Genomic DNA, 115,343 nt, shown 5'->3' on the forward strand with positions numbered 1-115,343 from the left:
CCCGAATTCAATGGTTGATCGCATCACACCGGCGACGGGTGGGCGCGAACGCGATATCGCGCTGAAGGAATTTGAAGTTGAAGATGGCTGGCCGGTCTTCTGCGAAGGTTTCAAGCAGTGGGTGGTCGAAGACAAATTCCCGACTGGACGTCCACGGTTGCATAAAGTAGGCGTGATCTTCTCCGATCAGGTCGACGCTTATGAGCTGATGAAAATCCGTATCCTCAATGGCGGACATGCGGCGATTGCCTATCCGGGGGGACTTCTCGACATCCATTTCGTCCATGAGGCGATGGAAAACACGCTGATCAGAAAATATCTGGAAAAGCTCACCAAGGAAGAAATCATTCCCGAGGTTCCACCGGTTCCAAATACGGTTCTCGAAGATTATCGTCTGCTGATTGACAAGCGTTTTTCCAATCCAAAGATTGGCGATACAATCCGCCGCCTGTGCCTTGATGGCTCCAACCGTCAACCGAAGTTTATTCTGCCGACAGTTTCAGACCGTCTGGCCAAAGGTCATTCGGTCACCGGCCTTGCACTGGTATCCGCTCTCTGGTGTCGCTACTGCTATGGAACAACCGACAGCGGTGCGGTGATCGAACCCAATGATCCGTCATGGGATCGTCTGGTGAAACAGGCGGTACTTGCCAAGGACGAACCAACACGCTGGCTTGAGATGACTGATATTTTCGGCGCGCTAGCCACCAATCCCGCCTATATCGAAGCCTTTTCCGCAGCGCTCAAGCGTATCTGGCAGGATGGCACAGCTAAAACGCTCGAACGGTATCTGGCGAATAAACCCTTGTGATATCTATAATGCGCCCGGATAGACTCTGACCGGGCGGTTGTCTTTGACAGACTCCATCACCACGAAAGTCGAAGTGCTTGCCACATTCGGCAGGCTCGAGATTTTCTCGCCCAGCACCTCGCGGTAACGCCGGATGTTGGACGTTCGCACTTTCAGCAGATAGTCGAAAGAGCTTGCAATCATGTGGCACTCTTCAACTTCGCGTATCTTGCGCACCGCAACGTTAAAGGCGGTGAGGGCCGCTTCGCGCGTGTCCGATAATTTCACGGTCGTAAAGGCGATATGATCGAGGCCCAGCTTTTCCGGGTCAATCGCCGCGCGAAAGCCGATAATATAACCTTCATCGACCAATCGTTTGACGCGTGCCTGACACGGCGTCTTGGAAAGACCGACTTTTTTTGACAACTCGGTCATGGCAATGCGACCATCATCGCTCAGCACTTCAAGAATGCGGCGATCGAACTGATCCAGATCGTCTACAGAGTCTATCTTTCGCATTCAAAATGCCTCTTGAAGTTGTTTTAATAAGATCGAATTGTCTTTATATGGATCAAATGAAGGCAGAATGCAATTTGCGTCGATGGTAGTGTGCGACCACATATAAGCATAGTTGAACTGGGCTTAAGCCTGTTTTTGCGAGCATTGCACCATGACTGATAAAGTATCCGCCCACGCTACCCCGGTTTTCCAGAATTTCGCGCCGCCAATCCGCGAACAAGGCCCATTGCGCAAGGCAATCACCGATGCCTATCGTCGGCCAGAAGCTGAATGCGTGACCGCGCTGGTTCAGCAGGCGACCTTGCCTGAAGAAACGACCAAGCAGATCAGAGCGACCGCTCGGAAGCTGATTGAAGCCCTGCGTGCCAAGCACAAGGGCACGGGCGTTGAAGGTCTGGTGCATGAATATTCGCTGTCGAGCCAGGAAGGCGTGGCGCTGATGTGCCTTGCCGAAGCTCTACTGCGCATTCCGGATATGGCAACGCGTGATGCGCTGATCCGTGACAAGATTTCCAATGGCGATTGGAAGTCGCATGTCGGCGGCGGTCGTTCGCTGTTCGTCAATGCTGCAACCTGGGGTCTTGTTGTCACCGGCAAGCTCACCAACACCGTCAATGATAGCGGCCTTTCGGCAGCGCTTACTCGCCTGATCGCCCGTTGTGGTGAGCCGGTCATCCGTCGCGGCGTGGATATGGCCATGCGTATGATGGGTGAGCAATTCGTCACCGGCGAAACCATCGATGAAGCGCTGAAGCGTGCGAAGTCGCTGGAAGAGCGCGGATTCCGCTATTCTTACGACATGCTCGGTGAAGCTGCCACGACGGCTGCCGATGCAGAACGTTATTACAAGGATTACGAGACTGCGATTCACGCAATCGGCCGCGCTTCGGCTGGTCGCGGCATCTATGATGGTCCCGGCATTTCGATCAAGCTTTCGGCCCTGCATCCACGCTATGTCCGTGCGCAGAGCGAACGCGTCATGGGAGAACTTCTGCCAAAGGTGAAGGCGCTCGCAGCCCTTTCCAAGAAGTACAATATCGGCCTCAACATCGATGCTGAAGAAGCAGACCGTCTTGAGCTTTCGCTCGATCTTCTGCAGAGCCTGATCGAAGATCCTGATCTGGCTGATTGGGAAGGCATCGGCTTCGTGGTGCAGGCCTATGGCAAGCGCTGCCCGTTTGTGCTTGATTTCATTATCGATCTTGCCCGCCGGAACAATCGCCGCGTCATGGTTCGTCTCGTCAAGGGCGCTTACTGGGATGCAGAAATCAAGCGCGCTCAGGTTGATGGTCTGGAAGATTTCCCGGTTTACACCCGCAAGGTTCACACCGACGTCTCCTACATTGCCTGCGCAGCCAAGCTGCTTGGCGCCCGCGATGTGATCTTCCCGCAGTTTGCAACGCATAATGCGCAGACGCTTGCCACGATCTATCATCTGGCAGGTCCAGACTTCAAAACCGGCTCTTATGAATTCCAGTGCCTGCATGGCATGGGCGAACCGCTTTATGACGAAGTTGTCGGTCCATCGAAGCTGGGTCGTCCAGCCCGCATTTATGCGCCGGTTGGTACGCATGAAACGCTGCTTGCATATCTGGTGCGTCGCCTGCTCGAAAATGGTGCGAACTCTTCCTTCGTCAATCGCATTGGCGACAAGAGCGTGTCGGTCGATGAACTGATTGCTGATCCTGCGGAAGTCGTTTGCTCGATGGCTATTGTTGGTGCCCGCCACGACCAGATCAACCTGCCGGAAGGCCTTTATGGTATTCGCAAAAACTCGGCTGGTTTCGACCTTTCCAATGAAGAACAGCTGGCAGAACTGAGCGAAACGCTCAAAGCCAATGCTTCGCGCGCCTGGACTGCGGAACCGCAGGTTGCGGGTGCCAAGGTTAAGGGTGAAAGCCGCCCAGTTCTGAACCCCGGCGATCATTCCGATGTCGTGGGTACAGTTACGGAAATCGCTGCCGACGATGTTGCGCAAGCGATGAAGGCGGCTGAGAAGGCTGTTGCAAGCTGGTCTCAGGTTTCTCCTGCTGATCGTGCAGCCTGCCTTGATCGCGCTGCTGATATCATGCAGCGTGAAATGGCCGAACTTCTCGGTCTCATCATGCGTGAAGCTGGCAAGTCCATGCCAAACGCGATTGCAGAAGTGCGCGAAGCCATCGACTTCCTGCGCTATTATGCAGAACAGACCCGCCGCACACTGGGCGTTGCGCACAAGCCGCTTGGTCCAATTGTCTGTATCAGCCCGTGGAACTTCCCGCTGGCGATCTTCACCGGCCAGATTGCAGCAGCCCTTGTTGCAGGCAATCCAGTTCTGGCAAAGCCTGCTGAAGAAACCCCGCTCATCGCAGCGCAGGGTGTTCGCATTCTGCACGAAGCTGGCATTCCTGCCGATGCATTGCAGCTTCTGCCGGGCGATGGCCGCATTGGTGCAGCGCTTGTTGCAGCGCAGGAAACCTGTGGTGTGATGTTTACCGGCTCGACCGAAGTTGCACGTCTTATTCAGGCGCAGCTTGCCTCGCGTCTGCTGCCAAATGGTAAGCCCATCCCGTTGATTGCTGAAACCGGTGGTCAGAATGCCATGATCGTGGATTCGTCTGCTCTTGCCGAACAGGTCGTGTTCGACGTGATCGGTTCGGCTTTCGACAGCGCCGGTCAGCGTTGTTCGGCTCTGCGCGTTCTTTGCTTGCAGGAAGATGTCGCGGATCGCATTCTGACCATGCTCAAGGGCGCGCTCAAGGAACTGTCCATTGGCCGCACCGACAAGCTGAAAGTTGATATTGGCGCCGTAATTACTGCCGAAGCCAAGGACATCATCGAGAAGCACGTTCAGACGATGCGTGATATGGGCCGTAAAGTGGAACAACTTCCGCTTGGACCGGAAGCCGGGAAGGGCACTTTCGTTGCGCCGACCATCGTTGAGATCGACAGTCTGCGCGATCTGAAGCGTGAAGTGTTCGGTCCGGTTCTGCATGTTGTGCGCTATAAGCGTGATGACATGGATCGTCTGATCGATGACATCAATGCAACCGGTTATGGCCTGACCTTTGGTCTGCATACACGTCTTGATGAAACCATCGCTCATGTTGCCGACCGCATCCGGGTTGGTAACATCTATATCAATCGCAACGTTATTGGTGCGATTGTGGGCGTCCAGCCTTTCGGTGGCCGTGGTCTGTCCGGCACGGGCCCGAAGGCTGGCGGTCCGCTTTATCTCGGTCGCCTCGTTGAAACAGCGCCTATCCCGCCGCGTATGGCTTCGGTTCACACCGATGCCGCGCTCAACGATTTCGCAAAGTGGCTTGGCAATCGCGGCATGAACGAACTGGCGCAGGCGGCTCGTGAAACCGGCAGTGCTTCTGCCCTTGGTATGAATATCGAGCTGCCGGGTCCGGTTGGTGAGCGCAACCTCTACGCGCTTCATGCGCGTGGTCGTATTCTTCTGGTTCCCGAGAGCGAAATCGGCTTCTATCGTCAGCTGACGGCTGCACTTGCCACTGGCAACGAGGCTGTGATCGACGAGGCTTCGGGCCTGCGCAATCTTCTGAAGGACTTGCCTTCAAGCGTCGCTGCGCGTGTTGTCTGGACAAAGGACTGGCAGGCAGATGCGCCCTTTGCCGGTGCGCTTGTTGAAGGAGAGGGCGAACGCCTGACTGACATCAACAAGAAGCTGGCAGCTCTTCCGGGTCCGCTCGTGCTAACACAGGCCGCGACTTCGGCGCAGCTTGCTGAGAGCGCTGATTGTTATTGCCTGAGCTGGCTGCTTGAGGAGGTTTCGACCTCCATCAACACAACGGCTGCAGGCGGCAATGCGAGCCTGATGGCAATCGGCTGATAAGTCTTTACACTATTTGAAAGAGGCGACCTTCGGGTCGCCTTTTTTATGTTCTGCAAAACTTGCAAGGCTGTGCAGAAACAGAATTATTAGATCGTTTTTGGAATTTTCAGAATGAAATTTACAAAAGCAGATTGACACATAAGTTTAAAAAGCAAAGACTGTGCACAGGCTTGCAAAAAGCCACAGCGTGGAGGCGCTGTTCATAGGGAGGAATAATGATGCGTTGGGCACTTATGGCTGCGGCGTTTGCCGCTGGCGTTTCATCATTTGCGGTTTCTGCACAGGCTTCTGGCAATCTCAATCTCATCTGCTCGGCAGACGTTGTGATCTGCGAGCAGATGAAGAACAATTTTGAGAAGGAAACAGATATCAAGGTCAATATGGTGCGTCTGTCTTCTGGCGAAACCTATGCGAAGGTTCGCGCCGAAGCACGCAATCCGAAGACCGATATCTGGTGGGCAGGCACTGGCGATCCGCATTTGCAGGCTGCATCCGAAGGGCTGACGCTTGAATATAAATCGCCTCTGCTCGACCAGTTACAGGATTGGGCAAAGAAGCAGGCGGAAAGTTCGGGATTTCGTACTGTGGGTGTTTACGCCGGCGCTTTGGGCTGGGGCTATAACACCGACATTTTCAAGAAGAAGAACCTGAAGGAACCAACCTGCTGGGCCGATCTGCTCGATCCGTCCTATAAGGGCGAAATCCAGATGGCAAACCCGAATTCTTCCGGCACAGCCTATACGGCTCTCGCGACACTGATACAGTTGATGGGCGAGGAAAAGGCGTTTGAATATCTGACAAAACTCAATGCCAATATCTCGCAATACACCAAGTCAGGATCTGCACCGGTAAAGTCGGCTGCGCGTGGTGAAAATGGTATCGGTATTGTCTTCATGCACGACGCGGTTGCGATGACTGCCGAAGGGTTCCCGATCAAGTCCATCGCGCCTTGTGAAGGAACGGGATACGAAATCGGATCCATGTCGATCATCAAGGGCGCCCGCAACCTCGAAAACGCCAAGAAATGGTATGACTGGGCGCTGACAGCAGAAGTGCAGTCGAAGATGAAGGATGCAAAATCCTTCCAGCTTCCATCCAATAAGAACGCCGAAGTGCCGAAAGAATCGCCACGCTTCGAGGATATCAAGCTGATCGACTACGACTTCAAGACCTATGGCGAACCGACCAAGCGCAAGGAAATCCTTGAGCGCTGGGACAAGGAAATCGGCGCAAAGGCGAATTAAAGCTTCGCCTTATCGGGCGATTAACAATCCTTTTTCGTTATCGACCTCCCGCCGCCAGTCCGGCGGGAGACGAATAATTGCGTCCACTTTGCCAGCCATGAGCAAAAAATGAGCAGAAAAGCGGATAGATATGAAACAACATAATCGACGGCTTGATGTGGTTTTGGCGCTGGCTTTGGCCGCGTTCTTTATCTTGCCCTGGTATCGCATTGAGCAAGGCTTCTTCCGTTTCAGCTGGCTTGAAGGGTTTTTCAGTCAGGCCGAAAACGGTCCCGGTATTCTGCAAATATTCGCTTATGGCCGCCCATGGCTCGCTGTTGTTGCCGTACTGATGCTCATTTGCGGCTTTGCACGCTTTGTGATGTCTCCGGAAAAGCGGACATCCGTTCTGATCGGGGCAAGCCTTCTGGGTGCGGGCTTTCTTGCGCTGCAAGGACTGGCGATCGGTTTCACCGGCTGGAACTGGACAGTAAGCGAAACCCTCTTCGGTCAGCTTGCCGATGGACAGCCAGCCTTTGGCGCAGGGGCCGTCCTGACAGGCCTTTGTTTTCTGCTGATCTTTTCTTTCGGACTTGCCGAACGCGGAGTGATGAAAGGCGATGCCTTTGTCGTTTCCTCCATCACATTGCTGGTCGCACTGGTCAGCGTTTTTGTATTTTATCCGATCTTCAGCATGTTTGCAGGCTCTGTTCAGGACTTTGACGGTTCCTTCAAGCCGGATGGCTTTATTGGCAATATTCAGGATTCTTCCATCTGGAGCCTTGCCTGTGTGATCGGCGAGGGGCGTTGCGGCGTTGCATGGCGCACGTTGTGGCTCGCGTTGATGACAGCAACAGGCTCGACTGTGCTCGGGCTTTCCTTCGCACTCGTTGCAACCCGCACAGGCTTTCCGTTCAAGAAAGGCTTGCGCATTCTCACAGTGCTGCCGATCATCACGCCACCATTCGTGATTGGTTTGGCGCTAACATTGCTGTTTGGCCGCGCAGGTGTGGTGACGGAACAGATTTCCTACTTCTTTGGTGTTGAACCGGGCCGCTGGCTTTATGGTCTCACGGGTATCTGGATTGCGCAGGTGCTTTCCTTCACACCGATCACCTTTCTGGTTCTGATCGGTGTGGTCGAAGGCGTTTCGCCTTCCATGGAAGAAGCATCGCAAACTTTGCGTGCCGGTCGCTGGCGCACGTTCAACCGTGTTTCATTGCCGCTTATGGCACCGGGACTGGCCAATGCATTCCTGATTGCCTTCATCGAAAGCATGGCCGATTTCGGCAATCCAATGGTGCTGGGCGGCAGCCATGGCGTGCTTTCGACCGAGATATTCTTTGCCGTGGTGGGCGCGCAAAATGATCCGTCGCGCGCGGCTGTTCTGGCCATCGTATTGCTTTGCTTCACGCTGTCGGCCTTCCTCATTCAGCGTCTGTGGCTGTCAGGAAAAAACTTCGCCACCGTCACCGGCAAGGGCGATTCAGGCATTCATGCCGGCCTGCCAAATGGATTGAGGATTGGCGTCTATGCCCTTGTTATTCCTTGGATGATCTTCACTGTCGTCGTCTATGTCATGATTTTGATTGGCGGGTTCGTACGCACCTGGGGGCTCGATAATTCGCTGACATTCGATCATTACCGCCGCGCTTTCTCGGTGGCATGGACGGATAGCGGCTTTGCATGGACGGGTGTTGCCTGGAACTCTTTCTGGACGACGATGGAAATATCGCTCATCTCTGCACCACTTACTGCCGCTGTCGGCTTGCTGACCGCATATCTAATCGTGCGGCAGCGCTTCTTCGGGCGCAGTGTGTTCGAGTTTGCACTGATGCTGAGCTTCGCCATTCCAGGCACGGTTATCGGCGTTAGCTATATCATGGCTTTCAACCTGCCACCGCTTGAAATGACCGGCACAGCGCTGATCCTGATTGCCTGCTTCGTGTTCCGCAATATGCCGGTTGGCGTGCGCGGTGGTATCGCCGCCATGAGCCAGCTCGACAAAAGCCTTGATGAAGCATCGCTCACGCTGCGTGCAGGCAGTTTCCGCACCATCCGCAAGGTGATCTTGCCGCTTCTACGACCGGCAATTACTGCGGCACTGGTCTATTCCTTCGTACGTGCGATCACATCGATCAGTGCTGTGATCTTCCTTGTGTCGGCGGAATACAACATGGCGACTTCTTACATCGTCGGCCTTGTCGAAAATGGTGAGTTCGGTGTGGCGATTGCCTATTCGTCAGCACTCATTCTCGTGATGGTGGTCGTGATTGTCACCTTCCAGCTCCTTGTCGGTGAACGCCGATTGCGGCGCGAAAACCGCGTTGCCACGCACACGCCGATTAAAACCGTTCAACAGGAGAAAGCCGTATGACTATGATCCGTCCCGGCTCCGTTACCTTTCAAAACGTTACCAAGAAGTTCGGCAATTTCACCGCTCTGCCTGATTTGTCGCTAACGGTGGAACCCGGCACACTTGTGACCTTGCTCGGTCCATCCGGTTGCGGCAAGACCACGACCCTGCGCCTTCTGGCGGGGCTGGAGCATCCGACATCGGGCAGCATTCTGATCGGTGGCAAGGATGTGACCATGCTCCCTGCCAATGAGCGCGATGTATCGATGGTGTTTCAGTCCTATGCGCTATTTCCACACATGAGTTCGCTCGATAACGTTGCCTATGGACTTGAATCTTCCGGATTGAAGAAGAAGGAAGCGCGTGAGCGGGCCGAGGAAGGGCTGAATCTGGTTGGCCTTGCCGGTATGGGGCATCGCCTTCCGGCCGAGCTTTCAGGTGGGCAGCAACAGCGTGTCGCAGTTGCCCGCGCATTGGTGCTGGAGCCACAGGTATTGCTACTTGATGAGCCGCTGTCCAATCTTGACGCGCGTCTGCGCCGCCGTGTGAGAACCGAGATCAGGGAACTCCAGCAAAGGCTTGGTTTCACTGCAGTTTATGTTACCCACGATCAGGACGAAGCTTTGGCGGTGTCCGATACAATTATTGTCATGAAAGACGGCGATATAGCGCAGCAAGGCAGTCCGCGCGATCTTTATGAGTCGCCCGCATCTGCCTTCATCGCAGACTTTATGGGCGAGGCAAATGTCGTGCCCTGTGAAGTTGTCAGCGTAGAAAATGGAGAAGCCGTCATCCGTATCGGAAAACTTGAGCATCGCGTGGCATCACGAAATGCAAGGCCCGGACCGGCCCAATTGGCGGTTCGTCCCAACGCCGTGAGTTTGCACGCACAAAGTGGCGGAGATTTTCCGGGGCGCGTGACGCATTCCGCCTATCTCGGCGATCATACTGAATATGAAATCGAGACTGAACATGGCAAGCTTTTCATTGTCGATCCGGCAGTGGAAGAGGCGCTGGCACCACAAACCGACGTGGCGATTCATTTCAAGCCGCGCGGTCTTGCCATCATCAACAATTGAGCGCATGAACCTTGCGCCTTTATTCCCTCTGACTGGAAACCACGCATGACATTGGACATTTCAAAAGAGCTTCAAACGCGGTTTAAACTTGCGCAGGAAATTGCGCGTGAGGCAGGCGCTATGGCGCTTGATTATTTCAATCGCCGCGAAACACTCGTAATCGAAACCAAGCGCGATCCGCAGGATGTGGTTTCCATCGCCGATCGCAATGTTGAGCAGCTTATAGCTGAGCGGGTATCGGCTGCTTTCAGCGACGATGGCTTCCTTGGCGAGGAATATGGACTCAACGCTGGTGCTTCGGGCTATACATGGGTGGTTGATCCCATTGATGGCACCAGCCCGTTCGTCAATGGAATGCCGAACTGGTGTGTTTCCATCGCGGTACTGAAGGATGGTGAGCCCGTCATCGGTGTTATTCAGGCACCTTGTTTTGATGAGCTTTATGCTTCCGCCAAGGGGCAGGGTGCAACACTTAACGGCAAAAAGCTCGCGCTTGATCTATCTCGCAATATCCGCAATTCGGTGACCGGCATCGGAGCGAACAATCATGTCACGCCGCAGGTGGTTGCCAAAATTGTGGAAGATCTGTTGGAAGCAGGCGGCACATTCATCCGCAATGGTTCGGGCGCGCTGATGATTGCCTATGTCGCGGCTGGTCGTCTGGTGGGCTACTATGAACCATATATGCACGCATGGGACTGCATGGCCGGTTTCTGTCTCGTTAAGGAAGCAGGCGGTTATGTGCATCCGTTCCCGGTCGAAGGCGAACAACTGACCAAGGGCAATAAGGTTTTTGTTGCAGCGCCCGGTGCGGTCGATGATCTTAAAAAGATTGCCCGACTGTAAGAAACAAGCCCCGGAAATCCGGGGCTTGTTTTTATACTGATGGATTGTCGCGTTTGTAAATCCAGTCGTGGTCGGGGTGGTTTTTGAAACGCCATTTGCGGATCGGACCGGCCATGACGTTGAGATAATACATCTCATAGCCGTAAGGTGCGCCGCACGGGTGATGTCCCTTTGGCACCAGAACGACATCGCCGTCAGAAACGGCCATGGTTTCATCGAGACTACCATCTTCGGTGAAAACCCGCTGAATACCATAGCCTTGCGACGGGTTTAAGCGATGATAATAGGTTTCTTCCAGATAGGTCATATCCGGGAAGTTATCTTCATCGTGCCGATGAGGCGGGTAAGATGACCAGTTGCCCTGCGGCGTGAATACTTCCGTCACCAGAAGGCTATCGGCGACATCGCGCCCTTCCATAGCAATATTGAAGATGTTGCGGGTGTTGGCACCTTGTCCGCGCGTATCGAATGTCAGGCCTTCGGGGCCGAGTCTTTGCGCCTTGCGACCCGGTTTGCCCGGCGCGGTGCAGACAGCAAGCACGCAATCGGTTGTCGCCACGGCATCCCAGTCGCTCTCAGCAGGCACATAGAGACAATGCGGGGCGAGCTTTTCAAACACGCTCATCCGTTCGCCCATTTCGCCGAAATCCTCGCCAGAAGCCTTGAGCTTTGCCTTGCCTTCGACCAGCACCAGAATGACTTCGCGGTCGCCGGTTTTCTCGGTCGCGGTTTCACCTGCTTTCAGACGATAGAGGCCAAAGCCGACATAGCCCCAGTTGGCACTTTCCGGCGTGATGTCATGCACCTTGCCATGCTTGCCATTGGGTTTGCGTAACAGATTGGCCATGGCTCAGTCTCCCTTATCGAGTCCTGCTTCGCGCGCAAATGCTTTGAGCGATTTCAGCCCCAGTGTCTGATATTCAAATGGATTACGCACATCAGGGTCCTGTTCGGCTTCAATGACCAGCCAGCCCTGATAGCCGTGTTGTGCTGCCACCTTAAGCACGGGTACAAAATCAACGCCGCCTTCCTTATCGCCCGGAACCGTGAAAACGCCGCGGCGCACACCTTCCAGAAAGGACAGGCTCTGATCGCGCACTTCAGCAGCAATCGTCGGGCGCACGTTCTTCGCATGAATGTGGCGAACGCGCCCCATATGGTTCTTTGCAACACGCTCAGGATCGCCACCGCCAAACAGGCAATGGCCTGTATCAAGCAACAGCTTGGCGTGTGGCCCGGTATGTTTCATCAGGAGGTCGATCTCGTCTTCGCTCTGAACAATCGTACCCATATGATGGTGATAGACGAGTGCAATGCCCTGCGCGCTCGCATATTCGGCCAGTGCTTCAACGCCTGCACCAAACTCTGCCCAACGGGATTCTTCCAGAATGGGGCGCTCAGAGAGCGGCTTGTCATCGTCGCCATGAATGGCGTTCGATGTTTCGCAAACGATGATGACCTTGCAGCCCATGGCCTTGAGAAGATCAAGCGCTGGCTGCATCGCAACCTTCTCGTCCTCGATAGAATTGCTAAGTAGGTTCAACGAATGCCAGCCAGAAACATAACGCAGATTGCGCAGTTCGAGTATTGCTTTAAGTTCCGCTGCAACCTGTGGAAATTTATGGCCTTTTTCGATTCCATCGAAGCCGATTTGGGACGTCTCATTGAGGCATTGATGAAGACTTATATGCGCGCCAAGGCTGCGATCATCATCGTTCGACCAGGCAATCGGATTGGTGCCATAGAGGATCATCGGTCAGTTTCTTTCTTTAATCTGAGCTTCATAATTTTCGCGTGCGGCACGCACTTGCTCGCGTTCCGAGACTTCCGGCACAGCCACGTCCCACCACCAGCCGCCGGTTTCAGGTGTCGGATAAGGGTCGGTATCGATGACGATAACTGTGGTGCGCGGGCTGTTGCGCGCTTCGGCCAGCGCATCTTCAAGTTCGCGGATAGAGCCGACCTTTTTGCTGTCGGCTCCCATCGAACGCGCATGGGCTGCGAAGTCGATATTCGACGCGTTCACATGGGTTGTGTGGTCGAGCAGATTGTTGAATTCGGCACCGCCGGTTGCCATCTGCAAACGGTTGATGCAGCCATAACCACGATTATCGGTGAGGACGACTGTGATCTTGATGCCCATCATCACAGAGGTCGCAAGCTCTGAATTGGCCATCATATAGGAGCCGTCGCCGATCATCACGATCACATCGCGGTCAGGCTCTGCCATCTTGATACCAAGCCCGCCAGCGATCTCATACCCCATGCAGGAGAAGCCATATTCCATATGATAGGACATAGGGCGTCCGGCTTTCCAGAGCTGGTGCAATTCGCCCGGCATTGTTCCTGCCGCACACATGACGACGGTATTTTCTTTCGACTGGCGCTGCACAGCACCGATCACCTGCATATCGGTAGGAAGCTCGTTTGCCTCACCTGGGGCGGCTGTGAACCGATCCGCCGCTTCAAACCATTTTGCTTTGAGGCTGCTGTCGAGGGACGGGCGTTCGTAACCTTTTAATCCCGCAGAAAGCTCATTAAGGCCGACTTTCGCATCAGCGACGAGCGAGATAGAGCCATGTTTGTGACTGTCATAGGGTTGAACATTAAGGGAAAGCAACTTGCGGTTCGGATGCTTGAACAGCGCCCATGAGCCGGTCGTGAAATCCTGAAAACGCGTGCCGACACCAATCACCAGATCGGCATTGGCTGCAATTGCATTGGCACTGTCTGCACCGGTGACGCCGACCGGGCCAAAATTGAGCGCATGATCCCACGGTAAAGCCGACTTACCAGCCTGCGTTTCGATAATCGGAATATTGTGGGTTTCTGCAAAGCTTTTCAGCGCTTCATGGGCACCCGAATAATGGACGCCACCGCCCGCAACGATAACCGGGGTCTTTGCAGACTTGATCGCGGCAATAGCAGTTGCAAGCTCCTGCTCATCGGCTGGTGGACGCCGCCAATGCCAGATTTTTGGCGCAAAGAACTCTTCCGGCCAGTCATAGGCTTCGGCCTGAACGTCCTGACAGAAAGACAACGTCACAGGTCCGCAATCCGCAGGATCGGTCATGGTGCGAAAAGCGCGCGGCAGGGCTGTCAGAAGCTGTTCGGGCCGCGTGATGCGATCAAAATAGCGGCTTACGGGGCGGAAACAGTCATTGACGGTCATCGTGCCGTCGTTGAAGTCCTCGATCTGCTGAAGCACGGGATCAGGGCCACGGTTGGCGAAAACATCACCGGGAATGAACAGGACCGGCAGGCGGTTTACGTGGGCGAGTGCCGCCGCTGTGACCATATTGGTTGCGCCGGGCCCAATGGAGGAGGTGACAGCGCAGGCGCGTTTGCGACCGAGCTGCTTGGTATAGGCAATGGCTGCATGAGCCATGGTTTGCTCATTATGGCCACGCCATGTAACGAGCTGATCGCGGATGCCATGAAGCGCCTCGCCAAGTCCTGCGACATTGCCATGGCCGAAAATAGCCCAGACACCAGCGATGAAGGGATCTCCCTCTGGCGTCATCTGATTGGCAATATAGCGCACAAGAGCCTGCGCCGCTGTCAGTCGAACGGTCTTCATCTTTCCTCCCGGCGGAAATCCGCATTCTCGCAATCTCACAAGACAGGCCTCCACCTGTGCCAGAGATGCGTTTATTTCTGTCGCAGCCTATCCCAAAGATCGCAGAAACCGCGATAGCGTTTTGCCATTTCTGCAACTGCATCGGCATTGCTCATTTTGCCAGCAAGCCATTGACGAGCGACATCGCCCAGAATGGTGCGGCCGATGGCAAAACCCTTCACCAGATCAAAGTCCGCAGCAATTTTCAGACTTGCTTCCAGTTCTTCGGCCGGCGCATCAAGCCCCAGCACAACAATGCCGCGCGTGTGAGGATCGTTATGGGTGATCGCTTCGCAAGCATTGTGCCATGCCTTGGCGGTCTTTAGCGGCTCAAGCTTCCACCAGTCAGGATAAACGCCGATTTCATAGAAGCGCTCGATGACTTTGGCGGTGCTCATATCATCGACGGGCGCTACCTTGGATGGAATGACTTCCAGCAGAAACTCGAGGCGGTTGCGGCGAGCAGCCGTGAAAAGTCGCTTCACGGTGGCTTCCTGTTGTGCCTTCACGTCGGCGCTGTCATCAGGGTGATAGAAACATAGAACCTTCACGACGTTCTCGACAGGCCATTCAACAAGGCCGCCGCAATCAGGACCGAGCTCAGGCTCAAGCTCCAAAGGGCGCGAGCTGGGCCATTCCGTTGGACGTCCAATCCACAAGCCAGTCCCGGCGGCACGGTAGAGTGCATCGCGTCCAAGACGACCATCGCAAAGAATGCCATAGCCGCTTTCTCCGCCTGAAACCTCTAATGCAGCATTCAGGCATAGTTCCTTGAATTCACCGATCTTTTCATCTGTAGTTCCGGTTTCCTGTGCCATCTCTTCCAGCTGGATACGGTGGTCAAAAGCGAAGACGCGCATATGGGGCCATTCACCATTACGGTTTGTCGACCAGTGCACCTGTTCAAGTGCCAGATCTTTGCGCAGCGCCTTGTCGCGAATGCCGGTCTTGAAGAAATATTGCAGCTCTTCCCAGCTTGGATAAGCGGGTGTGCAACCGTGTCGCGAAACGGCGAAAGCGCCGCAGGCATTGGCGAATTTCAGGCTCGTCGGCCAGTCTTCACCCTTGAGCCAGCCGCGCAACAGACCAGACATGAAGCCATCGCCCGCGCCAAGAACGTTGAAAACTTCAATCGGAAAACCTTGTCCTGATTGCCCTTGGTCGAGATTGTCAGGAATGTCACCTTCAAAGACCACGGCGCCCATTGGTCCGCGTTTACAAACGAGTGCCGCCTTGGTGACTTTGCGGACGGCTTTAAGCGCTTCAACCGTATCGGTCGAACCGCCAGCAATATGAAATTCTTCTTCTGTGCCGACGATGAGATCGAAAAGGTGCAAGGTTGATTGTAGTTTGGTGGTGACGGAAGCGGATTCGATAAAACGGTTCTCACCGTCGCCATGGCCGGAAAGTCCCCAAAGGTTGGGGCGATAATCGATGTCGAGCACCGTACGGCTGCTGTTTTCCCGCGCAAGCTTCAAAGCTTTGAGGACAGCAGCTTCCGTGCGCGGATGCGACAGATGTGTGCCAGTGGCGAGTACACATCCGGCCTCGGCAATGAAGTCCGGATCAATATCCTCTTCGCAAAGCGCCATGTCGGCGCAGTTTTCGCGATAGAAGATCAGCGGGAAATGTTCCTGATCACGGATGCCAAGGATCACCAGCGCTGTCAGGCGTTGCGGATCGGTGACGATACCGCGCGTATCCACACCTTCACGCGCAAGTTCGCGCAGCAGAAAGCGCCCCATATGCTCGTCGCCGACGCGGGTTATGAGTGCAGATTTGAGGCCCAGTCGAGCAGTGCCAGTCGCGATATTGGTGGGAGAGCCGCCGACATATTTGTTGAAGGATGACATATCTTCAAGCAGACCGCCGACTTGCGCGCCGTAGAGATCCACCGAAGATCGGCCAATTGTTATCAAATCCAGCCGCTTCATTGAAGTCCTCCCTCAGCGCATGCTTTTTTGCTTGAAGAGGCTGCCTGTGACTCACAACACGCAGCAGCCATTCTATTTCTGATTAAAATAGATTTATTATTCCATTTCAATCAAAAAATAGAATGCCGTATCATTTTACGATTGGCGTTCCGTGCCAACGGCGACGGCGAGCGTAATCGCAAGGCAAAGTGTAGCGGAAAGAGAGCGGAAGGCCCCGAAGTCAACTTCGGAAATAAGCAGCGACTCATTGGCAAATTTGCTCATTGGGCTGACAATCGTGTCGGTAATGGCAACGACATCGATGCCGCGTGCGGCGGCATTTTCTGCCATGGCAATGGTTTCAGGCGAGTAGGGTGAGAACGAAATTGCGAGTAGCACATCGCCTTTACGGATAGCGTGCTGGTTTTCCAGCTTGCCGACAGTGCTATGAAGCATCGCCGGAACCTGCATCTTTTCAAGCGCATAGGCCAGATAGCTCGCAACCGGGAATGCGCGTCGAACACCGATGATGTGAATGGTTTCAGCCGTTGCCAGCAGTTTGACAGCCTTTTCGAGCGCGTTTGGTTCAATCGTTTTCAGAAGACCTTCAAGCGATGTACGTCCGGCTTCCGCAAACTCTGCCAAAAGGGCCGGGGCGCTGCCTGCTGCAGTTTCACGCAGATGTTCGAGGCGCGTAGAATAATCGGGCCAACCGCCTGCATAGGATTCGCGAAAAAGCTTCTGCATTTCCGAAAACCCGGAAAAACCCAATATCTGGCAAAAGCGCATGAAGGCCGAACTTTGAACACCAGCGCCTTCTGCCATTTCCGCAACTGTCGAAACGGCGATCCGGTCCTGATTGGCGGCAACGTAATCGGCACATTGCTTCAGACGCTTGGGCAATCGGTCTGCGACTTCGAGCAGTCTTGCCTCGAATTCTTTTACATTCGCCGGGGTAGGGGCTGGCCCACTGGCAGATATATTCGCTTGCGCAGCAACAGCTTGTTCGGTGTCCATTGCCATCCTTTCAGAAACGGTCTCTTGACATCCCATATATCACAATCTAGCAAAATAGAATAAATATTCCATTGCGCTTTCTGTCTCCCGAATAATCGGGAATTGCGCAAAACGGAATAGCGAAACTGATTTATCGGTCAATCGAGGATGGCCGTTTTGGGAGGATGAAGGCAATGGTTACACGTCTTGCTCTGCTTGGTGCCGGTCGTATCGGAAAAGTACATGCGGGCGCAATCGCTTCCGACAAGCGGGCGCAACTGATTGCGGTGGCTGATGCCAATCAGGATGCAGCGCGTGCAATTGCTGATGCGGCTGGTGCGGAAGTTCGTACAATTGATGAGATCGAAAACTCGTCCGATGTGGACGCTGTGCTCATCTGCACGCCAACCAACACCCATGCCGATTTGATCGAACGATTCACACGCGCAGGTAAGGCGGTTTTCTGCGAAAAGCCGATTGATCTCAATATCGAGCGCGTACGGGCTTGCCTCGATGTCATTAAGGAAGCTGGTGGCAAGGTCATGCTCGGCTTCAATCGCCGTTTCGATCCGCATTTTGCCGCCGTTCGTAAGGCGATCAATGATGGCCGTATCGGCAAAGTCGAAATGGTCACGATCACCAGCCGTGATCCGGGTGCTCCACCTGCAGAATACATCAAGGTATCAGGCGGCATCTTCCGCGACATGACCATCCATGATTTTGACATGGCGCGTTTTCTTCTGGGTGAAGAAATTGCAACGGTTTCTGCATCTGCTTCGGTTCTTGTCGATCCAAAGATCGGTGAACTTGGCGACTTCGACAGTGCAAGCGTCATCCTGACCACGGCTTCCGGTCGCCAGTGCGTGATTTCCAATTCGCGCCGGGCTTCGTACGGTTATGACCAGCGCATTGAAGTGCATGGATCGGAAGGGGCGGTTTCGGCTGAGAACCAACGTCCGGTTTCCATCGAAGTTGCATCGAAAGATGGCTATACGCGTCCACCACTGCATGATTTTTTCATGACCCGCTACACAGATGCGTATGCCGCCGAAATTGCAGCTTTCATTGATGCGATTGATAGTGGCAAGGCACCCACACCTTCTGCTGAAGACGGTTTGCAGGCTTTGGCACTTGCCGAAGCAGCACTTCTCTCTGTCAAAGAAGGGCGTGCTGTGAAAGTTGCGGAAGTTCTGGCTTAAGCATTCATTTTCATTTGCCTTTCTCTGCAATCGACTGCGATATGCGGAACATGGCTTATGAAATCGACAAGCTGCCGCTCGAAGAGCTTTTTGTGCCTGTGGCGAATGCTACGGCTGCACTGACAAGACTTGACGAGCGGCTTGCACGCTCTCCGATCCGAGATGGCATGTTGGAGCGCATGCATATGCATGATGCAGTTGCATCCATGTGGCTTGAGGGTGAACTGGTGCATCTTGAGGACCTCGTGTTGCACGATGCTCTGATGGATAGTCGCACCCCCAGCCATGCACTGACTATCGCTCACTCAGTGTTGCGTTTGCGGCGCCAGATTTTCAGCCGTTCACCAAATTGGGCCCTTAGTCCGGCGGGTATGCAGCAGGTTCTCGGACGAAATATCGACGTTCGTAGCGAAGAGACACGTGATTATAACCATCAGGAAGATGAGGATAATGATCCTCTACTTGATGATGTGGATGCCTTGCTTGCACGTACAGACGCTCTGCTGAAAGGCATCATCAAAGAACAGCCGAAATCACAGCCGGTGGAAGCGGATTCGCTTCTTTATGATGATGATTGGGATGAGGATACCCGCTTGCAAGAGTGGCGTGATCAATTTGCCAAGACGGCTCATTTACCACCACTTCTACGTGCTGCACTGATGCATGATGCATGGTTTTCACTGGAAGTGGTGCAGCGTTCAAACTGGGTTGGGCGTTTGCTTGCTGCCGCATATCTGCGGCAGTCGGGCATTGCCGCCAATCATCTGCCTGCACTCAATGTCGGCCTTCGCACGAAGAGGCCAGATGAGCGTCGTTCAACCAACCGATTGGTGCGGCTTAAGACGTTCTTTTCGGCGATTGAGGAAGCTGCGGAATTAAGCATGAAAGAGCATGACCGCCTTTTGCTTGCGCGTGAGCAGATGCAACGCAAGCTCAAGGGGCGGCGCTCCAATTCGCGGTTGCCGCAACTTGTCGACATGATGATGCGCAGCCCATTGGTTTCGAGCCAGATGGTCGAGAAAGAACTTGAGGTCACGCAGCAGGGCGCGCTGAAGCTGATTTCGGATCTCAATTTACGAGAAATCACCGGACGCGGACGGTTCCGCGCCTGGGGTATTCTTTAATTCAGTTCTTCATGCAGTGATTGCGCAGATGGGTTGCGAAAAGCTGATACTCGTTGCGTCGAGCAGCATTCGCGCGCCATACCAAAGCAAGCGAGCGGAAATTGTGTTGTCCTTCATAGGGTACGATGCTGATTTCGCTGCCGCGTGTAACGCCCGCCTTGATAGCGACCTCCGGTAACAGCGTCACACCCATGCCGAATTCAACCAACTGGACCAGCGTCATGATGCTGGTTGCATGAACATCGCCACCTGTCTGTGTTGGCTTTGAACCAATGGCTGCCATGACATGTTCACGCAGACAATGACCAGTCTCCAGCAAAAGAAACGGTTGGTCTTGAAGATCACTTGCTTCAATGCGGTCTCGATTGGCCAAGGCATGGTCGCGGCGTACCGCAAGAAAAAATGGGTCTTGTCCTATGTCAGCGACTTCAAAATCATCGAGATCATAGGGATGAGCAACAAGCGCCACATCAAGCGTTCCCGAGCGCAGATTGTCGAGGAGGGTACGCGTCAGTCCTTCCCGCACGCTCAATTGCAGCTCTGGAAAAGCCTTGGCTGTTGTCGGCAGCACTTTTGGCAGAAGAAACGGCGCAATGGATGGGATGACACCCAGTCGCAAGCGTGTTGTCAGCGGGCGTTCGGCCTGACGCGCATGTTCCGGCAGCTCCTCAATCGAAGCTACGATTTCTCGCGCGCGGTTAAGGAAATCCTCTCCGGCAGGCAGCAATTGCATCCGCCGCCCTGTCCGATCAATCAAGGTTACGCCAATCTCTGCTTCCAGCGTCTGAATGGCCGCGCTTAATGTGGATTGCGTAACGCCGACCGCCTCGGCTGCGCGCGAGAAGGAACCTGCTTTGACGAGCGCTATAAAATAGTGAAGTTGACGAACACTAATGTTGAGCATGGGCTTGAATCTGAAATCTGCTGCCATCGTTTAAATCGATGGATTGGATCGTTTTAATCGCTTTGACCGATTGATTTAGAATGCCTATAGATGACTCGCAAGCAGAGAGTTCTGAAACTTCTGAATTTTCTGTATAACAACGAATTTACAGGCAGGTATGAGATGCTCGGTATCGGTGATAAGCTTCCTTCTTTCAAAGTAACCGGCGTAAAGCCTGGTTTTAACTTCCACGAAGAAAATGGCGTTTCGGCTTTCGAAGAAGTCACCGAAGCAAGCTTCGAAGGCAAGTGGAAGGTCATCTTCTTCTACCCTAAGGACTTCACTTTCGTCTGCCCAACCGAAATCGCTGAATTCGCCCGTCTGGCTTCGGATTTCGAAGATCGCGATGCAGTTGTTCTCGGCGGTTCGACCGACAACGAATTCGTGAAGCTTGCATGGCGTCGCGATCACAAGGACCTCGACAAGCTGCCAATCTGGTCGTTTGCTGACACCAACGGTTCGCTGGTTGACGGCCTCGGCGTTCGTTCGCCAGATGGCGTTGCTTACCGCTACACCTTTGTCGTCGATCCGGATAACACGATCCAGCACGTTTACGCAACCAACCTCAATGTTGGCCGTGCTCCTAAGGACACGCTGCGCGTTCTCGACGCTCTGCAGACCGATGAGCTTTGCCCATGCAACCGCGAAGTCGGTGGCGAAACGCTCAAGGCTGCTTAATCGGCCTCAATGATTTGAGACAAGGCGGGTTAAGGCCCGCCTTTTGTTTATCCAGAACTGACAAATAAAGAGGGTTCCATGTCCATTGATGATCTGAAGTCAAAAATCCCGGATTTCGCCAAGGATGTTCGTCTCAATCTTTCGTCTATGGCGAGCGATGAAACGCTGACGCCTCAGCAGAAATATGGCCTGTTCATCGCCTGCGGCATTGCTTCGCGCAACGCCGATGTGCGCAAGGCGCTGGTTGCTGAAGCCGCTGGAAAAGTTGATGCGACGGTGGTGCAGGCTGCAAAATCTGCGGCCTCTATCATGGGCATGAACAATGTCTATTATCGTTTCGTGCATCTTGCTACGAATAAGGACTATCGCACCATGCCAGCAAAACTGCGCATGAATGTGATCGGTAATCCGGGCGTGGACAAGGTCGATTTCGAGCTGTGGTCGCTGGCTGTTTCGGCAATCAACGGCTGTGGTATGTGCATCGACGCCCACGAAGACGTACTGCGTAAAGCAAATGTGACAACCGAGGTGATCCAGACCGCTGCGCGGTTCGCATCGATCATTCAGTCTGTTGCAATTGCTCTGGAAGCTGCTGACACGGAATAAGTTTGATTTGTTTATCAAAGAAAAGCCCGCGTGAATCGCTCCACGCGGGCTTTTTTGCGTTAAAGGAGAGACTTATTCGCCGCGCTTGAACGAAATAAATGCGAAGCCAATCAATGAGACAACGGCTGCGGCAGACATGTAATAGCCAACATAGTCGAAGCTATAATGGGTTGCGAGCCAGGTTGCGATGTAAGGTGCAACCGATGCGCCGAGAATGCCTGCCAGATTGAAGGTAAGCGAAGCACCAGTATAGCGAACCGAGGTCGGGAATGGTTCAGCAAGAGCCGCGCCAATCGGACCATAGGTCAGGCCCATCAGGCCAAAGCCGATGACGAGGAAGGCAAGAACGCCAGCAGTTCCGCTGAGAAAAAGCGGAGCCATGATGAAACCGTACAGGCCAATCAGCACTGTGACGACGATCATGACAGGACGCATGCCGTATTTATCGGAAAGCAACGCTGCGACCGGGATGGTGAGGCCGAAGAAGATCACGCCAACCATCTGCAGGATGAGGAACTGCTCACGGCTATAGCCGAGCGCGCGCGTCCCCCAACCGAGTGAAAACACAGTCATGAGATAGAACAGAACGAAAGTTGCAACTGCACCGATGGTGCCGAGGAATAGGCTCGACTTATGTTTCTTGAACAGAGTTGCGACCGGAACTTCGACGCGTTCAGCCTTATCGATTGCCTTCTGGAATTCTGGTGTTTCAGCAATCTTCAGACGAATGAAGAGGCCAACACCAACCAGAAGCGCACTGGCGATGAAAGGAATGCGCCAGCCGAAAGACATGAACTGTTCTTCGGTCAGAAGTTCAGCGAGGATCAGGAAGATACCTGTTGCGAGAATGAAGCCGACGGGTGCACCAAGCTGCGGGAACATGCCATACCATGTACGCTTGCCTTCAGGCGCGTTCTCGGTTGCGAGCAGAACTGCACCGCCCCATTCGCCACCAAGGCCAAGGCCCTGACCCAGACGGCAGAGCGCGAGCAGGAGAGCCGCCCATACGCCGATGGATTCATAAGTTGGCAGGAAGCCGATTGCGACGGTGGAAATACCCATAGTCATCAGGGCTGCGACGAGTGTCGCCTTGCGACCAACCTTATCGCCGAAGTGACCGAACAACGCGCCGCCGATAGGACGTGCGAAGAAGGCAATAGCGAAAGTCGCCAGAGACTGGAGCAGTGCTGAGTTGCCGTCACTTGCCGGGAAAAAGAGATGCGGGAACACGATTACCGCAGCAGTGGCATAAATATAAAAGTCAAAGAATTCGATAGTTGTGCCGATCATGCTTGCGGCCAGAACGCGGCGCGCAGAATTTTTCTTCGGAACAACTGCTTGAGCGACAGTCATTGTTTCATATCCATATTTATGGGCTGTACGTTTGGGAGGAAGCCCGAGATGGTGCCTTCTTAGTGCCACAAAACACGAAACCGCAAGCTTAAAAGGGGGCTCACGTAATTTTCTGTTTTCGAATGTACTGTTTTCGAAACAAAGTGAATATTTGATGCGGTTTCAGGGGGAAAGCTACGGCCTTTCAATTGCCTTAAGGTAGCCTTAAGATGAATTTCTGAACTTGGAATCACAATGACTGCGCTGGCTTTTAGATACGACAACGTTGGCATGAATTTTCGCAAACATTCTGTTTTGCGAATGCCTTCTCGTATGCTGATTGCTCTATTGTCGTTGCTCTTTTTGGTTTCAACGCAGATGTGCTATGCCATGGCGCACGATCTTCCGCAGATTGTAGCAGTCACCGACTGCCATGAGACGGTTAAGATTCTAAAACATGATGCAGGGCATTCAATGCCGACGGATCATGGAAAGAAGGCATCTGCCGCCTGTGTGATGATGAGCTGTGGCGGCATCATACAGCTTGCCTCAGATGTCGCTCTGTTCACGCCGGATCATGAGTTCGGGCTTCCTCCACGTGTTGCGGCATTGAATAGCAGCGATCCATTTGGCGTGTTGCGCCCTCCAATATCTTACCAGATCTAGTCCTTAGAAACGCTGCCACTTCTTTGGCGGCAATGAGCGCATTTCGAAAATACACGAGCGATTTCGGACGAGATGCGCGTTGATATAGATACTATCTGGAGAATGAACATGACGAGTATGACTCGCCGCCGTCTGCTGACGCTTGGTGCAAGTGCTGCTGTTTTATCCATTACTCGGCCTCTTGAGGTCTTTGCGCAGGATGCTCATCAGCAGCATATGCAGCATGGTGCACCCACAGCACAGACTTTGCCTATTCCGACCTTATTGGAGCCGGATGCTGCGGGCATCGTAAAGCTGAAGGTTCAGAAGGGGCGCCATTCCTTCACTGAAGGGAGCGATGCGGCTTCTGCTGGAATTAACGGCACTTATCTTGGTCCTGTCGTCCGCTTGAAGAACGGAGAGGCGGTAACGCTCTCGGTTGAGAATGGCATGGATGAGGATACAACCCTTCACTGGCACGGTCTTTTCGTACCTTCCGTTCTGGATGGTGGGCCGCATAATGTGATTGCTGCAGGCAGCAGCTGGGAGCCAAAAGTTACTGTCAATCAGCCTGCATCGTTTAACTGGTTCCATCCGCACTTGCACGGTAACACCGCCCGACAGGCCCACATGGGCATCGCCGGGTTGATGATTGTCAGCGATGGTAAGGATGGTGAACGAGGATTGCCTGAAACCTACGGTGTTGATGACATACCGCTCGTCTTGCAGGATCGCAGAGTTATCGAAGGTGATAAGGTTTACCAGCCCGATATCATGGATCTGATGCACGGTTTCCGGGGTGACAAGTTAATCGTCAACGGAGTGATCGCACCGCAAGCGCGTGTTCCCGCATCTGTTGTACGGTTGCGCATTCTGAACGGTGCCAATGCGCGGAACTTCCATATCCGCCTGAGCGATGATCAGCCGTTGCATGTCATCGGATCGGATGGCGGCTATATAAGCAAGCTAGATCCAGTTGAGCGCCTGACGATCAGCCCTGGCGAGCGCTATGAAGTTCTGGTCGATTTTTCCAAATCGAAAGATACGCTTGATTTGCTGACGGCCAGTGACGACAGCGGTGGCGGCGATGTGTCTTTGATGCAGTTCATTATTGATGACAAAATCAATGGCGCAATCAAAACCTTGCCAACGAAGCTCGATGGCCCTGAGAATCCCGACGAAAAGCTTTCGGTGCGCAGACGGTCGTATTTCTTTGATGAACGCATGGCCGAAAATATGAAACTCATGATGGGTGGCATGTCGAGTGATCCCCATGCCGGGCATAATATGCCAGCTATGAGTGATCACGACATGCATTCGGGTCGGAGCAATTCCGACTCCGGACCTGCTTTGCAGGCTTTGACATCAGGCGTTCAGATGGCGATTGCTGAAAAACCTTTCGACATGAGCCGTATTGATGCCGAAGTTAAGCTTGGATCATGGGAAATCTGGGAGCTGACGACGAAAGAAATGGCGCATCCATTCCATATCCATGGAGCGTCATTCCGCATTCTGACGTTGAACGGGGAAGCGCCACCGCTCCATCAATCAGGTTGGAAGGATACGGCGTTGATCAATGGCAAGGCCGAAGTTCTGGTTCATTTTGATCGCGAAGCTATGCGAGATCATCCATTCATGTTCCACTGCCATGTGTTGGAACATGAAGACGTCGGCATGATGGCGCAATTCGTTACGACCTGATTCTGAATACTCTGCGCGTCGGCAAAAACGCTGGCGCGCAGTTTAAATTTAGCCCCAGTTTTCGATGCGGAGTTTTGAACCGTCAGAGAAGCGTGAAATATGGAACGGCAACGGATCGACAACTGGCGTTTCACCGCTGACCATATCTGCAACCAATCGTCCTGCACCGGGGCCGATGCCAAAGCCATGCCCGGAAAAACCTGTGGCAATGATTAACCCATCAATGCCGGGCAGGGGAGAGATGACCGGAATAACATCCGGCATAGTGTCTATGAGACCAGCCCACTCCTGGGCAATTGTTGCAGATGCAAAGGATGGAATAGCGGCCTTGAGTTTAGCCAACACTGCCGCATTTGCAGCACGGTGCGGCTCAGGATCAAGCACGCGGATTTTTTCAAAGACCGAGACCTGATCTGCTGGTCGGAGCCTCCACTGGAAAGCTTCTTCAAAAAAGCGCTCGCCAAAACGGAAGCGCAGGGATTTCCATTCGGTTGAAAGCGACGGAAGGAAATCGCGGAAGAAACGGAAACTGTCTGGCACGATATCCGCAATAGAGCCGCCGAGGCTTGCGACCGTATAACCGCCATCAAGCCGCTTGCGCAATGCAAAGTCCGAAAACGCAACTGCCGGATCGACATTTGCTTCAATAGGGGCAGTGCGGAACACCGATGATTTTACTTTGAGTTGCGGAAGGCGAGCCTTGAAATCTGATATGATCAACCGCGACCAGGCCCCGCCTGCAACGACTATCGCCTCACAGGCAACGCGGCCTTTCTCGGTGAGGACTGCCGAAACGCGACCATTGGTTGTCTCTATGCCGCGCACCGCGCAGTTTTGCAAAATGACGGCACCCAGCTCCTGCGCTTTGGCGGCAAAGGCTGGCACAGCTTTCTGTGGCTCTGCACGCCCGTCGAGTGGGGTGATCATGCCGCCTTTGAGCTGACGCGTGAGTCCGGGAGTAAGGCTGGCCACCTGTTTGCTGCTTAAGAGTTCTGTCTCGATGCCGTGCTCGCCCGCGATTTTAATCCATTGGGCGTAGCGCTCGACTTCCTCTTCTTTCTCGGCGGTATAAGCGATGCCGGTGATGCGAAAACCGGTTTCGCGGCCCACACGTTCATTCATACCTTCCCAGAGGCGCATACTCTCGACAATCAGCGGCATTTCCCGACTATCGCGACCAGTCCGGCGGCACCAGCCCCAATTGCGACTTGATTGCTCGCCTGCAATTTCACCTTTCTCAAACAGAGCGACAGGTATCCCGCGCTCGGCCAGGAAAAGGGCTGTCGATACTCCGATCACACCACCACCGATAATGGCCACCTTCGTTCCCTGTGGCAAACGCTCAGCGGTTGCCACCTTGTCGGTGATCGGCCCCATGATCAGACTCCTGCAATGCGAATATCGAATTTAGACGGAAGCAACATTGCGCGATTTGCAAGCTTATTCAACTGGATAGTGCAGCAAATTATTGCGTCTTCAAGCGTGTTTCTGAAAATGCCTGACACCTTTGGTCGGGTTTTATTGGCAAAGTCGTTCAAGTGCATTTATATGCGGTTCGATGATAACAAGACTCTCGGCCTCATCTATGGACGCACGCACGCAAAAAGACACCAGGCTTGGTGAAGATACGACTCCAGCGCTAACGCTTTCGGGCATTAGTCGCCAATTTGGAATAGTGCGTGCCGTTGATGATATTTCGCTTGATGTTCAGCAGGGAGAGATCATCTGTCTTGTCGGTCATTCTGGCTGCGGCAAGACCTCGCTTTTGCGGATTATTGCAGGGATCGATGCGCCGGACGAAGGTCAGCTTGCCATGGGTGGCAAGACGCTGGTCAGCTCCTCCATCTTTGTGGAACCAGAAAAACGCAATATAGGCGTGGTGTTTCAGGATTATGCGTTGTTTCCCCATCTGACCGTGAGGGAAAATGTGCTGTTCGGTTTGCGCGGGATGCGCAAAGACGAGGCGAAAGCACGAGTTGATGAGTTGCTCGCGCTGGTTGGCCTTGCCTCGATGGCGGATCGCTATCCGCATATGCTTTCGGGTGGCGAGCAACAGCGGGTCGCACTTATCAGAGCACTGGCACCAAAGCCTGATCTTCTGCTGATGGATGAACCTTTTTCCAATCTTGATCGCGGTTTGCGTGCCCGTGTGAGAAGCGAGACGATTGCTTTGCTTCGCGCATTGGGTACGCCGGTCATTATCGTCACGCATGAGGCCGAAGAGGCATTGTCCACAGGCGATCGCGTTGTACTGATGCGCTCTGGAAAGATCGTTCAGGCTGGTTCTGCGCGCGAACTTCATAACCAGCCTGCAACGCGTTATGCCGCCGACTTCTTCTGCGATTTCAATGCTCTTGAAGGCAAGGTGAACGGTTGTGTCGTCCAAACGCCTGTCGGAGTATTCATGCTTCCGGCGGATATACGATTGGACGGAGATGTTGCTGTCTATCTACGTCCACGGGATATCGAGGTCGTATCTTGTGGGGCGTCTGTAAAAGATAGATTGAACGGTCGTATCGAAAACCGCATCTATTTGGGCGAAACAGAGGAGCTTGCCGTTCGACTGAATCAACAGGACTTCTGTCTTCGTGTTCGAACGGATCAGCATGTTGCGGACGATGCAGCGTATGTCACGATACAGATCGACTGGAGTAAAGCGCTGATTTTCCCAAAAAAATGAGTAAATAACTCATATTTCTCAGTGCGAATTGTTGACCCCGATGTACCACTTCCTATAATCTGACTGCATTACTCATAGTTTCAAATGAATAAAATTATTCGGAGGTAAAATGCCTAAGATCGCGCGTGCTGGATTGGCTCTAATGGCAGCGACGTTTCTCTCAGGTGCAGCGAATGCAAATGAGGTGAACATTTATACGACGCGTGAGCCTGGTTTGATCCAGCCTCTGCTGGATGCCTATAAGGAAAAGACGGGCACCACCGTCAATACCGTTTTCCTGAAAGATGGCCTTGCCGAGCGTGTTGCATCTGAAGGCGAAAAATCGCCTGCCGATATTCTGATGACGGTCGATGCAGGCAATCTGGTTGATCTCGTCGACAAGGGCCTTACCCAGCCGGTCGATTCTCAAGCTCTGAAAGATGCGGTGCCTGAACAGCTCCGCGATGCCAACGGTAACTGGTTTGGTCTGTCGATGCGCGCGCGCGTTGTTTATGCAGACAAGGATCTCGAACTCGACAAGATTACCTATGAAGAACTGTCTGACCCAAAGTGGAAAGGCAAGATCTGCATTCGCGCCGGCCAGCATCCCTATAATACGGCTCTGATTGCCGATTACATCGCTCATCACGGTGCAGAAAAGACCGAAGAATGGCTGACTGGCCTCAAGGCCAATCTGGCGCGTAAGGCAGCCGGCGGTGATCGAGACGGCGCCAAGGATATTGTTGGCGGCATCTGCGATATCGCAGTCGCAAATTCCTATTATGTCGGTCTGATGCGCTCCGGTAAGGGGGGCGACGAGCAGAAGGCGTGGGGTGATGGCATCAAGGTCATCCTGCCAACCTTCCAGGATGGCGGAACGCAGGTAAACATCAGCGGTGCAGCTGTTGCCAAGAATGCGCCAAACAAGGACGAAGCCGTCAAGCTTCTCGAATACCTTGCTTCGGACGACGCTCAGCAGCTTTATGCAAAGGCAAACTACGAGTATCCGGTCAAGGCAGGCGCTTCGGTTGATCCAATCGTTGCATCCTTCGGCGAACTGAAAATCGACAAGGTTCCGCTTTCGGAGATCGTAAAGCATCGCAAACAGGCCAGTGAACTGGTCGACAAAGTCGGCTTCGATAATTAAAAGCTGATTGACACTGTATAAGCAACGCCGGTGCAAAACCATTGCGCCGGCGTTGTAACATGAGGAAAGCATGCCGGAACCTGTGCAAGCCACATCGTCACCATTCATGCCTTATCGCACCCGTTCCGGGCGCAGCTGGTTGTGGTTTTCCGGGCTGATCGCGCTGTTGGTTTGCCTGCCTGTTCTGGCATTGGTTGTTGAAGCGTTTCGTGGCTCTTCCGGCTTTTGGGGCCATCTGTTTTCAACGATTTTTGCGACAGCCTTCACTGATACGGTTATCTTGCTGGCTGGCGTCGGGTTCATCACAGCGCTGGTCGGTACGTCCGCTGCATGGCTTGTAACGGCTTATGATTTTCGTGGGCGTGGTGTGCTCGAATGGGCGCTTTTGCTACCCCTCGCGGTACCTACCTATATTATCGCCTACGCCTATCTCGATATCCTGCATCCGATCGGGCCGATACAAAGCGCGATCCGCTTTGTGCTGGGCTATGAGACGCCACGTCAGTTCCGCTTGCCGGATATAAGATCGATGACCGGTTGCATTATCCTGCTCGGCTTCGTTCTCTATCCTTATGTCTATATTCCGACGCGGGCGATGTTTCTCACACAGTCCGCCAGCCTCATTGAAGCAGCACGGACATTAGGCGTCAGCCGAAGAGGGATTTTCTGGCGTGTGGCATTACCGCTGGCGCGCCCCGCAGTGGCTGTCGGTGTAAGTCTTGCTTTGATGGAAACACTCAATGATGTTGGTGCCGCCGAGTTTCTTGGCGTGCGGACGTTGACGGTTTCGATCTACACAACATGGGTCACGCGCTTTGATTTGCCGGGTGCCGCACAGCTGGCTTTGGCGCTTTTGCTACTGGTCGTGGCGCTTGTATCGATTGAGCGTTGGGCGCGACGCAAGCAACGTTTCTCGTCCAACATTCGTCATTCACGTGGGTTTGAGCCGCTTAAGGTAAGCGGGATCAAAGGTCTTTGGCTGTTTGTGTTCTGTGCTGCACCAATTATCGTTGGCTTCGTTATGCCTGCGACCTATCTCGCCCTCGAAGCAGTCAAACGTATGCGCTTTGCGGGCATATCTCCGCGTCTTGCCAGTGAAGCATTCAACACGGTGATACTGGCTTCGGTCGCAACCATTCTGGTTTTGTTGTTTGGCATGGTGGTGGCTTATGCGATGCGGCTCTTTCCCGGCACAGCATCGCGCTGGTTTTACCGCTTTTCGACGATGGGCTATGCAGCACCCGGGACCGTGATTGCAATCGGCATCATGATCGTTTCAGGTGCAGTTGATCGGCTAGTCGATGGCGTCTTCAGTTATTTCTTTGGTCTATCGACGGGGTTACTGCTGATCAGCACAGGCGCCGCCATTATCTACGCTTATGCGGCGCGCTTTCTGGCAATTTCTGCCGGAGGCATAGATGCGGGGCTCGAACGTATTCCACAATCGCTCGATCATGCTTCGCGCACGCTGGGGCGAGGAGTTACTACAACCTTCTTCCAGGTACACCTGCCGCTTTCCAAAACGGCAATCGTTGCCGCTGGGCTTTTGGTGTTTGTCGATTGTGTGAAAGAACTACCTGCAACACTTCTGTTGCGCCCGCTCAATATTGAGACTTTTGCTACCCATCTTTATGGCGAAGCCGCGCGTGGAACCTACGAAGAGGCTTCGGTTGCAGCATTAGCAATTGTGGCAGTCGGCATATTGCCGGTTATTCTGCTTGCGCGTGTCGGGCGCCGTTTGGGCAGCCGACAGAGTTAACAGCGGAAGTTCTGCAATATCAAATTGTTACAAAGCCGTTATGTATCGCGACTTTAACGCAGCCATACTTGCCTGCTTCCGAAGTTCCATAAATCCAAAAAATCCAGCTCTATCAAGGGCTTTGGAGTGGTGCGTCGATGCGGCCTGGTCCAGATAGCTCAATGATTTCAACACGATATTTCGCGTGAACGCAATAATATGTGACTGTATTCTGAAGGGGTTTCCATGCTTCTACCACGTTGAAGCCACAAAGCGAAAGCTGAATGGGCACATGGAAACAACGTCCCGGATTTAGACACGATAGCCATACGGGCTGGTCTTATAAATTACGGGCATGACTTGGATGATGAAAACAATGCTGGATACGCAACAATGGCTCCCGGTCGAGTTGCTGAATATTGGTTTGGCTGCCGCCGTTTTCTTCGCCTGCCTTGTGCACTCTTTGTGGAAGGCGGTCTTTGATGAACTCAACCCCGTTTTCTGGCGCCGCACTGCGGCAGTTCTTTGGGCGGGTGTTGTTATTGTCGCTCTGAGCAGCGGAATTGAAAGCTTCAACTGGCCAATGATTGTTGGTTGGCTGATGGTGGCTGGCGGCGTCGCTGCAACAGCGATCCGTACAGGTATGGGCTATTATCGCCAATATTCGGCGCATAATGTGCGCCGTACCAAGTTCACAAATCCGCGCTTTTCTGGCCCGCGCTTTTTCGGACGGTGATAGCCATGTTTACAAAGACTGTTCAAATGCCTTTGCGGCAACACCGTCCGCATAGTCTGCGTTCGTTTTTTATCCGCGCTTTTGGCTCTGCACGATACCGTAAATATTCGTAGAACGCGCGCCCGAGCGGCAATAGCCCAGAATAGGGCCTTCGGCCTCAGCGAGAGCAGAGGCCATCTCATCGACATTCTCTTGGGTCAGCTGGCCGCCAACAACCGGAATGTAGTAGGTCTTGATGCCAGCCTTTTCTGCGACTTTGGCAACTTCGGCAAAGCTCGGCTGATCATCGCCACCTTCGCCATCGGGGCGATTGCAGATGATCGTCTGGAAGCCTTCTGCTGCAATATCACGGACGTCATCCGGCGAGATTTGTCCAGTGACTGAGTAATTGTCATCGATCTGCCGAATATCCATCGTCTTTTCACCTATAATATAAGTTGCCGAAAGGCTCATTTCCGGTTGGCTGGTATAGCTTGTTATCGGCTTGATCCGCAAGTCTTGAGCCGCTGGACTTGCCTGCTGCAGAGGTGTTGGATAGTAATTCCACATGAGGGCAGAAACCATAGGCGGCGGAACGACATGACGATGCAGAACATCAGCCAAAGTGTTCCGCGTCTTGCTCGTCGTGAAACCGGTTTTCACGAGAGCAACCGTGACGTTCCGGAAGAAGTGCCCGTAGCCATGAGCTATAATGGCACGACGCATGCTGTCATGATGGCCACGCCCAATGATCTCGAAGATTTTGCAGTGGGTTTCAGCCTGACTGAAGGTATCATTTCCAACATCTCTGAAATCGAAGATTTGCGCATTGAGATCTTTGAAAAAGGCATTGATGTTCAAATGCGACTGGCTGTGCAGCCGGGCGATGCGCTTGCCGCTCGTCGCCGCTTTATGGCCGGGCCAGTTGGCTGTGGCTTGTGCGGAATCGATTCCATTGATCAGGCTTTGCGACCGCTATCGGCGTTGTCAGCTGACAGTTTACGGTTCAAATCCGGATCGATCATTGCCGCTATGGGCGCTTTGGGTGGTTCGCAGAAGTTGAATGCAGAAACGCGGGCTGTGCATGGTGCGGGCTTCTATATTCCAGGCGAGGGGCTTTTTGCCGTTCGCGAGGATGTCGGACGGCACAATGCTTTAGATAAGCTTATCGGCGCAATGGCGCGTGCTGACCGGCCTGCGGAGAAAGGTTTGGTGGCGATTACGAGCCGTGTCTCAGTCGAGATGGTCCAGAAGGCTGTTATTCTCGGCGTACCACTGCTTGCAGCGATTTCAGCGCCAACAGCGCTTGCCATTCGCACAGCAGACGAAACCAATCTAACGCTCGTAGCGCTTGTCAGAGGCGATGATTTCGACGTCTATGCTCATCCTGAGCGTATCGTAAGCGAATAGCCGACCTCGCAATCGCAAGGCCAGCCAATCTTTACTATACGAGTGCTGCAATACGAGCGCGTTCGCTAACAATCTGCAAAGCTGCATGCGCGGCTTCAACACCCTTCACCTTGAAATGGTTGAAGAAGAAGTCGTGATGCTCTTTGCTGTCATGGTAATGATGCGGGGTGAGCGATACGCTAAGCACCGGAACTTCGGTCTCAAGCTGTACCTGCATCATACCGTTGATGACGGCAGTGGCGACGAAATCGTGACGGTAAATGCCGCCATCGATCACAAATGCAGCGCCCACAATGGCAGCATAGCGACCAGTCTTGGCAAGGGTCTTTGCATGAAGCGGGATTTCATAAGCGCCAGGAACGTCGAAAACTTCAACTTCCACGTTGCTGCCGGTTTTTGCAGCGAGTTCGGCAATGAAGCTCTTACGCGCTTCGTCAACGATGTCCGCATGCCAACGAGCCTGAATGAAGGCAATTTTGAAGGAGGTCTTGTTCGGATAGCTCTGGTTCATAGGTTCCTCACGAAACTAGAATCAGGGCGCACAAAGGAACGCGAGCCACGCCGAATTAAGCGCAACCAAACATTCTTTCGCTCTCTTCCATCCGGACTTTAACCGTCGGCTCCGGCATCTCACCGGATCTGCTGACCCTGAAACAAACAGCCGAATCGACTTTCCATCGCAGGCGCTCGCGGGCTCAAAGATCGCTCTTCATACCGCCGGTGGGGAGTTTCACCCCGCCCCGAGAACAAACCCGCACACCATTGTGCGAGCGACTGGAAATTATGCATTCCGGCGGATAATGTCTAGTCTGTTCACAGTAATTTTATACTACCTTAAAAAGCACAACGCGTTGCGTTTTGCCGATTTTCCGAACTAAGCAACGTTTTGTCATCAGAAATATGGTGAATGAACCAAGTATTTAATTTTACTGGGATATTTGGTCAATTTTTTCAACCATCGACACGCTTGAATTGAATGTCTCGATTTTTCTCATCTAATCCATATTGACACATATCCCGTATTTGAGCCTATCCTAAGAACACATCTTGTCTTGCAGATGATTTTCATTCAAAAAAGACAACGTTGTCAATCGCAGAAGGAGCTGCGAGAAACACAGTGGGATGGAGGTCTCAAAGCAGATTGAACGATCTTCTGGGTGTGCGGGCCTGATGCCTGACGACAGCATCCGACGAAATTTTGTTTTGTAGAGTTCTACGGGAGGTAGACACATGCATAAGTTTTTCAGAATGGCCGCGATGGGCACAGCTGCCTGTGCAATGCTTGCAGCAATGGCACCTGTGACAGCCAGCGCACAGGACAAGCAGAACGTTGAAGTTCTGCATTGGTGGACAGCTGGCGGTGAAGCTGCGGCACTTGATGTTCTGAAGAAAGATCTCGAAGGCAAAGGCATCAGCTGGACGGATATGCCAGTTGCAGGCGGCGGCGGCACAGAGGCCATGACCGTTCTGCGTGCCCGCGTTACGGCAGGCAACGCGCCAACTGCAGTGCAGATGCTCGGTTTCGATATCCGCGACTGGGCGGAGCAGGGCGCTCTCGGCAATCTCGATGAGATTGCTGGCAAAGAAGGCTGGGACAAGGTTATCCCGGCACCTCTGCAGGAATTTGCCAAATATGACGGCCACTGGATTGCAGCGCCTGTAAACGTTCATTCCACCAACTGGATGTGGATCAACAAGGCGGCACTCGATAAGGCTGGCGGCAAAGAGCCAACCAACTGGGATGAACTCGTAGCGCTTCTCGACAAGTTCAAGGAACAGGGTATTACCCCGATCGCTCACGGTGGTCAGCCATGGCAGGATGCGACGATTTTTGATGCCGTCGTGCTCTCCTTTGGCCCGGACTTTTACAAAAAGGCTTTCGTTGATCTCGACCCGGAAACTCTGGGCAGCGATAAGATGAAAGAGGCCTTCGATCGCATGACCAAGTTGCGGTCCTATGTGGATGACAACTTCTCCGGTCGTGACTGGAACCTTGCTTCGGCAATGGTTATCGAAGGCAAAGCTGGCGTTCAGTTCATGGGTGACTGGGCAAAGGGCGAATTCATCAAAGCCGGTAAGAAGCCAGGCGAAGACTTTGTCTGCATGCGTTACCCGGAAACACAGGGTTCTGTAACCTTTAACTCCGACATGTTCGCGATGTTCAAGGTTGCTGAAGACAAGGTGCCTGCACAGCTAGAAATGGCGTCAGCCATCGAAAGCCCGGCATTCCAGTCGGCCTTCAACGTGGTCAAGGGATCGGCTCCAGCACGTACCGACGTGCCTGACACCGATTTTGACGCTTGCGGCAAGAAAGCTATCGCCGATGTGAAGGAAGCTGCTGAAAAGGGCACCATGCTCGGTTCCATGGCTCATGGCTATGCAAATCCTGCTTCCGTCAAGAACGCCATCTATGACGTCGTAACACGTCAGTTCAACGGCCAGCTCTCGTCTGAAGATGCTGTCAAGGAACTGGTTACGGCTGTTGAAGGCGCCAAGTAAGCAGATAAGGGGCGTCCGGGACACAGCACCCGGACGCTCTCATTACATACGCTATAATTCATTGAAAATAATGGCTTAATACCGCCGCAATACCTGCGCTCCAAGGTCTTGTTCTAACGCGTGTCTGATCCGAAAATCATATTTTATTTTTCGAGATGCGTTTTTAAACAAGCTGGCAGCACGAGGCGGTAGCTTAAACAGGATGGCGCAGATATGCAGCGTAACAGCCGACTACAAGAACTGGTGCCCAAGCTGGTTCTCGCGCCGAGCTTCTTGATTGTTCTCGTCTTTGTATATGGATTTATTATCTATACAGGCGTTCTTTCTGTCACAAACAGCCGCATGTTGCCGTCCTACGGTTTTGTCGGTCTGTCAAATTATGAAAAGCTCTGGGCATTGCCACACTGGTGGCGAGCGGTCACCAATCTTGCGATTTTCGCCTCGCTCTACATTATCATCTGTTCGGTTATCGGCCTCTTTTTGGCAATCCTGCTCGATCAGAAGATCCGTGGAGAAGGCTTTCTGCGTCCGATCTACCTTTATCCCATGGCGCTTTCCTTCATTGTGACGGGTACGGCGTGGAAATGGTTTCTCGATCCGGGTATCGGTCTTGAGCACACAGTTCGACTATGGGGCTGGGAAGGTTTCACCTTCAACTGGATCAAGAGCAACACGATGGCAATTTACTGTCTGGTGATTGCTGCTGTCTGGCAGTCATCGGGCTTTGTCATGGCGATGTTCCTTGCAGGTCTGCGTGGTGTTGACAACGAGATCATCAAAGCGGCACAGATCGATGGCGCTTCGACTGGAACAATCTATCGCCGCATCATCATTCCTTTGATGCGCCCGGTGTTCCTGTCGGCTTTTGTGGTGCTCGCGCATCTTGCAATCAAGGCCTATGACCTTGTAATCGCCTTAACTGGCGGCGGACCTGGACAGGCGACTGAATTGCCCGCGACCTTCATGTATTCCTATACGTTTACCCGCAACCAGATGGGTATAGGTGCATCTTCGGCAATCATCATGCTTGTGATGATATTCTCAATCATCATTCCGTATCTCTATTCGGAAATTCGCGGAGGGTCACGCTCATGAGTGTTCAGACCCAGGAAAACGCGATCAACAGTGGCAAGCTGACACGCGCTTTGATTTATTCTGCACTGCTGCTGTTTGCAATTTACTATCTGCTGCCGCTCTACGTGATGCTGGTGAATTCGTTCAAGCCGCTTGAGGAAATTCGCCAGGGCGGTATGTTGGGCCTGCCACAGCAATGGACGATTGAACCTTGGCTTTCGGCGTGGTCCACCGCACAAATCGGTGTGCAGCCCACAGGCCTCAAGCCATTCTTTATCAACTCCATCCTGATGGTTGTGCCTGCGGTTGCGATCTCCACGGTTGTTGGCGCATTGAACGGTTACGTGCTGACGAAATGGCGCTTCCGCGGCTCGAACATCTTCTTCGGTTTGCTGCTGCTTTCATGCTTCATCCCGTTCCAGATTGTCCTTATTCCGATGGCGCGTGTTCTTGGAATGCTTGGTATTGCGGGCACGATCTGGGGGCTGATCCTTGTTCACGTGGTCTATGGTATCGGCTTCACGACGCTTTATTTCCGCAATTACTATGAAGCATTTCCGACCGAACTGGTGCGCGCAGCGCAGATTGACGGTGCGAGTTTCTTCCAGATTTTCTGGCGCATTCTGTTGCCGTCCTCCGGTCCGATCATCGTCGTCTCGGTCATCTGGCAGTTCACCAATATCTGGAACGACTTTCTATTCGGTGCGTCTTTCTCCGGTGCAAATTCAACACCTATGACAGTGGCACTCAACAACCTCGTTTCCTCCTCCACAGGCGTCAAGGAATATAACGTTCACTTTGCCGCTGCCATTCTGGCCGCGCTGCCAACACTGATCGTTTACATTGTTTCCGGGCGCTACTTCGTGCGCGGTCTGATGTCCGGTGCCGTTAAGGGATAAGTCTGACATGTCATTTCTGAAAATTACTGATCTCTATAAGTCCTACGGCAACGTCTCGGTTTTGAAGGATATCAATATCGAGATTGAGGAAGGCGGCTTTCTGGTACTCGTAGGTCCTTCAGGCTGCGGCAAGTCCACATTGCTGAACACGATTGCTGGTCTTGAGCCGATTACGTCCGGCGATATTCTGATCAATGATCGTTCTGTTTCCGGCTTGCATCCTTCACAACGCGATATTGCGATGGTGTTCCAGTCCTACGCGCTTTATCCGAACATGACGGTCGCTGGAAATATCGCTTTCGGCATGGAAATTCGCAAAGTACCAAAGCCAGAGCGCGACAAAGCCATTCAGGAAGTGGCAGATATTCTGCAAATTGGCCATCTGCTGGACCGCAAACCAAGCCAGCTTTCCGGTGGCCAGCGTCAGCGCGTTGCCATGGGGCGTGCACTTGTGCGCAATCCGCAGGTCTTCCTGTTCGACGAACCATTGTCGAACCTGGATGCCAAATTGCGCGTGGATATGCGAACCGAGATCAAGCGTCTGCATCACCGCATGAAGACAACAATCGTCTATGTGACGCATGATCAGATCGAAGCCATGACACTTGCAACCAAGATTGCTGTTTTGAAAGACGGCATCCTGCAGCAGTTCGGTACGCCAGCGGAAATCTACAACAATCCGGCCAATATGTTTGTCGCCGATTTCATGGGTTCGCCCGCGATGAACCTTCTTCATGCGAACATTGAGAAGAATGGTTCAGAGCTTGCTGTCGTGCTTGAACAGGGCGAGGGTGAAACGCTGAAACTTCCGCTGAAAACGGCACCGCAAAGTCTCAGTGACTATGTGGGCAAGCAAGTCATGTTTGGCATCCGCCCCGAGGCATTAACGGATCCCGATGGAGCGGATCGGAACGCTCATTCGGTGGTTGAAGGCGAATGCCTGATTGATGTTGTGGAACCAGCCGGATCGGATACATTCGCTGTGACGCGCATCGGTGGTAAGCAGGTTGTCGCCCGTCTGCGCGCGGATGCTCGCATTGCTGCTGGCCAAAGGTCGCTACTTGCTTTCAATCTCGACAAGTCGGTATTTTTTGATCCATCAACTCAGGGTCGGATTTTATAACGGTTCATTTAATCGGGCTATTCCTTGGAATAGCTCGAGCCGTGAATATGATTAGCTTCTTATGCATGGAAACTGAACGGAGAGTTCATGTCATGCATTGGAAGATCAAACTGGCAATCATGTTGACAACCACCGTCATGTCGGGCGTGGCTCATGCTGAGAGTAAAAGTCAGTATGAAGCTTTCAGCACGCATTTAATTGCAGGAGACAGAACGACAGTTTTGCTGAATCTTGATGTATGTCAGCAGAAATCCGGTAGTAAACTCAAAGGAAAGTCTATTCTCGGTGGTGTCGTTGTGCAGTCTTTTATCAAGCTCTCGAATCCCACCCAGTCGATTGTATTTTCAGACGCGCATATGATAGTCCGTGAAGACTTGACGCCTATCCTTGAGTTTATCCGGTATCGTGTAATGCCCGATGATAGCGCAACGATTACAGTTCAAATTCTCTCTCCAAGAACATACGACGCTATAACCGAGAAAAAGGTTTTCGATTGCAAACTGGGTGATGGTCTGACTTTTGCCTATGGAACGAGGCAATAGCTGCGCACCATTTGCATTTAGGGCCTATCACCCAAAAGTCCTTTCGCACTTTTCGGGTAGGCTTCAAATCAAAAGGGTGCTCCCAAAAATTGAGAGCACCCTTTTTCATGCTTGCCTGGAGGGCAAAATTCTATCGTGTGGATGCTGCGTCTAACGCAGGAAGTCCAACCCAAGAAGACCGATTGCCAGTGCGGTATTCAGCGAAATGATCATCATACCATAGACGATCGCTGTTCTTGTAATATCGCTCATTTTTCTACCTCCTTGAACCGCGACGCCTCCACATCGGATTCTAAAGCTCGAGAACTGTAACGAAATGTAACAGCCTGTTATGGGCAGCGCAACCCATTTTACATAAATGTGAACGCGTGTAACGGGGCGTGAAAACGTTGAAACTCTCCCCCGGAGTTGGCTGGCTTTGCGCCAGTCACCGCATTGTGACGTCAAATTAACTGGTAAATTCCGCGCGGACGCTACATAAAACAGCGGTTATAATTGACTAAAAAGTCGTCTTTAATTCTCTGCTTTTATTCGGATTTTCATCTTGAACCGGATCGTTCCACTCGTGTTGGCAATTGCTCTTTTCATGGAGCAAATGGACTCGAATGTTATTTCAACATCGCTTCCCGCAATTGCTGCTGATATCGGCACCAGTCCGATTGCCTTAAAACTGGCATTGACGGCTTATCTTGTCTCCCTTGCGGTTTTTATTCCAGTGAGCGGATGGATGGCAGACCGATTCGGTGCCAAGAACGTCTTTCGGGCAGCGATTGCGATATTCGTTGTCGGCTCGCTGGCCTGTGCTGCATCCAACTCGTTGGCCGCTTTTGTTGTCGCACGGTTCCTGCAGGGAATGGGTGGCGCGATGATGACACCGGTCGGCAGGCTGGTTCTTATCCGCTCGACACCCAGAAGCGAACTTGTTTCCGCAATGGCCTGGCTCACCATCCCCGCGATGGTTGGACCTTTGGTTGGCCCGCCGGTAGGTGGCTTCATAACGACATTTTTTTCATGGCACTGGATATTTTTGATCAACGTTCCGATTGGTGTGATTGGCATTTGGTTTGCAACCCGATTTTTGCCCGACAATGATGAGCGGATCATCAAGCGCCTCGACTGGCCGGGGTTTTTCCTATCCGGCATTGCGATGTCGGGCGTAGTGTTCGGCTTATCGGTTGTAAGCCTTCCAGCTTTGCCGCCAGTGATTGGTGTTGTGACTGTAGTTATCGGGTTGGCCTGCTCGGTCCTTTATATCTTCCATGCGCGCCGCGTAAGCGATCCGCTGCTCAACCTGAAACTTTTCGATAATCAGGTTTTCCGCTCTGCAGTTTTCGGCGGCAGTGTGTTCCGACTGGGTATCGGCGCAATTCCATTTCTGCTGCCGTTGATGTTCCAGCTTGGTTTTGGGATGACACCGTTTCAATCAGGCATGATGACCTTCGTTTCTGCGATAGGGGCCATCAGCATGAAGTTCGGCGCCAAGCGTGTCTTCAGTCTCTTCGGCTTCCGCCGAACACTAATGTATGGTTCGCTGATTTCAGCGGCATTCATCGCAGCAAACGGTCTATTCTTTCCTGAAACGCCCTATGGCTTCATCGTAGGCTTTCTGTTGATTGGCGGCTTTTTCCGCTCGCTGTTCTTTACCGGTGTCAATGCATTGGCCTTTGCTGAGATCCCGGATGCCAAGACAAGTCAGGCGACGCCAATTACAGCCGTTGCCCAGCAGGTTTCGATCGCACTCGGTGTTGCAATGGCTGGTGGAATTCTTGAAATAAGCACCGCTCTGCGAGGCGCTCCACTGCAACTCGCTGACTTTCATACTGGCTTCTTTGTGGTTGCCGCTATTTCAGCCACAGCCTTCTTCTGGTTTGCAAAGCTGGCGCCAGATGCAGGACGCGAGCTTTCCGGTCCGACAACAATCAAATCCAAGAGCAAAGAGCGTACAGCTTTGGAGGCCGCGGACTCTGCCAACGGCAAATGAAAAAAGCGGCCCTCTCTCTGGACCGCCTTTATCTCATCCTACCTCAGAGCACCAAGACTACCCCTTAAAATCGCGGGCAAGCAGATACAATTCGACAGATTCTGCACGCGATGCTGGTGGCTTGATATGATGAACAGAACGGAACTTCTGTTTCAGCATTGCAAGCAGGTCATTTTCAGTGCCGCCCTGGAATGTCTTGGTCAGGAAGTGTCCGCCGGGTTTCAGCACCGATACCGCGAAATCGGCTGCTACTTCGCAAAGATGCACCGTCCGCAAATGGTCCGTACGACGGTGGCCGGTTGTGGGTGCTGCCATGTCCGAAATCACAAGATCAGGCTTGTCGCCGAGCGCTTCCATCAGCTTCTCAGGAGCTGTCTCGTCAAGAAAGTCCATTTCAAGAAGAATGACACCCGGCAGTGGATCGACATGCAGATAATCGATGCCGACAACTTGCGGGTTTTCGTCTGTTGAGCCAACAATCTTGGCCGCGATCTGCGACCAGCCACCGGGTGCAGCACCCAGATCGATAATTTTCTGGCCCTTTTTCAGAAGGTTGTAGCGATCATTGATTTCGATGAGCTTGTAGGCCGCGCGAGAACGATAACCGTCCTGCTTTGATTTGTGCACATAAGGATCGTTCAGGTGACGCTCAAGCCAACGGCGCGAAGACTCCTTGATCGTTCCGGCTTTTTTCTTCACACGAACGCGAAGATTGCTTGTACCAGCACCGCCGCGTCCGCCGGTTTTCGTGCCGCCTTTGTTTCCGCCTGCTTTGCTCATCTTCAATGCCTGTTTCTTACGTCGGTTTTACCACCAGTTTTGGCGGTCTGAGTGCGGTTATGGCGCCAGGCACCGTCACGCGACATGAGTTCCGTCAATATGCCTTCGCGTAATCCGCGATCGGCCACGAGAAGTTTTTCACTCGGCCAAACATTGCGTATGGCATCGAGAATTGCACAGCCTGCCAGCACGAGATCAGCCCGGTCGGCACCAATACATGGATTGGCGACCCGAGCGTCAAAATCCCATGACAACAAGCGACTTGTCATCTGTGTCACCTCATCTGATCCCATCCACATACCATCGACGCGACGACGATCATAGCGTTCAAGTCCAAGATGAATGCCGGCGAGTGTGGTCACGGTGCCGGACGTACCGAGCAGATGAAAACGCGAGCTTGCGGCGAGTTGGCCCAGACAATGGCGTTCGGCAAACCCGGATAAAAGCTCCGTGACATGACCGACCATGGCATCGAAGCTCTGTTGCGTGACGTTGCGTCCACCAAAGCGTTCAGCCAATGTGACAACACCGACGGGCAGAGAAGTCCATGCCGTAATATGTTCGGCAAGACGCGGCGAACGGCGCTGAGATACATCGATGAGTGCGATTTCTGACGAACCGCCGCCAATATCGAAAAGCACAACCGCATCGGTCTCGCGCGTTACGAGCGTTCCACAACCGGAAACAGCAAGACGTGCCTCTGTCTGGCGGTCGACGATTTCAAGTTCCAGTCCGGTTTCTTCACAGACACGCGCGAGAAACTCCTCGCCATTGGCGGCCGAACGACAAGCCTCGGTTGCAATCAGGCGGGTGCGTCTGATTTTGCGAGATGCAAGCTTATCACGGCAGATTTTGAGCGCATCGATCGCGCGCTGCATAGCATGTTCGCTCAAACGCCCTGACGAGCTAAGGCCTTCGCCGAGGCGAACAATGCGCGAAAATGCATCAACCACGCGGAACTGACCTGGACGCGTTGGCGAAGCGATCAGCAGGCGGCAATTGTTGGTGCCAAGATCCAACGCCGCATAAAGCGGTGCTTCCTGCGTGTTGCTGCGCGGCGTAATATGGGGCGCGCCGTGATTTCGCTTGGATTGCTGTGGCTGTGTCGGAGAACTATCTGAGCGAGGAGCCGCATTTTGCGCCTTCGCTGCGTTGTCCATATGTGTGGGTACGCCGCTTTGCTGCCGGGCCTGCTTTTTCTTACGAGCGCGGCGACGGCGATTCGATATTTTTCCAGCTGGTTTACCGTCAACAGATTTGGAATCAACAACGGGGGCTTCGGTAACTGCCGGTTTTTGCGTAAACGCCTCCGTACCGCGAGAGACTTTCCCGCGATTACGACGGCGTGCACGCTTGCGCTGGCTTTGCGTGCCCTTGCTTTCCGTGTCTGAGCGTCCTGAATCGGAGGCATTGGGTGCCTTGCCGACTTCTGAAACGGCTTCCTTGCGCGGTTTGCGCTTGCCGTTCTCGGGCGGATTCCGGGTCTGTATATTGCCCGTTTGTCCACCGGACGCCCCTTGATGCGCCATTCCTGCAGGGCGCTCCTCGGGGTTCTTCAAGGTTTTTATCCTTATGGCGCCGCGCGAACCTGAAAGGACGCAAGCAAGGCGCTTCAATTTTTACGTTGCCCTTAATGTAACAGCGCTTTGGGCATTTACCAAGGGGCAGGCAGGGAAGTGTCATTGGAAAATTCATAAAACAACGAACGAATTTAATGAGGCCCATATGATCAGGGGCTTTCGTTGTTCACGAAAGCCCCTGACCCTGGAATATAAGCTGTTCTGATGAGTGTTAGATATCGTAACTATGCGCCGCGTTGATCGTGGCCACGAACTGTTTCGTGCGTTCGCGTGCCGGATTGACGAAGACGTCGTGCGCACTGCCAGTCTCGATAATGTTGCCCGACTCCAGAAAAACGACATTTTGGGCGATCTTGGAAGCAAGACGTAAATCATGCGTCGCAATGACCATTGTCGTGCCTTCCTTGGCGAGTTTGCTCAGCACATCGACAACTTCGGATGCGAGCTCCGGATCAAGTGCCGATGTCGGCTCATCACATAGAAGTACTCGCGGCGAAGGCGCCAGCGCACGCGCTATGGCGATACGCTGCTGCTGCCCACCGGAGAGGGTTGCAGGCCAGGCATCAGCCTTGTGCGCCATCCCGACCTTTGTGAGCAGTTCCATCGCCCGTTCCTGAGCCTTTGCCTTTGGCCATTTTAAAACAGTGATCAGGCCTTCCATGACGTTCTGGATAGCAGTCTGATGCGGGAATAGCTGGAAGTTCTGAAACACCATGCCGGTTTGGCGGCGAATCGACTGGATCGCCTGCCAGCTTGGCTTGCGATCCGGATCAAGCATAATGCTTTGGCCACCAAGAACCAGCGTGCCTGACGTTGGAATCTCAAGTAGATTGATGCATCGCAACAAGGTGCTCTTGCCGCCGCCCGATGGGCCGACAAGTGCCGTAACCGTACCTTCGGCGATTTTCACATTGATATCATTAAGGATAACGACGCTATCGAAGCTTTTTACGATATTCTTGAGCTCAATCATGCGTTTGTCTCCAACGTTCCGCCGTAGCGTCTGAAGCGCTTTTCGAGCCGTGCCTGAAGATGAGACAGGATTGTGCTAAGCGCCAGATAGATCAGCGCAGCTTCTATATAGAGGATCAGAGGTTCATAGGTGGTCGCAACGATGCGCTGTGCGGACTGGAAAAGCTCTGGCACCGTAATTGCTGCGGCAAGCGAGGTGTCTTTTACCAGTGAGATAAAGGTGTTCGACAGCGGAGGAACAGCTGTGCGAGTGGCCTGTGGCAGAATGGTGCGGGTCAGTGCCTGACGCCAGCTCATGCCAATCGAATATGCAGCTTCCCATTGGCCTTTTGGCACCGAGGAGATGACCGCGCGAATGACTTCGGAACTATAGGCGCCGACATTGAGCGAAAAGCCGATGACCGCAGCCGTAAAAGCATCGAGATAAATGCCGGCACTTGGCAGACCGTAAAAGATTACGAACAGCTGCACCAGCATAGGCGTGCCACGGAAAATCCATACGTAGAAGCGCGCGATGAGCGACACCCATACTGGCGCAAACAGGCGTACAAGTGCCGTGAGAAGCCCTAGGGACAGTCCGAAGATAAAGGACAGAATTGTAAGCGGGATGGTGAACATCAGCCCAGCCCAAAGCAGGGTGGGCAGGGAATCCGCCATGAGTTGAAGCCAATCGGGCACGTGTTCGGTCCTTAGATGGAAGATTCCTGAAATAGACGTTTGCTAGGTTTCTATATAGCCACAACGAAAGGAAGCCGGAAACATGTTCCGGCTTCCAAAATTGCACTTATCCGAAACTTACTTGTACCCGATAATTATTTGGAAACATCCTGACCGAAATATTTCTGCGAAATCTTGTCGTAAGTTCCGTCGGCCTTGATTTCATCAAGTGCCTTGTTGATTGCGGCGACCAGATCGTCATCACCCTTGCGGACGATGATGCCTGAAGCATCTGCATTTTCCTTTTCAGCAACGACCTTTACAGGCGCGTTTGGCTGCTGCTTCTTGAAATCAAGATAGGACAGGCTGTCATTGAGCGTTGCGTCGGCGCGTCCCGTCAGAACCAGCTGGATCGACTGATCGAAGCCATCGGTAGCGACCAGTTCTGCACCAGCTTCCTTGGCAATGCGGCCATAATTGCTCGTCAGTGACTGAGCCGACTTCTTGTCCTTGAGGTCAGCAAAGTCTTTGATCGTATCGTTCTTGTCATTGACGATCAGAACGACCTTGGAAACGATGTAAGGGTTGGAGAAGTTGAACTTCTTCTGGCGTTCTTCGGTGATACCAACCTGATTGATGACCGCATCATAGCGCTTGGCATCGAGACCGGCGATAAGGCCATCCCACTTGCCTTCAACAAATTCAGGTTTCACGCCGAGCTTCTGAGCAACAGCTTCACCGATTTCCACGTCAAAACCGACAAGCTTGTTTTCCTTGTCGTGGAAGGTGAACGGTGCATAGGTGCCTTCTGTGCCGATCTTCAGCACGCCCGCCGACTTGATGGCGTCAAGGTTTTCACCGGCCATTGCGGTCGAGAAGAGAGCTGCCTGGAGAACACCAACGGTGGCGAGGATTTTTGCGAACTTCATTTGTAAGGTCACCTGTAAAAATATTCGATGAGACGTAAAATACAGGAATTTAATTCTAATGAAGCGTCTAAAATCGCAGTCTTAGCCCATCTTGAAGAAATTATTTCTATTTTATTATCAATTGCAGCAATCTGAATCCGTATATCGAGATTTGGCAATTTCTAGTTCTAAAGTGTGTCGCATTTTATCATATCCATGCGACACACTTTACTTTTTTGTTTTTACGCATGTCTTTGTCCCAAAACCGGTTCACACTTTTGGGATACATGCTGAACCACAATGAAAAACGCCGCCTTTCGGCGGCGTTTTTTACATGATTGCTTTTGCTATCAGGCCTTACCAAAGCCACCGCCTGTTGGCGTCACGACGGTAAAGGCTTCACCTACTTCCAGAACGGTCTGATCACAATTGCCAAGTACCTCGACGGTGCCATTTTTACGGCGCACTTCATTGCGTCCAGTCTGACCGGGCTCCCCGCCTTCCAGACCGAATGGTGCCACGCGGCGATGACCGGACAGGATTGCAAAATCGAGCGTCTTCAATGCACGGATCGTGCGCTTGGTGCCGTCGCCAGCATGCCACTTGCCTTTGCCGCCAGAGCCTTCACGGATATGGAAGTCTTCTAGCAGTACCGGGAAACGTGTTTCCAGAATCTCCGGATCGGTGAGGCGGGAATTGGTCATATGCGTATGGACCGCATCAGCACCATTGAAGCCCTGCCCGGCAGGGGCGCCAGAGCAGATGGTTTCGTAATACTGATACTCGTCATTACCGAATGTCAGGTTATTCATGGTGCCTTGCGCTGCAGCCATGGCTTTGGTCGCGCCAAACAGGCAGTTGGTTACGGCCTGACTGACTTCAACATTGCCTGCAACAACGGCTGCCGGGAAACGCGGTGAAAGCATCGAGCCTTGCGGAACGATAATCTTGATCGGGCGCAAGCAACCGGCATTCATCGGAATGTCGCCTTCAACGAGCACGCGGAATACGTAAAGCACGGCGGCGCGTGTTACTGGTTCCGGCGCATTGAAGTTATCAGGACGTTGTTCAGAGGTGCCGGTGAAATCGACCGTTGCTTCGCGTTTATCACGATCGATTGTGACGCGAACTTCGATCTGGCAACCCTGATCCATTTCGTAGGTGAAATGGCCGTCTGGCAGCTTGTCGAGAACGCGGCGCACACTTTCAGCCGCATTGTCCTGAACATGGCCCATATAGGCTTTGACGACATCTTCACCGAAGAGACCGATGATCTTTTTAAGTTCAGCCACACCCTTTTCATTGGCGGCAATCTGCGCTTTCAGATCATTGACGTTCTGCGTGAGATTGCGCACCGGATAGGTTGCGCCTGTCAGAAGTTCTGCGAGAGCGTCTTCGCGGAAAGTGCCACGATCAACGAGCTTGAAGTTGTCGATATAGACACCTTCCTGCTCGATATTGACCGCCAGCGGCGACATTGAACCAGGAGCAATGCCGCCAATGTCGGCATGGTGGCCACGGCTCGCAACCCAGAACCGAATTTCACGGTTTTCATCGTCAAACACTGGGGTGCAGACGGTCAGATCGGGTAGGTGCGTGCCGCCATTGTAAGGCGCGTTGATCAGGAACACGTCGCCCGGCTTGATATCTTTGTTCTCACGGATAGCCGTTGCAACGGATGCATCCATGGAGCCCAAATGCACTGGCATGTGCGGCGCATTGGCGACCAGATTGCCTTCGGCATCAAACACGGCACAAGAGAAATCCAGACGTTCCTTGATGTTGACCGAATAGGCCGTGTTCTGGAGTGTCACCCCCATCTGTTCTGCAATCGACATGAAGAGATTGTTGAAAATCTCCAGCATGACCGGATCGGCTTCGGTACCAATTGCCGTGCGTAAAGGCAGAGCTTTGATGCGCGTCAGAACGATGTGATCATGCTGGGTCAGGCGGGCCTGCCAACCATCTTCGATGACGATCGTCTGGTTCTTTTCGATGATGATCGCAGGGCCGGTCACGGTCTGGCCGCGCTGGATCTTCTCGCGAAGAACAACGCCTGCATCATGGAATTCACCATGCGAGAAGAAACGTGCGCGCTTTGCCGTTTCGGCCTCAAGGTCGCTTTCCAGAGGCAGGCTCGTTTCCGTTTCGCCTGCGCCGCCACCGACTGCTTCGACTTCAACAGCATCAATGACCAATGCCTTGTTTTCGGCAATGAACCCGAAACGGCGCTTATGTGCGATTTCAAATTCAGAACGCAAACGTTCGGCACTGTCCTCAGCAGGGAAGGTCGCTTCGATGGAAAGTACCGTGTCAGTGCCAGCATAACGGATGTGTGCACGCAGATGACGTTTGATCGCATCGGTTTCGATGCCTTGGGTCGTCAGTTCTGCAACACATTCCTGGGCCAGTTCTTCGCCAAGGCTATTGAGTGCTGCTGGTGCAGAAGTATCAAGCGATACGCCCAGCGCCTTCTGACGCGTGGCGCGAATATCCGCTAAGCCCATGCCGTAAGCGGAAAGCAGACCTGACATTGGATGAAGAAGGATGTTCTTCATGCCAAGGGCATCGGCAACGAGGCAGGCATGCTGACCGCCAGCACCACCAAAGCAGCTCAATGCATAGCGGGTAACATCATAACCACGCTGAACCGAGATTTTCTTGATCGCCTCGACCATGTTCGCAACAGCAATACGGATAAAGCCATCTGCAACCGATTCCGGCGATCGGTCGTCGCCAATTTCATCCGCAAGCGCGGTGAACAGCGTGCGAACACGTTCAACATCAAGTGGCTGGTTCTGCTCTGGTCCAAAAATCGCCGGAAAGTAATCGGGGATCAGTTTGCCAAGCATGACATTGGCGTCGGTTACAGCAAGCGGTCCGCCGTTGCGATAGCAAGCAGGGCCGGGGTTTGCACCTGCTGAATCTGGGCCAACACGGAAACGTCCGGCATCGTAATGCAGGATAGAGCCGCCGCCCGCCGCGACCGTATGGATCAGCATCATCGGCGCACGCACACGAACGCCTGCAACTTCTGTCTCGAAGGCGCGCTCATATTCGCCATCAAAATGGGCAACGTCGGTTGATGTGCCGCCCATATCAAAGCCGATGACCTGCCCGAAACCCGCCGTCTCGCCAGTGCGGGCGAGCCCCACGACGCCACCTGCAGGACCAGACAGGATTGCATCCTTCCCCTGAAAAAGATCGGCAGCGGTCAGGCCACCCGATGACATCATGAACATAACGCGAGCGCCGGTGCGTTCAACGTCGAGTTCATTAGAAACCTGTGCCACATAGCGGCGAAGGACAGGCGAAAGATAAGCATCGACCACGGTCGTATCGCCACGCCCAACCAGCTTGATCAGCGGTGAAACTTCATGGCTGACGGAGACTTGCTCAAAGCCGAGATCACGCGCAATGCGCGCGATTTCAGCCTCATGCTCGGGGAACTTATAGGCATGCATGAGAGCAATCGCGATCGACTTATAGCCCTGTTCTTTGAGGAAACGCAGTGCGGCGGCTGCTTCGGCAGAATCGAGCGCTTTTTCAACTGTGCCGTCTGCATGGACGCGTTCATTGAGCTCGGTTACACTGTCATAAAGCGCTTCAGGCTTGATGATTTCGGTTGCAAAGATGTTTTTGCGTTCCTGATACCCGATGCGCAGAGCGTCGCGGAAGCCCTTGGTGGTGACAAGTGCCAGCCGCTCGCCCTTACGCTCGAGAAGCGCATTTGTGGCAACAGTCGTGCCCATGCGCACTTCACCAATCAGCCCCGCAGGGACCGGTTCGCCGGTCGTAAGGCCAAGATGCAAACGGATACCGTGGACGGCTGCATCTTTATAGGCTGAAGGGTTTTCGGAGAGAACCTTGCGTGCATGAAGAGTGCCCTGCGGGTCGCGTCCAATGACGTCGGTGAATGTGCCACCACGGTCGATCCAGAAGTCCCATACGCCGCTTCCCGTTCCGCTCATTCTTGGCTCCCTCATGCATGAAGACAGTGTATTTCGAAATCTTTTCAGAATTTCATACTCCCACTTTATTGACAAAATGTCGATAAGATGGTGACATAAAATTCACATAAATAAGGGAGCAGCAAGCATGGGGAATAAAAGAGACTCGGAAATAGCGGCAGAAATGCCCAATGAGATGCGAGAGCAGGGCTTCGATGAAGTTTCACTGCCAAAACATCTGCGTTCCGTAGCATCTCTCGGTCCTATTGTTTCCTCTGCCCATCTCGCCGAAGGCGGCTCACCCGGTATGTCTGAGGTTGAGTATGGCCTTATTCTGGCGTCGCACGCTTTCTCGCGCTGGATGGTTCGCTGTATGGCGGCAGCCGGTTTGCCGGGGCTTTCTCCCATTGAAGTGCTGATCCTGCATTCGATCCGTCATCGCGGACGGGAGAAGAAGCTCGCAGATATCTGCCTGGTGCTGGATATCGAAGATACGCACATCGCGACTTACGCCATCCGCAAGCTGGAAAAGGCCGGGTTATTGACGACTGGCAAAGCATCCAAGGAAAAGACGGTCAAGATTACGGAAAAGGGCGCGGAATCTTGCGCCCGCTATGCGCAAATCCGCGAACGCCTTCTGGTCGATTCCACAGCGAATGCCCGTCCATCGGAAGAGACGCTATCTGAAGTGGCAGCACTGCTGCGTTTCATGTCCGGTGCATTCAATCAGGCCACACGGTCTGCCATCACGTTGTAAGAGAGTTATGAGTTTGAACGGAACCGAGTTGAACTTATCTGTTTCAAAACCTCTGCTGACGGTCGAGGGCCTCAGTGTCGAATTTGGCTCCAGCCGAGTGGTCGATGATTTGAGCTTCTCCGTCGCGCCCGGACGTACTCTGGCTGTCGTTGGTGAATCGGGCTCGGGCAAGTCGATCACGTCGCTTTCCATAATGCGGTTAGCTGACATGAGCGGCGCGAAATTTCCGTCCGGTCGCATTCTGTTCAACAGCCCGAATGGCGAACGCGATCTATTGAAGGCTGATCAGAAGGCGATGCGCGGTATTCGCGGTAAAGACATCGCGATGATCTTTCAGGAGCCGATGACGTCGCTCAATCCGGTGTTCACCATCGGAAATCAGCTTTCCGAAGTGCTGATGCTGCACGAGGGCATGTCGAAAGCCGCTTCTCTTGCGGAAGGCAAGCGCCTTTTGGAAATGGTGCGCTTGCCGGATGCGGAAGGGCTGCTCAAACGTTATCCGCATCAGCTTTCAGGCGGTATGCGCCAGCGTGTGATGATTGCCATGGCACTCGCATGTCGTCCGAAGCTTCTGATTGCCGATGAACCAACAACGGCACTTGATGTCACCATTCAGGCTCAGATCCTGCATATTATTAAGGATTTGCAGAAAGAGCTTGAAATGGCTGTCATTTTCATCACCCACGACATGGGTGTGGTGGCAGAAATGGCCGATGATGTCGTCGTCATGTGGAAGGGCAAAAAAGTCGAAGAGGGTCCGGTTGGGCGCATCTTTGAAGCGCCGCAGCACCCTTACACGCAAACACTTTTGTCTGCAGTCCCCAAGCTCGGCAGCATGACAGGCGAAGCATTCCCCAAGCGTATGCCGGTTATGATGATGCGCGATGGTGTTCCGATTCTTTCCGGTGAAGAGCGCATTCAGGATACGGCAAGCTATAGTAATAAGCCGCTATTGGCTGTTGACGATCTTTACGTGCGCTTTCCGATCAAGAAAAACCTTTTCGGCAAAGTCACTCATGTCTGCAATGCCGTATCGAAAGTGAATTTCGATATCTATCCCGGCGAAACGCTGGCACTTGTCGGTGAGTCCGGTTCCGGTAAATCGACAATCGGGCGCACAATCCAGCAGCTTCAATCGCCGCTGGCTGGTGATATTCGTTTCAACGGTAAAGCTTATTCCCAAATGAGTTCTTCCGAGCGCTACGCAATGCGTCGTGAAGTTCAGTATATTTTTCAGGACCCTTTCGCATCGCTCGATCCGCGCAAGACGGTGGGATTTTCCATTGCCGAGCCGATCCGCACTCACGGTCTCCTCGACAATAACAGGGCCATCAATGCACGCGTAGCCGAGTTGCTTGAGCGTGTAGGTCTCGGACCGGAACACGCATCGCGTTATCCGCATGAGTTTTCCGGCGGTCAGCGTCAGCGCATCTGCATTGCGCGTGCGCTTGCTTCAAAGCCAAAGCTGATTATTGCGGATGAAGCGCTGTCTGCGCTCGACGTTTCCATTCAGGCGCAGGTGATCAATCTGTTCATGGATCTGCAGAAGGAACATGGACTGGCCTATCTCTTCATCAGTCATGACATGGCTGTTGTTGAAAAGATGAGCCACCGCGTCGCTGTTCTGTATCTTGGTCAAATCATGGAACTCGGCTCGCGCAGGCAGGTTTTCGAGACGCCAACGCATCCTTATACGCAGCGCCTGTTATCGGCAGTGCCTGTCGCTGATCCTTCGGCCCGCACCGAGCGCGCAGCACTGGAAGGTGAAATTCCGAGCACCACGCGCCGGATTGATGACAGACCAACCATCTACAATCATCGCGAGGTTGCATCCGGGCATTTCGTAGCCGAAAGCGCCTGAAGCATAAGAATTCAACAAAACCCAAAGGGGAAAAACAATGATAAGGAAAACACTTAAAGCCGTTCTCATGGCTTCCGCGCTGTCGGCGGCTGTGTTTGCATCCGCTCCGGCATTCGCCGCAGGCAAGCTCACCATTTCATCGCCGCAGGACCCGGGCAGCTGGGATCCAATTGATACTTTCCTCGTCAACTGGGCGTCCGTTGCTACGAATATTTTCGACGGTCTGGTTTATCGCGGCCCTGATCTGAAAATCGTACCTGCTTTGGCAACTTCATGGGAAGAACTTGATGAAGGCAAGCGCATCCGCTTCACCTTGCGCGAAGGCGTCAAGTTTCATGACGGCGAGCCGTTCAATGCGGAAGCTGTGAAGTTTACCTTTGATCGTTTGCTTGGTGAGGAAGGCGCGAAAGGCCCGCAGCGTTCCAACTATATCGCGATCGAAAAGGTTGAAGTCATCGATGACAAGACCGTTGACTTTCACCTGAAGGCGGCTGATCCAGTTCTGATCACAAAGCTCGCCGCTTATGGTGCGATGATCGTTCCGCCGAAATATATCACCGAAAAGGGTGATGATTATTTCAATGCGCATCCGGTCGGCACAGGTCCGTTCAAGTTCGTGTCCTACGAACCAAAGGTCAGCATCAAGCTGGAAGCGTTTGCGGATCATTGGGGCGGCGCACCTAAGCTTTCGGAACTTGAATACCGCTTCATTACTGAACCGTCGACCGCTGTTGCCGAACTTCAGGCCGGTCGCGTCGATCTCGTCATCCCGCCAACCATTCCAATTGGTATGATCCCGACGATTGAAGCTGATCCAAAACTTGAACTAGTCACGACTGCCGGTCCTACAGTCTATGCTTTGCGCTTCAACACGCGCGATGGCATCACCAAGGATGAGCGCGTGCGCAAGGCATTGATCATGGCTGTGGACCGCGATGCGATCATTCAGTCGATCCTTGCAGGTCAGGCCGAACAGATTGCAAGCTTCCAGGGCGCTCTTTCGTTTGGTTTTGATCCGAACATGAAGCCGTTGCCATACGATCCTGAACAGGCCAAGAAACTGCTCGAAGAAGCAGGTGTTAAGCCGGGTGCAGAAGTGCAGATTGACGTTCGCGGCAATGAAGCGACCTTCAACGAAGTCGCTCAGGCGGTCGCAAGCTTCCTGCAGATGGTTGGCGTCAATGCAACCATCAAGCCTTACGATACCAATGTTTTGCTCAACGACATTATCCCGCAGGGTAAGACCGGCGCGATGTTCCAGCAGTCATGGGGCGGTTGGACGCTTGACTACGATAACACTGCTTATTCGATGTATCATTCGGGCGAAAAGTGGAACCCGTATGACAAGGACGAAAAGCTCGACAAGATGCTGGAAGCACAGCGTTCGGTTCTCGACCGTGGCGAGCGCGAAAAGCTGCTTCAGGAAATCGCGCATTACGCGGCTGATCGGGCTCTGGAAATGCCGCTTTACAACCTGAAGGCAATCTTCGGCGTGAACAAGCGTGTGAAGAATTTCGTTCCTGTTCCTGACAGCCGTCTGCGTCTGACTGACGTAACTGTCGAGTAGTAACTAATACGGCGAGCCGGTTATTATCGGCTTGCCGCAGCATTTCGGAGGCGCTCGGGTGGCCGGATTTCTCATAAAACGAATTTTGCAGGCGTTATTCGTGTTGATCGCGATGACGCTGCTCGTCGCATTTGCGATCCGCCTCACGGGCGATCCAGCGCTGATGCTGACGCAAGGGGCGGGCAGTATCACTGAAGCTGATCTTGTGCGTATCCGAGAAGGGCTTGGCCTCAATCAACCGTTCATCGTTCAGTATTGGCAGTTTCTCAAAGGGCTGTTCACGCTTGATCTCGGGCGCAGTTTTCTTGGCGGTACTCAGGTCTCCGTTCTTGTTGGAAGCGCATTGCCTGCAACGCTGATGCTGGCCTTCGCATCGCTGTTCGTTTCTATCGTGATTTCGGTGCCACTTGGCATCAAGGCGGCTGTTTCGCGTGGTAAATGGGCTGATCAGCTCATCCGTATCTGCTCACTCGTCGGTCTGTCTTTCCCGAATTTCTGGCTTGCGACGATGCTGGTGCTGTTGTTCGGCATTTATCTGCAATGGCTGCCACCGAGCGGCATGGGCGGTGTCGCGAGCTTCGTAATGCCAGCGCTGACCATGGGCATCATTCTGACCGCAACCAATGTTCGTCTGGTGCGAACATCGATGCTCGAAACGCTGCAGTCGCAATATATTATGGTTGCCCGCGCCAAAGGCCTGAGCGAGAACAAGGTACTTTACAAGCACGCGTTGCGTAACTGCGCCATTCCACTCATCACCTATATAGGGCTTCAGTTTGGTGGACTTTTGGGTGGTATTGTTGTGGTTGAACGCGTGTTCAACTGGCCGGGTATGGGTACGCTTGCATTCGATGCGGTTGCAGGGCGCGACTACCCGGTCCTGCAGGCAACAATCGCAATTTTGTCGATGCTGATTATCGGCGTCAATCTTCTGGTGGACATCGCCTACGGCCTTGTCGATCCGCGCATTCGTACGGAGTAGAGCAAATGGCGTCCAAAACATTGAGCCTCGCGTACTCGCGCTTTGCAAGCTTGGAGTTTGTCGTTGGCTTTGCGCTGACCGGCGCAATTTGTCTTGCGGTGATTTTCTCCGGCTATCTCTTCCCAGCCGGTGCCAATAAGATTGATCTTCTGGCGCGTTTGACTCCCCCCTTCATCAATCCAGTCCATATTTTTGGCACCGATCCTCTCGGTCGTGATGTGCTTGCACGAGTGATCATCGGTGGTAAGATTTCGCTGTTCGTTGGCTTTGTGTCCGTGATCGGCTCAGTAATCATCGGCACAATCATGGGGCTCATCGCCGGGTATTATCGCGGTTTCTGGGATATGGCGCTGATGCGCTTTGTCGATGTGCAGCTCGCAATGCCCTTCATCCTGCTTGCGATCACCTTCATGGCCATTCTTGGTGGTGGTCTGCTCAATACGATCATTCTTCTGATTGTCTCGCAATGCGTGCAATATGCACGATTGGTGCGCGGTTCCGTGCTGTCACTGCGCGAACGTGAGTTCATCCTGTCGGCGCGTGCTATCGGGGTCAAGGATTGGCGCATTATTTTCCAGCATCTCCTGCCTAACTTGCTGGGTCCTGTCATCGTTCTTATGACGCTCAATGTCGCCAACAATATCCTTCTGGAATCGAGCCTTACGTTTCTGGGCTTCGGTATTGATTCAACCATTCCAAGCTGGGGTGGAATGCTGGCCGATGGCCGCACCTATCTCCAGACTGCATGGTGGGTAAGCCTTTTCCCGGGCCTTGCCATTCTGTTCACGGTTCTTGGTCTCAATCTTCTCGGTGACTGGCTGCGTGATAGCCTTGATCCAACCGGCAGGACATCGCGATGAACGTGATTTTCGAGAAGACCTATCCGCGTTCAATCAATGTCCTGATTGAACGCTTTTCAAAGCCGGAAATGCGCGGCGCAAAACTAGAAGCTTGGTTGTTCGATGACCAGCCAAGCCGCTATGCTGCAGAAACAAGGCTTCGCGAAGCAGGCATCAATGCACATCTGCGCTCTGCCTATAAGCCGCTTCTGCATTTCTTCCTTGAAGAAGTGGAGGGTGCCGCAGTTAAAGCAGCATCAATTCGCTATCCACGCCACGACAATTGCGTAGAAAATCGCTTTTTGCTGGAAACCTATCCGCTTTCGGCGCTTCTGCCTGATGCAAAAATCAGCTTCGCCGCCTCGGGCAAGGATGATTTCTTCTATGAAGTTGATCTGACATTTGCCGATGGCCGTACTGAAAGCCACCGGGTCTTCGCTCCCAATCGCGTGCATGAAGATTTTATCGGCGAAACGCTTGTTTCACCAACCGGCTGGTTGATTGTCGAACATGAAGGCCGCGTTGAAAATGCGCGCTTTGATACCGCTTATGAAAAGCTGTTTCACGATACGATTTCGACTATTGCCACCCATGACTGGGGTAAGGGCGAACCTTATTTTGAAGAGCTGAACATTTCAGTCAGCCTGCCGATCACGGATCGACGTCTTGCCTATGATGAGGAGGCGCTGAGCCTGACGGAAGCTCTGCACGAGGATATCTATTTCTCGCTGCTCGAAGTTTTCCAGAAAAAGTCCGGTCGTCCGGTCGGTGATCGTGGCTTGCAACCGGGTCAAATCGTACCGGAAGTCCGCTTCCGTGATGCTGAACCAACCGTGAAAGTGGAAACGCGTCCGCTGGCAACGTCAGATGCACTGACTGCCGAGCAAGTTCTGGAAAATGCGCAGGCTCCCCTTTCGGCTGACCAGATTCGCCGAGAGATTGCAAAGCTTGGCGGTTCTCCCTTTGAAGCTAAAGCCCGTTCAGGCCGCATCGTTCGCGCGACTTTTGTCAAAGGCAGCGATGCGCCAATGATGATCAGTGCCGGGCAACATGCCAATGAAACGACTGGCATCGTCGGAGCGTTGCGTGCAGCAAATCGTCTTGCAGCGCGCAAAGGGGCACATTTCACGATTTCTCCGCAGGAAAACCCGGACGGTTATGAAATCCATAAGCGTCTCTGTGTGTTGCAACCGCATCATATGCATCATGCGTCGCGCTATACGGCTTTGGGTGACGATCTGGAATATCGCAGTGGCGAGAGTCTCTTTGAGAAAGCAATCCGTGTAGAAGCGGAAGCACTCACGAATGCGAAGCTTCATGTCAATCTGCATGGTTATCCATCGCATGAATGGACGCGGCCGCTGTCGGGTTATGTGCCGCGATCCTTTGCAATGTGGACGCTGCCAAAGGGCTTTTTTCTGATCATTCGTCATCATGCGTCATGGGAAAAAGAAGCCGAACAGCTTATGGATCATGTGACCAGGCATCTCGGTGCTATTGATGGTCTGCTTGATTACAACGATGCTCAGATCAAGCTTTTCGAGCAACATGCAGGCGAAACGGGTTTCCGCATCATCAACGGCTTCCCATGTCTGGTCGGTGTGGATGATCGCCATACGGTGCCGCTGACGCTGATTACCGAATATCCGGACGAAACCATCTATGGCGATGCCTTTGTCAAAGGCCATACGGCGCAGATGGAAACCGTGCTCTCGGCTTATGAAGCTTTGCAGCTGCTCTTTCCGAGCGAGCCGATTGCCTGATCAGAGATAGTAAATGCCAATGCGATTGCCGCCGATCATTTCGACGGCAATCTCCATCTCGTAAATATCGCGCAGAATATCCGGCTGAATGAGTTTTTCCGGTGATCCCTGATGCACGACCTTGCCCTTACGCATGGCAACAATATGGTCGGAATAGCAGGACGCGAAATTGATGTCGTGCAGCACCAGAACGATAGTCTTGCCCAGTTCATCGGCCGCGCGCCGCAACAGCTTCATCATTGAAGCTGAATGCTTCATATCAAGATTGTTAAGCGGCTCATCCAGCAGGACGTAATCGGTATTTTGGCAGAGAACCATTGCCACAAAAGCGCGTTGGCGCTGCCCGCCTGATAGTTCGTCGAGAAAACGGGAGCCAAGGTCTTCAAGGCCGAGATATCCGATTGCCTGATCGACATGGTTGAGGTCTTCGCGTGTTGGCCGTCCCTTGGAGTGTGGATAGCGTCCGAAAGTCACGAGATCGCGTACGGTAAGGCGGGAATTGATCGCGTTTTCTTGCCTTAAGATCGAAAGGCGCTTTGCCAGCACGTCGCCCGGTGTGGTTGAAACGTCGAGTCCGTCTACGGTCACACGGCCCGTGTCCATTGGGAGCAGACGACTGACCATCGAAAGCAAAGTCGATTTTCCAGCGCCATTAGGCCCGATGATCGATGTAATCCCGCGTGCGGGCAACTGCAGTGTTACGTCATCGACGACGATTGCATCGCTGTAGGATTTGCTGACTTGGCTTATTTCAATCAACGTGCGGTTCCCCTGACGAGAAGGATGATAAAGACGAGCCCACCCAGAAACTCGATGATGACACTAAGCGCGGTATTGAACGAGAAGACGCGCTCAAGAATGGTTTGACCGCCGACAATGCACAGGATTGCCAGCAAAACGGCGATGGGCAACACCACGCGGTGCTTTGATGTACCTGCAATCATGTAAGCAAGATTGGCAACCAACAGGCCGAAAAAGGTTATCGGTCCGACAAGGGCAGTTGAAACCGAAACCAGGATTGTGACGATCAGCAGAATACGATGCACAACACGACTATGATCAACACCAAGATTGATTGCGGGCTCGCGGCCGAGAGATAAAACGTCGAAGACATTGAGGAAACGCAGACCGTAAAGCGTGACAGCCGCCACGATGATTGCCGCAAGCAGCAGAATGTCTGCGTTAACGCTGTTGAAGCTCGCAAAGAAACGGTCCTGAAGTATCGCAAATTCGTTGGGGTCGATCATGCGCTGCATGAGGTTCGACAGACTTCGGAAAAAGACACCAAACACAATGCCGACGAGCATAACCAGATGCAGGCTACGAGCAGCACCCGAAAACAGCCACGCATAAAGCGTGCTGGCAAAAACCACCATGATGGCGGTTTCTGCAAAGAAACGGGCGTTGGGGCCGATCCCGTTCACATGGATAGCGCCAACCGCGAAAACCGCAAGTGTCTGGATCAGAATATAAAGCGCATCAAACCCCATGATTGAAGGTGTGAGAATGCGATTGTTGGTGACGGTCTGAAACAGCACCGTTGAGACCGCGATCGAATAGGCAACCAGCACCATGGCTGCAAGCTTGGTGCCGCGGAAGGTGAGAATGAAAGACCAGCTGCCTTTTGCACCCAACGTCATGAAGGCTGCGCAGGAAACAATGACGAGGATTGCGAGAAGCGTGATGATGAAGCCGGGACGTTTAAGCAAGGCGTGATCCCCGGCGCAAAAGCAGATAGAGGAAGATCGCACTGCCAACGACGCCCATCATCGTACCGATAGGGATTTCATAGGGAAAGCGGATCAGACGCCCGACAATATCGCAGGCGAGCACAAGGCCTGCGCCCAATACAGCCACCCATGGCACGGCGCGGCGCATATTATCGCCAATGAACATGCTGACCACATTGGGCACGATAAGACCCAGAAACGGGATCATGCCAACCGTCACAACCACGCTGGCGCTGACCATGGAAACAATCACAAGCCCGAGCGTTACGACGCGGCGATAGTTGAGGCCGAGATTGGTGGTGAAATCTTCGCCCATACCAGCAACTGTGAAACGATCCGCTGCGATATAGGCAATGACAGTGAGGAAGAAGGAAAGCCACAGCAATTCATAGCGTCCACGTAGAACACCGGAGAAGTCGCCGGTGGTCCATGAATTAAGTGCTTGCAACAGATCATAACGATAGGCGATGAAGGTGGTCACAGCGCTGATCACGCCGCCCAACATGATGCCGACGAGCGGCACCACGAGAACTGAACGAAGCGGAATACTGTGTAAGATTCTTAGAAAAAGGGCAGTGCCTACAAGAGCGGTGATGGACGCCACCAGCATCTTACCGAAAACCGGTGTGTCAGGTGCAAATAGAATAACCAGCAGAATACCGAGGCTTGCTGATTCAACCGTTCCGGCTGTTGAGGGTTCGACAAATCGATTGCGGGTGAGCATCTGCATGATCATGCCAGCCACAGCCATCGACATGCCGGCTAGAATGATCGCGAGCGTGCGCGGTATGCGGCTGATCAACAGAACTTCTGCTGCGCGATCAGTGCTATTTGCACCAAACAGTGTGCTGAGCGATACATCGCTGACGCCGATAAACAGGCTGATAAAAGCCAGTATGACGACAACAATTATAGCTGCGGCGAGTGCCTTCACGCTCAATTCCTGCATTCATGCCTTGTCAGTCGGGCTGCCCCGACTGACTTGGTCAAACATTCTTATTTTGCTTTGTCAAAAGCCGCTGAAAGCTGTTGGATCGTGTTGTGGAGAGCGCCCAGGCCACCGCCGACCAGATACCAGTTCTGTCCGTTGAGATAGACGACCTGATCGTTCTTCCAGGCATTTGTCTGACGCACGAGTTCATTGTCGAGCAACTGCTTGGCGGATGTGCCTTCACGACCAATGGCTGCATCGCGGTCGAGCACAAAAAGCCAGTCCGGATTGGTCTCAAGAATGAATTCCGAGCTGATTGGCTGACCATGATTGCCAACGGAAAGGTCAGGGGCAGCCGGTTCAACACCAAAGCTGTCATGAAGAACGCCGAAACGGGAACCCGGACCATAGGCGCTGATCTTACCACCAGACGTCAGGATCATCAGGCCTTTGCCTTTGCCCTTGGCCTTTTCTTTCAGCGCTGCGAGTTCGCTGTTGAGCTTTTCAACTTCTGCCTTGGCTTCCGTTTCCTTGCCGAAAATCTGCCCAAGCTTTTCGATATTGGCTTCGGTGCCGGAAATGAATTCCTTGGCAGGAACGGTAAGATCGATTGTCGGGGCAATTTTCGCGAGTTCACCATATTTTGCAGCCGAGCGACCGCCTACGATGACGAGGTCGGGTTCCGCTGCATTGACGGCTTCGTAATCTGGCTCAAAAAGCGTGCCTACTTTGGTGTAATCAGCACCGTCATATTTCTTGAGATATTCAGGGAATGCGATGCTACCGGGAACGCCGATGATCTTCACACCAAGACGGTCAAGATTGTCGAGCGTCGCAAAATCAAACACAACGACTTTCTGAGGATTGGTCGCAACCGTCGTTTCACCTTGCGCATGTTTGACCGCCACATCAGCAGCGTTAGCGCCAGAGGTGAGGGCAGTAGCAACAAGTGCCGCGCCGCATAGACGGGAAAAGTGTTGGCTGAATTTCAGCATGACGTTCAATCCTTTCGTCAATCTTGTGCTTTATAGTCCAGTTTTCTTCCAGTCAAAGCCGGAAAACCGTAATTCAGTGGCTTTGTGCGTTTGGTATCTGATCGAGCAGGATGAATTTCAGGCTGTCTTCGACCGTGAGCGGGATCATTGAACCGTGGCTCTCATTTTCGAAGCGACGATAGGCGACCTCAAAGCCCGGCAGTTGTTTCAACTCGGTTTGAATATCTGCGCCTGTCGGACCACCGCGCAGCTTCTTCAAGCGCTCAGTATCTTCCTGTGACTGGCCCGGACGTTCGCCGCGTCTACCGGAGGATTCGATCAAAAGCCGCATCGGTTTCGGATTGGCTTTGAAGCCTTCCACAAACTGATCCTTATCGGCAAGAATGGAGCGCCCGTTCCACCAGATCGATGGGTCGGCGGCGGCGTAAGTCTGAAATGAATCCGAGTGATTGAAGAGCGCGTAAAGCGTGAAAAGACCGCCAAGCGAGTGGCCGAACAGAGCCTGCTTGTTCTTGTCGATAGCAAAACGTTTTTCGATTTCAGCTTTAACCTGATGATCAATAAAATCGAAGAAAGCGTCACGACCGCCAGTTTTCGGGATATTGGTCTGAACAGGGATCAAATCATCTGGTGTGGGCGGCGTGAGATCGAAATAGCGCAGGCGAACAATCTCGTCCTTGTCATCAGTCGGATAGCCGATACCGACAAAAACAGCGTTTAGTTTCGGATTTTCCTCCATTAACTTGGCAGCAATTGGAAGCATACGATTGCCATCCGTCATATAGACGACCGGAAAACCCTCGGAAGGTGCCTTTTCAGCGGGTACAGCAACAAAAATTCGATAGTCGACGCCATTTGCTTGCATGCCGAAGGCGCTGACCTGTGGCTTTCCAGCATGTGCAGAGGCGTTCACGAGAATGCTTCCGAACATGAGGCAAACCTTCAAAAATACGTTCTTTGTCTTGCTCACAAGAGCATCCATTCCATAAAGAAATGACGCCAGCCAAGAGCAGCTGGCGTCATAAAGTGTGTTAGAAGCGTGAAGTCATGCCGAGCCAGAGACGACGGCCTTCAACCACGTTATTGGTTTCATCGACAGTGACCTTCTTGTCGAAGATGTTGTAGACGGCCGCGTTGAGCGTAACGTTCTCGCTGAACTCGTAAGAGCCACCGAAGTCGACAGTGGCATAGCCCTTATATTTGCGGGCGATGACTTGGCCTCTGCTGTTATAGGCATAAGGCTCACCGAGGGTGCCGATGCGCAGGCCAGCATTGATTTCGTCGCCGTGATAGTTAGCTGCGGTCCATGCAGTCAGGCCATCGACTGGTGTTTCCCAATCTGCGCGAATGTTTGCCATGTGCTTTGGCGTACGAGCCAGCGGCAGGCCAGCATATTCGCCGGTCTTCTGCTCCGAGTCGGTATAGGTGTAGCTACCGCGAATTTTTATTGTGTCGGTCGCTTCCCAATCTGCCGTCAGTTCTACACCCTGAATTGTCGCTTCATCGATGTTGTAGCTGTAATAGAGGACGTAGTTCGGGTCCTGAGCCCAGCGAAGTGGCTGACCGGTAATCGGATCGTACTGAATGTTGCTGGCGATCTTGTCTTTGAAGTCGGTATAGAAGTAGGTTGCACCGAGACGCAGACCCTGTTGGTTATCCCAGAGCGCACTTGCTTCATAGCTCGTGCTCTTTTCTGGCTGCAGATTTGGATCCCCGATGATGACGCCGCAGTTTCCGGTCGGACCATAGGTACAATTGCCGCCGCCAGTCGTGTAAGCATAACCGGGCGCGATAGTACGAATTTCAGGGGCGCGGAAGCCTGTTGAAATACCGCCCTTAAGTGTCAGCTGATCAGTAGCATGCCAGACTGCATAGCCGCGCGGGCTCCAGTGCGAGCCGTAGATTTCGTGGTGATCCATGCGCAGACCACCGGTTAGCGCAAAGTCTGGGGTGATCCACCATTCATCTTCTGCAAAGAGCGCCCACTGCTTGATCGTGAACTGTTCATCCAGACCAGAGCGACGGCCCGGATTCTGATCCGTCAGGGTGGCGTCAATAAACTGGCCACCCGTAACAAGCGTATGGTTGCCATAAAGCTCGAATGGCGTTGTGAACTTACCATCCAGAGTGGAGTTGCGAATATGTGGCGAACGCAGATTCTCGACAAACTCACCTCTGGCTGTGTTCCAGCTGTAGTTCGTTCTTTGAGCAGTTTCCTGCATGAAAGAGAACTCTGAAGTCGTCGGACCCCAACGGCCGGTATGGCTGATCGACCAGTGATTGCGGTCATTGTAATTATAAGTGTCAAGCGGCGCTGTGCTGCCTGTTGCCACCGGATTGATCGTATTGCCAACAGTCGAGTCGCGACGCAAATTTGCTCTGCCAGCTTCAAACTGAATGTCATGATCAGCGTTGGGTGTAATCGTGACGCGACCGGTGATATCGATATCGCGCTGCTCAGGCGTGCCGCTGATGATGCTATCTTCCTGACGCTTCAGACCACGACCCCAAAGCTGCACACCAACCAGGTTGGGTACGAGAGGCCCAGTCATATAGTAAGAACCCTGAACCGAATTGCCGAACTTCGAGTGCTGCTGCACCGTGGTGTCAAAGCTCAGCGAGCCGCTCCACTTGTCCGAAACCTTCTTGGTGATGACGTTGATGACGCCGCCCATGGCATCGGAACCATAAAGCGATGACATAGGGCCACGGATCACTTCGATGCGCTCAATGGCATTTGCTGGCGGCAGGAAGCTTTGTTCAAAGCCAGAATTGCCGTTGGTGCGGGCATCACGCGTGCTCTGACGCTTTCCGTCAACCAGAATGAGCGTATAGCTGCCCGGCAGACCACGGATGAAGATATCACGTTCTGCTGCTGCCCCCGTCACAGCAACGCCCTGAACATCACGCAAGGCATCGCCAAGATCGCGATAAGAGCCCTTTTCGAGTTCTTCACCCGGTACAACCGAAATGCTCGCTGGAGCATCGGTGATGTTCTGCTCAAAACCTGTCGCAGATACCACGATCTGATTGAGCGTAATGCCGCCGGCAGCATTTGCCTGTTCGGTCGCCTGTGCCTCAGCCTGTTTCTTTTTCGCAGCTTCTTCATCTGCCGTTGTCGCAGTTTGTGCGAAAGAAACAGTCCCACTCAGAATGAGTGCAGTCGAAAGGCATGTACCCGCAAGAATGGCTTTGGCAAAAAGCGATTTGCTGGCCAATTGCCTGTTCTGCGTTCCATTGGCACGCAATCCCCGAAACAAGCTGGTCATAATGTCACCCTTAAAGTTGAGTTTTCAGCTCTCCTTATGTATGGCAATAAGATGACGTCAACGGTCATCTTTTATAACGATTCCAAGTTTCAAAAAACGCAACTGAACGGATGAAGCAGTAATGGCTGGCAAGCGCATAAAATCACAGACAGAGGCGGGAAGTGCCGACGGCGAAAGCCTGAAACTCGGTCAGCTACGTCTGTTGATTGCGCTTGATGCACTTCTTGTGGAAGGAAGTGTCGGAGGTGCCGCCAGGCAAATGGGATTGAGCATGGCCGCCATGAGCCGGCTGCTCGGACAGATACGCGAGAAATTTGACGATCCAATTTTCATTCGTTCTGGTCGCAACATGATCGCCACTCCCAAAGCAGAAGCTTTACGTGGACGCTTGCGCCGCTTGGCAAATGAAGCCGAGACACTGATGAACTTCGATGGCAATGATGCGCCGAAAGCCCATTGCAAAAACAGACAAGGCTGGGTGCGTACAAGTGTTATTGCGGAATCGCCGCCGCTTGGTATTCGCAGAGTCGTGAAGCTTGAAAACCACCCGACGCCGGAACAGCTTGCGGCACAGTTCGCCAATATTCAGGATGAAAATGATCCTGCACGGCGACTGGCTAAATATATCGCGATTACCGGTCGAAAGGTTGGATATACGCGCCCATTGGAAATGCATGAAGCAGAGGATGCCTTTACCACCATATTCGCAGGGGAGGCAGATCCCATGCAAATCAGTGCCTTGCTGCGACTAATTCATTATCGTGGTGAAACAGCCCCCGAGCTTGCAGGCATGGCACAGGCAGCACGCAAATATTGCTCAACAAAGGCAAATATCCGTTTACCCGCACTTGATTGGCCTGCTTATCTCTCACCGAACTCCCATCAGGCTCCGTGGTTCATGCTGGCGGCAATTCTTGTCGCCCGGGCCGGCTATCCAGTAGCGCTTCACGGTAATTGCGGCATGGGCGATCTGTCGGGCAAGCTTGAGTTGGCCGCAGAAGCTCTCAATATGCCGATTGCCGGTTCGCTTTCACTGGCAGAAACTGCTTTGAAAGCGCATGGCATCTGCTTCATGCCAGTGGCGGGGTTTGCACCGCAAGTTCATGCGTTGCTTGCACTCTATCCACTGTTCGATTCACGATCATCCATTAACAGTCTCGCGCATCTGCTCAATCCGATGGGGCTTCCCGCCTCTTTCCTTGGTGTGACGCAGCCCGCCTATCGTGAATTGCATCGCGATGCAGGAGCCTTGCTTGACTGGCCGTCTGTTTCAGTCGTCTCGACAAGCCGCGATGTTGCCGAGCTGGTGCCGCACCATACGCATACGATCCACAGATGGTTCGGCGGTCAGAAATCAGAGCTGACACTGCCAACTCTGTCAAAGGCTGGAACCGAAAAACATGCGAGCCTGACGAGCTTTGAATATTGGCTTGCTGTCTGGTCTGGTGCAGCCATCGATGAGCGCGCTGAACTGACGGTGATCGCTTCAACGGCCATGGCACTGATGACTGTAGTTGCAGCCGATAATCACAGTTATGACGAACTCCACAAAAAGGCTGAAGAGCTTTGGAAGACGCGTCACCAGAACTGATTGCCGATGTTTTGTTTGATGTTTTTATAAGCCCTATCGTTCCGCCGTAGCTCATAATACGCAGCGGGGCGATTTGATGGTCAATCCAATATTCGGTGCAACAGGCACGTCCATTTTTGAATCCATGTCGCGCCTTGCAGCCGAAACTGGATCTATTAATCTCGGGCAGGGGGGTCCTGAAGGCTTTGAGCCTCAGGAGCTCGTTGAAACCGCAATAGAGGCTTTGCGCGATGGCCCGCACCAGTACCCGCCGATGCTTGGGCTTCCATCTCTGCGCAAAGCGGTGGCGGAAAATGCGCACCGATTTCTTGGATTGGACATAGATTGAGAGACAGAGGTTCTTGTTACCTCTGGTGCTACGGAAGCCCTGACGGATATTAATGTTTTGAAAGCCATAGCGCAGGCGCTTGGCCAGAGCAAAGATTTCTTTGCGCAGATTTATGAGCCACACCCATCACAGCTTTTGAAAATAATTCGCTATACAGGTCGCGATGTTGCTGAAAGCGAGCAGGGCGTCGGTGCACATAAGGACGGTGGCTTCGTGACCGTACTGCTTCAGGATGTTGTGCCGGGCTTGGGAGTGCAGCGCGAGGACGATGTCTGGATCGATGCACCGCCAGTGCCGGGTACGTTTGTCATTAATACTGGCGAACTGCTTGAACTGGCGACCAACGGCTTTGTTCGTGCTGACGTTCATGGCGTTGTCGCACCACCCGCTGGAACCGAACGCTTCTCGGTGGCCTTCTTCCTTGGCGCTCGCTATGACGCAACGATCCCTGTGATTGATCTGCCGGACGAACTCAAGATAAAGGAACGTGGCGTAACAGTTGATCCACTCAACACGCTCTTCCGCGAAGTGGGCCAGAACAATCTCAAGAGCCGCCTGCGCTCGCATCCTGATGTTGCACGCGCTCACCATCAGGACTTGTTGGATTCCCCGGAATTCGCCAGCCTGAAATTCGGGTCTGCTTATTAATTAAAACCCATTCCTTGACGGTTGGCTGTAGCCATTTCGTGTAATCCGTCAAGGAACAGGTCCGGGGGTACAAAGGCATCATGTGCCTGTTGCGCCGCTTAGGGTAGCTGGCAAGATTCGCACAAAAAAGCGCCAGATTCCCGGCGCTTTTTCATTTCAATACGGTGGTTCGTTTAGAGCGCATCCCGAAAAGTATGAAACGGTTTTCGGACAAAGATGCGCGTTAAAACAAATATTTAAAGCGCCGATCTGATCCAATCAGATCGAAACGCGCTCTAGCCGCTGATAAGCTTCACTTCCATGAAGTCTTCGAGACCCCATTTTCCGCCTTCGCGGCCGTTGCCCGACTGCTTATATCCACCAAACGGGCTTCCGGGAGCACGCGACGTACCGTTGATCTGGATCATGCCGGCACGGAGCTTTCGCGCAACACGTTTGGCTCGTTCCGGGTTGCCCGTCTGGATATAGGCGGCAAGACCATACGGTGTGTCATTGGCGACTGCGATGGCCTCTTCTTCCGTGTCGAAGGGGATCATCGCCAGCACAGGGCCGAAGATTTCTTCGCGGGCAATGGTCATATCATTATTCACATCGGCAAAGATCGTCGGCTTGACGAAGTCGCCTTCCGAAATGCCCTCCGGACGACCCGTGCCACCGACAATCAGACGCGCTCCTTCATCAATACCCTTCTGAATCAGCGCCTGAACCTTCTCAAACTGGATTGAAGAGGAGAGTGGGCCGATATGTTCGCCGTCCTTGGCCGGATCATCGACTGTGGTCTTGGCAGCTGCCTTTTTGGCGAATTCGACCGCTTTTTCGTAAACCGAACGTTCAACCAGCATACGTGTTGGCGCATTGCAGGACTGGCCGGTATTCTCAAAGCAATGGTTCACACCGCGCTCAATAGCTTTTTCGAGGTCACTGTCAGCGAACACAATGTTTGGCGACTTACCGCCGAGTTCCAGTGAAACGCGCTTGACGGTTGCAGCAGCAGCACGTGAGACAGCAGTGCCAGCCCGGGTTGAGCCGGTGAATGACATCATGTCGATATCCGGATGCTGCGACATCGCTTCGCCTACAACCGGGCCTTCACCGTTGACAAGATTGAACACACCCTTCGGCAAGCCTGCCTCATCGACAAATTCAGCAAAGAGCATGGCTGACATTGGCGCAATTTCAGACGGCTTGAGCACGACTGTACAACCCACCGCGATTGCAGGAATAACTTTGAGCGCGATTTGGTTCATCGGCCAATTCCATGGCGTGATCAGACCGCAAACACCGATCGGTTCACGCACAATGGCTTGATTGGGATGCTTGGGCGAAAGAATTTCTTCAAATTCGAAATTTTCAAAAGCTGTGATGAAAGCTTTGGTATGAGACAGCCCGGCTGCAGCTTGAGATTCACGTGCGAGCTTGATCGGCGCACCCATTTCCTTGGAAATGGCCTGAGCCATTTCTTCAAGGCGGCGCTCGTAAATTTCAACGATACGGCGAATATAGCCGATACGCTCTTCCGCAGGCGTTTCGCTCCAAGAAGGAAACGCCTTGCGAGCGGCAGCTACGGCGAGATCAATGTCAGCAACGGAACCTGCAGAAATGACCGCATAAGGCTTTTCGGTTGCCGGGTTGATGACCTCAATTGCTTTTGCTTCAAGCGGAGAACGCCACGCGCCGTCGATATAGAAATCCGTTTTCTGATCCAGATTTTTCTGAAGCATGATGAAATCCTCCAATGCTTTGAATTTTATCTTAAGGGTGACGAACCACCTGTTTCCCTGGTCGCCGCGCAGACTACCCCCCAGCTATGACGCCGTCAAAACAGAACGATCAATGGAAACATCAATTTTTCTTATTCATTATCGTAAGCTTCAAACTCAATGCCGAGCGTTTCGAGCCCTTCTTCAATATAATCACCCAGCAGTGGAATGCCGAGCAGATATTTGACTTCGCGTCCATTGTGGCGGTCGTTTGCGGTCGAGAGCGCTTCTTCCCATTCTTCGGCACTGAAGTCGCCGCGTCCAACCCAGACCAAGGCCAGCAACTCGACTCTTTCATCTTCATTTAAAGAACGAATTGCGGCCACCAATTCCTTACGCGTCGGATTACCAATGGAGGCGTCTAGGATATCTATATCGCCGTCATCGGAAGCATTCGAGCCGGAGTTTTCATCAACTGCGGGCACCTGAACGTCATACTCACGTGCTTTGGAGATAATGAATTCGAGATTCTCGATATTATTTACCAGCTCGACCATGATGTGCCTCCGTTAATATTGTTCATTATTTGCCGAACGCGGGACGATAGGTCTTGTTCCGCATTTCTCTACAGTGCACGCGCAGCACCCTTTCCTGCGGCGCGGCCAGAGAATATGCAGCCTCCAAGGAAGGTTCCTTCCAGCGCATTATACCCATGATAGCCGCCACCTCCAAAGCCTGCTGCTTCTCCTGCGGCATAAAGGCCTGGAACGGGTTCACCCCGCTCGTTAAGAACGGCTGAATTTAGATCGGTATGCAGTCCACCGAGGGTTTTTCGGGTCAGGATATGCAGTTTGACGGCAATCAGCGGACCATTTTTTGGATCGAGCAAAGTGTGAAGCGGCACAGCCCGTGTCAGCCGATCTCCGATATAAGCCCGTGCATTGTGAATGGCTGTAATCTGAGCATCTTTGGAGTAGCGATTGGTAATTTCGCGGTCGCGGGCTTCGATCTGATTTCGGATATGAGCGAGGTTCAGCAGCTTCTGACCCGTCAACTGGTTCATCTTGACGACAAGTTCGTCAAGGTTGGTCGCGGTGACGAAATCCTCGCCATGATCGATGAAAGCCTTAACCGGAGGCGGTGGAGTTTTACCGAGACGGCTTTTGATCAGAAGTTTCCAGTCTTTGCCCGTGAGGTCCGGGTTTTGCTCAGAGCCCGATAGAGAAAACTCCTTGCGAATGATTTTCTCAGTCAGAATGAACCACGAATAGTCGTAGCCCGTTCTCAGGATATGCTTAAGTGTGCCGAGCGTATCGAAGCCGGGCAGATAGGGCGAGGGCAGGCGGTTACCCTCTGCATCGAACCACATCGATGACGGCCCCGGCAGAATGCGAATGCCATGATTGGGCCAGATGGGGTTCCAGTTGCGGAGGCCTTCCGTATAGTGCCACATGCGGTCTCCGTTGACAACATGACCACCTGCTGCAACAGCTATATCTATGCCGCGGCCATCCACATGTGCAGGCACTCCAAGCACCATATTCTCAGGTGGATTGCCAAGCCTGTCGCGTGGCCATGCTTTACGGACACGCTCTGGATCGCCACCGATACCGCCAGACGTTACGATCACACAATCGGCGGACAGTTCAAATTGACCGGCGACGTCACGCGAGGACGATTGTCCGCGCTCGACTGTTGAGGGCACAAGAATATCGCCGCACACCCCGCTTGCCAGTCCGTTGGTCATGACGATTTCATTGACACGATGACGACACTTCAGCGTAAGCAAGCCATTTGAAATAGCTTCTCGCATCAGACGTTCGAAGGGAGCGACCACGCCGGGGCCAGTACCCCATGTCACGTGAAAACGCGGAACGGAATTGCCGTGTCCGTGTGCTTGAGCGCCTCCGCGCTCTGCCCAGCCGACAACGGGAAACCAGCGCATACCAAGACTGTGCAGCCAAGAGCGCATCTCACCGGCCGCAAACTGCAAATAGGCTTCGGCATATTGTTTCGGCCAATAATCTTCCGGACGATCAAATTGCGCCGATCCAAGCCAGTCCTGTCGTGCCAGATCAAGGCTATCCTTTATGCCGAGACGCCGTTGCTCGGGACTATCGACCATGAACAGACCGCCAAGCGACCAGAATGCTTGTCCGCCAAGCGAATTTTCGCCTTCCTGCTCAAGCAGGATGACTTTTCGCCCAGCGCTGGTTAGCTCATGAGCGGCCACAAGCCCCGACAGACCTGATCCAATAATAATCGCATCCGCATTCTTCATACCCGCTTCCTCCCTCAGAAGGAGAGTGGCTTATGGAAATGCCGCTGGCAAGTGCAGTCAGGCTGTCAGGAAAGGCAGAACCCAATCGGCGATCAGCTTGATTGAAAGACCGAAAAGCGTGAGCTGAACCAACAGGAAAAACGGACCATCCGGGATGATGCGAGTGAGCTTTGCTCCGACAAATGTTCCTATGATGGCAGCAGGCAAAAGCCAAAGTCCAAGCGACCAGTCGAGATTGGAGAATTGTTGCAATTGCCAGTAAGGGATCAGCTTAACCGCGTTGACGATCGCAAAAAGGATGGTCGAGGTGCCTGCAAAAACAAGCTTCTCAAGATGCTGCGGCAACACATACATCTGGAATGGCGGGGCGCCCGAATGCGAAACAAAGCTCGTAAGACCAGTGAGAATACCCCAGAATGTTCCGCCCGGAATATCCGCCTTGCGTGCCTGACGTCGATATTTTGCGCCAACCCATACATTGAAGCAGAAGAAGAGGCCGACAAGCCCCACAAGCATTCCAATGAATGTGCTTGAAAGGTGCGAACTGAAAAACCAGCCAAGGCCGATGCCGACAATAGCGGCAGGGGTAAGGATTGCCAGATTTCGTGCTGAAAAATGATGGCGGTAGAGATACAGGCCGAACATGTCGCTGACGACATAGATCGGCAGCAAAAGAGCGGCAGCCGTGACCGGTGAAATAACCAACGCCATCAGTGGCACTGAAAGTGTCCCGACCGAAGGCAATCCGCCTTTCGACAGCCCAACCAGAAAAGCCGCGATAACGGCAACTGTCATAAACAGCGGGGTATGTTCGAGCATTCAGACAGTTACCGTATCTAAATTAACAAAGGGGTTTAGGCTGTATTTCTCAGCTATGCGCCCATTCCCAATAAAGCGAACGTGCGCGCTTGGTAACAGCACCATATTCCAGCTTGCGTTCATCAAAACCGATGATCGGCACAACCTTGCTCATATTGCCGGTCGAGAAGATTTCATCTGCTTCGCGGAAGTCCTGAACGTTGAGTGTCGTTTCGTGGACGCTGACGCCCGCCTGACGCAGAAGCTTGATGACGCGCTGGCGCGTAATGCCATTCAGGAATGTACCGTTTGGAACCGGAGTGAAAACTTCACCACCGCGAACCATAAAGACATTCGAGGTGGCTGTTTCTGCGACATTGCCGAGAACATCGGTAACAAGCGCATTGTGAAAGCCCTTGGCTTTGGCTTCGCGCAACATGCGGCCATTGTTCGGATAAAGGCATGCAGCCTTGGCATTAACCGGCATAACCTCGAGATAAGGACGGCGGAAAGATGTCGTCGTAACAGTAAAACCTTTTGGCTCAACCATAGGAATGGCCTCAAGGCAAAGGGCAAAATCTGTCGATTCAGGAGCGGCGGCAACCGTGCTGGAGTCGCCTTCTTCGGCCCAATACATGGGGCGGATATAGACATCCGTTCCGGGAGAAAATTTCTTCAGGCCTTCGCGTGCCAGTGCTTCGATGTCGTTGCCGCTGAGTGTGGGGGCAAGCTCGAGTGCACGCGCTGAATCGTTTGCGCGGGCTGCATGCAGATCAAGATCCGGTGTAACGCCTTCAAACAGACGCGCGCCATCGAAAACGAGCGAACCGAGCCAGGTCGCGTGCGATGCGGCACCCAGTATACGCACATCACCTTGGAGCCATTCACCCTTATAATAGGTCCACATTGCCCGCTTCTCGGTCATTCTCTTCGTCCTTCATCAATCTCGTTGTCGTGCCAAATCCCGCGCAAAACGCCTTCAGATTACTGATGCAATTGCCGGTAAAAGCGTGGGCGGGATATAAACGTAAGCTGTTATAGCACGTCACTCAAAACTGAAAACCTGTTTCAGGTCTGATGCAGACGCAGAATATTCAATCCTGCGAGAGCATCGGCTTATTTTTCCTCGGCCAGAGCAGGCGATGGATCAGATGTGGCAACAGCTGCCGGCCCCTCCACACCACGCTGACGTTCGCGTACGAAAGTGAATAGGCCTGAAATCGTGATCAAGATGATGCCAATCAGCATAGGCAGATCGATATGGTCGTGGAAGATGAAGTAGCCAAACAGGATGGCCCAGAGCATCTGGCTATATTGTGGTGACGCAATCGCACTTGCAGGTGCGCGTTGCGCTGCAAGCATCAGCAGAATGTTGGCCAGCGCTGCGAGCAGGCCGTAGCCCGCAAGATAGCCCCATTGAATGGCGGAAGGTGTCTGATAGCTGGGAATCATCAATGCGCCGCAGATGAGGATCGGTCCGATGAGACCGGCCGTATAAAGCGAAATACGCTTCTCTTTTTTACCCATGGCACGGAAGATTATGATGCTGAACGCGCCGCCCAAACCGCCGCCGAGAGCACCCAAATGCCCAATAGATAGCTCGCGGAAGCCGGGGCGCAGAACAACCAGCACGCCGATGAATCCGATAATAACCGCCGACCATCGACGCCAGCCAACCTGCTCCTTGAGAAAAATCACCGAGAGTATCGTAACGAATGCCGGTAGCAGGAAGATAAGCGCAAAAGCTTCGGCCATGGAAAGATGCGTGAAGGCCACGACACTGCCAATCACACCCATTGCGGCGGTGAGCGTGCGAAGTAACCAGAGTTTTATATTTGTGGTTCGAAACATATCGAGCCACTGATCTTCGGGTTTCTTGGTAAAGGGGATGGCCAACAATCCCAGAACAGCACCATAAAAGGCGACTTCATAGGGCGACAGGGTGCCGTCGAGAAACTTGACGCAGGCGTCGCTTACAGCGAATGCAGCATAGGACGCAAACGCGAGGAAAATACCGTAAAGCATAATGGTGTCCGCAATGGGCTAGAGATAATCTCCTCCGCGGACCGGATTAATCGATTAAAGCCGGTTTGGCAAAAGACAATTTGATAAAAACTCAAAATAATGACCGGCCGCTATCCCCTATGACATAGGCGATTGAGACGTTTTCAAGAAGACGAGCTCCAGCGAAAACGCATGCCTCATTTGCAATCATATCCGTGGTGTAATTTTGTGCAAAAGACTATTTAACAAGCATCCAACGAGGAGAAAACAAATGAACATTCGTCAGAAATTCCAGCAGTACGTTTCCCGCCGTCGCGCAATGCGTGAACTCGGTGCAATGGACGATCATCTTCTTGCCGATATCGGCGTTTCGCGTTCGCAGATCCAGAGCGCAGTTTTCGGTAAGTAATCACTGATGGCGCGGCTGATAATTAATCGCCCCGAAAGTGAAACTGAAATAAAATAGCAAAGCGTCGGTGCTCCAGTCCCGGCGCTTTTGTTTTTCTATGTATATTGTAATTTTATTCTATCGACGGTTCATTTTAAACGCCCTGCAGATTTCGCGACAGATCCGTGGCCTGCAAATAGCGATCGAATTATTCGCACCACACGACGCCCTCTCCAATGAGACAAAACGGTATTCAATTTGGGATTCCTGCCACTTGAGTGGAGGGAGGCTGGAGGAGTATTGATACGCGGGCGGGGGCTGGTGATGAAGATGGGTATATGAATAGTTACTACTGCTAATTTACCTGTCTTCATTGCCACAATTTTACTGAGACTTTCATGGCAGAACATTACTTTTACTTGTTAATGTGAAGCATATTTCGTTTTGTCTTATTTGATGTCAGGCATTGGTTCAGACTGATTATATGCCTTGCGTGTCGGGTGGTCACACGGTTATGTGGCTGCTCGACGGCACAAGGACCTGATCATGCTCAATCTCATCATAAATGGAATTTTGATCGGCTTAGGCGCGACGATCGTTATGGATATCTGGGCATTGGTTCTTGCGCAGTTTCCAGGGCAATCTCGTCCGAATTGGGGGCTCGTCGGTCGCTGGTTCTGGCATTTACGAGACGGCCAGATATTTCACGATGATATCGCAGCATCAAAACCCTACGCCCATGAGATTGCATTGGGCTGGATCGGTCATTATGCGGTTGGTATTCTCTACGGCATCATCTTTGCGCTTTATGGCGGCGCAGCGTGGTTTGCGAATCCAATATTTCTCCCCGCCTGGATATTCGGTATCCTCACCGTGGCAGCGGGCTGGTTTTTATTGCAACCGGGCTTGGGAATCGGCTGGGCAGCATCGCGTTTGCCAAATGCCAGAAATGTCCGTATTCTCAATCTCGTCGCCCATACATTTTTTGCCTTCGGCATGTATGGTACCGGCGTTCTCCTGAAAACAGTAGCTTAATCATATAGATAGTTTTGGGTGCTGTAACTTGGACAGCTACCATTTTTGAAGCACTTTCAAAAATTAGAGCCTGAATAGGTGGCTGGCGCGCTTCCAAAAGTCAGTCCAAACTAAATCACGTTAATAAACAGGCATTCTTGCGGCAGAACTGTGTTTTTGATCGCGTTGGGTGTATGGGGAACAAATCCGCTCGCGCAAAATGCGGCTGCGGCTAACAAATACGGCAATCGCAATAGATTGCACCGATTTTAACAGCTGATCGCAAGCAATTGCTCTCGGCTGATCATTGGTGCCTTTGAATGCGAGCTTTTGCCCTGGAGGGACCATGCTGGAAAAGCTGTTCAAATTGCAGGAACATGGCACATCGGTGAGAACGGAAGTCATCGCTGGCGTGACGACCTTCCTGACGATGTCTTACATTATCTTCGTCAATCCTGATATTCTGTCCACAACAGGTATGGATCGCAACGCAGTCTTCGTTGCTACATGTCTTGCGGCAGCATTGGGTTCGATTGTCATGGCGCTCGTCGCCAATTGGCCGATTGGCATGGCGCCGGGTATGGGCCTGAATGCCTTCTTCGCCTTTACGGTTGTCGGCGCTATGGGTTTCTCATGGCAACAGGCGCTTGGCGCGGTCTTCATTTCCGGCATCATCTTCCTGTTTCTCACGGTAACAGGTATCCGGCGTTGGCTGGTCGAGGGTATTCCGCATTCATTGCGCAGCGCAATTGCTGCCGGTATCGGTATGTTCCTTGCCCTGATCGGACTCAAGAACGCAGGCGTCGTCGTTGACAATCCGGCAACGCTCGTAGGTCTTGGTGACTTGCGTGAGTTTGGTCCTCTGCTTGCAATCGCCGGCTTCTTCATTATTGCAGCTCTTGATGCACTCAAGGTTCGCGGTGCGATCCTGATCGGTATCCTTGTTGTAACCATTGCATCGATTTCGCTGGGTATTACCCAGTTTGGCGGCGTGTTCTCTGCTCCTCCGAGCCTTGCACCAACTTTCCTGCAGCTTGACATCATGGGTGCGCTGCACACCGGTATCCTGCATGTAATCCTGGTTTTCGTGCTGGTTGAAGTGTTTGATGCGACCGGTACGCTGATCGGCGTTGCCAAGCGTGGCGGCCTGATTGAACCGGGTAAGCCAAATCGTCTTGGTAAAGCTCTGTTTGCAGACAGCACCGCAATTCTGGGTGGCTCGCTGCTCGGTACCTCGTCGACGACAGCCTATGTCGAAAGTGCTTCCGGCGTTCAGGCTGGCGGCCGCACAGGTCTGACGGCGCTTGTTGTGGCTCTGTTGTTCCTTGCTGCACTCTTTATTTCGCCTCTGGCTGGCTCCGTACCTGCCTATGCAACAGCACCAGCGCTCGTTTACGTCGCTTGTTTGATGATGCGTGAACTGTCCGAAATCAAGTGGGACGAAATCACGGAAGCTGCACCCGCCGCTCTTACGGCGCTGTCCATTCCGTTCACCTACTCGATTGCAAACGGTCTGGCTTTCGGCTTCATCAGCTATGTTGTCCTGAAGGCTGTAACCGGCAAGGCTCGTGAGGTGCACCTTGCGACCTGGATCGTGGCGGCACTGTTTGTGATCCGCTTCGCATTCTTCCCAGAATAACAACAAACGCCGGGGCAATACCCCGGCGTTTTTCTTTGTGCTTTATCTGGCCTGCCTTATTTGGGAGTTGAGGTTATGACACCGGAAGATTTGAAATTGCTCGAGAAGCTTTTTGATGTCATCGAACAAGACATCATTCCCCTGACGGAGCAGGGCGTTGCAAATGGCAACAAGGTTTTTGGAGCAGCACTTCTCCGCAAATCGGATTTGTCTCTGGTCCTTGCTGAAACCAACAATGAAACCGAGAATCCGATGTGGCATGGTGAAGTGCATACGTTGAAGCGTTTTTATGAGATGCCTGAGCAGGGACGTCCAGACACAAAAGACATGGTTTTTCTGTCGACACATGAACCGTGCTCAATGTGCTTGTCAGCTATTACTTGGACCGGTTTCGACAATTTCTATTATCTGTTCAGTCATGAAGATTCCCGCGATGCGTTTTCAATCCCGCATGACCTGAAAATACTCAAGGAGGTCTTCACACTGGAGCCGGGTGGCTATAACCGCGACAATAGTTTCTGGCACAGCCATTCGATCCCCAAAATGGTGGATTCTCTGCCGGAGCCCGATCGTTCTCGTTTTGAGAAGCGGCTTGATGCAATTCGCGCCAAATATGATGCAATGTCCGGCGCATACCAATCTTCAAAAGACGGAAACGCTATTCCTTTGAACTAGAGCATTTCCTGTTTTGTTTGAATCATTGGAAATGTTCTATCTCTTTGTTTTTTCGCATTATCCGACGCAAAAACGCTTCGCACTTTTGCTGGAAATGCTCCAATACAAAGGCTGCATATCAATAACGATATGCAGCCTTTTCAATTTTAGATTTTGTCGAGCAGATTGCGCTTCTGCAGGTTCTGCATCAGCGCACGAATGCCAAACGTCCATTCAGCGCAATTATCAGTGCGATCCACCCAATTGACCAGACGCCCGAGCTTCGGTGTCGAAATCTCCACCTTATCGCCAATTTCATGGGTAAAGCCTTGGCCTACGCCGCGACGGTCTTTGACTGGCGCAAACATGGTGCCGAGAAAAAGAACAGCGCCATCCGGATATTGATGATTGCGGTTCATCATCTGTCCAGCAAGGTTTTCCGGATCGCGGCTGATTGCTTCCATTGGGCTTTCGCCGGTCATCTCAAAGCCGTCAGTGCCGTTGACTTTCAGCGAAAGCTTGAGCTTGCGCAGAACGTCCATGGTAAAGTCGCCGTCAAACAGGCGAATAAACGGGCCTATGGCACAAGACGCGTTGTTGTCCTTGGCCTTGCCGAGCAGCAGGGCAGAACGTCCTTCGACGTCACGCAGATTGACATCATTGCCGAGTGTCGCCCCGACGATACGGCCATCAGAAGCAACAGCCAGAACGACTTCCGGTTCTGGATTATTCCACTGAGAGATTGGCAGAATACCAACGGTCGCACCGCAACCGACTGCGGACATTGGTTGCGACTTTGTGAAAATTTCGGCGTCCGGGCCGATGCCCACTTCCAGATATTGCGACCAGAGACCCATTTCCTGAAGCAGCGCTTTAACCTGTGCCGCTTTTTCCGAGCCCGCTGCAACACCGCGCAAGCTGTCGCCGATCACCGGGGCCAGACGGTCGCGCACTTCGCGTGCACGACTTGGATCGCCCTTGGCCTGTTCTTCGATGACACGTTCCAGCATACTGTCAGCGAAGGTCACGCCAGCTGCCTTGATCGACTGGAGATCAATCGGTGCAAGCAATTCGCCCTTTTCGCCGGACAGATAGTCGTCCAGCGCGCCGAGATCAGCAAATCGGCCAGCATCTTTCAACTCGCTAACCAGTTCATGACGCTCCAGAAGACCCGATACGGTCGCGGAAAGGTTGGAGAGATTATGTACACGCCCGTTTACAACCAACACCGGGCAGGGCCCGCTTTCGGCCTTCGACCACAGACGCCCAATAAGCACTGCCGAAGCGCTGTCTTCAGGCAAAATAATGGACGAGTTTAGAGTATGCTTGTCTTGCACGGATATTCCTCCCGGTTCGTTCAGTTCAAGATGTGAATGATTGGATTTTCTGGATAGAGGCGTGACGTTCACATCAAATGCAGCCACATGAAATACGGGCACATCAAATGCGGGCCGCGTTTGGCCCGCTGAAAGCGGCACAATCTAACTCCTCCAAGACTATGTTGTTGGGTTGTCTGATAACTATATATCTAATGATTGAAAACTCTTTTATGCATCAATTGGCGGAATTGGGATGAAATACCCTCCCACGCAGCGGATGGAGTTCTTGACCGCTATACAGGTAGTATTAGTGCGGAATATGGTTGACTCGGGAGGATTTCGAGAAGCGTCTTGATCCTGATGCGATCATGATCCCCGGATGCCAGCTTTCGCTTGACTTGGGCAAAGACTGACGACAAATCAGTGATAGAGGACATGCAGGGAGGAGCAAGCAGTGTTCGGTGAAATCAGACGCAATGAGCAACTGCCCGCCCGTATCGCTTCCGAGATTGTACGCCAGATTACAGAAGGTAGTTTTTTGCCGGGGCACAAATTGCCCACCGAGCACAATCTGGCACAGAGCTTTGGCGTCAGTCGTTCGGTCATCCGCGAAGCAATTGCTCAGCTGCGCAATGAGGGACTGATCGAAACCCGGCAGGGCGTCGGAGCTTTTGTCACCGAGCCAGATCGTCGTCATGCCATCCGCATCGAGCCAGAGACGCTTGCCGACCGTAATCATTTCCAGAGCCTGTTCCAATTGCGTATGGCTTTGGAAATTGAAGCAGCAGGCCTTGCAGCCGTGCATCATACAGCTGAAGACATGCGCAAACTTGATGAAGCCATGGCTGAGATGAACGGGACAGAGAAATGGACGGATGAGGGTATCTCTGCCGATCTGACGTTTCACCGCGCTCTTGCAGCTGCAACGCATAACGAATATTTTCCACTCGTTTTAGGCTTCATCGCAGAGCGGATAAATCAGGCAATCCGGGCGGCGCGAGCACGTGCCGTGCTTGAAGAGATCGTCGAAATCACCATCGCTGAACACACCGCTATTCGAGACGCGATAGCACTGCGCGATCCTTTGAAGGCGCGCGAAGTCATGCGGCACCACGTCGTGAGTGCAGCAAGTCGCGTTAATCTCCAACTTGAAATATTCTAAGGAAAATGAACTTGCATATCATCGTAATGGGGGTTTCAGGCTCAGGAAAGTCAACGGTTGGAGAGAAGTTGGCCGCAGCCCTTAATCTGCCTTTTCTTGAGGGCGACAGTCTGCATCCCAAAGCCAATGTCGACAAGATGGCCTCCGGCATTCCGCTGCAGGATGAGGATCGCTGGCCTTGGCTCGATAAGATTGGCGAACGACTGGCAACGGTAGAAAGCGGTATAATCGTCTCCTGTTCATCGCTGAAAAAGAGCTATCGCGACCGCTTGCGCAATGCATCACGTGGCCCACTGTTGTTCGTGTTCCTCGATGGAAGCTTCGATGTGTTGTATGAGCATATGGGCCACCGTACCGGGCATTTTATGCCGGTGACAATGCTTGAAAGCCAGCTTGCGACATTGGAAAGCCCTGTCGGCGAGCCTTTTGTATTTCGCGCCGATGTTGCTGATCCAATTGAGAAAATTGTTGCTGCAAGTCTCAACTGGGTTCAGGTAACAGCGCAGGCAGACAATCTACTTTAACGGCCAGAAGAACATAAGCGCTGGAACAGTCGCAAATGCGATGATGATCGATAGCGGCAGTCCAAGCCTCGGATAATCACTGAATTTGTAGCCGCCTGGCCCCATCACAAGCGTATTACACTGGTGCCCGATTGGTGTGAGAAAATCGCAACCCGCGCCAATTGCTACTGCCATCAGGAAGGCTTCGGGTCTAAATCCAAGGCCCGAAGCAAAACTTGTGGCAATTGGTGCCATCACCAGCACGGTTGCCGCATTGTTGAGAAACGGCGTGACCATCATGGCCGTGACCAGAATAAGCGCCAGTGCGCCAGCTGGCGGCAAATGATGACCGATACTCGCCAATCCCTCCGCAATAAGCTCTGTACCGCCCGTGCTACGCAGGGCGTCGGATACAGGTATCAGTGCCGCCAGCATCACTAGAATAGGTCCGTCAATTTCATCATAGACTTCGTTGATCGGAATAACTTTGAAGAGCAACATGGCAACCGCCGCCGCGAAGAACGCAACGGCGACAGGAACGAGACTGAGTGCTGTCGCGCCGATTGCTGCAATCAGGATTGCCAATGGGATCAAACCGCGTCTCACACTACCGAGCATGAGTTTGCGCCGTGCGAGCGGCAACAGCTCAAACTCCGGCAGATAAGCCGAGAGAGCAGCCTGCCGTCCTTGTAACACGATCACATCACCGAAACCGAGTATGACTTCGCTCAAGCGTTCTGTAATGCGTTCGCCGGGACGACTGACGGCAAGCAAATTGACCTCATAGCGCGAATAGAGGTCAAGTCGCTGGGCAGTAAGTCCGACAAGTCGCGAGTTCTTTCCAATTACAGCTTCCACAACTTCAATATCTGTCGAACCACTTGTGTTGGAAGGATTACGGTTTTCGCTTAAAGTTAACTTGCCCGAATTGACGACGAGGTCGAGTGCTTTCGGATCGCCTTCAAGCAACACCACGTCGCCCTCAGCAAGAACCGTATCGGGCAGGGGTGTCATCCGCTGATTCCTACGGATGATTGCTGTCACCATGGCCTCGCCTTCGGCAGGCTTGATGAGATCGGTAATACGTTTGCCGACCATAGGCGAGTTTTTCAGAATGCGCGCTTCCGAAGCGTAGTTTTTGATCTTGATTGCTTCATCGAGTGATACGCTCTCTCGCGTTCGCTGGGGCACAAGCCAATAAAAAGTAACGAGATAAATCAACCCAACAACTGCCAGAACCGCACCAACCGGCGTGAAGTCAAACATGGTGAAGGGTTCACCAACCATCTCACCACGAATGCGCGAAACCACAATGTTGGGCGAAGTGCCCACCTGTGTCATCAAGCCACCGAGCAACGCACCGAATGCCATCGGCATCAGGAATGTTGATGGGGAAACGTTCGAACGGCGTGCAAACTGAAATGCGACGGGGATCATGATTGCCAGGGCACCCACATTTTTTACGAATGCGGATAGAACCGTGACGATCGCCACAAGAACTGCGAGTTGTAAACGAACGCTGTTCATCTCGGGAAGAAAGCGCTGCACCGCCTCCTGCATAAGGCCTGAACGCGCAACGCCAGCACTAACGATGAGTGCACTACCAACGATGATGACGATATCGTCACTGAACCCCGTAAACGCTTTATCGAAGGGTACAACCCCAACGCCAACAGCTAGCAACAGTGAGCAAAGAGCCACTATATCGTAGCGAAACTTGCCCCAGATAAATGCCCCCATCATGAGAATAATCACGGCGAAGGACAGTATCTGCTGGTGGGTCATCCTATGCGCTTACCTCGAAAAGAGAAAAATATTCTTTTGTGTAGCGCATAACAAAGAAAACGAAAACGGATAATTAAATCGAATTCTTATATATCGGGCGCTCAGAATTCTGAACGCCCGATAGTGAAATTAGTTGCCTGCGCGACGTCCGTCGGCGCCAAAAATATGAACGTCCTTTGCAGACGCACCGATCTTTACAACTTCATCGACCGAGTGTTCCGAACGACCCTGAACGCGGAAGATCAGCGGCTTGCCATCCGTGAGTGAGCTATGGATATAGCTTTCAGCACCGACAAGCTCGATCGCTTCGATACGAACTTCGGCATTGAAGCCATCCGCTTCCGGTTCGCCAGTTTCTATGATGCGAATGTCTTCCGGACGCACGCCGAAGGTATATTTGTCAGAAGGAAGTGCCACTGCCTTTCCCGGCTGCCAGACATTCTTCCCGCCGTTTTCAAACAGGTTCATAGATGGAGAACCGATGAAAGTTGCAACGAAGGTCGAGGCTGGCTTTTCATAAAGTTCGATCGGCGTACCAACCTGTTCGATATTACCAGCGTTGAGAACGACAAGACGGTCTGCCATGGTCATGGCTTCCATCTGGTCGTGGGTCACGTAAACACTTGTGGTGCCAAGCGAACGCTGGAGGCGCTTGATTTCAACGCGCATCTGCACACGCAGTTTTGCATCAAGGTTCGACAGTGGCTCATCGAAAAGGAAGGCCGCCGGTTCGCGCACGATAGCGCGACCCATGGCAACGCGCTGACGCTGACCGCCCGAAAGCTGGCGTGGCTTGCGATCAAGGAACTGTTCGATTTCGAGTGCCTTCGCCGCTTTGGCGATACGGCGTTCGATTTCGTCCTTCGGTGTTTTGCGGTTCTTCAGGCCATAGGCAAGATTGTCGCGCACGGACATATGCGGGTAGAGCGCATAGTTCTGAAACACCATTGCGATGTCGCGTTCTGCTGGTTCCACATCGTTGACGACGCGGTCGCCAATGGCAATCGTGCCAGAGCTGATGCCTTCAAGGCCTGCGATCATGCGCAGGAGTGTTGACTTGCCGCAGCCAGAAGGGCCGACGAGGACGACGAATTCACCGTCCTTGATCTCCAGCGAAACGCCTTTGATGACTTCAATGCCGCCGCCATAGCACTTGCGGACATTATCAAGAATGATCTTGCTCATTATTTTTCCGTTTCAACGAGACCTTTGACGAACCAGCGCTGCATCAATACCACCACAAGGATAGGTGGTATGATAGCCAGAATGGCCGTTACCATGACGTAGTTCCAAGGTGTGGAAGCATCGGCGAAATCGACCATACGGCGCAGACCGATAATGATCGTGTTCATTTTCGCATCATTGGTGACGAGCAGTGGCCACAGATACTGGGTCCAGCCATAAATGAAGAGAATGACGAAGAGGGCAGCGATATTCGTCTTCGACAGCGGTAGCAGAATGTCACGCATGAAGCGAAACGGGCCTGCATTGTCAATGCGTGCAGCTTCAACCAACTCTCCCGGAATGGTGAGGAAGAACTGACGGAAGAGGAACGTCGCTGTCGCTGATGCCATAAGTGGTAATGTGAGGCCCGCATAAGTGTCGATCAAACCGAGATCTACGATGACCTTATAGGTCGGCAGGATACGCACTTCGACCGGCAGCATCAGGGTGACGAAGATCATCCAGAAGAAGAACATGCGGAACGGAAAGCGGAAAAACACAATCGCAAAAGCCGACATGAAGGAAATGATGATCTTGCCGACTGCGATCAACATCGCAACCACGAAGGAGTTCCACAGAAGCCGTTCGAGGCTGACGCCGACCACACGCTCGACGCCACCGAAAATGGCGTCGCCATAGTTCTCCATCATGTGCCCGCCGGGAACAAGCTGGATTGGCGGGCGAATGATATCGCCGGAGGTCAACGTCGAAGCAACGAAGGTATAGTAAATCGGAAAGGCAACAACGATGATCCCGATGATCAGGATCAAGTGGCCTAACAGATTTGAGATTGGGCGTTTTTCAATCATGGTCGCCTCACTCAAGAATAATGCACGCGCTTCTCAATGAAGCGGAACTGGAATGCGGTCAGGGCGATCACGATAATCATCAGAATAACCGACTGCGCCGAAGAGGAGCCGAGGTTAAGATTGACGAAGCCGTCGTTATAAACCTTGTAGACCAGGGTTTCAGTGGCTTTGGCAGGGCCGCCGCCGGTTACCGCATGAATAATGCCGAATGTGTCGAAGAAGGCGTAAACCGTGTTGACCACCAGCAGGAAGAACGTGGTTGGCGCCAATAGCGGGAACACGATCGACCAGAAACGCCGCGCGCCGCGTGCACCATCAATGGCAGCAGCTTCGATCAAGGATTTAGGGATTGCCTGAAGGCCTGCAACAAAGAACAGGAAGTTATAGGAAATCTGTTTCCAGGCTGCGGCACCCACGATCATCGCCATTGCCTGATTGCCATTCAGCAGTGGATCCCATGCAAAACCTGCGCTGCGCAACATATAGGCCAGCGTGCCCATGGCAGGGTTGAACATGAATAGCCACAACATACCAGCAACCGCGGGCGCTACGGCATAAGGCCATATCAGCAGGGTACGGTAGAATGTTTTGCCGCGAATGACACGGTCAGCGGCCGTTGCAAGCAACAAAGCTGCGCCCATCGCCACAAAAGCGGTCAGAAGATTGAAGACAATCGTGACCTGCACAGAATGCAGATAGTTGGGATCAGCCAGAACGGTCGTGAAATTGGCGAACCCAACAAATGTAGACTTCAATCCAAATGCGTCTTCACGCATGAAGGACTGGTAAATTGCCTGACTTGCCGGCCAGAAGAAGAAGATCACAGTCAATATGATCTGCGGGGCCAGCAGGAAATAGGGTAAGATCTTGTTTGGAAACGTGACTTTCTGCACGGGAAGTTTCCTTGCGGATAGCAATGCCGCCAACCCCTTTTAAGGGCAGGCGGCATGCTTTAGTTCATCAGATTATTGTGCTGCTGCAATCGCTGCGTTTGCGCGTTTTACGGCATTATCAAGCGCAGTCTTTGCATCCTGCTTACCACCGAGCATGGCTTCGAATTCCTCATTGAGAATATCGCGAACCTGCGGCAGATTGACGAGGCGAACACCCTTGGAGTTTTCAGTTGGAGCCTTGCCCATCATCTGAAGGATTGGTGTTTCACGGCCCGGATTCTTTTCATAGAAGTCCGAGTTCTTCGTTGCTTCATAAGCAGCCATGGTCACAGGCAGATAGCCGGACTTTTCATGCAGCTTCTGCTGAATTTTGGTCTGTGAAAGGAAGTTGAAGAACTGCGCAATGCCTTTGTACTGGTCATCGCTGAGGCCAGCAAAAACCCAAAGGCTGGCACCACCCGGAATGGTGTTCTGTGGGCCATGGCCTTCATAGTAAGGAAGCTGGCCAATGCCGTAATTCATGCCCGACTTGACGACATCGCCAAGGCCGCCCGAAGATTCCGTCAGCATCGCGCATTCGCCGGAAGTGAAAAGCTGTTTTGCTTCAGACGTACGGCCGCCGTAACGGAAGGTGCCATCCTTGGCGAGATCAGCAATTGCCTGGAAGTGCTCAACGAAAAGCGGTTCGTTGATTTTGAGTTCAACATTGGTGCCGCCGAGGCCGTTTTCATTGGTGCCGTAGGAAACATTGTTCCAGGCAGAGAAGTTCTCAGTCTGAATCCATGTGAGCCAGGTCGAAGTAAAGCCACAGGCAGATGCGCCGCTTGACTTGATCTTTTTGGCTGCTTCAAACACTTCCGGCCAGGTCTTTGGCGGATTGTTTTCATCAAGGCCAGCCTTCTTGAAAGCGTCCTTGTTATAATAAAGGATTGGCGAAGACGAATTGTATGGGAACGACAGCATGGTGCCGTCCGGCTTCGAATAATAAGCAACAATGCCTGGCAGATACTGTGATTTGTCGAATTTGAAGCCGCCCTTTTCGAGCACTTCAGCCGCAGGCACGACAGCACCTTCAGCTGCCATCATGACACCGCTGCCGGCATCGAAAACCTGAATGATTGCTGGCGGCTGTTTCGAACGGAATGCAGCGATGCCCGCATTCAATGTTTCAGGGTAGCTACCCTTATAGACCGGAACGATCTTGTATTCGCTCTGGCTTTCATTGAACTCTTTGGAAAGCTCATTGACCATTTCGTTGTTGGCACCGGTCATACCGTGCCACCAGCTAAGCTCCGTCTGTGCGAAAGCCTGCGAACCAATGGTGAGGGCGAGGGCGCCAGTCAGCGCCGAAGTCGTGATCAGACGGGTAAGCATATTTCCTCCTCGGGAATGAGATTGCGTTAACATCAAGAGCGGAATCCTCTGCTCAGGGTGCCGGAACCTGCATTATTGTTATTACACTTATATGACCCAATTTCATTGGATCAACTTCCAGATCGCTATAATAGAATAAAACCGAAAATGTTAATGGTTGAAAGGAAAAAAAACGAAAATTAATCTATAATATTGGGGAGAAGATGTGGATAGTTTTTCAAACTATCGCTTTGCCTTAGCAACAACAGCTCTTGACAATTTAGCCGCCTTACAAATCGCCTTTTCATTTGTCTCATGTTTCGCGAAACTGAGCAGCCTTCCTGCTCTTATTATAAGTGCGATATAAAATTCAGTAAACTCAGGGGCTTGCATGACCGCAAGAATCTCAATTATGTGGTTGCTAACCTTTGAGGGTTGCTAATGAGGGCGCTCAACACATAGCCAATCCTTACAAAGCATACATTAGAGCGGCCTTAGTGCGCCCATTCGGACGCACAAAGGCCGCTCTAAATTATAAAATCTACGGGTCGTCCTTTCCAAAAATCGAATCCGATTTTTGGGCGATGCCGCAGAGTAATTGCATATATGGAGCAGGCTACTGTTCCGAAAACCGCATGACGGAGTTTTTATGCCCATTCGCGCTGACTGGAATGCAGCCTCGTTGTCTGCAAAATTTTATTCCAGAATCTGGGGCAAGAATGAACCTGGTGGCGTTATTATCGGGTTCGATCTGCAAGGCGTTAAGTTTGCCTATGCAGGTGGTTTGGAAAGTCTCGCGACAGGTGTTCCTTTCACAGCCAACACTGTTGTCCGCTACGCATCTATAACCAAGCATATCTTCTGTACCATGGCATTGCGTCATGCAGATGTGATCGACCTCAACGATAGACTTGGCGACCATCTGCCAGAGTTGCAAAGTCCCTTGGCCGATGTTTCTGTCGGTCGCGCGCTTGATATGACGTCGGGTTTGCCGGATGTGCGCGAATGCCTGACACTGCTGGGATTGTCCGTTTATACACATACCGATGCGGAAAGCCTATTGGAATTTCTTTCGACGTTGAACCGGCTGAACTTCAATGCGGGTAGCGAAATCTCCTATTCCAACACGGGCTATCGGCTCGTTGAAGCAGCGTTTGAACGCAAAGGTTTGTTTTTTAAGGATTTTGTTAAATCTGAGATTAGCGATTTGCTCGACATATCCATTGAAGTTCCGGATATTTGGGGCGACCCTGTCAAAGGACTCGCGCCGGGCTATTGGAGGTCTGGAGACAGATGGCAGGAAAGCGCAGCTGGCCTTCAACTCTCAGCATCAGGAAGTCTGACAGGTAGCGGAATGGCGCTCACAAAATGGGCGCAGGCTCTCCTTGAAGACAAGGAGCAGTTTAACGGTCTGCTTTCACGCCTTTCAACTGAACGCTTCCTCAATGACGGACGGCCAACCGGTTACGGTCTTGGTTTGCGCTGGAATGAAATTGGTGGCACGCGCTTCATTGGTCATGGTGGATCGCATCCGGGGTATAAAAGCTATTTTCTGCTTGATCCCACGGAGAAAACCGGAATCATAGTTGTGAGCAATCGCGAAGACGCTGATACTTACAAAATAGCGCGCGACTGTATGGCAGCACTCAATGAATTGGATCTGCCTGATGCCAACTGTACCATTCCGGACGGAATATATGTCACAGAAACAGGGCCGTTCTGGATTGAGATGCGCGAAGGCGTTGCTAACTATTTCGGTGCTGAAGATCGTCTCTACGATATAGGCGAAGGCTGGTTCTCTTCTCTATCTCCGTCATCACCAATGACGTTGCGCTGGACCGGCGATGCGTTGCAAGGCGAAATCGGCCATGTCGGGCGCGAATTGAAATCTGTAACCGCTCGCCCCGCAGGCAAAGAGTTTGATGGCCGCTGGACCGCACCACTTTATGGTGCCTCCTTTACCATCGACAATGGCCATATCATTATGGGAATTGGCCCGACGCGACAGATCATGCCATTGGAAGATCTCGGAAATGGCAGAGCGCTGTTCACATTGCGCGATGGGCCGTGGAACAAGCGCATCTGTATCCATATGCTCGATGAAGATCGTCTCGAACTGGTACTTAACCGCAGCCGCATGATTGAATATCAGCGTTGAACAAGCTTCATTAGAGTGCGTTTCGATCTGATTGGATCAGATCGGCGCTCTAAATATTTGTTTTAACGCGCATCTTTGTCCGAAAACCGTTTCATACTTTTCGGGATGCGCTCTAGGCCGTGGTGACGATTTCACTTTTGCAGCGGTATGAGGGAAAATCGTTCAGCTTTAGGAGTAAAACCGAAGGTGGAGTATTCTCCATTGAGGTTTTACGACGACAAGATGGGCGATTTTCACCATATCCCTCAAGGGACGCGGCGGATTTCCCCTCTGGCTTTGTCGAAGTTCGCTCAAGGAGGAATAACTCCTCATCGCTCACTTCTCCTCGCCAGCGTCAAAATCCCGCTCGCGCCGCTGATAAGTTAAATCGTCACCACGGCCTAAAGCATTTCCAGCAAAAGTGGATGCCGGTTTTGCATTGGACAATGCATAAAAACAAATAGTTACAGCGGTTCCAACGATTCAGTCTTAACTGGAGCCGCTGTATGGTATTTTCGGGAAATTGATTCCGAAAATAATTTGAATGGAGTGAGCCAATGCTTGAACAGATGATCGATCAAGGGGCCGGTCGTGAACCCGCCGACATCGTGCTGAAAGGTGGCCGCTTCTTTGATCTTGTAACCGGTGAACTGGTTGAAAGCGACATTGCGATCAGCGGTGATCGCATCGTGGGCACCTTTGGGCACTATCAGGGTAAACAGGAAATAGATATTTCGGGACGCATCATCGTACCAGGTTTTATCGATACGCATTTACATATTGAATCCTCGCATATCACGCCGCATGAATTCGACCGTTGTGTATTGCCACAGGGTGTTACCACTGTCGTCTGCGATCCGCATGAAATTGCGAATGTGCTGGGCGCGGAAGGCCTGCAATATTTCCTCGATAGTTCGCTTGAAACCATCATGGATATTCGCGTTCAGCTCTCGAGCTGCGTGCCTGCAACACATATGGAGACCTCTGGCGCTGAACTTCTGATCAACGATCTGCTGCCTTTTGCCGATCATCCCAAGGTCATAGGACTGGCCGAGTTCATGAACTTTCCAGGCGTTCTCTCCAAAGCCCCCGAGTGCATGGCGAAACTCAAAGCATTTCAGGGACGTCATATCGATGGTCACGCACCGCTTCTGCGCGGGCTTGATCTGAATGGCTATATCGCTGCCGGAATTCGCACTGAACACGAGGCGACAAGTGCTGAGGAAGCGCTTGAGAAGATGCGTAAGGGTATGCATGTGCTTGTGCGTGAAGGCTCAGTGTCCAAAGACCTGCATGCTTTGATGCCGATTATTACCGAGCGCCATTCGCAGTTTCTCGCGCTCTGCACGGATGATCGAAATCCTCTAGACATCGCTGATCAGGGACATCTTGATTATCTCATCCGCACGGCAATTGCCGGAGGCGTTGAGCCGCTTGCTATCTATCGCGCAGCCAGTGTTTCAGCAGCACGTGCATTTGGCATGTTTGATCGCGGACTGGTCGCACCGGGACAACGCGCTGATCTCGTGATCGTTGACAGCCTTGAAGGTTGTCATGCCGAAATCGTACTTTCGGCGGGCAGGGTGGTTTCAGAAAAACTGTTTTCAGGTCGCAATCCGGTTGCAGAAGTTGGACGCAACAGTGTGAAAGCGCCAACAGTCAGCGCGTCAAACTTCAGGTCGCAATCCAATAGCGGCAAGACGCGTGCAATTGGCATTGTTCCAGGCAAAATCATCACCGAAAGCCTCGAGTTTGACCTGAAGGTGGGACCACATGGCGTTGAGCCCGATCTTGAGCGCGACGTTGTCAAAATCGCAGTCGTCGAGCGGCATGGAAAAAATGGCAATATCGCCACAGGTTTCGTCCATGGCTTTGGTTTGAAAGCGGGGGCTATCGCCTCGACTGTCAGCCACGACAGCCACAATATCTGCGTTGTCGGCGTCTCGGATGAAGACATTGCAGCCGCCGCCAACCGCTTGGGTGAAATTGAAGGTGGATTTGTCGTTGTGCGCGACGGCAAAGTGCTCGCAGAAATGCCCTTGCCGATTGCCGGACTGATGAGCATTGAACCTTATGAAACAGTCCGAGAGCAGCTTCGCGAGCTTCGCCATGCAGCCGAAGAGCTTGGCTCAGTTCTTGAAGAACCATTCCTTCAGCTGGCTTTTGTTGCGTTGCCAGTTATCCCACATCTGAAGATCACAGATCGCGGACTAGTCGATGTCGATAAATTCGAGTTTGTTGGAAACTAATAAAATCAGCGATCAATTCGCGTCGAAAGAATGATCGAAGACATGGTGCGCTCAACACCTTCGAGCGCACCGATTTTATCGAGCACGATATCCAGTTCCTGAATCGATGGCGCTTCGACCACCACAATCATATCGAAATGACCGCTGACCGAGTGCAACGTGCGCACAGCCATGATGCCACGCAATGCGGCTTCAACCTTTGGTGCAAATTTCGGCAGCGCTGTCACCAGCACATGCGCACGCACCAGATCACGTTCAAATTCCGGAGCGATTCGAACGGTATAGCCTTCGATTACGCCCCGCTTTTCCAGCTTTTCCAACCTGCTTTGTACGGTCGTGCGTGACACGCCGAGCCTTCTTGCAAGGTCGGCTGTGGAGGCGCGGGCGTTTTCACGCAACAGGGCAATGAGGGCGAGGTCAGCATTTGTCGTCATAATGCATATTAAATACGTCATATTGTACAAACAAACAACGTGAAATCGTCAGTTTAAATGCTTCTTTTCGCCGAAAATTGTGAGATCCTTTATCCATCGAAATTGCATTACCCAACTTGCCTTATCAAAGGGGAATAGACATGAAAGAGATCGTTGTTGTAGGCGCGGGCAAAATCGGCGCGACCATTGCCGATCTTCTGGCTTCGACTGGTGATTACGCTGTAACGGTTGTTGACCGTTCGCAGGCTCAGCTCGATGCGCTGGACACGGGTGCGGAAGTCAAGACGCAGGCCCTTGACATTGCTGATGCCAAGGCACTTGAAGCTGTTTTGACAGGTAAGTTTGCAGTTCTGAGCGCTGCACCTTTCCAGCTGACCACGCTCATTGCAGAAGCCGCAGCCAAGACCGGCGTTCATTACCTCGACCTTACCGAAGACGTTGCCAGCACCAAGCGCGTCATGGAACTCGCACAGGATGCAAAGACTGCGTTCATTCCACAGTGCGGTCTGGCTCCAGGCTTCATCTCGATCGTTGCTTACGATCTCGCAAAGCGCTTCGACACGCTCGAAAACGTGCGTATGCGCGTTGGCGCCCTGCCAGAATTCCCGTCCAATGCTCTGAACTACAACCTCACCTGGAGCACTGACGGCCTGATCAACGAATATATCGAGCCATGCGAAGCCATCGTAAACGGCAAGCTGACCAAGGTTCCAGCGCTCGAAGAACGCGAAGAATTCTCGCTCGACGGCGTGACCTACGAAGCATTCAACACGTCGGGCGGCCTCGGCACGCTTTGCGATACGCTCGAAGGCAAGGTTCGCACACTTAACTACCGCACGATCCGTTATCCGGGACACGTTGCGCTCATGAAGGCGCTGCTCAACGATCTTGGTCTTCGTCATCGCCGTGAAGTGCTCAAGGACATTTTCGAAAATGCTCTGCCAAGCACATTGCAGGACGTTATCGTGATCTTCGTAACCGTTTCCGGCACCAAGAACGGTCGTCTGGTTCAAGAAACTTATGCGAACAAGGTTTATGCCAATCAGGTTGGCAAAATCGTTCGTTCGGGTATTCAGATCACGACTGCTTCGGCGATTTGCGCTGTGCTTGACATGCTGGCCAAGGGCGAAATTGCACAGAAGGGTTTTGTTCGTCAGGAAGACATCACGCTTGATGCATTCCTCGCAAACCGCTTCGGCAAAGCCTATGCTCAGGAAGATCACGCGACTCGTCTCGTTGCCTGAAAGCACCATTAAGGCACATCAGACCTGTTGCGTTTAATACGCAACGGGTCATTTTGCGTTCAGTCAATGACATCAAAGTTGTAATTGAATTTGTTTGGCTGTGCGGGCAGGCCAAACTGAGAGCTTAAAAAAGCCCGCGACTAAGAAGTGGAATAGGGAAGCGATGTTTAAAACAATTTTGCTGGCCGGACTGGCCTCTGTCGTTCTTGCCTTGCCTGGGCAGGCAAAGGAATGGAAAGAAATCCGTATTGCCAGTGAAGGCGCCTATCCGCCCTTCAACTTCATGTCGCCAAGCGGCAAGCTTGAAGGCTTCGACATTGATATTGCCAATGCGCTTTGCGAAGCCATGGAAGCCAAGTGCGAGATCGTTTCCAATGACTGGGATGGCATGATCCCGGGCCTGCAGGCCAATAAGTTCGATGCCGTTATTGCTTCGATGGCAATCACACCAGAGCGTGAAAAGCAGGTTGCTTTTTCGGATCGCTATTACACGACGCCACTGGCAGTCGTGGTTCCTAAAGACACCGACATTACCTCGCTTGAGCCTTCTGCATTCGACGGCAAGACTGTAGGCGCGCAAGCCGGCACCACGCAAGGTAACTATGCAGACGATGTTTATGGCAAGGCTGGCGCAGATGTGAAGCTGTATCCAACGGCTGACGAAGCAAATGCCGATCTCGAAAACGGCCGCATTGACGCTATCGCAGCTGACAAGTTCCTCGCCGCTGATTGGCTGAAGAAGCAGGGCGCTGATTGCTGCAAGTTCCTGGGCGATATCCCAGGTTCTGAAACCAAGATTTCTATTGCCATGCGTCAGGGTGACGATGATCTGCGTGAACAATTCAACGCAGCGATCAAAAAGATCCGTGACAACGGCACTTATGAGACAATCCGCAAGAAGTATTTCGACTTCGACATCTATTGATAAAATTATCGGACGCCGCTCAATCTTTAACTTGAAACAAGCGGCGTCCGGTGCTTCATTCGATTCATAATATTGCGGGCGGGCAACCTGCAAAACAGAACCATAACAACGGTCAAGGGGAATATTATGCTGAAATCAATCCTGTTCGCAGGCGTCGCTTCCATTATCGCCGCACTTCCAGCGCAGGCGAAAGAGTGGAAGGAAATCAAGATTGCGACGGAAGGTGCTTATCCTCCGTTCAATTTCGTTGCGGCTGATGGTTCTTTGCAGGGGTTGGACGTTGATATTGCGAATGCGCTTTGCAAGGCGATGGAAGCCAAGTGCACGATCGTCGCCAATGATTGGGACGGTATGATTCCGGGCCTTCAGGCCAACAAATTTGATGCCGTCATTGCGTCGATGAGCGTGACTGAAGAGCGTCAGAAACAAGTATCTTTCACCAACAAATATTATTCGACACCGCTTTCGGTTGCCGTTCCTAAAGACAGCAAGATTACTGCGCTCGACGCAGAAGCCTTCAAGGGTAAATCAATCGGCGCACAGGGATCAACCACGCAGGCGACCTATGCCGAAGATGTTTACGGTAAAGCCGGTGCCGATGTGAAACTTTATCCGACCGCAGATGAAGCCAATGCCGATCTCAAAAGTGGGCGCCTTGATGCCGTCATTTCGGATAAGTTCCCAATTTCCGATTGGATTAAGGGCGACGGCGGTGAGTGCTGCAAACTGATTGGCGATGTGCCAGGTACGCAGACTGACACAGCTATTGCTGTGCGTAAGGACGACAACGATCTGCGTGAGCAGTTCAACGCCGCGATCAAGAAAATTCGCGAGGACGGCACCTATGCAACTGTGGTGAAGAAATATTTCGATTTCGATATTTATTGATCGAAGATAAGTTACTTGTAAAAAGTTTCACTCTTTGATGTATGCAAGAGCGCGCTGGCACATCGTCAGCGCGCTCTTTCGTGTGATGGGATTGGCGGGAATACCATGCAGCAACAAGATGTCATCGTTCTGGGGGCGGGTATCGTCGGAGTTTCCGCAGCGCTGCATCTGCAAGCGCGCGGTCGTTCGGTTGTTCTGGTTGATCGAGGCGAACCGGGGCAGGGCACGAGCTATGGTAATGCTGGTCTTATCGAACGTTCCAGCGTTATTCCGTATTCATTCCCTCAAGGCTTTGGCACACTTCTACGCTATGGCCTTAATCGCCGTTCCGACGTGCGCTATGATCCATTCTATGTGTCGCGCATCGCGCCCTGGCTGTTCCAATACTGGCGTGAATCCTCACCAGAACGGCTAAAAATTGCAACAAATGCAATGCTGCCGCTTATTGAAGCGAGTGTTCGCGAACATGATCTGCTGATCACCCAAGCTGGTTGTGAAAGGCTTGTTCGTTCGCAGGGCTGGATCGAGGTGTTCCGCAATGAGTCAGCATTCAATGCGGCCATGCAACGCCTCCCTCAATTGCAACCCTATAATCTCGCCTATGACGTGCTTGATTCCAATACGCTAAGGCAGAGGGAAACGACCCTTGGTGCGGTTGCCGGCGGCATTCATTGGCTTGACCCCAAGACGATCGTCAATCCCGGTGGTCTCGTGCAAGCCTATGCCGATCTTTTCCGGCAAAACGGTGGAACTTTCGTAAATGGTGATGCGGCCTCACTCGTTGAAGCCGGAAATGGTTGGCAGGTGACCACTCAACAAGGTCCGATCTCTGCACGCGATGTTGTGGTGGCTCTTGGTCCTCAGTCCGGTCTGATTTTCAAGAATTTCGGTTATGCAATTCCGCTTGGTATCAAGCGTGGACATCACATGCATTTTGAAATGCAGGATGGTGCTCGGCTCGGTCATACACTGGTCGACGAGGAAGCCGGTTATGTACTTGCACCAATGGTGCAGGGAGTGCGCCTTTCGACAGGCATCGAGTTCGCTTCGCCCGATGCGCCTGCTAATTTTATTCAGCTTAATCGAGCAGAAAAGGTTGCTCGCCGCCTTTTACCGCAACTGGGTAATGCTGTGGAAGCGAAACCTTGGCTCGGGTTACGTCCTTGTCTGCCAGACATGCGTCCAGTGATCGGGCCAGCACCACGCCATAAGGGGCTGTGGTTTGATTTCGGTCATGCCCATCATGGTTTGACGCTTGGACCGGCCAGCGGCCGCTTGCTTGCTGAAATGATGACAGGCGAGAAGACATTTACCGATCCTGCACCTTATTCAGCAAAACGTTTCCTATAAGCGGCTTCAAATATTAGCGAGCGGCCTTGTCAGCGGCAGTGTCGCGGGGGTATCAATTCCGCATCCGTCCAATCCGCGTTCTGCGGCCAAACTGATCCGGAAAAATCTCGTGAAAATGAAAACTTTGGGCCGTACAGGCCTCAATGTAACTGAAATCTGCCTTGGCACCATGACATGGGGCGTGCAGAATACTGAAAACGACGCCCACGAACAGCTCGATTATGCCGTCGATGCCGGTGTCAACTTCATCGACACTGCTGAAGGTTATGCCATTCCGATGAGTCCGGAAAGTTACGGTAAGACCGAAACCTATATTGGTAACTGGTTCAAAAAATCCGGCAAACGCGACCGCGTCATCCTTGCCAGCAAAATTGCAGGTGGTGGACGTCAGGAATGGATACGCGGAGGCGCTAAGCCAAGTCGTGCAAGTGTCGCCGATGCGGTGAATGACAGCCTGAAACGTCTTCAGACAGATTATATTGATCTTTACCAGATTCACTGGCCATCACGTCCGCATTACCATTTCGGTCAGGGTTGGAGTTTTGATCCATCCAAAGTTGACCCAAAGGCCGAAACGGTGCAGATTCACGACGTTCTTCTCGGCCTTGAAGATGCGGTTCGCGCTGGCAAAATCCGTCATGTCGGCCTTTCTAACGAAACTGCCTGGGGCACGATGCAGTGGCTGAAAATCGCTGAAGAACACAAGCTGCCGCGTATGGTGTCAATCCAGAATGAATATGGCTTGCTACAGCGTCAGTTTGATTTCGATTTGGCCGAAGTATCCTTGTTCGAAGACGTTGGTTTGCTCGCTTACTCAACGCTTGCTGCTGGCGTTCTGACCGGAAAATATCTTGGCGGAAAGATTCCTGAAGGCTCGCGCGCTTCCGTCACCGATGGTGGCCTTTGGCGCGATAATTCTTACTCGGAGCCCGCCATTCGCGCTTACATCGATGTGGCGAAGAAGCACGGTCTCAATATCGCACAGATGGCAATCGCTTTCTCGCTGACGCGCCCCTTCATGAACTCGGTCATTATCGGTGCGACATCGGTTGAACAGCTCAAGATCGATATCACTGCGAGCGAGGTAAAGCTTTCAGACGAAGTTCTGGCAGACATTGAAAAGGTCTACCGCACCTATCCGCGTCCACTTTAGAGCGCATCCAGAAAAGTGTGAAACGGTTTTCGGACAAAGACGCGCGTTAAAACAAATGTTTAGAGCGCTGATCTGATCCAATCAAATCGAAACGCGCTCTAATTAAAAAAGCCAGCTGCATATGTTGTGGCTGGCTCAGCCTTTAAGATAAATCTCGTGTTTTACATGCCAATCATCGATTGGTGTATCGCTTGATGAGCTCACGATCACCAGACGGTCAAACCGCAGTTTTCGCCCTGAAAGCTCTTTGGCGAAGCGTTGCATTTCGGTTTGCTTGAGCGCTGAATCGTCAACACCATAGGCCAGCGAGACATGAGGCATAAAGCTCTGCAAGCTGGCTTCACTGGATATTTCAAGTGAATCTTGTTTAAGACACATCAAGGCTGGAGCTTTTTCCAACGCTGCATAAAACGAACGGAAATACGCCTCGCTTCCTGTCACATCTTCGATTGCCAGTTCCAGCGGTTGGCGTCCAATCGCAAGACTCATCACCTGTGGCAGAAGTTCTTCCGCTGAACAATTCATGTCTGGCACAAGCGTTGCATGCGGCTCGAACGCTGGCGAATGGAAATGTTTGCTTAAATCCCGGACAATGTCTTCGAGAAAGATAAGATCATCATGCGCAGGGCTCAGCCAAATGGAATGATCGGACATTCAGGTTTTGCTTCCGTTAGCGGTATTATCGGTTTTAAGGGGCCGCACGCTGCCGCGCAGGATAAGCGGAGTGTCGATCATCACCATTTGTGGCGGTGCATTGGGCGCACTCTGCCGCTCATCGAGCAGACGGACAATTTCGGCTGACAGGCGCTCGGCATTCTGATCAAACGTTGTGAGCCTATAGGCACCCCAACGTGCTTCGGTGACATTGTCGAAGCCAATCACTGAAAGATCGTCTGGTATAGAGAGATTGAAAACGTCGCGCGCGCAATCAATCAGCCCGAACGCCATCAGGTCGTTGACGCAAAAAACGGCTTCAACGCGGTCACGCTCACTGAGGAGGAGTGATGCCGCAGCAAAGCCACCATCATAATCAGTCAATTCCCCCCGTTGAACGCTGACGTCCAGACCAAGGCTTTTTGCGCGAGCGATATAGGCTTCTTCGCGTTCCAGCAGATTAGGGCTACGAACATTCGATGTCACAAGTCCCAATCGTTTCATGCCGCGCGCTACGAACACGTCGACCGCCGTTTCTGCCGCTTGCCGGTTATTGATCCGGATATGATCCGGACCATCTTCATTGCGACCGACAACAATCAGCGTATGTCCGTTACGTTGAGCTAGTTCGACAAAGGATGACGAAGGCATACCAGACAGAACAACTGTCGCCTCCGCTCGATAACGGAGAAGCGTTTGGTGCGCGGCTGAAAGGTTTTCGCCGTGCTGGCCCGTTGGGATCAATACCGGAACGCTGCCACGCGCTGTCAGCCTGCGTGAAAGCGCTGCAATCTGACGCGAGCGGAAGGGGCTCGCCGGATCAGCCGCAATCATACCAACAATACGGCTGCGCTTGGCCAACAGACCACGCGCAAGATCATTGACCTGATAACCCAGTTTTTCGGCTGCTTTCAGCACCTTTTCGCGCGTGGAAGGCGACACACTGGCACCGGGCGTAAAAGTTCTGGACACGGCAGAACGAGATACGCCAGCTTCGACCGCGACTTCATGAGCGCTGATAAAACGCGGCAGATGTTCTGAAAGCTCATCCTGAAGGCGATCATTATCTGCCATTGTTATCGACCTACTTTGGAAAGCACATCAGCTCTCAGGAAACGTTCAACCACGAACATGAAGGCAATTGAAGGCACCAGCAAGATCAGCGCGCTGATCGACGCGATCTGATAATTGCCGCCAGAACTTGCTGTATAAAGCATGAGCGGTAATGTTGTAATGTCAGGTGCCCCCACAAAATACGTTCCCGTGAACTCATCAAGTGATTCAAGGAACACAAAAATTGCGCTGGCAAGCAGGCCGGGGGCAGCGATTGGCAATGTGATGTGGAAGAATGTTTTCATGGCAGACGCCCCCATTGAGCGTGCTGCTTCTTCCAACTCCCGATCAATCGCTGAGAAGGCAGCAGTTGCAATCCATACCGCATAGACGAGACCGTGGGTCACATGCACCAGAACCACGCCTGTAATCGTGCCATTCAATCGCAGAGAATAGAACATCTGCGCGATATTGACGTAGATTGGCAGGTTTGGGAATGCCTGCGGAATCAACAAGATGAGCAGAACGAGCCCGCGAAACGGAAGCTTCAATCGTGCCAGCGCATAGCCTGCCGGAATAGCAAGACCGAGCGAGACGACCACCGTCAGGCTTGCGATAACCACACTTGTTCCGAGCGAGGAAAGCGCATTGCCACGCGCTGAAAACACATTCGCCCAGAAGGAAAAGCCATACTGAATGGGTAGGGTATGCGGAAAATACCAGCGTTCTGCAACTGCCCAAAGAAGCAGATTGGCGAGCGGCCCGAAGATTGCGAAGGCCAATAGACCAAGTACGATGCCGCGCGGGATCCAGCGCCAGTCAAATACATTGCTCATTAGCCATGCTCCTTCATGGTTTGTCTGAGATAAATCCATGCAACCAGACTGGTCATCAGGAGCGAGATGGTGCCGAGCGCATTGGCAACGCCGTAATCGCCATAAGCATTAATGCGGAATGCCATATTAGCGGTGATCATGGTTGGAGATTGGGCGTTGATCATGAGCGGTACGGAAAGCACAGACATCATGGTTACGAAACTGAGGATCAGGCCTACCAGCAGCGTTGGGCGCACTTGCGGAAGTACGATTTCGATTAGAATGCGCAGGCGTCCTGCACCGAGATTGCGCGCCGATTCAATCGTGCTGCGATCAATCGATGCCATAGCACCAGCCAGTAGCAATGTGACGAAGGGCGTCTGTTTCCAGACGAACGCGATCACGATGCCGCGCCAGTCGAGAAAGCTCATAGCTTGAAGTGGTGTCAGAACGCCGCTTTCGATCAATAGGCTGTTCATCAGACCATTCTTGGCAAGAAAGGTGCGCAAGATCTGGCCAACGACAATGAAAGGAATGAATAGCGGCCAGCGATAGAGCCAGCGTAGAACCGTAACTGCACGTTGATTGGAGCCGAGCGTCAAATATCCGCCAATAGCGATGGAAAAAAGCGCAATCAGTGCAGAGGAGAGGGTGACAATCACAACCGTGAACAGCATATCGCTTGAATAAAGTTCGAATGCCTTTGTGAAATTGCCGAAACCCCAGTCTTCGCCAACATGAAATGCACCGGTTATCGAGCCAAACAGCGGCACGATGAACAGAAACAGCACGATGGCCAATGCTGGAGCAACCAGCAGAAAACCCGTCATTCTCTGCGACATGGATATTCCCCGAATTTTTGAATTATCGACCGGATGCGTATTAGAGCGTTTCCTACTTTGATTGAATCAGGAGAAACGCTCTAAGCATTTGTTTTATCGCATTTACCTCACGCAAAACCGCTTCGCACTTTTGCTGGAAATGCGCTCACGCACCCCGCCTATGCCTTTATTAGTTGCCGACCTGACGCTCGTAAGCTTCCAGGATCGCGGTGTTGTATGGTGCAATCGGGAAAGGCTTGCCATATTTGGCCAGATCTTCCGGCGAAATGTCGGTGAAAAGCTTGTTCCACGTATCGGCATCAAGTTCTGCCTTGACGTGATCGGCATCAATGCCTGGATACCAGTTGAAGCGCTTCACGATGCCTTCGGCCTGAACCTTTGGGCTGGTTGCCAGTGCCACGAATTTTTCAGCCAGTTCCTTGTTGGCGCTCTTTTCAGGAATGACGTAATGCATCGGCTGACCCGGCATACCCGGCGAAGGCAGCACAAGCTTCATTTCTGGCGGAAGCTGACCATTGGCCTTCCACGAATAGAACATATCGACCCAGACCGGGCCCATAGCAATTTCACCACGGCTCAGCATGTCGAGCGTACCGGCATTGCCCGGCGTCAGCGTTGCATTGGTGGTGAAATCCTTGAGCGATGCAAAAGCCTTATCCCAGTTCTTGGCTTCGCCTTCTTCAAACGGGCCTTTCATAAGTTTGTCGGCATCGCCGCCATAGGCATAAATCCAGCCCATCACGAAGCTCACGCCTGATGCGCCGCCCTTGATACCGTTATAGCCGAACTGCTTCGGGTTTTCCTTGGCCCATGTAACCAGCTCGTCATAGCTTTTCGGCGGATTAGCAACGAGCGCAGGATTATAGGCAAGCGCGGTCTGGCTGTTGAACATTGGCATGACATAGCCATCAACATCCGTACCAAGCGCCATCTTGGCGTTACCGCGCGTTACGAGCTTGCCGCTGTCGATCTTGCTGCGATAGTTTTCGAGAAACTTCTTTTGGACCATTGGGCCGGCAAATTTTTCATGGACAACGGCAACGTCGGCGTCCCACTTTTCAACGCCAGCCTTGGATTGTGCTTCAAAGCGCTCGAGAATTTTTTGCGAACCAGCATCGCCCGGTCCCGTGCCGACAACGCGAACCGTCGTGCCGGGATTTTCCTTCTCGAACAATGGGCCGAGATATTCGTTCACATAATCGACCATGTTCTGGTCGCCTGCGGTCAGAACGGTCAGTTCATTGGCTGCCGCGGGCGACGCCGTCAGACCAAGGACGAGAGCTGTTTTCAGGATCGTCTTCATCGAATAGTTCCTGCTTCTTTGATCCGCTTAGCGGAAGATTTCGACGGTTGGATATTGGATATCCGGTGAGGTGTGATCGGGAATTTTGTGCGGCTGCGGGCAGTTTAAGGCCCGCAATCCTGTGGTGAGCAGTAGGCACTGCTAAGATCGATTTTCGGCGCAGTTTCATCGCAATGCACACCTGTGCATCTTCAAGCTTCCTGCCGAATTGATCGATCAAATCACTTGTCGAACAGAAATAGAGCCTGTTCGGGAATGCGAATTTCTACCTGTGAGCCGGGTTCGTGACTTTCCGGGGCATCGACCAGAAGATGCCTGCCGCCTACGCTAATCATGTGTCGCCAAAGGCCGCCCGGATAGCTGGTCTGATCGACGGTTCCGGACAGAATGAGTTCCGGCGTTGTGGCGGAATTGGGCGACCCGGGTGCGGTGAGCTTTGCCGCTTCACTGCGAAAGCGTGCTTTAGCAATACCGTCAGACAAATTGCGACGCCCCGCCGGAATTGTACTCGCCTTGTTATATGTTCCGGCGGCAATCTCGATACGGTCAGCTTTGACTGTAACGGGCAGCTCAATAAGGTTTTCAGCCCCCATGAATGCCGCTACAAAATCAGAAGCCGGGTGATTGTAGACTTCTTCGGGTGCGCCAGCTTGCGCCACTTCACCATTATTCAGGATCACGATGCGATCAGCCATGACCATGGCTTCTTCGCGATCATGGGTCACATGAACCGCGGTAATGCCAAGGCGACGCTGTAGGGCGCTGATCTCATGACGAACCGACAGGCGAATACGTGCATCAAGATTGGAAAGCGGTTCATCGAGCAACAAGATATCGGGTTCAATAGCCAGTGCGCGTCCAAGTGCAACACGCTGGCGCTGGCCACCGGATAGTGCAGCCGGCTTACGATCAAGAAGGGCGTCAAGTCCCAGAAGACGCGCAACTTCCTGAACTTTTTGCCGGATTGTATCTTTTGCAGTTCCGCGAATGCGTAATCCATAACCAATGTTCTGGGCAACCGTCATGTGTGGCCAGAGCGCATAGGACTGGAAAACCAGAGCCATGCCGCGTTTGTCTGGTGGAAGGCGAGTGACATCTTTACCACCGACGCGGATCGCGCCATCGCTTGGTGTGTTGAAACCTGCAATTGCACGCAGCAAAGTGGTCTTGCCGCAGCCCGATGAGCCAAGCAGCGCCACAAACTCCCCCTTCTTGACCGAAAGGTCTACACCTTTAAGAATCTCATTATTGCCATAACGGACGCGTGCATCCGCTACCTCCAAAAACGCAGGCATATGCGTATCCTCCCCAGGATCGACGGCCGGTTTTATTTTTTCTGCACAGCCGTGCAATCTGGATTGAAGCATTTTTATTTTACCTCGACAAGCAACAAATTGAATTGCGCTGGAAAATCGTGAGCAGCATTTACTGGCCGCCTGTTGATATGGCTATCTAACGAGGTTTTATAACAGTGGTATGACTAGAGATGCGCAGCTGTGCAAAAAACGTGGACAGCGTTGCAAAGCTATCCACGCTGCACGCAAGCTGCTCCAATACATTGGGCATGTCTCTCAAAAGTGGAAACCAGTTTTGGGATAAAGACATGCGTTGTGCTTTAGAGCGCGTTTCGATCTGATTGGATCAGATCGACGCTCTAAATATTTGTTTTAACGCGCATCTTTGCCCGAAAGCCGTTTCACACTTTTCGGGATGCGCTCTAAGACAACCTACAGGTTATTTATTCAGGCCGTTTCGGTCTCATGCTGTGCTTCTGTTCGCGCTGTGCGCCATGATGAGAACAGGAACGCTACAATGAAAATTACAGTCATCAGCAGTACGATTGTCGGAGCAGGGGCGCTGTCGATGAAGAACGACAGATAGACGCCCATGAAAGACGAAACGACCGCTACAATCACTGCGACAATCATCATACTGCTGAACCTACGGGTGAGCAGAAAGGCGATTGCGCCGGGCGCTATGAGCAGTGAGATGGCGAGAATGATGCCGACTGCTTTCAGGACACCGACAATGGTCAGCGAAATCAAGCAGAGAAGCCCATAATGCAGAAGCCTTACCGGCAATCCAACTGCACGCGCTTGCGCCGGATCGAATGCATGAAGCAGAAAATCGCGCCATTTGACGATGAGAACGCCGGCCGTCACCGCAGCGATGACTGCGGTCTCGACAAGATCACCTGTGTTGATACCTAGAATATCACCGAATAGAATGTGATCGAGGTGCACATTTGCACGTACCGATACGTAAAGCACGAGACCCAGCCCGAACATGCCGGAGAAAACAATGCCCATCACTGTGTCTTGCTTGATCCGGCTGTTTTCCTTGAGAAATCCGGTCGCAAGAGCACAGATCATGCCTGCAATGAAAGCACCGATGCCAAAGGGCAGCCCCACCATATAGGCAATGACGACGCCCGGCAGAACGGCATGACTGATAGCATCGCCCATCAGTGACCAGCCTTTAAGCACCAGAAAGCAGGAGAGCAGGGCGGTTGGTATGGCAATCAGCACCGAAGCGATCAGCGCATAGACCATGAAATCGAACTGAAATGGCATCAAAAGCATGTCAGGAAAACTCATGGCTGCGCCTCCCGTAATGCGCTTGCCGCACGTCTTCTGGCTGCCAGCATTCCATGTTTGGGTGCGAGAAAGAACACAGTCAGGAAGACCAGTGTTTGCAATACGACAATGATCCCGCCGGTGGCGCCGTCCATGAAATAGCTGACATAGGCACCGATAAAGCTCGTCAGCGCGCCGATAATGACTGCAATCCATAGAAGTCGAGAGAAACGGTCCGTCAGAAGATAAGCTGTCGCGCCTGGTGTTACGACCATGCAGATCACCAGAAACGCGCCCACCGTTTGCATTGCAGCAACCGTCGAGGCCGAAAGCAGCGTAAAGAACATAATTTTCAGTGCGGTTGGTTTTAGGCCGATCGAGCGCGCATGGCTTTCGTCAAAAAAGACCACCATCAGGTCTTTCCATTTCAACAGCAGCAATGCAAGCGAGACAAAGCCGATGATCGCCAGTTGCAGGATATCGCCTGGTGTGATCGCGAGGATATTACCAAGCACGATTGTCTGAATGCTGATCGAGGTTGGCCGTAATGAAATCATGAAAAGGCCAAGCCCAAAGAAGGCCGTAAAAATCAGCCCGATGATCGCATCTTCCTTGAGCTTCGTGCGCTGATTGAGAAACAGCATGGCCGCAGCAGCCAGTCCACCAGAGAAGAATGCGCCAATGGAAAAGGGCAGGCCCAGCATATAGGCGCCAGCAACGCCCGGAACGATGGAATGGGAGAGGGCATCACCAATCAGCGACCAGCCTTTAAGCATCAGATAGGCAGAGAGAAACGCGCAGACACCACCGACAAGGGCAGAAACCCACATCGCGTTGATCATATAGCCATATTGAAATGGTTCGAGCAGAAGGGCCATCAATCGTGTCCCTTTGTGTTTTGCTCATAGAGAACGAAAGGCCGTTCATCATCGGTGATTACGCCGACAGCTGAGCGATTATGTTTGGTCGCCTCATCCAAAACCAGATGACGCAGAACGCCGCCAAACGTCTTTTCCAGATTGGCTTGCGTAAAAATCTCTTCTGTCGGGCCGTAGGCGAGCACTGTGTTCTTGACCAGAACCGTGCGATCACAGAATTCCGGCACACTGCCAAGATTGTGTGTCGAAACCAACATCACACGCCCTTCGTCACGAAGTCCGCGCAGGAGGGTGACGATTGCTTCTTCCGTCTTCACATCTACGCCGGTGAACGGCTCATCAAGCAGGATTATGCGGCCGTCCTGCGCAAGTGCACGTGCAAGAAACACGCGCTTCTTTTGCCCCCCGGAGAGTTCACCGATCTGACGCTTGCGATATTCGAGCATGTTGACACGGCTCAATGCCTTATCGACCGCTTCGTGATCAGCACGGCGGGGAATCCGCATCATACCCATATGGCCATAACGTCCCATCATGACGACGTCCTCGACCAGAACAGGAAAGTTCCAGTCAACTTCTTCACTTTGTGGCACGTAAGCGACAAGGTTTTTCTTGAGCGCTTCTTTAACCGGCAAGCCAAGGATTGTGATCTCACCTTTGGCAAGATGTACAAAGCCCATGATGGCTTTGAATAGTGTCGATTTGCCTGAACCGTTCACACCTACAAGTGCTGTAATCGTTCCAGTCGGGATATTGAACGTCGCATTGCGCAGGGCTGTGTGCCCGTTGCGATAGGTTACAGTCGCATCTTTCACGTTCAAACCGTTTGCCGCGCTTTGTTCAAGCGCGGTGAGATTTTCGGTGTGATGACTGATCGGGACGTTCATTGTTTGAGGCCCTTTGCAATGGTGCTCGAGGTGACTTTCAGAAGGTCAAGATAGGTTGGCACGGGGCCGTCGGCTTCTGAGAGAGAATCGACATAAAGAACGCCGCCATATTTCGCCCCAGTTTCACGCGCGACTTGCTCTGCAGGAGCGGCAGAGACCGTGCTTTCCGAGAACACCGCAGTAATGCCGTTCTCCCGCACGGCATCAATCACCTTGCGAACCTGCTGCGGCGTGCCTTGCTGATCAGCATTGATTGGCCAGAGATATAGTTCTTTCAGGTTGAAATCTCGTGCGAGATAAGAGAACGCACCTTCACTCGTTACCAACCAGCGCTTGTCTGCCGGAATTGAATCAAGTTCAACATGAATCGGATCAATCGCAGCCTTGATCTGCGCTTTGTAATTTTCTGCATTCGCCTTGTAGATGTCCGCATTGGCCGGATCATATTTTACAAAGGCATCACGGATATTGTCGACATAAATGAGAGCCGAGGTAGGAGACATCCAAGCATGGGGATTGGGTTTGCCGCTATATGGGCCTTCATTAATATCCATCGGCACAACACCGTCAGACGCAACAGCACTCGGCACGTTCTTCAGGCGCGAGAAGAATTTTTCGAACCACAATTCCAACCCGAGGCCATTCCACAAAACCAGTTTCGCATCCTGTGCCTTAATAAGATCGCCCGGCGTTGGCTGGTATCCATGAATTTCAGCACCCGGCTTCGTAATTGATTCAACCGTTGCCGCGTCACCCGCAACATTGCGTGCAATGTCGGCAATCACTGTGAATGTGGTTACAGCTTTGAATTTTTCAGCAGCCAAAGCTGCGCCAGACATCACACAAAGCAACACACCCCCGGTAAGGCCAGCCGTCAAAGCCCGCGCGAAAAGTCGAATCATCCCCAACTCCTTAATGCCAATCATTTGCATTTGCATAAAATAGAAAATGGCTATCCACAAGCGCTTTTGCAAATCATTTGCAAAAGTGGGGACACATTTTGTGGATCGAACCGTCCGGCAAAAAAAGAAAAATACACCAATAAATTGTATTCTTGATTATTTTTGTGTAACTTCCTGCGTCGTGGATGTAGCCCTTCTGGCGGCATTTGGGACGATTTTTATATCAGCGATACCATTCAATCCAGCTATGGCAGACGTGCATGCGTTCGGAATCATTCTCATATTTGCTTTTTTGGGACGGGAACAAAGATGCGCTCAAGTACCGATAAAACTAATAAAAATCATAGTTCTGTGCGTGAAGCAACGACCTACACAGGATCAGATCATCACACTGAAATGATAAATTCCACAAAAGGCTGCTTCACCTATGGCGTGACTGAGATCGGTCAGCATGTATATGTGTCGGATCAAACTTTAGGGATAATATTGCTGGAGCCGATACGCAATCTAAGGTGGAAATCAGGAGGTGGCGGCGAATTCATTTCGAGCTATGTCGCTGGAACAGCTTTCATTATCCCGGCAAAACAAACCTTGGAAATCTGCTGGACCGAACCTGCGGAATATTTGCGGCTAACCATTCCAACAATCGTCAATCCGGCCGAGAATGAAAAAAACGGTGCGGCTGACCAGGAAGGTACAGCTGGCAATATTATCAATTTTTCCAGCAAGCAATGTCTGCAGGTGAGCCAGCTTGTTATTGAGCAGCTGATGGAAAATGACGAAGAGAAGCAAGGCTATCTCGCTTCTCTTCATTCTGTTTTGGTCCATCTTTTACAACGGAATGCTCGGACGGTTCAATCATCGGCGGTGATGCCGGCGGGCCTGAGCAGCTATGCAGCTCGTCAAATAGAGGCGTATTTGAAAGATAAGTTCCGTGAGCCGGTGTCCGTACGCGATATGGCATTGGCGCTGGGCATATCGGCCGGGCACTTTGCAACCCGTTTTCGGGAAAGCTTCGGCCAAACGCCCCACCAGTATCTGATGAGCTTGCGGCTGGATGAAGCTGAGCGGTGGCTGAGAGAAACAGATATGCCAATCAGCGCTATCGCGGCACGACTAAGTTTTTCAAGCCAGAGCCATCTTACAACCGCTCTAAGAAAATACAGACGACTTACCCCCGGTGAAATCAGGCGCCGAAGTTCGCATCTAAAATACCGCAGGCCCTAGATAGTCCACAGTATCACGAAGATTCTTAGCGGCCGACTATCAAGACTAGTTCGCTGTTGTTGTCGAACCACGTTTCAGCCATTTGCGCCAAATGTGAATTTCGCTTCTGCGTCGCAAGCGACGAACACGGTGAGAGTCGTGGGATAAGACGATTAAACCGAGCGGTAACATCCAGAAACCAAGGACTGGCAAAAATCCTAATGCGCCGCCAACAACGAGTGTACCACCAAGCGCTCTCCGCATCATGACCGATTGCGGCATAGGGATTCGCTTTCCAAGAATCACAATCACACGTTTTCGCGGTTTTGGTTCGTATTCTTCGGTCACTCGGCATTTCTCACAGGTTAGAATAGGGCGCTTCGCATCTGGAAACATACCAGAGAATATAGGGTTTCACGATCAGAATGCAAAAAGTTGGAAAAAATTGAAATTAGGGCTTTGCAAATCAGAAATCCTCCTGCTATACGCCACCTCGCTGACGCAACGAGCACCTCTTCCCCGGTAGCTCAGTGGTAGAGCAACCGGCTGTTAACCGGTTGGTCGCTGGTTCGAATCCGGCCCGGGGAGCCACTTACTTCTTGTAAGTGTTTGGAGGGATTGTTTTTCTCCCTCGGCTCTAACTCTTTCCAGTTTCATTTTTCAACGTGTCAGCGAGATACGGCTTTCTTCATTGTCGCTGAATGATGACTGCGAATCGGTGTTTCGTTTTGCGCCGTTGTTCACAAAGCAATCTCGGACAGAGTTTTTTTATAGAATCGCGGCTTGTTTCATCAACCATGGAACCGGATTGCGCCCGTCGCAGTTATATCTCTACCTATGCAGGAGAGAATTATGCTGACCGCAGACGCGACAACGATGACGAAATTCTGCCTTCAAGAACATCAATGATATCGGTGTGTTGAAAACACAACGTGATGACGCCGCAGCCTGTTCTTCGACTACCCTGCCCAATATCGCCAAGTCTCATGAATGGAGAAAGATATGAAGCTTTCTATGATTTCGCTGGCCGCTGCTATGGCTATGTTTTCGTTTGGTGCAAATGCAGCGCCTGTTTCTATGCCAGAGCCTATCAATCAGAGCGGTTTGACGCATAAAGTCGATTATCGCTGTGGACCAGGTCGTGTAACTGACCGCCGTGGACGGTGTGTGCGTGTGCGTCGTCATGCGCCGCCACCACCACCTCGCTGGGATCGCGATCGCCCATCCCGTGATTGGAGGAACGAGCGCCATCACAGATCTGACAGGCGGTATCGTGACAGTGACAATCGCTACTTCGTTCCTAAAAAGCGCGAACCTCACAACTAGAATTATTTCGCCCGCCAAATCTATAATACTGCCCTGTCAGCTCTACAGCCGACAGGGCTTTTTCATGCCCTTGACTTGGCGATACATCGCGACATTATCATGCCAAGATCAATCGGGTGAACATCATGAGAAGGTCATTCCTCGTCGCCATTATTGCTTTTTCCGCTTCGCCGGTTTTCGCGGATAATCTCTATGATAAGTGTATTGATCAGTCTGACGGAACCAATACTGCGTGGGGACAGTGTGGTGGTGAGTTGCTAAAGCGCGCCGACAGCAAGCTGAATGCGACCTGGAAGAAGATCTATGGCCAGGTTAATGGGCAAACCAAAACCGACCTGCTGGCTGAACAGCGTTTATGGAACAGCTATAAGGAGTCGTCCTGCAGTTTCTACACAAACGGCGATTGGGGCAGGGAAGGCCAGGTGCTGCATTATCCTAGTTGCAGAGCAAGCGTGATTGAGGCTCGCACAAAGCAATTACAGGAATATGGCTCATTCACCTCGGGGCAGTAAGACAGTCGCCATAAAATTTAAGACAGATTGACGTCACCCTGCCTGCGCTTTGGTGCTCGACGTGGAAGTTGTCCGAAAGGACGACTTGGATAGGGCTTAAGGTTGTTTGGCTCCTGCCAAGCATTGATTGGCGGTATCGACAATTTTGATCCCTGTTGATGCAAATAAAGGCCTGCCGTCAAATAAGCATCTTCCAGAGCCCCATGGCGAACTCCCACACGCGATAAACCGATTTTGGAAACACAATGGTCCAGCTTGGCGGATTCGCCTCTCCAGAGCCGTCTGGCGCCATCCATTGTGCAATAGACCGGCTGGTTGAGCATCGGAACTTCGGCTTTGCGGAATTCCCGTTGAATATAACGCATATCAAATTCAGCGTTGTGAGCCACCAGCTCGTCTGCCCAGCCGAACCATTGCCGCAATGAACTTGCCAGATCGGCAAATAATCCTGATAGCGCGTCATCCAATTGTCGAAGCCATGAACTGCTTCAGCTTGTGGTGAACTGTCTTTTCTGGGATCGAAAATCAAATAGAGTGACTGCGTTAGGAGCTCATCGCCTTCAATCTTCACCGCGCCAAGCGTGATGATGCGATCATACGGTAATAGCCCCGTCGTTTCGGTATCAAAAACAATGATCTTTTTCTTGCGGGTGTGGACTGCGGGCGTGAAAATATCTGTCATGCTATGCCTTGTTCATGCTTAACCGAAATAAGCATATTTCCCGAACAAGTTGAAGGTTTGCAGAATTGGGAAAGCGACGAAAAGAACAGCTCAAATATGACAGCAATAGCGATATACGACCGAGCTGAAAAACTCAGCTGCTTTCCCGCCCAAGATTAAGCCCGCTCCTCGATGGTATAGGTACTGAGTTTGCAGAGATCCTGCGTGTCTGTCATGGTGTCGAGATCATCGCTATCCCGAAACTCGAAACGCATGTCGCATTTGCACACGCGACGACCGTCAGCGATCGTTTCGCCCGGATTGAGGATCTCCTGCCCAAAAACATCACCTTCCCAGTCATTAACGCCAACATTGGAAGTGTAAAAGTGAGCAAGAACCGAGTTTTTACCATTACTTGGAATAAATACTAGATCATCTGCGTTTGTAAAACTGGCTATTTCAACAGAAATAGCAAATGTTATTTTTATAATTTTCATTATTACCCATACTCTCAACATTGATATTAAAATATTATTTGGAAATATTTAAGTCGTAAATAGCCGTGATCGTTCAGGAATAACCCTTTTTTGGTGTAATTTTCTTTCGAATTTCGCAAGCCACCTTCATAAGGCTCGTTCCGATTGACGTGATAGCTGTAGGGCAGGAGCGGAAACGCTTTGGCATAACCACTATATTTTGAGGTCCGATTGAACCAAATCGCGGTGGCTGCGTTGTTTACCTGTCGTTAACCATAATGGAGGCTGACATGCTACTATATTCAAAGATTGAAACAGGCATTGCCGCTGCATTTCTTATCCTCGTACCGCTCGTGCTTTTTCTGGTATGAGTAGTATGAGGCGCGCATTCCAAGGGCGACATTGAAGGCCGTTAGCTTTGAATGTCGCCCGATTCCCATTTTGATCACATCGATTTTATTTAATGTTTGGATCCTTCTCCATTCATCTCGCGTTCACTCCGGCGACGATACATTTGCATCAACACAAAAGGAGTGTCCCATGATTAAGAAAGCCGTTCTCGCCGCTATTGCCCTTTCGTTTGTCGGCGCGCCACTTGCACAGGCTCAGGATTATCATCAGCCGCGCAAGCCGGGATACAACCACGCGGAACCTGCTCGTCCGTCGCATAGTAAGGAATTTAAGCGCCATGATCGTCGGGATCAGGGACACAAGCGTTGGTCGCGCGGTGAACGCTACAACGACTGGCAGCGCCACCAGGAAATTCGCGATTACAAACGCTATGGCCTTCGCAAGCCGGGTCGCGGCCAGCATTGGGTAAAGGTTGACAATCAATATCTGCTGGTGACCGCTGCAACTGGTCTTATCGCCAGCATTCTTGTAGCGCGGTAAAACCAAAAACAACTCTTCGTTTCGAAACAATGAAGGCGGCATTAGCCGCCTTTTTTCATTTGAATATGTAAACCGAGAGCACGTCCGGCCACTGCAAAGCCACGAGATGCGCGCGGCGCATGGCTTGCCGAACTATGTGCGAGTCTGCAATGTAGAGCTAATACAAGCGTCATCCACGCCGTGTGACAGCGGGCCCGGCGCTCAGACGATGAAGCGTTACAGGGGGGCCAGTAAAGACTGGAACTATGTAATTGCCGTAACTATTTGTTTTTACGCATTATCCCACGCAAAACCGCTTTGCACTTTTGCTGGAAATGCTCTGAGCGGAGAAACTATATGAGCGGATTTCTGGCCCTTCTGGATGATGTTGCAGCAATCGCCAAGATCGCAGCTGCATCAGTGGACGACATATCCGCGAACGCCGCGAAAGCTGGCAGCAAGACCGTTGGCGTATTGATTGACGATGCAGCAGTCACTCCCAACTATGTGGTTGGTATAACCGCCGCACGTGAATTGCCGATGATCGGCAAAATCGCGATGGGAAGTCTCCGAAATAAAGCGCTGCTTATTCCTGTTCTTCTGGCACTCGATTATTTTCTGCCGATAGCAATTACAGCCCTTTTGATGATTGGCGGTGCTTATCTGTGCTTTGAGGGTGCCGAAAAAGTCTGGCACAAACTGTTTCCGGGTGAAGAGCATCATGAAAATGGAGCACAAGAGGATAAGGACCCAACTTCACTTGAAGAAAAACGCGTTGCAGGCGCAATCAAGACCGATCTCATTCTTTCTGCAGAAATCATGACGCTTGCTCTTTCGATGATTGAAACCAACTCAATCTGGATTGAGCTTGCCACACTTATAGTCGTCGGCATCATGATTACGGTGCTGGTTTATGGTGTTGTAGCAGTTATCGTGAAGCTTGATGATTTTGGTGTCTTACTGGCGCGTAAGGGTCGCCTCTCGGCAACGCGGGCTTTGGGGCGCCTTACGGTTCGTGCGGTTCCCAAGCTATTGTTTGTGCTTACAATTATTGGAACTGCCGCAATGCTCTGGGTTGGAGGTAATATTTTCATCCATGGATTGCACGAATTGGGTGTTCATCAGCCTTTTGCATGGATTACGGAAAACGCCGCCAACCTTGCAACTTATGTGTCAGCGGGTCTGGCCAGCACCGTAAACTGGTTTGCAACAGCTTTCGCAGATGGCGTGTTCGGTTTTGTGCTCGGTTCACTGATTGTGTTTTTCATGGTCAAGATTGCCGAACCGCTTTGGAATGCCACGACGGGCAAAGCCTGAACCACAGCAATGAGCGCGGGAAAACCCTCGCTCATTTATCTGATGGGTGTCAGATCATGCCGCCATTGGCGCGTAAAACCTGGCCGTTAATCCAGCCTCCGTCTTCACCGACCAGAAATGCGACTGCCGCAGCAATATCTTCGGGCGTTCCAAGTCTTTCCAGCGGGTTCATTTTCGCCATCCGATCAATCAATTCATCGGATTTTCCGTTCAGGAACAGTTCTGTTGCTGTTGGTCCCGGAGCGACCGCATTGACCGTGATGTCGCGGCCACGTAGCTCTTTCGCGAGAATTGCTGTCAATGTTTCAACGGCGGCTTTCGTTGCGGCATAGATACCATAATTTTCAAGCTTCAATCCGACCACGCTTGTCGAGAAATTGACAATGCGCCCACCGTCACGCAAGCGCTGAGCTGCTTCCCGCATTGTATAGACACTGCCTTTGAGATTGATCGCAATCTGGCTATCGATGACTGAATCGTCGCCATCCTTCATAGAAGCAAGCTTCATAATACCAGCATTGTTGACCAGCACATCGACGCCACCAAAGGCAGTTTCAGCGCTTTCGAACATGCGTTTTACAGCTGCTGCATCGCTCACATCAGCCTGATGTGTCACGGCTTGGCCGCCGGACTGGATAATCTCGGCCACCAATTCTTCGGCCGCATTTTTACTGCCTGCATAATTGACGATAACGGTGAAACCATCCGTTGCCAATCGACGCGCGATAGCAGCGCCTATGCCACGTGATGCACCTGTAACGATTGCAACCCTGTCATTGTTAGCTGGCATGAACTTAGCTTTCCTTTGGCGCGCCTTTCAAAGAAGTTTGAGAGGCGACACGCATTAAAATAAATGTCGAGCGTCGATCAATAGCGGTGCGCGCGCTATTCGAGACAAACATAACGCTTTTGTAAATCCGGATAATCATGCATAATTCAGCATCACTATCCGAAAATAGCGAATAATATTATGGACCGATTTGATGCTATGCGGGTTTTTACCCGAGTTGCGGAACGCCGTAGTTTCACGCTTGCTGCTGAAGATTTGGGACTGCCGCGGTCGACTGTTACTGATGCGGTGAAGCAGCTGGAGAAACGTCTTGATGTCTGCCTTCTTCAACGCACCACTCGCCATGTCAGCCCAACGCTTGACGGTGAAGCCTATTATCGGCGCTGCTTATCTATTCTCAACGAACTGGAGGACGCAGAAGGTGCTTTTGCCGGACACAAGCCTAAAGGAACATTGCGCATCGATGTGCATGGCACGCTTGCCCGTCATTTTCTGCTGCCAGCGCTGCCACGCTTCTTCGAAGCCTACCCCGAAATTGAAATCTACATGAGCGAAGGCGACCGTTTCGTCGATCTCGTCCGCGAGGGTATTGATTGCGTACTGAGAGCCGGAACATTACAGGATAGCGACATGATTGCTCGCCGTGTCGCCTTGCTGAAAGAGATAACGCTCGCCTCTCCGGCCTATCTGGAACGCCACGGCACGCCCACACATCCGGATAATTTGGCCCACAGTCATTGTATGGTCGGATTTCAGTCAACATCAACCGGCGGATTGCTGCCTTTAGAATTTACCGTCGCGGGCAGGGTGGTGGAGGTCGGCTTACCTGCACCCATGTCAGTCAATGCGGCTGAGAGTTATGTATCGGCTGCTTGTCTCGGCCTGGGGTTGATCCAGGTTCCGATCTATCACGTTATAAAGCTGATGGAATCCGGCGATTTGGTTGAAGTACTTGCGGATTTTCCTCCAAAGCCGACGCCTGTTTCCCTGCTTTACAGGCGTGAGCGCCAGCTTTCGCCACGCGTACGAGTTTTCATGGACTGGCTGCAACAAGAGTTCAAAGAAGC

At 52.4% G+C, this 115,343-nt stretch carries 99 protein-coding genes, 1 tRNA gene, 2 pseudogenes and 1 riboswitch (2 of these 103 cut by a window edge); of the genes and pseudogenes, 52 read left to right on the top strand and 50 right to left on the bottom strand.

Going from position 1 to position 115,343, the window contains the following annotated elements; all coding sequences use genetic code 11:
- Positions 1-811 carry the 3' portion of a mannitol dehydrogenase family protein gene (locus CEV33_RS03650; protein WP_094539098.1) on the top strand. 674 nt of this gene lie to the left of the window's left edge, so the window shows 811 of its 1,485 coding nt (coding positions 675-1,485); the start codon falls outside the window, past its left edge; the stop codon is at positions 809-811.
- Positions 812-814: 3 nt separating this feature from the next.
- Here the strand turns inward: CEV33_RS03650 and CEV33_RS03655 are convergent, their stop codons facing one another.
- Positions 815-1,309 carry an Lrp/AsnC family transcriptional regulator gene (locus tag CEV33_RS03655; RefSeq protein ID WP_094539099.1) on the bottom strand — a complete coding sequence of 165 codons (495 nt, stop codon included), beginning with the start codon at positions 1,307-1,309 and terminating at the stop codon, positions 815-817.
- 151 nt (positions 1,310-1,460) lie between these two features.
- Here CEV33_RS03655 and putA point away from each other — a divergent pair, with 151 nt between their 5' ends.
- From putA to CEV33_RS03680, 5 genes are all read left to right on the top strand, one after another.
- Positions 1,461-5,144: a trifunctional transcriptional regulator/proline dehydrogenase/L-glutamate gamma-semialdehyde dehydrogenase gene (putA, locus tag CEV33_RS03660; protein WP_094539100.1), complete on the top strand. Its 3,684-nt coding sequence runs from the start codon at positions 1,461-1,463 to the stop codon at positions 5,142-5,144.
- Between the two features lie 221 nt (positions 5,145-5,365).
- On the top strand, positions 5,366-6,391 hold the full coding sequence (locus CEV33_RS03665; RefSeq protein WP_094539240.1) for an ABC transporter substrate-binding protein: 1,026 nt from the start codon (positions 5,366-5,368) through the stop codon (positions 6,389-6,391).
- A 130-nt stretch (positions 6,392-6,521) separates the two neighbouring features.
- Positions 6,522-8,747 carry an ABC transporter permease gene (locus tag CEV33_RS03670; protein ID WP_094539101.1) on the top strand — a complete coding sequence of 742 codons (2,226 nt, stop codon included), beginning with the start codon at positions 6,522-6,524 and terminating at the stop codon, positions 8,745-8,747.
- Positions 8,744-9,805, top strand: a complete 1,062-nt coding sequence (locus CEV33_RS03675; RefSeq protein ID WP_094539102.1) for an ABC transporter ATP-binding protein — start codon at positions 8,744-8,746, stop codon at positions 9,803-9,805. Before CEV33_RS03670 ends, CEV33_RS03675 begins: the two co-directional genes overlap by 4 nt.
- A gap of 45 nt (positions 9,806-9,850) precedes the next feature.
- Positions 9,851-10,651, top strand: coding sequence for an inositol monophosphatase family protein (locus tag CEV33_RS03680; RefSeq protein ID WP_094539103.1), 801 nt, complete (start codon positions 9,851-9,853; stop codon positions 10,649-10,651).
- 31 nt (positions 10,652-10,682) lie between these two features.
- On the opposite strand, the gene iolB is transcribed toward CEV33_RS03680, so the two are convergent.
- The 5 genes from iolB to CEV33_RS03705 all read right to left on the bottom strand — a co-directional run bounded on the left by iolB (position 10,683) and on the right by CEV33_RS03705 (position 17,200).
- A complete protein-coding gene (iolB, locus tag CEV33_RS03685) occupies positions 10,683-11,498 on the bottom strand; it encodes a 5-deoxy-glucuronate isomerase (protein ID WP_094539104.1) in 816 nt (271 codons plus the stop codon).
- 3 nt (positions 11,499-11,501) lie between these two features.
- Positions 11,502-12,404 (bottom strand): myo-inosose-2 dehydratase, encoded by a 903-nt coding sequence (gene iolE / locus CEV33_RS03690; protein ID WP_094539105.1) that lies wholly within the window; start codon positions 12,402-12,404, stop codon positions 11,502-11,504.
- Between the two features lie 3 nt (positions 12,405-12,407).
- A complete protein-coding gene (gene iolD, locus CEV33_RS03695; protein WP_094539106.1) occupies positions 12,408-14,231 on the bottom strand; it encodes a 3D-(3,5/4)-trihydroxycyclohexane-1,2-dione acylhydrolase (decyclizing) in 1,824 nt (607 codons plus the stop codon).
- 71 nt (positions 14,232-14,302) lie between these two features.
- Positions 14,303-16,204 (bottom strand): bifunctional 5-dehydro-2-deoxygluconokinase/5-dehydro-2-deoxyphosphogluconate aldolase, encoded by a 1,902-nt coding sequence (locus tag CEV33_RS03700; RefSeq protein WP_094539107.1) that lies wholly within the window; start codon positions 16,202-16,204, stop codon positions 14,303-14,305.
- Positions 16,205-16,339: 135 nt separating this feature from the next.
- Positions 16,340-17,200, bottom strand: coding sequence for a MurR/RpiR family transcriptional regulator (locus CEV33_RS03705; protein ID WP_094539108.1), 861 nt, complete (start codon positions 17,198-17,200; stop codon positions 16,340-16,342).
- A gap of 173 nt (positions 17,201-17,373) precedes the next feature.
- On the opposite strand from CEV33_RS03705, the gene iolG reads away from it, so the two are divergent.
- A complete protein-coding gene (iolG, locus tag CEV33_RS03710) occupies positions 17,374-18,378 on the top strand; it encodes an inositol 2-dehydrogenase (protein ID WP_094539109.1) in 1,005 nt (334 codons plus the stop codon).
- 50 nt (positions 18,379-18,428) lie between these two features.
- The gene (locus CEV33_RS03715) at positions 18,429-19,502 is read left to right on the top strand and encodes an RHE_PE00001 family protein (RefSeq protein ID WP_094539110.1); all 1,074 of its coding nucleotides are present in this window, start codon (positions 18,429-18,431) and stop codon (positions 19,500-19,502) included.
- A gap of 1 nt (position 19,503) precedes the next feature.
- On the opposite strand, the gene CEV33_RS03720 is transcribed toward CEV33_RS03715, so the two are convergent.
- Complete coding sequence (locus CEV33_RS03720) at positions 19,504-20,406, bottom strand: hydrogen peroxide-inducible genes activator (protein WP_094539241.1); 903 nt, start codon at positions 20,404-20,406, stop codon at positions 19,504-19,506.
- A 162-nt stretch (positions 20,407-20,568) separates the two neighbouring features.
- Between CEV33_RS03720 and CEV33_RS03725 the strand changes: the two genes are divergently transcribed.
- Complete coding sequence (locus CEV33_RS03725; RefSeq protein ID WP_024896329.1) at positions 20,569-21,123, top strand: peroxiredoxin; 555 nt, start codon at positions 20,569-20,571, stop codon at positions 21,121-21,123.
- Positions 21,124-21,201: 78 nt separating this feature from the next.
- Positions 21,202-21,729: a carboxymuconolactone decarboxylase family protein gene (locus tag CEV33_RS03730; protein WP_094539111.1), complete on the top strand. Its 528-nt coding sequence runs from the start codon at positions 21,202-21,204 to the stop codon at positions 21,727-21,729.
- Between the two features lie 72 nt (positions 21,730-21,801).
- Here CEV33_RS03730 and CEV33_RS03735 read toward each other — a convergent pair whose 3' ends face one another.
- Positions 21,802-23,082 carry an MFS transporter gene (locus tag CEV33_RS03735; RefSeq protein WP_094539112.1) on the bottom strand — a complete coding sequence of 427 codons (1,281 nt, stop codon included), beginning with the start codon at positions 23,080-23,082 and terminating at the stop codon, positions 21,802-21,804.
- A 234-nt stretch (positions 23,083-23,316) separates the two neighbouring features.
- Here CEV33_RS03735 and CEV33_RS03740 point away from each other — a divergent pair, with 234 nt between their 5' ends.
- Positions 23,317-23,727, top strand: coding sequence for a hypothetical protein (locus CEV33_RS03740; RefSeq protein ID WP_235818355.1), 411 nt, complete (start codon positions 23,317-23,319; stop codon positions 23,725-23,727).
- Positions 23,728-23,835: 108 nt separating this feature from the next.
- Positions 23,836-25,407, top strand: a complete 1,572-nt coding sequence (gene cueO, locus CEV33_RS03745; protein ID WP_094539113.1) for a multicopper oxidase CueO — start codon at positions 23,836-23,838, stop codon at positions 25,405-25,407.
- 48 nt (positions 25,408-25,455) lie between these two features.
- Here the strand turns inward: cueO and CEV33_RS03750 are convergent, their stop codons facing one another.
- Positions 25,456-26,784 (bottom strand): NAD(P)/FAD-dependent oxidoreductase, encoded by a 1,329-nt coding sequence (locus tag CEV33_RS03750; protein ID WP_094539114.1) that lies wholly within the window; start codon positions 26,782-26,784, stop codon positions 25,456-25,458.
- Positions 26,785-26,992: 208 nt separating this feature from the next.
- Here CEV33_RS03750 and CEV33_RS03755 point away from each other — a divergent pair, with 208 nt between their 5' ends.
- From CEV33_RS03755 to CEV33_RS03770, 4 genes are all read left to right on the top strand, one after another.
- Positions 26,993-28,087: an ABC transporter ATP-binding protein gene (locus CEV33_RS03755; RefSeq protein WP_094539115.1), complete on the top strand. Its 1,095-nt coding sequence runs from the start codon at positions 26,993-26,995 to the stop codon at positions 28,085-28,087.
- A 109-nt stretch (positions 28,088-28,196) separates the two neighbouring features.
- Entirely contained in the window at positions 28,197-29,213 is a 1,017-nt protein-coding gene (locus tag CEV33_RS03760) for a Fe(3+) ABC transporter substrate-binding protein (protein WP_094539116.1), read from the top strand.
- Between the two features lie 70 nt (positions 29,214-29,283).
- On the top strand, positions 29,284-30,972 hold the full coding sequence (locus CEV33_RS03765) for an ABC transporter permease (RefSeq protein WP_235818356.1): 1,689 nt from the start codon (positions 29,284-29,286) through the stop codon (positions 30,970-30,972).
- A 334-nt stretch (positions 30,973-31,306) separates the two neighbouring features.
- A complete protein-coding gene (locus CEV33_RS03770; protein WP_208620154.1) occupies positions 31,307-31,687 on the top strand; it encodes a hypothetical protein in 381 nt (126 codons plus the stop codon).
- 69 nt (positions 31,688-31,756) lie between these two features.
- On the opposite strand, the gene CEV33_RS03775 is transcribed toward CEV33_RS03770, so the two are convergent.
- Positions 31,757-32,101 (bottom strand): TIGR01244 family sulfur transferase, encoded by a 345-nt coding sequence (locus CEV33_RS03775; RefSeq protein WP_094539118.1) that lies wholly within the window; start codon positions 32,099-32,101, stop codon positions 31,757-31,759.
- A 165-nt stretch (positions 32,102-32,266) separates the two neighbouring features.
- Here CEV33_RS03775 and fdhD point away from each other — a divergent pair, with 165 nt between their 5' ends.
- Positions 32,267-33,076: a formate dehydrogenase accessory sulfurtransferase FdhD gene (gene fdhD, locus CEV33_RS03780; protein ID WP_094539119.1), complete on the top strand. Its 810-nt coding sequence runs from the start codon at positions 32,267-32,269 to the stop codon at positions 33,074-33,076.
- 34 nt (positions 33,077-33,110) lie between these two features.
- On the opposite strand, the gene CEV33_RS03785 is transcribed toward fdhD, so the two are convergent.
- Complete coding sequence (locus CEV33_RS03785; RefSeq protein WP_024896316.1) at positions 33,111-33,587, bottom strand: 6,7-dimethyl-8-ribityllumazine synthase; 477 nt, start codon at positions 33,585-33,587, stop codon at positions 33,111-33,113.
- Positions 33,588-33,662: 75 nt separating this feature from the next.
- A riboswitch (FMN riboswitch) is annotated at positions 33,663-33,828 on the bottom strand.
- A gap of 478 nt (positions 33,829-34,306) precedes the next feature.
- On the opposite strand from CEV33_RS03785, the gene CEV33_RS03790 reads away from it, so the two are divergent.
- The 6 genes from CEV33_RS03790 (at position 34,307) to CEV33_RS03815 (ending at position 41,194) form a co-directional block, all read left to right on the top strand.
- Complete coding sequence (locus tag CEV33_RS03790; RefSeq protein ID WP_024896314.1) at positions 34,307-35,575, top strand: ABC transporter substrate-binding protein; 1,269 nt, start codon at positions 34,307-34,309, stop codon at positions 35,573-35,575.
- Between the two features lie 213 nt (positions 35,576-35,788).
- A complete protein-coding gene (locus CEV33_RS03795) occupies positions 35,789-36,670 on the top strand; it encodes a carbohydrate ABC transporter permease (RefSeq protein WP_024896313.1) in 882 nt (293 codons plus the stop codon).
- On the top strand, positions 36,667-37,548 hold the full coding sequence (locus tag CEV33_RS03800) for a carbohydrate ABC transporter permease (RefSeq protein WP_024896312.1): 882 nt from the start codon (positions 36,667-36,669) through the stop codon (positions 37,546-37,548). Before CEV33_RS03795 ends, CEV33_RS03800 begins: the two co-directional genes overlap by 4 nt.
- A 7-nt stretch (positions 37,549-37,555) precedes the next feature.
- Positions 37,556-38,671, top strand: a complete 1,116-nt coding sequence (locus tag CEV33_RS03805) for an ABC transporter ATP-binding protein (protein WP_094539120.1) — start codon at positions 37,556-37,558, stop codon at positions 38,669-38,671.
- Between the two features lie 92 nt (positions 38,672-38,763).
- Entirely contained in the window at positions 38,764-39,213 is a 450-nt protein-coding gene (locus CEV33_RS03810; protein WP_167388115.1) for a VirK family protein, read from the top strand.
- Between the two features lie 544 nt (positions 39,214-39,757).
- The gene (locus CEV33_RS03815) at positions 39,758-41,194 is read left to right on the top strand and encodes an MFS transporter (RefSeq protein ID WP_094539122.1); all 1,437 of its coding nucleotides are present in this window, start codon (positions 39,758-39,760) and stop codon (positions 41,192-41,194) included.
- Between the two features lie 57 nt (positions 41,195-41,251).
- Here the strand turns inward: CEV33_RS03815 and CEV33_RS03820 are convergent, their stop codons facing one another.
- The 6 genes from CEV33_RS03820 to CEV33_RS03845 form a co-directional block, all read right to left on the bottom strand.
- Positions 41,252-41,974 carry an RlmE family RNA methyltransferase gene (locus CEV33_RS03820; protein WP_094539123.1) on the bottom strand — a complete coding sequence of 241 codons (723 nt, stop codon included), beginning with the start codon at positions 41,972-41,974 and terminating at the stop codon, positions 41,252-41,254.
- A 2-nt stretch (positions 41,975-41,976) separates the two neighbouring features.
- Positions 41,977-43,533, bottom strand: a complete 1,557-nt coding sequence (locus CEV33_RS03825) for a Ppx/GppA phosphatase family protein (RefSeq protein ID WP_094539244.1) — start codon at positions 43,531-43,533, stop codon at positions 41,977-41,979.
- Positions 43,534-43,765: 232 nt separating this feature from the next.
- Positions 43,766-44,527 (bottom strand): amino acid ABC transporter ATP-binding protein, encoded by a 762-nt coding sequence (locus tag CEV33_RS03830; RefSeq protein ID WP_094539124.1) that lies wholly within the window; start codon positions 44,525-44,527, stop codon positions 43,766-43,768.
- Positions 44,524-45,204, bottom strand: a complete 681-nt coding sequence (locus tag CEV33_RS03835; RefSeq protein WP_024896306.1) for an amino acid ABC transporter permease — start codon at positions 45,202-45,204, stop codon at positions 44,524-44,526. Before CEV33_RS03835 ends, CEV33_RS03830 begins: the two co-directional genes overlap by 4 nt.
- Before the next feature lie 134 nt (positions 45,205-45,338).
- Complete coding sequence (locus CEV33_RS03840; protein WP_024896305.1) at positions 45,339-46,112, bottom strand: amino acid ABC transporter substrate-binding protein; 774 nt, start codon at positions 46,110-46,112, stop codon at positions 45,339-45,341.
- Between the two features lie 329 nt (positions 46,113-46,441).
- Positions 46,442-50,077 (bottom strand): hydantoinase B/oxoprolinase family protein, encoded by a 3,636-nt coding sequence (locus CEV33_RS03845; protein WP_208620155.1) that lies wholly within the window; start codon positions 50,075-50,077, stop codon positions 46,442-46,444.
- Between the two features lie 112 nt (positions 50,078-50,189).
- Here CEV33_RS03845 and CEV33_RS03850 point away from each other — a divergent pair, with 112 nt between their 5' ends.
- The 6 genes from CEV33_RS03850 to CEV33_RS03875 are packed head-to-tail and all read left to right on the top strand — an operon-like array spanning position 50,190 to position 57,810.
- Positions 50,190-50,798 carry a winged helix DNA-binding protein gene (locus CEV33_RS03850; protein WP_167388116.1) on the top strand — a complete coding sequence of 203 codons (609 nt, stop codon included), beginning with the start codon at positions 50,190-50,192 and terminating at the stop codon, positions 50,796-50,798.
- 7 nt (positions 50,799-50,805) lie between these two features.
- The gene (locus tag CEV33_RS03855; RefSeq protein ID WP_094539126.1) at positions 50,806-52,659 is read left to right on the top strand and encodes an ABC transporter ATP-binding protein; all 1,854 of its coding nucleotides are present in this window, start codon (positions 50,806-50,808) and stop codon (positions 52,657-52,659) included.
- 37 nt (positions 52,660-52,696) lie between these two features.
- Complete coding sequence (locus CEV33_RS03860) at positions 52,697-54,226, top strand: ABC transporter substrate-binding protein (protein WP_094539127.1); 1,530 nt, start codon at positions 52,697-52,699, stop codon at positions 54,224-54,226.
- A 58-nt stretch (positions 54,227-54,284) separates the two neighbouring features.
- Positions 54,285-55,208 (top strand): ABC transporter permease, encoded by a 924-nt coding sequence (locus CEV33_RS03865; RefSeq protein WP_094539128.1) that lies wholly within the window; start codon positions 54,285-54,287, stop codon positions 55,206-55,208.
- Between the two features lie 5 nt (positions 55,209-55,213).
- On the top strand, positions 55,214-56,068 hold the full coding sequence (locus CEV33_RS03870; RefSeq protein ID WP_094539129.1) for an ABC transporter permease: 855 nt from the start codon (positions 55,214-55,216) through the stop codon (positions 56,066-56,068).
- Positions 56,065-57,810 carry a peptidase M14 gene (locus tag CEV33_RS03875; protein WP_094539130.1) on the top strand — a complete coding sequence of 582 codons (1,746 nt, stop codon included), beginning with the start codon at positions 56,065-56,067 and terminating at the stop codon, positions 57,808-57,810. The genes CEV33_RS03870 and CEV33_RS03875 overlap by 4 nt, the downstream gene beginning before the upstream one ends.
- On the opposite strand, the gene CEV33_RS03880 is transcribed toward CEV33_RS03875, so the two are convergent.
- The 6 genes from CEV33_RS03880 to CEV33_RS03905 form a co-directional block, all read right to left on the bottom strand.
- Entirely contained in the window at positions 57,811-58,569 is a 759-nt protein-coding gene (locus tag CEV33_RS03880) for an iron ABC transporter ATP-binding protein (protein WP_094539131.1), read from the bottom strand. It lies immediately after the preceding gene.
- Positions 58,566-59,519, bottom strand: coding sequence for an iron chelate uptake ABC transporter family permease subunit (locus CEV33_RS03885; RefSeq protein ID WP_094539132.1), 954 nt, complete (start codon positions 59,517-59,519; stop codon positions 58,566-58,568). Before CEV33_RS03885 ends, CEV33_RS03880 begins: the two co-directional genes overlap by 4 nt.
- A complete protein-coding gene (locus tag CEV33_RS03890) occupies positions 59,512-60,474 on the bottom strand; it encodes an ABC transporter permease (RefSeq protein ID WP_094539246.1) in 963 nt (320 codons plus the stop codon). The genes CEV33_RS03885 and CEV33_RS03890 overlap by 8 nt, the downstream gene beginning before the upstream one ends.
- A gap of 62 nt (positions 60,475-60,536) precedes the next feature.
- Complete coding sequence (locus CEV33_RS03895) at positions 60,537-61,466, bottom strand: siderophore ABC transporter substrate-binding protein (RefSeq protein WP_094539247.1); 930 nt, start codon at positions 61,464-61,466, stop codon at positions 60,537-60,539.
- 73 nt (positions 61,467-61,539) lie between these two features.
- Positions 61,540-62,436, bottom strand: a complete 897-nt coding sequence (locus tag CEV33_RS03900) for an alpha/beta hydrolase (protein WP_094539248.1) — start codon at positions 62,434-62,436, stop codon at positions 61,540-61,542.
- A gap of 61 nt (positions 62,437-62,497) precedes the next feature.
- Positions 62,498-64,735, bottom strand: a complete 2,238-nt coding sequence (locus CEV33_RS03905) for a TonB-dependent receptor domain-containing protein (protein ID WP_235818357.1) — start codon at positions 64,733-64,735, stop codon at positions 62,498-62,500.
- Between the two features lie 121 nt (positions 64,736-64,856).
- Here CEV33_RS03905 and CEV33_RS03910 point away from each other — a divergent pair, with 121 nt between their 5' ends.
- The 3 genes and pseudogenes from CEV33_RS03910 to CEV33_RS03920 all read left to right on the top strand — a co-directional run.
- Complete coding sequence (locus CEV33_RS03910) at positions 64,857-66,326, top strand: glycosyl transferase family protein (RefSeq protein WP_094539133.1); 1,470 nt, start codon at positions 64,857-64,859, stop codon at positions 66,324-66,326.
- Between the two features lie 76 nt (positions 66,327-66,402).
- Positions 66,403-66,654 (top strand): hypothetical protein, encoded by a 252-nt coding sequence (locus CEV33_RS03915; protein ID WP_374816981.1) that lies wholly within the window; start codon positions 66,403-66,405, stop codon positions 66,652-66,654.
- A 48-nt stretch (positions 66,655-66,702) separates the two neighbouring features.
- A pseudogene (locus CEV33_RS03920) lies at positions 66,703-67,302 on the top strand (2OG-Fe(II) oxygenase family protein); the annotation flags it as partial.
- Positions 67,303-67,577: 275 nt separating this feature from the next.
- Here CEV33_RS03920 and CEV33_RS03925 read toward each other — a convergent pair.
- From CEV33_RS03925 to CEV33_RS03950, 6 genes are all read right to left on the bottom strand, one after another.
- Positions 67,578-69,023: an aldehyde dehydrogenase family protein gene (locus tag CEV33_RS03925; RefSeq protein WP_094539134.1), complete on the bottom strand. Its 1,446-nt coding sequence runs from the start codon at positions 69,021-69,023 to the stop codon at positions 67,578-67,580.
- Between the two features lie 131 nt (positions 69,024-69,154).
- Entirely contained in the window at positions 69,155-69,559 is a 405-nt protein-coding gene (locus CEV33_RS03930; protein WP_094539135.1) for a DUF3775 domain-containing protein, read from the bottom strand.
- A gap of 68 nt (positions 69,560-69,627) precedes the next feature.
- Complete coding sequence (locus CEV33_RS03935) at positions 69,628-71,283, bottom strand: FAD-binding dehydrogenase (protein ID WP_094539136.1); 1,656 nt, start codon at positions 71,281-71,283, stop codon at positions 69,628-69,630.
- A 57-nt stretch (positions 71,284-71,340) separates the two neighbouring features.
- Positions 71,341-72,102, bottom strand: coding sequence for a sulfite exporter TauE/SafE family protein (locus CEV33_RS03940; protein WP_094539137.1), 762 nt, complete (start codon positions 72,100-72,102; stop codon positions 71,341-71,343).
- A gap of 49 nt (positions 72,103-72,151) precedes the next feature.
- The gene (locus CEV33_RS03945) at positions 72,152-73,006 is read right to left on the bottom strand and encodes a branched-chain amino acid aminotransferase (RefSeq protein ID WP_094539138.1); all 855 of its coding nucleotides are present in this window, start codon (positions 73,004-73,006) and stop codon (positions 72,152-72,154) included.
- 191 nt (positions 73,007-73,197) lie between these two features.
- Positions 73,198-74,106, bottom strand: coding sequence for a DMT family transporter (locus tag CEV33_RS03950; protein WP_094539139.1), 909 nt, complete (start codon positions 74,104-74,106; stop codon positions 73,198-73,200).
- Between the two features lie 250 nt (positions 74,107-74,356).
- On the opposite strand from CEV33_RS03950, the gene CEV33_RS03955 reads away from it, so the two are divergent.
- The 4 genes from CEV33_RS03955 to CEV33_RS03970 all read left to right on the top strand — a co-directional run bounded on the left by CEV33_RS03955 (position 74,357) and on the right by CEV33_RS03970 (position 77,801).
- Positions 74,357-74,494, top strand: coding sequence for a DUF1127 domain-containing protein (locus CEV33_RS03955; protein WP_084486677.1), 138 nt, complete (start codon positions 74,357-74,359; stop codon positions 74,492-74,494).
- A 525-nt stretch (positions 74,495-75,019) separates the two neighbouring features.
- Complete coding sequence (locus CEV33_RS03960) at positions 75,020-75,508, top strand: DUF2938 domain-containing protein (RefSeq protein ID WP_094539140.1); 489 nt, start codon at positions 75,020-75,022, stop codon at positions 75,506-75,508.
- A gap of 325 nt (positions 75,509-75,833) precedes the next feature.
- Positions 75,834-77,126: an NCS2 family permease gene (locus tag CEV33_RS03965; protein ID WP_024896278.1), complete on the top strand. Its 1,293-nt coding sequence runs from the start codon at positions 75,834-75,836 to the stop codon at positions 77,124-77,126.
- A 75-nt stretch (positions 77,127-77,201) separates the two neighbouring features.
- The gene (locus CEV33_RS03970) at positions 77,202-77,801 is read left to right on the top strand and encodes a deaminase (RefSeq protein ID WP_094539141.1); all 600 of its coding nucleotides are present in this window, start codon (positions 77,202-77,204) and stop codon (positions 77,799-77,801) included.
- 146 nt (positions 77,802-77,947) lie between these two features.
- On the opposite strand, the gene CEV33_RS03980 is transcribed toward CEV33_RS03970, so the two are convergent.
- The gene (locus tag CEV33_RS03980) at positions 77,948-79,117 is read right to left on the bottom strand and encodes a fumarylacetoacetate hydrolase family protein (protein WP_094539250.1); all 1,170 of its coding nucleotides are present in this window, start codon (positions 79,115-79,117) and stop codon (positions 77,948-77,950) included.
- A gap of 436 nt (positions 79,118-79,553) precedes the next feature.
- Here CEV33_RS03980 and CEV33_RS03985 point away from each other — a divergent pair, with 436 nt between their 5' ends.
- Positions 79,554-80,261: a FadR/GntR family transcriptional regulator gene (locus tag CEV33_RS03985; protein ID WP_094539143.1), complete on the top strand. Its 708-nt coding sequence runs from the start codon at positions 79,554-79,556 to the stop codon at positions 80,259-80,261.
- Between the two features lie 5 nt (positions 80,262-80,266).
- Positions 80,267-80,785, top strand: a complete 519-nt coding sequence (locus CEV33_RS03990) for a gluconokinase (protein ID WP_094539144.1) — start codon at positions 80,267-80,269, stop codon at positions 80,783-80,785.
- Here CEV33_RS03990 and CEV33_RS03995 read toward each other — a convergent pair.
- From CEV33_RS03995 to ugpB, 5 genes are all read right to left on the bottom strand, one after another.
- Positions 80,777-82,549 carry an SLC13 family permease gene (locus tag CEV33_RS03995; protein ID WP_094539145.1) on the bottom strand — a complete coding sequence of 591 codons (1,773 nt, stop codon included), beginning with the start codon at positions 82,547-82,549 and terminating at the stop codon, positions 80,777-80,779. The genes CEV33_RS03990 and CEV33_RS03995 overlap by 9 nt on opposite strands.
- Before the next feature lie 129 nt (positions 82,550-82,678).
- Positions 82,679-83,734 (bottom strand): sn-glycerol-3-phosphate import ATP-binding protein UgpC, encoded by a 1,056-nt coding sequence (locus CEV33_RS04000; RefSeq protein ID WP_094539146.1) that lies wholly within the window; start codon positions 83,732-83,734, stop codon positions 82,679-82,681.
- Positions 83,734-84,582, bottom strand: coding sequence for a sn-glycerol-3-phosphate ABC transporter permease UgpE (gene ugpE, locus CEV33_RS04005; protein ID WP_094539147.1), 849 nt, complete (start codon positions 84,580-84,582; stop codon positions 83,734-83,736). The genes CEV33_RS04000 and ugpE overlap by 1 nt, the downstream gene beginning before the upstream one ends.
- Before the next feature lie 11 nt (positions 84,583-84,593).
- Positions 84,594-85,475: a sn-glycerol-3-phosphate ABC transporter permease UgpA gene (ugpA, locus tag CEV33_RS04010; RefSeq protein WP_094539148.1), complete on the bottom strand. Its 882-nt coding sequence runs from the start codon at positions 85,473-85,475 to the stop codon at positions 84,594-84,596.
- A 72-nt stretch (positions 85,476-85,547) separates the two neighbouring features.
- Positions 85,548-86,849, bottom strand: coding sequence for a sn-glycerol-3-phosphate ABC transporter substrate-binding protein UgpB (gene ugpB, locus CEV33_RS04015; protein WP_167388118.1), 1,302 nt, complete (start codon positions 86,847-86,849; stop codon positions 85,548-85,550).
- Positions 86,850-87,477: 628 nt separating this feature from the next.
- Between ugpB and CEV33_RS04020 the strand changes: the two genes are divergently transcribed.
- Entirely contained in the window at positions 87,478-88,986 is a 1,509-nt protein-coding gene (locus CEV33_RS04020) for a serine hydrolase domain-containing protein (RefSeq protein WP_094539149.1), read from the top strand.
- A gap of 536 nt (positions 88,987-89,522) precedes the next feature.
- Positions 89,523-91,214, top strand: coding sequence for an adenine deaminase (gene ade / locus CEV33_RS04025; protein ID WP_094539150.1), 1,692 nt, complete (start codon positions 89,523-89,525; stop codon positions 91,212-91,214).
- A gap of 5 nt (positions 91,215-91,219) precedes the next feature.
- Here ade and CEV33_RS04030 read toward each other — a convergent pair whose 3' ends face one another.
- Complete coding sequence (locus CEV33_RS04030) at positions 91,220-91,648, bottom strand: Lrp/AsnC family transcriptional regulator (protein ID WP_167388119.1); 429 nt, start codon at positions 91,646-91,648, stop codon at positions 91,220-91,222.
- Between the two features lie 140 nt (positions 91,649-91,788).
- Between CEV33_RS04030 and CEV33_RS04035 the strand changes: the two genes are divergently transcribed.
- From CEV33_RS04035 to CEV33_RS04055, 5 genes are all read left to right on the top strand, one after another.
- Entirely contained in the window at positions 91,789-92,892 is a 1,104-nt protein-coding gene (locus CEV33_RS04035) for a saccharopine dehydrogenase family protein (protein ID WP_094539152.1), read from the top strand.
- A gap of 163 nt (positions 92,893-93,055) precedes the next feature.
- On the top strand, positions 93,056-93,817 hold the full coding sequence (locus CEV33_RS04040; protein WP_094539153.1) for an ABC transporter substrate-binding protein: 762 nt from the start codon (positions 93,056-93,058) through the stop codon (positions 93,815-93,817).
- 126 nt (positions 93,818-93,943) lie between these two features.
- The gene (locus CEV33_RS04045) at positions 93,944-94,705 is read left to right on the top strand and encodes an ABC transporter substrate-binding protein (RefSeq protein ID WP_094539154.1); all 762 of its coding nucleotides are present in this window, start codon (positions 93,944-93,946) and stop codon (positions 94,703-94,705) included.
- 105 nt (positions 94,706-94,810) lie between these two features.
- The gene (locus CEV33_RS04050; protein WP_094539155.1) at positions 94,811-96,055 is read left to right on the top strand and encodes an NAD(P)/FAD-dependent oxidoreductase; all 1,245 of its coding nucleotides are present in this window, start codon (positions 94,811-94,813) and stop codon (positions 96,053-96,055) included.
- 115 nt (positions 96,056-96,170) lie between these two features.
- The gene (locus CEV33_RS04055; protein ID WP_094539156.1) at positions 96,171-97,208 is read left to right on the top strand and encodes an aldo/keto reductase; all 1,038 of its coding nucleotides are present in this window, start codon (positions 96,171-96,173) and stop codon (positions 97,206-97,208) included.
- A gap of 135 nt (positions 97,209-97,343) precedes the next feature.
- Here CEV33_RS04055 and CEV33_RS04060 read toward each other — a convergent pair whose 3' ends face one another.
- The 10 genes from CEV33_RS04060 to CEV33_RS04105 form a co-directional block, all read right to left on the bottom strand.
- Positions 97,344-97,862 (bottom strand): 2'-5' RNA ligase family protein, encoded by a 519-nt coding sequence (locus CEV33_RS04060; protein ID WP_094539157.1) that lies wholly within the window; start codon positions 97,860-97,862, stop codon positions 97,344-97,346.
- Entirely contained in the window at positions 97,863-98,936 is a 1,074-nt protein-coding gene (locus tag CEV33_RS04065) for a LacI family DNA-binding transcriptional regulator (RefSeq protein ID WP_094539158.1), read from the bottom strand.
- A gap of 2 nt (positions 98,937-98,938) precedes the next feature.
- Positions 98,939-99,751, bottom strand: coding sequence for an ABC transporter permease (locus CEV33_RS04070; RefSeq protein WP_024896257.1), 813 nt, complete (start codon positions 99,749-99,751; stop codon positions 98,939-98,941).
- On the bottom strand, positions 99,751-100,572 hold the full coding sequence (locus CEV33_RS04075; RefSeq protein WP_094539159.1) for an ABC transporter permease: 822 nt from the start codon (positions 100,570-100,572) through the stop codon (positions 99,751-99,753). The genes CEV33_RS04070 and CEV33_RS04075 overlap by 1 nt, the downstream gene beginning before the upstream one ends.
- Before the next feature lie 169 nt (positions 100,573-100,741).
- Entirely contained in the window at positions 100,742-101,875 is a 1,134-nt protein-coding gene (locus CEV33_RS04080) for an ABC transporter substrate-binding protein (protein WP_094539160.1), read from the bottom strand.
- Between the two features lie 221 nt (positions 101,876-102,096).
- Complete coding sequence (locus CEV33_RS04085) at positions 102,097-103,170, bottom strand: ABC transporter ATP-binding protein (RefSeq protein WP_094539161.1); 1,074 nt, start codon at positions 103,168-103,170, stop codon at positions 102,097-102,099.
- A gap of 447 nt (positions 103,171-103,617) precedes the next feature.
- The gene (locus tag CEV33_RS04090; protein ID WP_094539162.1) at positions 103,618-104,472 is read right to left on the bottom strand and encodes a metal ABC transporter permease; all 855 of its coding nucleotides are present in this window, start codon (positions 104,470-104,472) and stop codon (positions 103,618-103,620) included.
- On the bottom strand, positions 104,469-105,329 hold the full coding sequence (locus tag CEV33_RS04095) for a metal ABC transporter permease (RefSeq protein ID WP_094539163.1): 861 nt from the start codon (positions 105,327-105,329) through the stop codon (positions 104,469-104,471). Before CEV33_RS04095 ends, CEV33_RS04090 begins: the two co-directional genes overlap by 4 nt.
- On the bottom strand, positions 105,329-106,216 hold the full coding sequence (locus CEV33_RS04100; RefSeq protein ID WP_094539164.1) for a manganese/iron ABC transporter ATP-binding protein: 888 nt from the start codon (positions 106,214-106,216) through the stop codon (positions 105,329-105,331). Before CEV33_RS04100 ends, CEV33_RS04095 begins: the two co-directional genes overlap by 1 nt.
- Positions 106,213-107,118 (bottom strand): metal ABC transporter substrate-binding protein, encoded by a 906-nt coding sequence (locus tag CEV33_RS04105; protein WP_094539252.1) that lies wholly within the window; start codon positions 107,116-107,118, stop codon positions 106,213-106,215. Before CEV33_RS04105 ends, CEV33_RS04100 begins: the two co-directional genes overlap by 4 nt.
- A 309-nt stretch (positions 107,119-107,427) precedes the next feature.
- Here CEV33_RS04105 and CEV33_RS04115 point away from each other — a divergent pair, with 309 nt between their 5' ends.
- Positions 107,428-108,345 carry a helix-turn-helix domain-containing protein gene (locus CEV33_RS04115; protein WP_235818358.1) on the top strand — a complete coding sequence of 306 codons (918 nt, stop codon included), beginning with the start codon at positions 107,428-107,430 and terminating at the stop codon, positions 108,343-108,345.
- A 45-nt stretch (positions 108,346-108,390) separates the two neighbouring features.
- Here the strand turns inward: CEV33_RS04115 and CEV33_RS04120 are convergent, their stop codons facing one another.
- The gene (locus tag CEV33_RS04120) at positions 108,391-108,672 is read right to left on the bottom strand and encodes a hypothetical protein (protein WP_094539167.1); all 282 of its coding nucleotides are present in this window, start codon (positions 108,670-108,672) and stop codon (positions 108,391-108,393) included.
- Between the two features lie 168 nt (positions 108,673-108,840).
- Between CEV33_RS04120 and CEV33_RS04125 the strand changes: the two genes are divergently transcribed.
- The 3 genes from CEV33_RS04125 (at position 108,841) to CEV33_RS04130 (ending at position 110,162) form a co-directional block, all read left to right on the top strand.
- Positions 108,841-108,915 (top strand) — tRNA-Asn (locus CEV33_RS04125).
- 411 nt (positions 108,916-109,326) lie between these two features.
- Positions 109,327-109,650, top strand: coding sequence for a hypothetical protein (locus CEV33_RS23635; protein ID WP_141211562.1), 324 nt, complete (start codon positions 109,327-109,329; stop codon positions 109,648-109,650).
- Between the two features lie 125 nt (positions 109,651-109,775).
- Complete coding sequence (locus CEV33_RS04130; RefSeq protein WP_094539168.1) at positions 109,776-110,162, top strand: lysozyme inhibitor LprI family protein; 387 nt, start codon at positions 109,776-109,778, stop codon at positions 110,160-110,162.
- A gap of 17 nt (positions 110,163-110,179) precedes the next feature.
- Here the strand turns inward: CEV33_RS04130 and CEV33_RS04135 are convergent.
- Positions 110,180-110,844, bottom strand: a pseudogene (locus tag CEV33_RS04135) (3'-5' exonuclease).
- A gap of 155 nt (positions 110,845-110,999) precedes the next feature.
- The gene (locus CEV33_RS04140) at positions 111,000-111,320 is read right to left on the bottom strand and encodes a hypothetical protein (protein WP_094539169.1); all 321 of its coding nucleotides are present in this window, start codon (positions 111,318-111,320) and stop codon (positions 111,000-111,002) included.
- A 519-nt stretch (positions 111,321-111,839) separates the two neighbouring features.
- Here CEV33_RS04140 and CEV33_RS04145 point away from each other — a divergent pair.
- A complete protein-coding gene (locus CEV33_RS04145) occupies positions 111,840-112,190 on the top strand; it encodes an RcnB family protein (protein WP_094539170.1) in 351 nt (116 codons plus the stop codon).
- A gap of 336 nt (positions 112,191-112,526) precedes the next feature.
- Entirely contained in the window at positions 112,527-113,486 is a 960-nt protein-coding gene (locus CEV33_RS04150; protein WP_094539171.1) for a DUF808 domain-containing protein, read from the top strand.
- A gap of 49 nt (positions 113,487-113,535) precedes the next feature.
- Here CEV33_RS04150 and CEV33_RS04155 read toward each other — a convergent pair whose 3' ends face one another.
- The gene (locus tag CEV33_RS04155; RefSeq protein WP_094539172.1) at positions 113,536-114,276 is read right to left on the bottom strand and encodes an SDR family oxidoreductase; all 741 of its coding nucleotides are present in this window, start codon (positions 114,274-114,276) and stop codon (positions 113,536-113,538) included.
- Positions 114,277-114,456: 180 nt separating this feature from the next.
- Between CEV33_RS04155 and CEV33_RS04160 the strand changes: the two genes are divergently transcribed.
- Positions 114,457-115,343 carry the 5' portion of a LysR family transcriptional regulator gene (locus tag CEV33_RS04160; protein ID WP_094539173.1) on the top strand. It continues 34 nt past the right edge of the window, so the window shows 887 of its 921 coding nt (coding positions 1-887); it begins with the start codon at positions 114,457-114,459; the stop codon falls past the right edge of the window.

It is taken from the genome of Brucella grignonensis, assembly GCF_002252505.1.
GTDB lineage: Bacteria > Pseudomonadota > Alphaproteobacteria > Rhizobiales > Rhizobiaceae > Brucella > Brucella grignonensis.

What these genes read in the sequence shown, in the direction of transcription:
- CEV33_RS03910 (WP_094539133.1), top strand. Translation starts at nt 64,857, where the DNA reads ATGGCTGGCAAGCGCATAAAATCACAGACAGAGGCGGGAAGTGCCGAC.
- iolB (WP_094539104.1), bottom strand. Translation starts at nt 11,498, where the DNA reads ATGGCCAATCTGTTACGCAAACCCAATGGCAAGCATGGCAAGGTGCAT.
- CEV33_RS04080 (WP_094539160.1), bottom strand. Translation starts at nt 101,875, where the DNA reads ATGAAGACGATCCTGAAAACAGCTCTCGTCCTTGGTCTGACGGCGTCG.
- CEV33_RS03800 (WP_024896312.1), top strand. Translation starts at nt 36,667, where the DNA reads ATGAGTGTTCAGACCCAGGAAAACGCGATCAACAGTGGCAAGCTGACA.
- CEV33_RS04130 (WP_094539168.1), top strand. Translation starts at nt 109,776, where the DNA reads ATGAGAAGGTCATTCCTCGTCGCCATTATTGCTTTTTCCGCTTCGCCG.
- CEV33_RS03940 (WP_094539137.1), bottom strand. Translation starts at nt 72,102, where the DNA reads ATGCTCGAACATACCCCGCTGTTTATGACAGTTGCCGTTATCGCGGCT.
- CEV33_RS03820 (WP_094539123.1), bottom strand. Translation starts at nt 41,974, where the DNA reads ATGAGCAAAGCAGGCGGAAACAAAGGCGGCACGAAAACCGGCGGACGC.
- iolD (WP_094539106.1), bottom strand. Translation starts at nt 14,231, where the DNA reads ATGAAGACCGTTCGACTGACAGCGGCGCAGGCTCTTGTGCGCTATATT.
- CEV33_RS04095 (WP_094539163.1), bottom strand. Translation starts at nt 105,329, where the DNA reads ATGGCCCTTCTGCTCGAACCATTTCAATATGGCTATATGATCAACGCG.
- CEV33_RS04020 (WP_094539149.1), top strand. Translation starts at nt 87,478, where the DNA reads ATGCCCATTCGCGCTGACTGGAATGCAGCCTCGTTGTCTGCAAAATTT.
- CEV33_RS03705 (WP_094539108.1), bottom strand. Translation starts at nt 17,200, where the DNA reads ATGGACACCGAACAAGCTGTTGCTGCGCAAGCGAATATATCTGCCAGT.
- CEV33_RS03770 (WP_208620154.1), top strand. Translation starts at nt 31,307, where the DNA reads ATGACTTGGATGATGAAAACAATGCTGGATACGCAACAATGGCTCCCG.
- CEV33_RS03930 (WP_094539135.1), bottom strand. Translation starts at nt 69,559, where the DNA reads ATGGTCGAGCTGGTAAATAATATCGAGAATCTCGAATTCATTATCTCC.
- CEV33_RS04030 (WP_167388119.1), bottom strand. Translation starts at nt 91,648, where the DNA reads ATGACGACAAATGCTGACCTCGCCCTCATTGCCCTGTTGCGTGAAAAC.
- CEV33_RS03785 (WP_024896316.1), bottom strand. Translation starts at nt 33,587, where the DNA reads ATGAACCAGAGCTATCCGAACAAGACCTCCTTCAAAATTGCCTTCATT.
- CEV33_RS04145 (WP_094539170.1), top strand. Translation starts at nt 111,840, where the DNA reads ATGATTAAGAAAGCCGTTCTCGCCGCTATTGCCCTTTCGTTTGTCGGC.
- CEV33_RS04115 (WP_235818358.1), top strand. Translation starts at nt 107,428, where the DNA reads ATGCGCTCAAGTACCGATAAAACTAATAAAAATCATAGTTCTGTGCGT.
- CEV33_RS03735 (WP_094539112.1), bottom strand. Translation starts at nt 23,082, where the DNA reads ATGACTGTCGCTCAAGCAGTTGTTCCGAAGAAAAATTCTGCGCGCCGC.
- CEV33_RS04085 (WP_094539161.1), bottom strand. Translation starts at nt 103,170, where the DNA reads ATGCCTGCGTTTTTGGAGGTAGCGGATGCACGCGTCCGTTATGGCAAT.
- CEV33_RS03945 (WP_094539138.1), bottom strand. Translation starts at nt 73,006, where the DNA reads ATGACCGAGAAGCGGGCAATGTGGACCTATTATAAGGGTGAATGGCTC.
- CEV33_RS04000 (WP_094539146.1), bottom strand. Translation starts at nt 83,734, where the DNA reads ATGAGCAAGATCATTCTTGATAATGTCCGCAAGTGCTATGGCGGCGGC.
- CEV33_RS03905 (WP_235818357.1), bottom strand. Translation starts at nt 64,735, where the DNA reads ATGACCAGCTTGTTTCGGGGATTGCGTGCCAATGGAACGCAGAACAGG.
- CEV33_RS04155 (WP_094539172.1), bottom strand. Translation starts at nt 114,276, where the DNA reads ATGCCAGCTAACAATGACAGGGTTGCAATCGTTACAGGTGCATCACGT.
- CEV33_RS03860 (WP_094539127.1), top strand. Translation starts at nt 52,697, where the DNA reads ATGATAAGGAAAACACTTAAAGCCGTTCTCATGGCTTCCGCGCTGTCG.
- CEV33_RS03680 (WP_094539103.1), top strand. Translation starts at nt 9,851, where the DNA reads ATGACATTGGACATTTCAAAAGAGCTTCAAACGCGGTTTAAACTTGCG.
- CEV33_RS03845 (WP_208620155.1), bottom strand. Translation starts at nt 50,077, where the DNA reads ATGAGGGAGCCAAGAATGAGCGGAACGGGAAGCGGCGTATGGGACTTC.
- CEV33_RS04040 (WP_094539153.1), top strand. Translation starts at nt 93,056, where the DNA reads ATGTTTAAAACAATTTTGCTGGCCGGACTGGCCTCTGTCGTTCTTGCC.
- CEV33_RS04045 (WP_094539154.1), top strand. Translation starts at nt 93,944, where the DNA reads ATGCTGAAATCAATCCTGTTCGCAGGCGTCGCTTCCATTATCGCCGCA.
- CEV33_RS03805 (WP_094539120.1), top strand. Translation starts at nt 37,556, where the DNA reads ATGTCATTTCTGAAAATTACTGATCTCTATAAGTCCTACGGCAACGTC.
- CEV33_RS03950 (WP_094539139.1), bottom strand. Translation starts at nt 74,106, where the DNA reads ATGCTTTACGGTATTTTCCTCGCGTTTGCGTCCTATGCTGCATTCGCT.
- CEV33_RS03665 (WP_094539240.1), top strand. Translation starts at nt 5,366, where the DNA reads ATGCGTTGGGCACTTATGGCTGCGGCGTTTGCCGCTGGCGTTTCATCA.
- ugpE (WP_094539147.1), bottom strand. Translation starts at nt 84,582, where the DNA reads ATGATTGAAAAACGCCCAATCTCAAATCTGTTAGGCCACTTGATCCTG.
- CEV33_RS03790 (WP_024896314.1), top strand. Translation starts at nt 34,307, where the DNA reads ATGCATAAGTTTTTCAGAATGGCCGCGATGGGCACAGCTGCCTGTGCA.
- CEV33_RS03730 (WP_094539111.1), top strand. Translation starts at nt 21,202, where the DNA reads ATGTCCATTGATGATCTGAAGTCAAAAATCCCGGATTTCGCCAAGGAT.
- CEV33_RS03720 (WP_094539241.1), bottom strand. Translation starts at nt 20,406, where the DNA reads ATGCTCAACATTAGTGTTCGTCAACTTCACTATTTTATAGCGCTCGTC.
- CEV33_RS03965 (WP_024896278.1), top strand. Translation starts at nt 75,834, where the DNA reads ATGCTGGAAAAGCTGTTCAAATTGCAGGAACATGGCACATCGGTGAGA.
- CEV33_RS04060 (WP_094539157.1), bottom strand. Translation starts at nt 97,862, where the DNA reads ATGTCCGATCATTCCATTTGGCTGAGCCCTGCGCATGATGATCTTATC.
- CEV33_RS03830 (WP_094539124.1), bottom strand. Translation starts at nt 44,527, where the DNA reads ATGATTGAGCTCAAGAATATCGTAAAAAGCTTCGATAGCGTCGTTATC.
- CEV33_RS03955 (WP_084486677.1), top strand. Translation starts at nt 74,357, where the DNA reads ATGAACATTCGTCAGAAATTCCAGCAGTACGTTTCCCGCCGTCGCGCA.
- CEV33_RS03840 (WP_024896305.1), bottom strand. Translation starts at nt 46,112, where the DNA reads ATGAAGTTCGCAAAAATCCTCGCCACCGTTGGTGTTCTCCAGGCAGCT.
- CEV33_RS04140 (WP_094539169.1), bottom strand. Translation starts at nt 111,320, where the DNA reads ATGAAAATTATAAAAATAACATTTGCTATTTCTGTTGAAATAGCCAGT.
- CEV33_RS03895 (WP_094539247.1), bottom strand. Translation starts at nt 61,466, where the DNA reads ATGCTGAAATTCAGCCAACACTTTTCCCGTCTATGCGGCGCGGCACTT.
- CEV33_RS03795 (WP_024896313.1), top strand. Translation starts at nt 35,789, where the DNA reads ATGCAGCGTAACAGCCGACTACAAGAACTGGTGCCCAAGCTGGTTCTC.
- CEV33_RS04055 (WP_094539156.1), top strand. Translation starts at nt 96,171, where the DNA reads ATGAAAACTTTGGGCCGTACAGGCCTCAATGTAACTGAAATCTGCCTT.
- CEV33_RS03700 (WP_094539107.1), bottom strand. Translation starts at nt 16,204, where the DNA reads ATGAAGCGGCTGGATTTGATAACAATTGGCCGATCTTCGGTGGATCTC.
- CEV33_RS03715 (WP_094539110.1), top strand. Translation starts at nt 18,429, where the DNA reads ATGGCTTATGAAATCGACAAGCTGCCGCTCGAAGAGCTTTTTGTGCCT.
- CEV33_RS04105 (WP_094539252.1), bottom strand. Translation starts at nt 107,118, where the DNA reads ATGATTCGACTTTTCGCGCGGGCTTTGACGGCTGGCCTTACCGGGGGT.
- CEV33_RS23635 (WP_141211562.1), top strand. Translation starts at nt 109,327, where the DNA reads ATGAAGCTTTCTATGATTTCGCTGGCCGCTGCTATGGCTATGTTTTCG.
- CEV33_RS04050 (WP_094539155.1), top strand. Translation starts at nt 94,811, where the DNA reads ATGCAGCAACAAGATGTCATCGTTCTGGGGGCGGGTATCGTCGGAGTT.
- CEV33_RS04035 (WP_094539152.1), top strand. Translation starts at nt 91,789, where the DNA reads ATGAAAGAGATCGTTGTTGTAGGCGCGGGCAAAATCGGCGCGACCATT.
- CEV33_RS04065 (WP_094539158.1), bottom strand. Translation starts at nt 98,936, where the DNA reads ATGGCAGATAATGATCGCCTTCAGGATGAGCTTTCAGAACATCTGCCG.
- CEV33_RS03960 (WP_094539140.1), top strand. Translation starts at nt 75,020, where the DNA reads ATGCTCAATCTCATCATAAATGGAATTTTGATCGGCTTAGGCGCGACG.
- iolE (WP_094539105.1), bottom strand. Translation starts at nt 12,404, where the DNA reads ATGATCCTCTATGGCACCAATCCGATTGCCTGGTCGAACGATGATGAT.
- CEV33_RS03755 (WP_094539115.1), top strand. Translation starts at nt 26,993, where the DNA reads ATGGACGCACGCACGCAAAAAGACACCAGGCTTGGTGAAGATACGACT.
- CEV33_RS03750 (WP_094539114.1), bottom strand. Translation starts at nt 26,784, where the DNA reads ATGGGGCCGATCACCGACAAGGTGGCAACCGCTGAGCGTTTGCCACAG.
- iolG (WP_094539109.1), top strand. Translation starts at nt 17,374, where the DNA reads ATGGTTACACGTCTTGCTCTGCTTGGTGCCGGTCGTATCGGAAAAGTA.
- CEV33_RS03655 (WP_094539099.1), bottom strand. Translation starts at nt 1,309, where the DNA reads ATGCGAAAGATAGACTCTGTAGACGATCTGGATCAGTTCGATCGCCGC.
- cueO (WP_094539113.1), top strand. Translation starts at nt 23,836, where the DNA reads ATGACGAGTATGACTCGCCGCCGTCTGCTGACGCTTGGTGCAAGTGCT.
- CEV33_RS03915 (WP_374816981.1), top strand. Translation starts at nt 66,403, where the DNA reads ATGGTCAATCCAATATTCGGTGCAACAGGCACGTCCATTTTTGAATCC.
- CEV33_RS03740 (WP_235818355.1), top strand. Translation starts at nt 23,317, where the DNA reads ATGACTGCGCTGGCTTTTAGATACGACAACGTTGGCATGAATTTTCGC.
- ugpB (WP_167388118.1), bottom strand. Translation starts at nt 86,849, where the DNA reads ATGCTTACCCGTCTGATCACGACTTCGGCGCTGACTGGCGCCCTCGCC.
- CEV33_RS03995 (WP_094539145.1), bottom strand. Translation starts at nt 82,549, where the DNA reads ATGACCCACCAGCAGATACTGTCCTTCGCCGTGATTATTCTCATGATG.
- CEV33_RS03775 (WP_094539118.1), bottom strand. Translation starts at nt 32,101, where the DNA reads ATGGATATTCGGCAGATCGATGACAATTACTCAGTCACTGGACAAATC.
- CEV33_RS04070 (WP_024896257.1), bottom strand. Translation starts at nt 99,751, where the DNA reads ATGAGCAATGTATTTGACTGGCGCTGGATCCCGCGCGGCATCGTACTT.
- CEV33_RS03870 (WP_094539129.1), top strand. Translation starts at nt 55,214, where the DNA reads ATGGCGTCCAAAACATTGAGCCTCGCGTACTCGCGCTTTGCAAGCTTG.
- CEV33_RS03760 (WP_094539116.1), top strand. Translation starts at nt 28,197, where the DNA reads ATGCCTAAGATCGCGCGTGCTGGATTGGCTCTAATGGCAGCGACGTTT.
- CEV33_RS03925 (WP_094539134.1), bottom strand. Translation starts at nt 69,023, where the DNA reads ATGCTTCAGAAAAATCTGGATCAGAAAACGGATTTCTATATCGACGGC.
- CEV33_RS03765 (WP_235818356.1), top strand. Translation starts at nt 29,284, where the DNA reads ATGCCGGAACCTGTGCAAGCCACATCGTCACCATTCATGCCTTATCGC.
- ade (WP_094539150.1), top strand. Translation starts at nt 89,523, where the DNA reads ATGCTTGAACAGATGATCGATCAAGGGGCCGGTCGTGAACCCGCCGAC.
- CEV33_RS03810 (WP_167388115.1), top strand. Translation starts at nt 38,764, where the DNA reads ATGCATTGGAAGATCAAACTGGCAATCATGTTGACAACCACCGTCATG.
- CEV33_RS03875 (WP_094539130.1), top strand. Translation starts at nt 56,065, where the DNA reads ATGAACGTGATTTTCGAGAAGACCTATCCGCGTTCAATCAATGTCCTG.
- CEV33_RS03725 (WP_024896329.1), top strand. Translation starts at nt 20,569, where the DNA reads ATGCTCGGTATCGGTGATAAGCTTCCTTCTTTCAAAGTAACCGGCGTA.
- CEV33_RS03850 (WP_167388116.1), top strand. Translation starts at nt 50,190, where the DNA reads ATGGGGAATAAAAGAGACTCGGAAATAGCGGCAGAAATGCCCAATGAG.
- putA (WP_094539100.1), top strand. Translation starts at nt 1,461, where the DNA reads ATGACTGATAAAGTATCCGCCCACGCTACCCCGGTTTTCCAGAATTTC.
- CEV33_RS04090 (WP_094539162.1), bottom strand. Translation starts at nt 104,472, where the DNA reads ATGAGTTTTCCTGACATGCTTTTGATGCCATTTCAGTTCGATTTCATG.
- CEV33_RS03675 (WP_094539102.1), top strand. Translation starts at nt 8,744, where the DNA reads ATGACTATGATCCGTCCCGGCTCCGTTACCTTTCAAAACGTTACCAAG.
- CEV33_RS03855 (WP_094539126.1), top strand. Translation starts at nt 50,806, where the DNA reads ATGAGTTTGAACGGAACCGAGTTGAACTTATCTGTTTCAAAACCTCTG.
- CEV33_RS03970 (WP_094539141.1), top strand. Translation starts at nt 77,202, where the DNA reads ATGACACCGGAAGATTTGAAATTGCTCGAGAAGCTTTTTGATGTCATC.
- CEV33_RS04075 (WP_094539159.1), bottom strand. Translation starts at nt 100,572, where the DNA reads ATGTCGCAGAGAATGACGGGTTTTCTGCTGGTTGCTCCAGCATTGGCC.
- CEV33_RS04100 (WP_094539164.1), bottom strand. Translation starts at nt 106,216, where the DNA reads ATGAACGTCCCGATCAGTCATCACACCGAAAATCTCACCGCGCTTGAA.
- CEV33_RS03670 (WP_094539101.1), top strand. Translation starts at nt 6,522, where the DNA reads ATGAAACAACATAATCGACGGCTTGATGTGGTTTTGGCGCTGGCTTTG.
- CEV33_RS04150 (WP_094539171.1), top strand. Translation starts at nt 112,527, where the DNA reads ATGAGCGGATTTCTGGCCCTTCTGGATGATGTTGCAGCAATCGCCAAG.
- fdhD (WP_094539119.1), top strand. Translation starts at nt 32,267, where the DNA reads ATGACGATGCAGAACATCAGCCAAAGTGTTCCGCGTCTTGCTCGTCGT.
- CEV33_RS03935 (WP_094539136.1), bottom strand. Translation starts at nt 71,283, where the DNA reads ATGAAGAATGCGGATGCGATTATTATTGGATCAGGTCTGTCGGGGCTT.
- CEV33_RS03990 (WP_094539144.1), top strand. Translation starts at nt 80,267, where the DNA reads ATGAACTTGCATATCATCGTAATGGGGGTTTCAGGCTCAGGAAAGTCA.